Raw genomic sequence first — 115,343 nt, forward strand, 5'->3', positions numbered from 1 at the left:
CAAAATTCACGGAGTGACACGCCCTTTGTCACGTAGTGGATTATGCTTATGTCTGCTTGGACCTGGGAGCCGCAGCTGGACAATAAAAAGCGAAGACAATTAGCTTACTCATACACAATTAAAATACTTTTAGTAATAAAAACATAACCCCTCTATTCCAATAAAAACACCTCTAATGCTGATTCTGCAAATAGAGGTGTTTATTAATCTAATCCTTTTTCAATTTCGCTAACGCATCAGCCAAGGCTGAGTTAGTAAATTCATCCTTCTGTTGGTTCTTAAGGTATTTTTGTACGTCTTTTTTAGATGCCTTGTTTTGATTTTGTTTCTTCTTTCTTTCATTAAAGGTAGACAGTTTTTCACGATGCCCACAGCTACACACAAAAATTTGTCCTTCCCCTTCACCACGTAGTTCCAGTCTTTTATGACAGTTCGGGCATCTTGCATTGGTTTTCTTCGCAATATTTTTCTTATGACCACAAGAGCGGTCCTGACAGACGAGCATTCTTCCTTTTTTCGTATTCACTTCAAGCATCTGTTTCCCACAATCAGGACATTTAGTTCCTGTAATGTTGTGGTGCTTATATTTCTGATTACTGTTTTTAATTTCTTTTACTACTGATGAAGCATAGCTTTTCATATCTTTAATAAACTCATTTTTATGAAGCTTTCCCTTTTCAATGGCTGATAGCTTTTGTTCCCACTCTGCAGTTAGTGCTGGAGAGCGTAATTCACTGGGTACTAAATCCAGTAGCTGCTTTCCTTTCGCTGTTAGGTAAATATATTTACCTTTTTTCTCAATATAGTAATGATTAAATAGCTTCTCAATAATATCAGCACGTGTGGCTACTGTTCCCAGCCCGCCGGTTTGATTTATGGTTTGGGCTAATTTCTTATCTTTTTGCTCCATAAATTTCACCGGGTTTTCCATCGCTTGAAGTAAACTACCCTCTGTAAAGGGTTCTTTTGGCTTAGTTTCACCTGAGGTTTGTTTGATTGTTACACTAGTAAGGGTATCTCCTTTTTCCATCTTTGGCACATGCTGTTCAATCGGTTCGTCAGTATCTTCCTGTTGATTTTGATACACCTGTTTCCAGCCTAATTTTTTAATCGTTTTTCCTTTCGCAGTAAATGTTTCATTAGCTATGTTAGCTGTGATAGTCAGTTGTTCAAATTCAAAGGGATCAGAAAGTACAGCTAAAAAGCGTTTGATAACTAAATCATAAATTTTTCGTTCTTTTGGATTTAACTCTGCCAGACGAACACGCTGCTCTGTTGGAATAATAGCATGGTGGTCTGACACTTTCTGATCATCTACAAACGATTTTGTAGGTTTAATATTCTTGTTTACTAAACCACTCGCTATTGCTTTATATTCATCTACCATACACGCTTTAATTCGATCTTTTAATGTAGGTACAATATCAGATGATAAATGACGGGAATCTGTCCGAGGATAGGTTAACACTTTATGCTGTTCATATAACTTTTGCATTGCCGATAGTGTTTCTTTCCCTGAAAAACCGAATATACGATTGGCATCCCGTTGCAGCTCTGTTAAATCATAAAGCTGTGGAGCAAAACTCTTCTTCTGTTTCGTTTCAACATTTGTAATCACTGCATTCTGATTTCTTACTTTCTCCGTGATCTTTTCCACTACTTCTTTTTTAAAGATTCGTGTATGATTCGATTTTTGATCCTGCCAAGTTAAGGTAAATCCATTAGGTGTCACTGCCTGTATACCATAATAAGTCTGGGGAGAAAATTCTTTTATTTCCTCTTCTCTTTTCGCTATCATGGCTAGCGTAGGCGTTTGAACACGTCCACTTGAGAGCTGTGCATTAAATTTCGTTGTTAATGCTCGTGTAGCATTTAGCCCTACATACCAGTCTGCTTCGGCCCGCGCCTGAGCAGATGCATATAGATTTTCATATTGCTTTCCATTCTTCAAATTATTCATCCCATCACGAATGGCTTTATCGGTTACAGAAGATATCCATAACCGTTTAAGAGGCTTTTTGACTCGAGCCTTTTCAATAATCCAGCGGGCTACTAATTCTCCTTCTCTTCCAGCATCCGTTGCAATGACAATATCTTTTACATCATTTCGATTAAATTGATGTTTGATTGTGTTAAATTGTTTTCCCGTCTTTTTCATCACAACCAGCTTTAAACGGTCTGGCAGCATAGGAAGATCCTCCATCTTCCATTCCTTATATTTATCATCATAAATGGCAGGATCTGCTAGTGTTACTAAGTGTCCTAAAGCCCATGTGACAATATATTTTGATCCTTCAAAAAATCCATTGCCCTTTTTCTTACAATTCAACACTCTGGCAATGTCTCGTCCTACTGAAGGTTTTTCTGCAAGAACCACTGTTTTACTCATTCCAACATTCCTCTCGTTGATGACTATGATATCATTTGAAATTATGATATAAGTGTATCAGTCAATGATGAAACTGTCTATTTGAACGCAGGGCCAGTAAATGGTCCCAGTACAAATAAAAAGCGAAAAAAGCTGCATCCCCCTAAAAAGGAGATGCAGATTTTTTCGCTTTTTATTCGTTATCTGAACCAACTGTAGCATATTTGTATTCATAAGTTGAACCAAACGGATTTACATAAACTCCCTCGACTCTTGGAGAGATAAGCTGTGCTTTGGATGCTTGGTAAATAGGTGCAATTGCTGCATCTTCAAATAGAATCTTTTCTGCTTCCAGGAAGTTTTCATAACGGGCCACATTATCTTGGGCAAGCGTTGTGGATGTTTCCTCTACTAATTTATCATACTCAGCATTGGAATAACCCATTTTATTATTTCCACTATCGGTAGTCCATAGATTCATATACGTATATGGATCTAAGAAGTCAGGACCCCATCTGGAAACTTGTACTTCATAATCCATATTTGTATCAAGGTCAAGACGTTGTTCTTTTGGTACTCGTTTTAAATGAACGTTAAGTCCTGGCAGATTTTCTGTTAATTGGTTTGCGATATATTCCACCATTAATTTGGTTGTTTCATCATCATCAGTTAACATTTCAAATTCTACTTCCTCTTGCCCGATTTCTTCTAAACCTTTCTCCCACAATTCCTTAGCCTTATCTACATCGTATGAAACAAGGTCACCATTTACTGCCCGGAAGTCTTCTCCTGTTTCAGGCAGTGGAGTGAAATCGGCAGGAACAAGACCATTAGCAACAAGTGAACCGTTATTTAAAATTTCATCTACTAATGCTTGTTTATTAAAAGCCCGGCTCATTGCCGCACGGATATTTCGATTCGCAAGTGCTTCATTGGCCTCCTGGTTAAACTTAATAAAATAAACAAAGGTATCAGGAATAATCTGATAATCTTCATGTGTCTGATATTGATCTACAAGGTCAGAAGTTAAATCAATACGATCAACTTTATTGGTCTCGTACAAATCAATAGCAGTTTGTGGATCTTTCACTACTTCAAATGTCAATTTATCCATTTGGACAGCATCAGCATCCCAATAGTCTTCATTTTTGACAAGCTCCCAGGAATTGCTTGTGCTTTCCCAATTCGCCATTTTGTAAGGACCATTTGATAGTAACCCATCAGTATTTATAGCAAAATTATCTCCTTGTTCTTCAACAAATGATTCATTTAATGGGAAGAATGTCCCGAAAGTCGTTAAAGATTCAAAGTACGGTGTTGGATTCTCTAATTCAACGACAAACGTATAATCACCTTCTGCAGAAACACCAAGTTCCTCTACCGGAACATCACCATTACTTACTGCTGTTGCATTTTGTATAACACCATTCATCATATAAGGACCATATTCTGAACCTGTATCAGGGTCTACAGCTCTTCTCCAGGAATATACAAAATCATGAGCCGTTACAGAATCTCCATTTGACCACTTTGCATCCTCACGCAAGGTAAATGTCCAGGTTTTCCCATCATCACTTATAGTATGTTCTTTAGCAATACCTGGTTCGGTTGTTCCATCTTCACCTAATCGGTATAAACCTTCCATCGTAGCAGCTAAATAGATAAAGGAAGATTCATCAGTTGCAACAGACGGATCCATAGATGGAATATTTTCTAAATTCGTAAAATTAAGGACCTTTTCTTCCTCTTCAGAAGAGGAATCATTTTCTGTTCCCGAGGTTTCCTCCTCGCCACCATCACTTGAGCAGGCTACTACTAGACTTAGTAATAGACTAAGCACAAGTAATAACCCCCACTTTTTTTGTTTCATATAATCGTATACCCCCTCAGTATGTAGTTTCCAGTAAATTTTAACTTTTCTATCTTGTTAAAATTTACTGAATAGAATATATTATACCGGTATACCAAGAAGAATGTAAAGATTTTTTTGAAAATTTAATAGTAGCCCTTCATTCGTATCACTTTACCTCCTAATTCGGGGCCCATCACCTTTATGCCCATTTTATGGTAAAACCGCATGGCAATAGTATTCGTTGGAGAGACCCTTAGGTGAAACTCTTGGATGTTATGGCTTTTAAAAAATTGTTTCACATAGTCATGTAAGTTTTGTCCCTTGCCCTTTCCACGTTTTTCAGGTATTAAGTAATATAAGTGAACATAACCAATACTTTTATTTTCATAGTTCCGGATTGATAATTCCAACTGACCGATGTATTGGTCACCTTCTCTTACGATGACAAAGCCTTCTGGATACTCGACTATTTTCTCCTCCAACCATCTCAAATAGTCTCCCTCATCAAAGTTTGAGTCATTTCCAAAGCTGATGACAAAAGAATCTTTTCTAAACTGAATCACATAATCCCGATGTTTGTCTATGTTAATCTTTTCAAATTGAATCATAGAATCTATTCTCCCCTATGTTTTAAGTCTGGCAAACTAAATTAAACGTTACCATTCTCATTTTATGCCTCTATATCATTCTTTTCTTCCTGAATGGCCTTATTTTATCACAGTCCCATCTGAGATAAACCCATAAAATTCCATTCTATGGTTTAATTTTAAGGTTCAGGGAAAAACTGAATAAAAAGTCCAAAGGAGGTATTCCCATGAACAAATGGTTATACATATTAGGAACGATTTTATTCGTTGCTGCTATCCTTGTTGGTTTTACAAATAATAAGGAAATGCCTAGTGAAACTGGTGACAATCAAGTAGAAACAGAGGATACAGAGGCAGTAGGAGTTTCCAATGAAGAGGAAGGCAGTGAAACAGATTTAGCTACCCATTTAGACACAGTGCTAACTTCAGTAAACGAGTTAGAACAGGTTTTTGAAGATACACCAGACAACATTACTAAAATCAATGAAAAAGGACAGGCTCTTGAAGCGAATTGGGACGTGATTGAAAAACAGGTAGAAGAGCTTGATCCCGATCAATATGCGGATATAGAGAGGAGTCTTTATCCTTTAATCGCCGAAGCACAAAAGGACAATCCTGATGTGGATAATATGAAAACTTTAAGTGAAGAAGTCAGGAAAAAAGTAAAGAAATTTAGAGAACAAATAGCAGATGAATCATAATCGAAACCAGGAATCCCGATTGGTTGAATTATTTACTCCTGGGATTCCTGGTTCTTTTGAACTCATCTAAAAAATCCTTTTGAAAGCTAGTGGAAACAGAATCATTTGTATCATTCTTAACCGTTTTTTTGAATACATCTTTTCCAAATTTCTCGGATAAATCATCGACAACCTGGTACAGCTTTTCATTTTTGGCCTCATTTTCATAGGTGAATAAATCCAGTTGCTTTGTGATTTCATCTTTTTCAGTTAGCTGCTGTGCAGTTACCCCTAATAAACGAATCGGGCTTCCACCCCAGTTCGCATAAAAAAGCTCAGATGAAATTTTATAAATTTCATCTTTTAATTCTACATAATCATGAAGTTGTTGACTTCTTGTAATCGTTTTTCGATCATGATAACGTATCATGATTTGAATATTTTCTGAAACTACAGATTTTCGCTGTATCCGTTCTGCAACCTTATCCGACAAAGAATAAAGAAGAAGATTAATTTCCTGTTCATCCGTTGTGTCATTAGGAAGTGTTTTAGAGTTACCGATACTTTTAAAAATACTTACAGCATCAGGATCAACAGGAGTGGGATCATATCCATTCGCACGATTTTTCAGTCTTTCTCCATTAATGCCCAAAATATTCTTAAGTTGATAACCATCAAACTCTGCGAGATCACCGATGGTCTTAATATCTAATTGCTGCAATTTTTGAGCGGTTTTCTGACCTATCCCATACATTTCATCGATAGGTAGAGGCCATAATTTATTTTTAAGTTCTCTTTTTCGCAGGACTGTAATTCCCATTGGCTTTTTCATGTCCGAAGCCATTTTAGCCAGAAACTTATTCGGAGCAATACCAATACTACATGGTAAATCCAGTTCCTGTTTAATCTTTGATTGGATCTGTTCAGCAATTTCAAGTGGCGTTCCTAAATCCGCGCATTCGGTAATATCCATGTATCCCTCATCAATAGAAACAGGCTGAACATATGGTGTGATATCAGCCAGAATTTCAAACATATTCCTCGAAGCCTCTCGATAACGGTCAAAATTCGGGGTTCTTACAATTAATTCCGGACAAAGATCTTTTGCCTGCCATAAAGGCATTGTCGTTTTGACCCCTTTAGCTCTTGCCTCATAACTACTGGTAACAATAATCCCTTTACGCTGCTCAGGGTTACCAGCTATCGCTAAAGGCTTGCCTTTCAAATCCGGATCATAAGCAGCTTCCACGGATGCATAAAAACTATTCATATCCACATGAAAAATGATACGGCCTTTCGTAGGAAACCGATTTGACATATTAACACCTGCTTGCGAAACATTTGTTCTTTGTTCATTATAACATACTTACTCACTGATTCACCCTGCGTTTCTCCAATCATAAAAAAACAAGTACACGACCAATAATCATGTACTTGCTTTTAATACCTTTCTAGTTTCCAGCTTCCTCAATAATAGCAGCGACTAACTCTGCAGCTTTAACCAGTTCATTTACAGGCATGCGTTCATCTGTGGTATGAATTTCTTCGTAACCAACAGCAAGGTTAACGGTTGGTATGCCGTAGCCTGAAATAACATTGGCGTCACTTCCACCTCCACTTTTACGCGGTGTAGTTGTACGTCCAATTTTTTCTGCTGCCTTTTTCACAACTTCAACAATTTGGTCTTCTTCACCATGTTTGAAACCAGGGTAAGCTACATTCACATCCACCTCTGCTTTTCCTCCCAATTGTAAAGCCGTGTTTTCAAAAGCAGATTTCATTTTTTCGACTTGTTCTTCCATTTTTTCTTTTTCTAGTGAGCGGGCTTCAGCAGATATTTCTACATGATCAGCAACTACATTTGTGGCTCCTCCGCCTACAAATCGGCCAATATTTGCTGTTGTTTCCTCATCAATTCGGCCCAGAGGCATTTTAGCAATTGCTTTAGCAGCAATCGAAATCGCTGATACTCCTTTTTCAGGAGCAACACCTGCGTGTGCTTTTTTTCCTTTAATGGTTGTATGTATTTTTGCCTGAGTTGGAGCTGCAATAACTACATCACCTACCTGCCCATCGCTATCGAGAGCATAACCGTATTTTGCTTTCACAGAAGATGAATCCAGTGCTTTTGCACCCACTAAGCCAGATTCCTCTCCGACAGTAATAACAAATTGTACATCACCATGTTCAATATGGTTTTCCTTCACATATCGAATGGCTTCAAACATAGCGGCAAGTCCTGTTTTGTCATCTGCACCTAAAACAGTTGTACCATCAGATACAATATAACCATCCTTTACAGAAGGCTTCACTCCCGCACCAGGTGCAACAGTATCCATATGGGAAGTGAAATAAATAGGATCTGCTCCATCCTTTGTTCCCTTCAGGGTACAAATTAAGTTATTAGAACCAAAACCCGTTTGTTCTTTCGCCTGGTCTTCTACGACCTCAAGACCTAAATCCGAAAATTTCTTTTTTAATTTACCAGAAATCGTTTCTTCGTTTTTCGTTTCAGAATCGATTTGAACAAGTTCCAAAAATTCATTCAAAATCCGTTCTTGATCGACTGATATCATTTTGTTTTCCTCCTTATGTAATTCCATACCACAACTTAAGACCTATGAATACTATCTTTACATTACCTGATTTAGAATAAAAAAAACCTAAGGATAAGTCAATTAACAGGACTTATAATGGCATATTCCCATGTTTCTTTTTTGGTCGCTCCTCGGTTTTATTTTTAAGCATATCTAATGATGTAATCAAAGCTTGTCTCGTTTCTCTGGGATCAATCACGTCATCTACCATTCCAAGACCTGCAGCCACATAGGGATTCGCAAATTTTTCCCGATATTCTGCTATTTTTTCCTGACGGGTTGTTTCAGGATCTTCACTTTCTTTGATTTCTTTTGCAAATATAATATTGGCAGCACCGTCTGGCCCCATAACGGCAATTTCAGCATTTGGCCATGCATAAACCAGATCCGCGCCAATTGATTTACTATTTAAAGCTACATAGGCGCCTCCATAAGCCTTGCGTGTGATAAATGTAATTTTAGGTACAGTAGCTTCGGAGTACGCATATAAAATTTTAGCACCGTGTCGTATAATTCCACCATGCTCCTGTTTAATACCAGGAAAAAAACCTGTTACGTCTTCAAATGTAACGAGAGGGATATTAAAGGCATCACACATGCGAATAAATCTTGCCGCTTTATCACTTGAATCAATATCTAAACCACCTGCCATAAATTTAGGCTGATTACAGACAAGACCAACAACTTTTCCTTTTACGCGTGCAAAACCTACCACAATATTTTTTGCAAAATCAGGGTGTATCTCAAAGAAGGAATCCTCGTCGACAACTTCTTCCACAATCGTTCTTACGTCATATGGACGAACAGGATCAAAAGGAATTTTATCATTTAAGTCCGCTAAGTAATCTTCTTGCCCATTGGGTTTTTTTGCTGGTGGATTCTCTTGATAATTAGATGGTAAATAGCTTATAAGTTTACGTACATATTCCAGTGCTTTTTCTTCATTCTTTGCTTTTAAGTGGGCGTTTCCACTTTTCGTGTTATGAACAGCAGCTCCACCTAAATCTTCTGAGGAAATTTTCTCTCCTGTTACCGTTTCAATCACTTTCGGACCCGTAATGAACATTTGAGATGTTTTTTCAACCATGATGACAAAATCAGTAATCGCCGGAGAGTATACAGCACCACCTGCACTAGGACCCATGATTACCGATATTTGTGGAATAACTCCTGAATAAATGGAATTTCGATAAAAAACTTGTCCATATCCATCTAAAGATGCGACACCTTCCTGAATTCTCGCCCCACCTGAATCATTTAGTCCAATAAAAGGAGTCCCATTTTTAGCAGCTAAATCCATCACAGCTGCAATCTTTTTCCCATGCATCTCACCCAATGCTCCCCCGTAAACGGTAAAATCCTGCGCAAATAGATAGACATCTCGACCATCTATTTTTCCAAATCCTGTAACCACACCCTCGCCAGGAGCATCCTTCATACCAAAATCACTCGTACGTGGTTCCATAAATGGATTCAGTTCCACAAATGATCCATCATCAAGCAAATAGTCAATCCGTTCTCTTGCTGTCATCTTTCCTTTATCACGCTGTTTTTGAATTTTTTCATCCCCGCCGCCTAGCTCAACTGTTCTTCGTTTATCATAAAGTTCATTAATTTTATCATAGATATCCATTATGATTCCCCCTTACGATGATGACAGAGTTCATATAAAACGCCATTTGCTGCTCTTGGATGGAGAAAAGCAATTTCAGCTCCATTAGCTCCTTCTTTTGGCTCTTCATTAATTAGTGGAACGTCCTGGTCACGATAGTGCTGTAAACGATCTTTTAAATCACTCACTTCTAAAGCAATATGGTGAATGCCCTCACCCTTTTTCTCCACAAATTTATAAATTGGAGATTGTTCAGATAACGGTTCTAACAACTCAATCGATGTTTCTCCAATTTCAAAAAAGGCGACCTTCACTCCTTCAGATGGGACTTCCTCTACTCCTTTTAAGTTCAGTCCTAAAATTTGATCATAAAAGGGAATGGTTTTTTCCAGACTTTTCACTGCAATACCAATGTGGGATATTTTTTCTGGTGGTGTTGTTTCTTTCACCTCTTCCGGTGTAACCAGTTGCTTAATATATGCAGCAATGTATTCTGTCGGAGTCCCAGGTGTAAAAACTTTTTGAACCCCTTTTTCTTCTAAAAAAGGAATATCCTCTGCCGGAATGACACCACCTCCAATAACGGGGATGTCCTCTGCCTGTCTTTCTTTTAATTGTTCTACAACCTTAGGAAATAAAGAACGATGAGCACCAGATAATGAAGAAAGGCCAATAACATCTACATCCTCCTGAACAGCAGCTTGAGCAATTTGAGCCGGTGACTGCCGTAAGCCTGTATAAATCACTTCCATTCCATGATCACGTAAAGTTTGGGCAATAATAAGTGCTCCCCGGTCATGACCATCAAGTCCTGGTTTCGCAATCAATGCTCGAATTTTTTTACCCATATACTTATCTCCCCTTTTGTATCCTTCCATGATTATTCAATGTTCAGCCAACATATTCACCAAATTGATTTCTTAAAACATTACAAATTTCACCTACGGATGCATAGGCTTTGACAGCCTCTAAAATATACGGAATCAAATTTTCATTCGAATTTTTTGCAGCTTTTTCTAGTCTTGTTAATGTTTTATTTACAATTTCCTGATCTCGTTTCGCTTTGACATCCTTCAAGCTATTTATTTGATTACGTTCAAGTTTTTCATCCACTTTTAGTAAATCTGGATGGAGCTCTTCATCTACTTCAAACTGATTTAATCCCACCACAATTTCCTCTTTATTTTCCATTTTTTTCTGTGTTTCATAGGCTGCTTGATGAATTTCCCTTTGCATATATCCTTCCTCTACCGCCTGTACAGCTCCGCCAAACTCTTCTATTTTACCGAGGTATTTCTCGACCTCTTCTTCCATTTGATCCATTAAAGATTCCACATAATAGGAGCCGGCTATGGGATCGACAGTATCAGCAACCCCACTTTCATGCGCTATAATCTGCTGGGTGCGAAGAGCAATCCGAGCGGACTCTTCAGTCGGTAAAGCTAAAGCTTCGTCCCTGGAATTTGTATGTAAGCTTTGTGTTCCACCTAATACTGCTGAAAGCGCTTGTAAAGTAACCCGAACAATATTGTTATCAGGCTGTTGGGCTGTAAGGGTCGATCCGCCTGTTTGTGTATGAAAACGCAGCTTCCAGCTTTTTGGATTTTTTGCCCCATACTTTTCCCTCATAATTTTGGCCCATAATCTTCTGGCCACTCTAAACTTAGCAATTTCTTCAAAAAAGTTATTGTGTGCGTTAAAAAAGAAGGCTAAACGGGGGGCAAACTGATCAATTTCGAGCCCGCTTTCTAAGGCAGCATCTACATAAGCCATACCATTAGCCAGTGTAAAAGCAACTTCCTGTACAGCAGTGGAACCCGCTTCTCGAATGTGGTAGCCGGAAATACTAATAGTATTAAATTTCGGTACGTACTGCTCACAATACTTAAAAATATTGGTAATCAGTCGCATAGAAGGTTTTGGAGGAAAAATATAAGTTCCCCTTGCGATATATTCCTTCAAAATGTCATTTTGTATAGTCCCAGTCAAAGATTCCTTAGCTACACCTTGTTTTTCGCCAACAGCTATGTACATACATAACAAAACGGATGCTGGAGCATTGATTGTCATTGAAGTACTAACCTGATTCAATGGAATTCCTTCTAATAAATCCTCCATATCCTGAAGCGTATCAATCGCAACACCTACTTTTCCTACTTCTCCGTCTGACATGGGATCATCGGAGTCATAGCCAATTTGGGTTGGTAAGTCAAACGCAACGGAAAGGCCCGTTTGTCCCTGCTCTAATAAATACCGAAAACGCTCGTTTGTTTCCTTTGCTGAGCCAAAACCTGCATACTGACGCATCGTCCAGAAACGGCTTCGATACATGGTTGGCTGTATTCCTCTTGTATAAGGGTATTGCCCTGGAAATCCCAATTTTTCTACATATTTTTCATCTTCCTTTTCTGGTAAATATAATCTATCAACTTCTATATCAGAGCTGGTTGTAAATGTTTCTTTTCGTTCCGGAAAACGTTGGACTGTTTTGTTAACTGCTTCTTCCCATTCTTGTTTTGGATTCTTTGTCATTATGGAACCTCCTTCGCGTTGTCCTAATCTTATTTATTTCGATAAAAAATGAAATATTCCTACTATTCAGAGGAAAACAATCTTCATTTTTGAAAAAATGTTTATTTTACGAGTGAAATGAAAAACCTGGACAAACTGTTTCGTAAGTAAACAAAACCAAGGTGTCTCTTTACATGAAACAGGTTTCCATGTACTTGAGACACCTTCCCTTTCAGTGCTTCTGTTTCTTTATAGACCCATATTTTTCGCAATAATCGTTTTCATAATTTCATTTGTACCTGCATAAATCGAAGTGACAGCAACATCCCGATATCTTCTGGCAATTTCATACTCTTCCATATAGCCGTACCCTCCATGGAGCTGCATGCAATCAACCGCCACTTTTTGTGCGAGCTCTGTTGTCCACCATTTCGCCATGGATACTTCATCAACAATATCTGCCCCAGCCATATGTTCCTCCACCAAACGATCTACAAACGTCTTTCCAATTTCCAGTTCCGTTTGCATTTCAGCCAGCTTAAACTGAGTGTTTTGAAATTTACTTAACGTTCTGCCGAATGCTTTTCGCTGTTTCACATATTCAAGCGTTAATGCAACCATCTGCTCAATGGATGCTATTGTTTGAATAGCTACCATCAAACGTTCCTGTTGTAGCTTTTCCATCAAATAATAGAATCCTTCTCCTTCATCTCCTAATAGATTACTAGCAGGAACCCTTGCATCTTCAAAAATTAACTCACTCGTATCGTTTGCATGCTGACCGACTTTGGTAAGTTTTTTCCCTCGTTTAAACCCAGGTGTGTCTTTTTCAACTACAAGAAGACTAATTCCTTTATGCGGAGGGTTGACCTTGGGATCAGTTTTGCAGACGACTACAATTAAATCCGCCGAATATCCATTGGTAATAAAGGTTTTTTCTCCATTAACAAGGTAATCATCTCCGTCTCTTATGGCTGTGGTTTTCACAGACGCTAAATCAGAACCTGCACCAGGCTCTGTCATCGCGATTGCAGAAATCATTTCACCTGTTGTTGACTTGGGTAACCAGCGATTTTTCTGTTCTTCACTTCCAAAGGATTCAATATAAGGAATAACGATATCATTATGAAGCCCCAGCCCTGTCATACCTGTACCAATTTTCTCAAACTCCTCTGATAACACCACAGAGTAACTGAAATCTGCATTCAAACCACCATATTTTTCATCAACCTGAGGACATAAAAACCCTTGTTTTCCCGCTTTTTCCCAAAAAGAACGTGGTACTTGCTTGTTCTTTTCCCACTGTTCATAATAAGGAGCAGCTTCTTTTTCAAGAAACTTTTGCAAGGACTCTCTGAAAATTTCATGCTCCTCCTTTAGATAACCTCTATTCATAAAAGGGCCTCCTGTTTTTACTTTAAATTTCAAATCAAACGAAAACTAAAGGAGTTTATTATTCTTTGCATCTTCAGCGCGTGCAATTAGATTGGCTACACCTACATTTAAGAAAGCAAAACGATCATCCTTAACCTCCCCTATTTTCCAGCGATAGTAAAGCTGTTGGAGGATACCGGCTAATTTATAAAAGCCTAATGTTAAATAAAAGTTGATATTGGATACATCTCTTCCTGTAAGTTGTGTATATCTTTCTAACAATGCTCTTCTACTATAAAATCCAGGTTTATCTGTGACTGATGTAATACCTAGCGGGGGATCATCCTTCTCTATCCAGTAAACTAATGCAGAACCGAGATCTGCTAATGGATCACCTATTGTAGCTAACTCCCAATCAAATACACCAATAACCGTGTCAGGATTTTGAGGATCAAACATCATATTATTTAATTTAAAATCATTGTGTACAATAGTTACCTCTTCATTAGAAGGAATATGATCCATAAGCCATTTTTCAACTGAATCGATATATTTTATCTCTTCTGTTTTCGATCTTTCATGTCTTTTTATCCAACCATAAACCTGGCGGGATAAATAACCATCAGGTTTTCCGATGCTTTCCAGATGTTCCTTCTGATAATCTACTTTCTGTAATTGTACAAGTGATTGAATCACAGCCTCAGATATTTGCTGGCAGGTATTTTCTGTATCTTCAAATTGATTTGGAAGTTTATCATCGATTACGACACCATTCCGTTTTTCCATGATGTAAAAGTGTTTATCCATAATAGCAGGGTCCTCACAATAAATATATGGCCTGGGTGCTAATGGAAACGCCGGATGTATTTTTTTTCAACAGATTGAATTCCCGTTTCATATCATGAGCCTTAGGTGGTGTATAGCCAAATGGGGGTCTTCTTAATACTGCTTCCCAATCACCAATTTGAATGGAATAGGTTAAATTGGAGTACCCCTCTGTAAATGGCCGCACCTCCAATGGACGATTGGGGAGATTTTTAATATGGGAACGTAAGAATTGTTCCACTTTCACCCAATCAATCTCAAGATTGGCTTTTTCCTCCTTAATTGCACACACCCCCCCGGCATAATCTTAAAAACCTACATTCACTTAACTACATCCTTTCCCCATTTTTCCTTAGAAACGTTCTCCAACGCCTTCTGGTAATCCGCTTTTAATTCGTCAACAATTTCTGATACCGATTGGGTCGCATTTATGGAACCTACTCCCTGGCCGGCTCCCCAAACATCTTTCCATGCTTTTACTTCTTTGTTTCGTAATTCTGAGAAATCAATTTGTTCCTTTTTCTTGAGATTGCCAGGATCTAAACCGGCTTTTTCGATACTTGGAATGAGATAATTGGCATTCACTCCGCTGAAGGCATCTGTGTAGATAATATCTTCAATAGACGAGTCTACAATCATTTCTTTATAATCATCCTGCGCTGAGCTTTCTTTTGCTGGAATAAATCGTGTTCCTATATAGGAGAAATCTGCGCCCAGTACTTCAGTGGCGAGTATATCCTCTCCTTTTGTCATCCCTCCCGATAAAGCAATTGGACCATCAAAGAATTCCCGTACTTCATGTACAAAAGAAATCGGATTAAACGTACCAGCATGACCTCCTGCACCACTGGCTACAAGAACGAGACCATCTGCACCTTTTTCAATCGCTTTTTTCGCATATTTAATATTAATGACATCGGAAAACACAACTCCACCATAGTCATGAACCACATTAGCCACCGGTCCCGGATCTCCTAAGGATGTAATAACGACTGGGGGCTGGTATTTTTCAATCATTTTCAGATCTTCTACATAGCGCTTGTTAGAGCTGTGTACAATAAAATTAATTCCCCATGGCCCTATTTTCCGTTGAGGATTTTCCTGTTTTAAGCGATGGAGTTCAGAAGTGATTTCTTTCATCCAGTCTTCTAAAATTTCTCCTGTTCGAGCGTTTAATGCAGGAAAAGTGCTAATCACTCCCGATGCACACCCATTGACAACCATTTTTGGATTATTAATTAAAAACATAGGTGCAATCATTACAGGTATTTCTACTGATTCCTTTAATTTTTTAACGGTTTGATTAGTCATTTACATCACCTTTCTGTCATTTCATTATGATTTTGATATATCGAAAATGCACGAGGGTATTATGGATGCGTAAACTAATTTTTTGCTTTTCAATAAATGCACGCACTCCCTCTTTTACATCCTTTGGTTTAAACAGATTAGAAAACCATTGCTTCCCAAGAGATATCCCTTCAATTAACGATTTCTTACTGCCTTCATTAACTAGGCGCTTAATTCGGCTTAACGCTTCAAAAGGCTGGTTGACTAATTTTTAGGTCAGGTCTACTATAGTTTCTTTATCCTCTCCTTTCTTTGCCACTTAATGAACAAACTCTCCTCTCTTTTTTGTATGTCTATTCTTTTTGCAAACCAAATTTCTTTAAAGTTTCGTTCGTATGCTCACCGAGTTCTGGCGCTTTCGTGCGGATTGTTCCAGGTGTTTCAGATAACTTTATGGGGATACCTAGATGCTGCAGTGTTTCTTCTTGTTGAGGAGTGCTTTGTATCATTTGGCGGGACAAAACTTGTGGATTAGTTATTACTTCATTAAATGTTAGAACTGGAGCGACACAAGCCTCCTGATTATTAAATTCCTCCATCCAATCATGTAAGGTCTTCTTTTGTATAATCTTTTGTATTTCTTTCTTCATCACATTTTGTTCATTCGTGGATTCTCCCAATTTAGGAATAAACTCTTCTTTGCCAATGGTTTTACAAAATGTTGACCAGAACTTTGGCTCAAGAGCTCCAACGGATAGCCAACGTTGATCTTTGGTTTGATAAACTTCATAGCAGGCAAGGGCTCCACTCAATGGCTGTTTTCCTCTTTTCGGCTGTACTTGATTTGTTAAAAAACCAGGAAGTAATGTTTGCAGCCAAGAAAGAACACCATCTAACATAGAAACATCAACGAATTGTCCTCTTCCAGACCTCTCTCTTTCAAGTAAAGCAAGCAATATACCAATTGTAGCCGGGAGAGCACCTCCGCCAATATCTGCAATTTGCGCCGCTGGTACTGTAGGCTTTTGATCCTTTTCACCCATTACATCTAATAAACCGGCATAACTGATATAATTAATATCATGACCTGGTTTCTCTTTATAAGGACCGGTTTGACCATGGCCTGTAATCGCACAATAAATCAATTCAGGATTGATCCTTTTTAACCGGTTATAATTCAAGCCAAGTTTCTCCATGACACCTGGTCGAAAGGATTCCACTACAACATCGGCTTTCTCAACTAAATGAAAAAAGTATTGTTTTTCTTCATCACTTTTTAAATTTAAACAAACACTTTTCTTATTTCTGTTTAATGAATGAAAGAAGGCACTATTCTCATCTACTTTTGGTTCTTGTGCTCTTGCATAATCCCCCTTCATCGGATCTTCTACTTTAATAACCTCCGCCCCAAAATCAGCTAATAGCATCGTACAGTACGGACCTGGCAATAAGCGTGTTAAGTCAAGAACACGAATGGACTTTAATGGCACCATTTAGTCCTCCTTACTTTCCGTTTTGCTCTTTTAATAAAGATTGTTTTCTGCATTAAGTGAGAGGGACGAAAGAGGCAAACACACGCTCCGCATTGGCCTTCCTGATTGCCCCTCACTACGGGGATCACCTATTTCTATTTGCTTAACCAACTTAAGTTCTTCAGCTAAAAAACAACAAACTTTTAGAATACAGAATCTATTAATCCAGACGTTCGATAACCGTAGCATTCGCCATTCCGTGTCCTTCACACATTGTTTGCAGCCCGTAACGCCCACCAGTTCGCTCGAGTTCATGAAGCATCGTAGTCATCAAACGACCTCCACTAGCACCTAATGGATGCCCTAATGCAATTGCACCTCCATTTACATTTAAACGATTGGAATCTGCACCCGTTTCACGCAGCCACGCTAGTGGAACTGGGGCAAAGGCTTCATTTACCTCAAATAAATCAATCTCATTAATGGAAAGGCCGGCTTTCTTAAGTACTTTCTGTGTTGCCGGTATAGGACCCGTTAACATAAGAGTCGGATCTGAACCGACCACAGCCCGTGCGACTACACGAAATCTTGGCTGCAGACCAAGTTCTTCGGCCTTTTCTCTCGACATCATAAGAATAGCATTTGCACCATCGCTTATTTGACTGGAATTACCTGCAGTTATATTTCCAGCTTTTTTAAAAGACGGCTTTAGTGAACGAAGCTTTTCCCTATTCGTATCTTCTCTTGGTCCTTCATCATCTTTTATTTTCGTTACGGTACCATCTTGCCATTTCACCTCTAATGGCATTATTTCCTTATCAAAACGCCCTTTTTTTCGTGCCTGAATGGCTTTTTGATGACTTTCCAGTGAAAATTGATCCAGTTCCTCACGACTAAACTCCCATTTATCCGCAATTCGATCGGCTGATAATCCCTGGTGAATCATTTCATACTTAGATGTGAGTTCATCGCTAAAGTCAACATCCAGACGATTGGATCCTATTGGGACCCGTGACATATTTTCCACTCCACCTGCTACTACAACATCCATATCTCCACTTAAAATTGCCTGTGCAGCAAAGTGAACAGCTTGTTGACTGGAACCACACTGACGATCAATCGTTGTACCAGGTACTTCAATCGGATAATCAGCCATTAGCGCAGAAACTCTGGCAATATCCAATGCCTGTTCCCCCACTTGAGATACACAACCTAAAATGACATCTTCCACCATATCAGGTGAAATACCAGCTCTTTTTACTACTTCTTTCAGCGGTTTTGCAGCCAGTTCATCCGCCCGCATTCCACTTAACAGCCCATTTCTTTTTCCAACAGGTGTTCTCACTGCCTCTACAATCACAGCTTCACGCATAAGCATACTCCTCCCTCTTTGAAATCCCTTTCAAATTATAGGCTACTAGAATCTTAGAATTAGCGTTTATTTAGGTTGCATTCGAATGGCACCGTCAAGCCGAATGGTTTCCCCATTTAACATTGGATTTTCAATAATGCTGTGAGCTAGCTTTCCATATTCTTTTGGATCACCTAATCTAGGTGGAAACGGTACCATTTTTCCTAATGATTCTCTTATTTCATCCGATACTGAACCAAACAGGGGTGTATCAAATAGTCCTGGAGCTATAGTCATAACCCTTATACCCAATGGAGATAAATCCCTTGATATTGGTAGGGTCATCCCAACAATACCACCTTTTGAAGCACTATAGGCTGCCTGACCAATTTGTCCTTCATAAGCCGCAACGGAAGCTGTATTAATGATAACTCCTCTTTCTCCATTCTCATTTGGCTCATTATCGCTCATGTTTTCTGCCGCGAGACGAATGGCATTAAAGGTGCCCACTAAATTAACCTGGATAACTTGGCTAAAGGTGTTCAAATCGTGAGGGCCTTTACTCCTGCTATACGTTTTGGCCCCTGCCCCAATACCTGCACAGTTCACTAACGTATTTATGGTACCAAAGTGAGATTTAGTCTGTTTTAATGCTGATTTTATACTTTCTTCATCCGTCACATCGGTATGTATAAATGCTGCTTTTTCCCCTAATTCATTAGCTAAATGGCTTCCTTTCTCTTCTTGTAAATCTAATATGGTAACTTTTCCACCATGAGATACAATTTTTCTCACAGTAGCTTCCCCAAGTCCTGATGCTCCTCCTGTTACGACTGCCGAAACGTCTTCTATTTTCAAGAATGCATTCTCCTCTCCTATTTATCGATTTAAGGGACTCTGTTCCTGATTTAACAAAACCGGCTGCATGACAACGGCTTACTGAATCAGGTTTAAGTGAGCCCTCAAAGATTATCATAAAAAGATTAACAATCCCTTTTCAAAATACGGAGCAAATAATCGGCCATTAATTCGGCTATTTCCTGTTTTCCTTTTTGACCATCTGTTGAATACCATTCTATAACCGAATTCATTGCACCTAAAAGGATGTTACGCACGATTTTCACATCAGCCTCATGGAAGACTTGAGCCTCAACACCTTCTATAATTAACTCATCGATATATTGACTATATTGATTACGTAAAGACAGAATTTCCTCTAACTGTTTCCCGGAAAAAAGCTGTTCGGGTTTTGCACCTATTTCAAATCCAGTACTCTCAGTTAGTAAGAATTCAACATGAACCACCATCGCTTCACGTAATTTTTCCTGAACTATTTCTTTTTCCTTTATTACTTCTTTTATATTTTCTAAGCTTTGTTCTAAAAGCAATTTTTGGCTTTGGAACAACAATTCTTGTTTATCCTTAAAGTAATAGTAAACAGATCCTTTCGTCATCAGGAGCTTTGACGCAATCTCTTCCATTGTGGTTGCATGATAACCTTTTTCGCCTATAATACTTACTGCTGATTGAATAATTTCTTTCTTTTTCTTAGCGGTCTTACGTTCACGTAATGACAATGACGCTCACTTCCCTCATATTATCAACAATCATCTTGTTAATTTGATTCTAATTATTCAGTTTTTAACTGTCAAGTTAATTTTCGAAAAATTCGTTTTATAACAAGGCTGTTTTTTGCATCGTTTGTTTCTACCAAACGCAGTTAAAACACACTCCGCTTTCAAGGCTAAGTGCTGAACATAAACAGCCTATTGTAAAAACATTCCTTGGATAACAATATAAAATATGATATGAAACGATTAAGAGTAACTCTTCACTCTATTTCTCAATTGATAACGCTGGATTTTCCCGCTTTGTGTTTTGGGCAATTGATTAATAAATTCAATGTCTCTTGGATATTGATGCTTGGAAAGTCTTTGTTTAACAAAATGGCTTAATTCCTTCGCTAGTTCCCATCTTTTAACACAACAAAAGCTTTGACAATTTCTCCTTTAGCCTTATCGGGCTTCCCAATACTGCTGTTTCTAAAACGGCTGGATGTTCTACTAAGCTGCTTTCCACTTCAAACGGACCAATGCGATAGCTGGCACTGGAAATAATGTCGTCTGTACGTCCTTCAAACCAAAAATATCCATCTTTATCCTGAGAAGCAAGGTCACCAAGTAAAAACCATTTACCAAGCATTTTTTCCCGTGTTTTTTCTTCATTCTTCCAATATCCTATTCATTCCATTACCTAAGCATATAACCAGAAGATGAGCTTCAATGATGTTAGAGTCCTTATATCCTAGCACATTATTCCTCTCCCATATGTAAATTGGCGATAATCAAATTCTGGATCAGGAAAATTTATTCCCAAATATAAAGAGAGTGCTTACACATAGTTATAAAGAAAAATACTTATAAGTAGATTTTTGAATATACATTTAAAAAGAAGGCAAAAAAATGATGGGTTCAAATATGAAAATGCTTAAGAGGATGTCTCATGTGAATAGATAGGAGTCATTTTAGTGGTTCATTCTTTAACCATACTATAACAAATAAGTTTTCAGAAATCAACAAATATTTAGACAAATCGAATCGGTTTCATTCAAGTTTACCGGGCATTCATAACTTGTCCTTTCGACCTATACACTGTAAAATAAGAGAAGGAATATGTAAGGGGGACTTATACGATGGCAAAAGCAAAGAAAAAGAATAATCAAAACAAAGCTGTTCAACATAAACCCAAGAAATCCAAAAGAGAAAAACGTATGAAATTGGTTATCTATTTAATGGTTATCGCCATGATTTTAAGCTCATTATTAGCTGGTGCAGGAATGTGGTTAACGTAATTGAATAAGCAAGCCCTTATAGTTATGACTATAGGGCTTTTATTCATTCTAAAATATGCTTTGTATGCTTCTTAATGATTAAGTATTGTTCAATCTCATTTAACAGCGTAAATAAACTAGCGCGAATTTCAAACTCTTCCCTTGTTTTGGGAAGCTCTCCCTGGCGAAACTTTTCACGTAATTCTTTTAATTTATCTAAATAAATGTAAGCTGTATTTCCTGGATGTATACCTTCAGCCAACTCATCAAAAAAGATGGCCATTTCCTTCGCTTGTTCATTCACACTTGATATACGACTAATGAGTGGAAGCATTCTTTCTAATACTTCAAACTGTTTTGAACGCATGCGAAAATAATAATGATACGTATGATGACTCCGTAATAAATGGTTTTCTACATCTTGATAGGCTAAAGCACTTGCTTTTTCAAGATCTTCTGCTGCTTCATTAAACTCACTTCCCGTCCAGCTTTCATCACCCGTTTTAAGAAAGTGAGCGATTTCCTTTAAAATAACATGAAAATTTTCTTCTACTCTTTTTTGCATATTTTTTAAATTGTCCTCGAGCGAAGGCATGTATAAATTTAAAATTAATGCAGTCCCTATTCCTACTGAAATTAAAATAACTTCATTCCAAATTAAATCTAAGGTAATTGAATGGGAGCCATAAAGATGTAGAATAATAACTGAACTCGTTACAATTCCTTCTGTAATATGTAATTTAACGGTGGCGGGGATAAACAATAAGAGTAATACCCCAATAGCAAGCGGATGATAGCCAATAAGCTCAAAGACAGCAAAGCTGAATACCATGGCTAACAAACATGCAGCATAGCGATGCCATGAAGCAAGAACCGAACGCTTCCTGGTAACCTTAATACATAACACGACTAAAATACCAGCCGATATGTAATTTTCTAATTGAAGCAATTGTGCAATAAAGATGGCAACTGGTGTTCCAATTGCTGTTTTTAATGTTCGGTAGCCAATTCTCACTTCACCGTTGCCCCCTTTATCTATTCTTTTTATCACTTATTATTCGTTGGAAAAGGGAAAGGATGCATTAGTCATCATTGAAAACCTTAAGAATATAACCTTTCCTCATTTATTTTTATACGTGTGATTATTAACGTTTATGTGCAAAAGAAAAGGGATGGTATAGAACCATCACCTTTAAACTTCCTCGCAGTATTCATCGAACAAATCCTGAAGCTGATTAACGACTTCATGAGGTTCTGATGATTCAATTTCATGACGTTCTACCATCTTTTGAATCTTCCCATCTTTTAGTACTGCAAAGGATGGAGAAGATGGCTGGTAGCCTTCAAAGTACTCACGAGCTCTAGCAGTAGCTTCACGGTCCTGTCCAGCAAACACTGTGAATAAATGCTCCGGGCGTTTATCATAATGAATCGCATTAGCAGCTGCAGGTCGAGCCACACCACCTGCACAACCACATGTCGAATTCACCATAACTAACGCTGTACCATTTTGCTTCATTGCAGCGTCAACTTCTTCAGGTGTTTTTAACTCCTCATACCCTACAGATGTAACTTCTTCTCTTGCTTTATCTACAATGTCCTGCATAAATAAATTAAAATCCAAAAGTCATCATCTCCTTCCAAGATGGTCCTAAGTATATCAATATCATACCAACATTGGATGATACTTTCAAATAAATGAAATACAAAAAGGACAGATCCTTTCTAAAGAATCTGTCCCTTTTTTGATTTTAGGATAGTTGGTTGGTTTGATGGTTTTGGATCTGACTCTGTCCCTGATTTTGAGTGCCCATACCTACTGCTCTTTGTACCATATTTCCTACCCCATTACCTCGGCGCATACTGTAATAAGCAGCTGCTCCTATTCCTACTGATGCAAGGATTGGTAACCAGTTATTTCTTTGCTGTCTAGCCATTCATATCACCCTCCTTCATCTATTTAGAATCCCCATCGTTTCATAAAAAATTTGAAGATGTGGTTGTTAATTTTTGTGATGAAGAAAGGAATGAATTAATAGACAGACGTACTATCTGAAGACATATTCTCCAAAATTTCTTTTAATCGTTTCAGGAAGTTTCCACAGATTAAACCATCTAATATACGATGATCTAATGATAAACAAAGATTTACCATATGTCGTGCAGCAAACATACCGTTTATTATAACAGGTTTTTCAACTATCGATTCTACCTGTAAAATGGCTGCCTGAGGATGATTAATGACCCCCATGGATTGAACCGATCCAAATGAGCCTGTATTATTTACTGTAAATGTACCACCCTGCATGTCATCTTGCGTAAGTTTGCCATTTCGTGCTTTTGATGCGAGCTCATGAATGTCCTTGGCAATTCCTTTAATACTCTTTTCGTCAGCATTTTTTATCACAGGTACAAACAGTTCCTGATCTTTGGCAACAGCAATAGATAAATGGATATCTTTTCGCTGAATAATCTTATCTTCAGCCCAAGTACTATTTAATTGCGGATATTCCTTTAAGGTCTGTGCTACAGCCTTTACAAAAAAGGCAAAATAAGTCAGGCTGAATCCTTCTTTTCGCTTAAACTCCTCTTTAATCTTATTGCGAAAGTTGACTAAATCCGTTACATCAACTTCAACCATCATCCAGGCATGCGGAATTTCCTGTTTTGAGCGTATCATATTTTGAGCAATCGCTTTTCTTACTCCAGTAACGGGTATTTCAATATCACCGTCAGAAGAAGTGACGGGACTGGATTCTGGCTGTGATTTTGATACACTGGCTTTTTCTGTTGTTGTTTCTTTTTCCTTAACTGAATCAGATTCAGGGGTTGATTTAGGCAGTCCACCCTTTTCAATAATGGTTTCTAAATCCTTCCGGGTAATTCTGCCACCACGTCCTGACCCCTCAACCTGATCCAAAGGAATATCATGTTCTTGTGCCAAACGAAGCACGGCAGGGGAATACCGTTTTTTCATTGGCTGTTCATTGCTTGTTTCTATGTCTTTTTCTCCCTCTTTTTCACCTGACTTTTCTTCCGATTGACTTTCTGTACCTCCAGAGGTATCCCCTTCAATATCTATATAGCACATTAAGTCTCCTACAGAAAGTGTCTCACCTTCTGATGCCACAAGCTCTTTAATGGTTCCTGTAAAAGATGACGGTACTTCTGCATTTACTTTATCTGTCATGACCTCAGCAATAGGATCATATTTATTTACATGATCCCCTTCCTTTACAAGCCAGGTACTGATGGTTCCTTCAGTTACACTTTCACCCAGCTGAGGCATGTTAATCTTTTCGCTAGCCATCTTATCCCTCCTTTTGTTTTACAAATTAACAACCTTCATGACATTGTTGGGTTGTCTGATCGTATCGGACACCTTCCCCTTGTTTCACTAAAACGCTGCCAGGTCTCGCATCGCTTTTTCGGTTTTTTCCGGGTTGATCATAAAAAACTTTTCCATTGGGGGTGCAAATGGCATAGCTGGAACATCGGGTCCTGCTAAACGTTTTATCGGTGCATCCAGGTCAAATAAGCAATGCTCGGATATAATAGCCGACACTTCACTTACTATGCTGCCTTCTTTATTATCCTCGGTAATAAGAAGTACTTTACCGGTTTTTCCTGCCGCTTCCATTATGGCTTCTTGATCTAATGGATATACGGTTCTAAGATCTAAAATATGGGCTGAAATTCCTTCTTCTTCTAACTTTTCAGCTGCCTGTAGTGCAAAATGGACACCTAATCCATATGTGATTACCGTAATATCTGTACCTTCACGTTTAACATCTGCCTTACCAATAGGAAGTACATAATCCTCTTCAGGGACGTCGCCCTTTAGCAAACGGTAAGCCCGTTTATGTTCAAAAAATAAGACAGGATCCTCATCTCTAATGGCTGCCTTTAATAAGCCTTTGGCATCATAAGGTGTAGATGGCATGACGATTTTTAACCCAGGCTGATTGGCAAATACCGCTTCAACGGATTGGGAATGGTATAAAGCTCCGTGTACTCCTCCGCCATATGGAGCGCGAATCGTTATCGGACAATGCCAATCGTTGTTAGATCGATAACGGATTTTAGCTGCCTCAGAAATAATTTGGTTTACAGCTGGCATGATAAAATCCGCAAATTGCATCTCCGCAACAGGCCTCATTCCATACATAGCAGAACCAATACCCACTCCTGCAATAGCTGATTCTGCTAAGGGAGTATCAATTACCCGTTCTTCGCCAAACTCATCATAGAGACCATCTGTTGCCCGGAATACGCCACCTTTCTTTCCCACATCCTCTCCTAAAACGAACACCTTTTCATTGCTCCTCATTTCCTCTTGTAAAGCTTGTGTTACGGCTTGAATATATGAAATAACTGGCATCTTCTTCCCCTCCTTTACTCTGCATACACATATCGCAGGGCACTATCCGGATCTGCATACGGGGCATTCTCCGCATATTCAGTCGCCTCATTTACGATACTGTCAATTTCAGAATGAAGCTCAGATTCTTTTTGATCAGTCAAAACATCATTCTCTTTTAAATATGTTGCAAACGTAATAATAGCGTCTTTCTTTTTAGCTTCTTCCACTTCTTCTTTTTCACGATACGTTCGATCATCATCATCACTGGAATGAGCTGTAAATCGGTAAGATATCGTTTCTATTAATGTTGGTCCTTCCCCATTTACCGCTCTCTCTCTAGCCTCTTTCACTGCCTCATAAACAGCTAACGGATCATTTCCGTCAACGGTTATCCCCGGCATTCCATATCCTTGGGCCCGGTCGGATACGGACTCACCTCCGATTTGCTTTTCCAATGGCACTGAAATCGCATATTTATTGTTTTCTACCATAGTAATGACAGGCAATTTATGAACACCAGCAAAATTAAGTCCTTCATGGAAATCTCCCTGGTTAGAAGAACCTTCTCCTAAGGTTACAAAGGATGCAATCTCTTTCTTTTCCATTTTAGCAGCTAAGGCAACGCCTACAGCATGAGGAACCTGCGTTGTTACTGGAGAAGAACCGGTTAAAATTCGATTTTTCTTTTGGCCAAAATGACCTGGCATTTGCCGTCCGCCTGAGCTTGGGTCTTCAGCTTTTGCAAATCCTGAAAGCATTAAATCCCTAGCCGTCATGCCAAAGGCTAAGACGACTCCAAGATCACGATAATACGGTGCTACATAATCTTTTTCGCGATCAAAAGCGAAGGATGCACCCACTTGTGCAGCTTCTTGTCCCTGACATGATATGACAAATGGAATTTTACCCGCGCGATTTAAAAGCCACATTCTTTCATCAATTTTCCTGGCAAGAAGCATGTTTTTAAACATATCCAGCGCCTGCTCATCTGTTAATCCAAGCGATTCGTGGCGTTTTTCAGCCATCAAAAACCCTCCTTTAAAAATGAAATTCAATTCTTACCCATGAATTTGTTTACCATCTACTGCTAACGCAGCCTCTCCCATTACCTCTGATAAGGTTGGATGAGGATGAATGGTTTCAGATATCTCCCAAGGTGTAGCGTCCAGTACTTTCGCCAATGCGCCTTCAGTAATCATATCCGTTACATGAGGGCCGACCATGTGCACACCAAGCAAATCCTCTGTTTTCTTATCAGCTATCATCTTTACAAACCCATCTGATTCACCGTGTACTAAGGCTTTACCGATGGCTTTAAACGGAAATTTACCCATTTTAATTTCATAGCCTTGTTCCTTCGCTTCGTGTTCCGTTAAACCGACACTTGATACTTCAGGACTTGAATAAATACAGGTTGGAACCTGATTTAGGTTCATTGGGTGAGGATCTTCATTGGCCATATGTTCAACAGCAATGATTCCCTCATGGGAAGCCACATGCGCCAGCTGCATACCCCCAATCACATCACCAATGGCATAGATATGGGATTCTTTAGTCTGGTAAAATTGATTGGTTTGAATAACACCTTTTTCAACGTCAATATCCGTATTATCCAGTCCTATGTTTTCAACATTTGCAGAACGACCTACCGAAACAAGCATTTGTTCGGCTGAAAACTGTTTTTGCTTTCCGTTCTTTTCTGCTGAAATCTGAACACCTTTTTCTTTGATTAGCGACTCAGACAGAACTTTAGCATTTGTTTCCATTTTAATTCCTTTTTTCTTTAACAAACGAGTAACTTCTTTTGAAACATCATGATCTTCAGTTGGCAAAATGCGATCAAGATATTCAAGGACAGTTACTTCGACACCGAAATCAGCAAGCATAGAAGCCCACTCAATTCCAATGACTCCTCCTCCAACAATAATCATGGAACTTGGAAGCTCCTCAAGCTCTAATGCTTCTTCTGAAGTTAATACATATTCTCCATCGATGGATAGGCCTGGAAGAGAATTTGGTTTCGATCCTGTTGCAATTAATACATTTTTCGGAACGAGCATCGCGTTTTCTTCGCCGTTATTCAATTCAACAGAGATTGTACCTGGCATAGGCGAAAATATGCTTGGACCTAATATACGGCCATACCCTTCATATACATCGATTTTCCCCTTCTTCATAAGGGTTTGTACCCCTTTATGTAGTTGGTTCACAATGTTTTGTTTTCGCTGCTGGACTTTCAAAAAATTTAGTGTCGGAGAGGATGTTTCAACTCCATACTTATCTGCTTCATTCGTTTGCCTGAAAACTTCAGCACTTCGGAGAAAAGCCTTAGAGGGAATGCAGCCTTTATGCAGGCAGGTTCCACCTAAATTCTCTTTTTCAACTACTGCCGTTTTCAAGCCAAGCTGACTTGCTCTAATTGCTGCAACATAACCTCCTGTCCCGCCACCAAGTACGACTAAGTCATATTCTTCCGCCATCCTTTATCTCTCCTTTCTATCTATATTGGATGAGGATAATTCTTCGCTTCTTCTTCTCCCTGTAAGACACGTAATGTACCCTCAGCCAAAGCTAACAGTTCATCCTCACCTGGATAAGTAAATACATCTGCAATCCATTTCACACGTGACTTTATTAGATCTACAAATGTATTACCATATGCTAAGCCACCTGTCAGTACAATAGCATCTACTTTACCTTGCAATACTACAGAAGCACTACCAATTTCTTTCGCAATCTGATAGGCCATAGCCTCATATACCTGCTCAGCTTCTTTATCACCATTTTTTATTCGTTTTTCTACCTCTAAAGCATCATTGGTATGAAGATAACCCATTAATCCACCATGTGCGACAATTTTTTTCATGACTTCATCCATATAATAGTCACCACTAAAACACATGGAAATTAAATCACCTGCTGGTACCGTGCCTGCCCTTTCAGGAGAAAAGGGGCCATCCCCGTGCAGTCCGTTATTCACATCAATGACTCTGCCTTGTTTATGTGCTCCTACAGTAACACCACCGCCCATATGGGTAACAATAAGTCTGGTATTCTCGTAGTTTTGTTTTAAATCCTCTGCAACTTTACGTGCTACAGCCTTCTGATTTAGAGCATGGAAAATACTTTTTCGTGGTATTTCAGGAATACCAGAGTATCTTGCTAAATCATCCAATTCGTCTACTACAACAGGATCTACAATAAAGGCTGGAATATTTAAGCCTGTGGCTATTTCATGAGCGATAATTCCTCCAAGATTAGAGGCATGCTCTCCATTAAACCCATCCTTTAAGTCCTTAATCATTTGATTGTTGACTGCATAAGTTCCGCCTTGTATCGGGCGAAGGAGTCCCCCACGCCCACATACAGCATCCAGTTTTGAAATGTTTATCCCTTCATAATCCAGATGTTCAAGAATCGTTTGCTTTCGAAAATCATATTGTTCAATAAGTTTTGAAAAGGATTGTATTTCCTCAGATGAATGACGAATGGTTTTTTCAAAAATACACTGTGTCTGATCAAATACACCCATTTTGGTAGAGGTTGATCCAGGATTAATCACCAAAATTCGAAAGTTCTTTTGCTGCAAGATGAAAAACCTCCATTATTTTTTGCATGAACATATATCGATTTATATTAGCTGAATGTTCTCCAATCACCATTAACGTCTTGAGATGACGTGATGTTCATTTTGCAGGAATGTACTTCTGGCATGATGAATGCTTGAAATTCTTTCTTCTGCCATTCGATCAGCTGCAACGTTTGTTGGAATATCATCCCGCTTTGAAATTTCAAATACTTTTGCGATTTTATCATAGATTGTTTCAATTTTCTTCATCGCTCTTTCTCTGTTGTAGCCATATAGTTCATCTGCCACATTAATCACACCACCTGCATTTATAACATAATCAGGAGCGTACACAATGCCTTTTTCGTATAAAATATCTCCGTGTCTTGATTCAGCTAATTGATTGTTTGCTGAACCTGCTATCACGCTGGCTGATAAACGTGAAATCGTATCATCATTTACTGAGGCACCCAGAGCACAAGGAGCATAAATATCACAATCCACATCATATATATCATTAGGATCAACAGCCTTCGCTTCAAAATCATCAACAGCACGCTGAACTGCATCCTGGTCGATATCTGTTACGACAAGCTGCGCACCTTCTTCATGAAGATGGCGACATAAATGATAAGCAACGTTTCCTACTCCTTGAACAGCAACAACTCTTCCTTCTAAGTTATCCGTACCAAACGCTTCCTTTGCCGCAGCCTTCATTCCGCGATAAACCCCATAGGCTGTAGCAGGAGACGGGTTTCCGGATGAACCAAAGGCCTGAGATATACCTGTAACATAGTTCGTTTCCTGATAAATAGTATCCATATCCTCAACAGTAGTTCCGACATCCTCAGCAGTAATATACCGTCCATTTAGACCTTGAATATAACGGCCAAATGCACGAAGCATGGCTTCATTTTTATCTTTTTTTGGATCACCTATAATGACGGTTTTTCCTCCACCAAGGTTAAGGCCGGCAGCGGCATTTTTATAGGTCATCCCCTTAGATAATCGTAAAGCATCAATTACAGCATCCTCTTCTGATGCATACGTCCACATTCTCGTTCCACCCAACGCAGGACCCAATGTTGTATCATGAATGGCAATAATAGCCTTTAATCCAGAGTCTTTATCCTGACAAAACACAACCTGTTCATACTCATCCTGTTCCATATATTTGAATAATTCCATTAGAAAATCCTCCTCTTTATTTGTTAAAGGCTGTTAATAAAGCTAAAATCATTGAATATAGTTTACTCTCATGAGTATCTGAACGCGAGGTTAACACAATAGGAGCAGCAGCCCCGCTTATTACTGATGCCACTTTAGCCCCTGCAAAATAAATAAATGATTTGTATAAGGCATTACCTGTTTCCAATTCGGGAACCAAGAGTATATCTGCTTGACCTGCAACTTCTGAAGTAATCCCTTTCTCTTCAGCTGATTCCCTGGAAACGGCATTATCAAATGCAAGTGGACCATCAACCATACATCCTGTTATTTGTCCACGGTTTTGCATTTGGGATAATGCTGCAGCATCAACTGTTGCTTTCATCTGTGGATTAACCACTTCTACAGCAGCAAGCGCGGCAACCTTAGGTGTATTGGATTGAACGTTTTGATACACATCCACTGCGTTTTGAATGATTTGCGCTTTTACATCCAGCTCCGGTGTCACATTCATTGCTGCATCTGTAAGATAAATCAACCGGTCCTGATTAGGTATATCAAACACAGAAACATGGCTTAATACTCGGTTTGTTCTTAAACCATATTCCTTATTTAAAACCTGCTTTAAGACTTCCTTAGTAGGAAGGTTTCCCTTCATTAAAACATCCGCTTTGTTGTCATGAACATTTTGGACAGCATGTTTAGCGGCTTCTCGATTACTTACTGTATGAATGATTTCAATATCACTCTGATGTATATCCAGTGAAAGTTCATCAGCATACTTTCGAATTAGTTCAATATCTCCGAACAGTTTAAATCTCGAAAGCTTCATCTCTATTGCGGTTTTAACAGCCTTTAGAACTTCCGGATCTGCTGCTTGTGCTAAGGCAACCGTTTTTTTATCATCCCCCTGATTTAATTTTTCCTGTAATTCGGTTAGTTTCATGTTATCCACCTCTATATTTTTCACAAAACAGCCTCCAACATAAGCACATGCAAAAAACATACCAATCTACATTTATGAAAACGCTTCATTAATTGTGGAAAACTCCATGCATTTTTTTGCAATCAGGAAAAATCTTGCATGTCATTTTTGGCAATATTATGCTTTTCCAATTTATAATAAAGATTCCGTATGGAAATTCCCATTTGTTTTGCTGTTTCTGTTTTATTAAATTGATTATCTTCTAAGGCTTTCATCAATAATTGTTTTTCATGTTCGTTTAAGGCATCCTGAAGAGTCATATTTTTAGAATGAGAGGAGGAATGCTTTTCTTCAGACGATTCACTCTCGATCTGATTTACTAACTTTGGAATGTGGCTGGAATTAATTTCATCTTCAGTATGGTTCATATAAATCATTGCTCTGCCTACAACATTTTCTAATTCCCGAACATTTCCCGGAAAATGATAACCAGATAATGCCTCTATCGCTTCATGACTTATGGATCTTACGTGACGACCGTAATCCTGATTTAATTTTTGTATTAAATGATATACGAGAGCCGGTAAATCATCCATGCGTTCTCTAAGAGGAGGTATATAAATAGGCAAACGATTTAATCGATAATATAAATCTTCACGAAATTCACCTTGCATGATAGCTTTTTCAAGGTTAACATTTGTTGCTGCGATAATCCTTGTGTCTATCGCTGCCGGTTTTGTACCGCCCACACGGACAATTTCACCTTCTTGCAGCACACGTAAGAGTTTAGCTTGTGTATTGAGTGATAATTCGCCTATCTCATCTAAAAAAATACTCCCATAATTTGCCTCCTCAAATAGTCCACGCTTACCTCCTTGTTTTGCTCCTGAAAATGCTCCTTCTTCATAGCCAAACAGTTCACTTTCCAGTAACGACTCCGCAATAGCTGCACAATTCACCCGAATAAATTTATTATGTCTGCGTGTACTCTCGTTATGAATAGCATGCGCAAACAATTCTTTACCAGTTCCTGACTCTCCTCTTAACAAAACGGTTGCGGGAGTCTTTGCACCAACTTTTGCTTGTTCCAGGGCAATATTCATTTCGGTAGATTCTGCAATAATATCATCAAAGGTATATTTCGCTTCCAGATTTCGGATGATTTGTCTGGCCCGTTTTAACTCAGAAGTTAAAGATTGTATCTCTGAAACATCATGTATAACACCTACACTCCCTTTAAGCTTGCCATCTACAATCATCGGTGCAACATTTACGATGACATCCTTATTGGCTGGTCCTACTTTTAAAGTCACACCCCTTACAGGCCTTCTTGTTTTTAACACCTTCAAATGCATACTCTCGCCTTCTGAAATATCAGCTGTTGCCGGTTTGCCTATGACATCCTTTTCGGTTAATCCTGTAATGCGCGTATAGGCTGGGTTAATCATTAAGCCATTTCCTTTTTCATCAACAACAGAAATCGCTTCATCTGAGGACTGGATAATCGCTTCCAGCATCGTTTTAACTTCCTTTAAATCTGTAATTTCCTCTGCTAGATTGACTACCTCTGTGATATCTTTAAAAACGGCAAATGCACCTTCCACCTCATTGGCTGAGTTAATAATGGGAATTCTTGTTGTAATAACTTTTTTTCCATTCTGCAATGGAAGCTTTTGGTTTACTTCTTTTCTCCCCACTTTAAATACATGAGGAAGACGTGTGGTCGGGATAATCTCTTCGATAGGCTGATGAAGAATCTCAGCTTTATTATATCCGAGAATTTTTTCAGCGCTTTTATTCACAAAGCTTATTTGATATTTTTGATTAATGACAATCATTCCATCATGAATAGCATCTAAAATAAAATCACGCGTTTTCGTATGATTTTTCAACTCACTTACCAATGCCTCTTTTTCATCTAAAAGTTGTGAGGTAACAAAGGCAACAGCACCTGGAATCACGACCATTTCAGGAGGCTTTTGATCTAAAATCTCCTGATATACCGATTGACGACCAGTCGCCTCAATAATAATGTCGATATCTCTATGTAACCAATCACGAAAATCCGTGCCGGTCGCAATGTTATAGTTTTTTGCTAATTGCAATCCTGGAGCATCTAGATGAATATCTACAATTCCTGCAACTTTTAGCACGTCGGAATCAGCCAATATTTTTAATATTGCCGAGCCTCCCTTACCGGCGCCTACAATTAATACGTTATTCACCACGACACCTCCAATCTTGCAAAATATTGCATAATATTATCATAAACAAATTTTCTAGACTATGCAATCTTTACTATGATAATTATAAAGAGCTTGTTTAGTTATATGCAAACCACTTCCTTTACGGGGGCAAATAAAGATTGAAGTAATCAAATACATAAAAATTACCTTTCTTAACGTACAAAAAAAGAACCTTTGGTATAATGAAATGAAAGAGCAGGAAAAGGGGAGCAAACCATGCCAAGAATCGTTGCCTTACTTATACTTTTTATACCCGGAATTTTTGCAGTAATAGGCATAAAATTAATGAGAGACGCTTTATTTAATGAGGTCTATACAATTTTCTTTCATTTATTTTTTCAATTCATTGCAGGATTCATTATTTTCCTATTAGGCTTAGCGTTTATAGGCGGTTTTATGGTTCATCGAGACCGAAAGCGTAACAAAATAAAACGAAAAAAAAGTGGACATTAAAAAGACAAGGCTTAAACCAAGCCTTGTCTTTTACCATAACTCTGCATATTTACACCTTGATTTTATTTTCAAAAAATACATGATAAAGAGACTGGACTGCTTTTTCCAATTCATCTTCCTTAATTCCAAACATTACCGATACTTCTGAAGATCCCTGATTAATCATTTCAATATTTACACTTGCATTTGCAAAAGCCTGTGTTGATTGACTAGCTACACCATAGGTACTGTTCATTCCTTCACCTACCAGCATAATCATTGCTAAATCCCGCTCTACTGTGACCATATCAACATCCAGTTCTTCCTGAATACGTTTAATGACAACCTGTTCTTTTTCTTTCGGAAATTCATCTTTACGTATAATAACCGACATATCATCAATTCCTGATGGTGCATGCTCAAAAGAAATCCCTTCATCTACTAAGATTTGAAGAAGATTTTTTCCGAAGCCAATTTCCCTGTTCATTAAATACTTACTTACATATAAACTTAAGAAGCCTTTATCACTTGCTATTCCTACCACTGTACCTGTGATTGGATTCTTTCTATCAGAAACAATCATTGTACCTTCTTTTTCAGGGTTGTTTGTATTTTTTATACATACAGGAATTTTTGCTTTAAAAGCTGGTATAAGTGCTTCATCCTGAAAAACTGAAAAACCTGCATAGGATAGCTCTCTCATCTCTTTATAGGTTAATTCTGAAATTTCTTTAGGGTTTTCTACAATGTTAGGATTTACACAATATACAGAATCTACATCCGTAAAGTTTTCGTAAAGGTCAGCCTTAATACCGGCTGCAATAATAGCCCCCGTAATATCAGATCCACCACGCGGAAAGGTCATAAGCTTTTGATCCTTCGTAAAACCAAAAAATCCGGGTATAATCATTATCCCTTTGTGATCTCTTAATCTGTAAATCTTCTCATAGCTTTCATCTAAAACCTGTGCATTGCCTGGTTCATCACTGACAATAATACCGGCATCTCGAGGATTTATATATGTAGCCTCTTCTCCAAGAGATTGCAGATATGCACTTAATACTTTGGCCAATGAATCCTCACCCATGGCTTTTAAGGAATCAAGACGATTATCTTTTAAGCTTTCATCATATAAAACACCATCAATCGTATCCTTGATATCATCAACAATAGCTGAAGATAACGCTAGGTTGTTAATCATCGTTTGAAACCGTTCTATTATTTTAGCCTTTACATCATCAACAGCTTCGTTCGCTTCATGTTTTTTTCCTAATTCAACTAATAAATCTGTGACTTTAATATCGGTTTTGGATCGTTTTCCAGGTGCGGACACGATAATAAATTTTCGATCCTGGTCACTTCGAATAATTTGAGCTACTTTTTGTATCATAGAAGCATCTGCTACAGAACTTCCACCAAACTTTGCTACTTTCATCATTTCACCACTTTACATTTTTATTAGGTTACTTGATTTATATATTAATATATTCTAACATGTATGCTCTGAATTTTTAATGAATTTTTTACATTATAATCCTTTAAAAAGGTTTCTTTTCTAAACTTCCTCTCTCCTATCACCGCTAACACTCGGAATTTCTACTGATGTGGCTAGAGCAGCAATCTGTACGAAAACAGCGAAAGAAAAGGAAGATTGAACTAAGTCTTTAGAATGGATTATGAATTAGATAGTAAGGAAATGGTAGAATGTTCAATCTTCACTAAATCCCAGGCTGAGATAATACCTAGTGGTGAAGAATCCTGATTTCCGTCTTCCGTAATTAATATGGCCTCAAGCTTTTGCTTTTTTTCATAATGCATTTGGAAAGAATCTTCAACATCGTAAACCGTTTGCTCCTGACTTAAACAGGCCACATTACGACGTTTTTCCACTTCTAATATATCTCTTGCAGCAATGCCTTTTAAATTAATGGAGTGGTTTTGAATATTCCGGGATACCCACTTAGCAATCCCTCCCTCTGTTAATAAACCTTGAAAATGTCCCCTCTCATAAATAGGAAATTGGGAATAACCTGTTTGTTCAATGGTTTCCAAAACCTTCTGAAGTGAAGAAGATGCCTTGAAAAATTCAACGGGTTGTGATGCAATCGCCATTGCTTTTGGAGGATGCTTTAGTATTTCGCTAATTCTCTCAATATCTTCTACTACATTTAAATGTGGATCTGCAATATAATACTCTTCTTCAATCCGTTCATGAACAATAGCATTCCGTAACTTTGCATACTGTTTTAATTTATAATAATTCGAATTGAGCACACCGTACTTTTCACGATTTTCCTGTAACAGATCCACAAATCGATCGGTTTTCATATTCCTGGAACGTTCCTTTAAAATGGAATGAATTTGATTAAATGCGATTTCAAATCGTTCTACGTGATTTGCTGGTTCCATACACTTCACCTTTTTTATTTGAATTGAATATGATTATATCCATTAGTTTTGTTTTAGGATTGTTTTATTATCCATATAAATGAAGAAACCGTTTTTGGTTTTAGACCAAAAACGGTTTCTTTTTCCTTTATTTAACGTCGCCAAGGAAAGAGAGTATCAATGAGGTCATCTAACAAGCCTCCATCATCATCTTCTTGTTCATTATCGTCTCCAGAATCCCCTGACGACTCATCCTCTTGGGAATCTTCCTTGTTAGAGTCGTCCTGACCCTTATCTGTTTCATCATCTTGTTTTAAGTCTTCTGTATTATCATTATTCGATTCGTCTGATGATGGATTATCTTTTTTATCATCTTGATTTGAATCTTCTTTATTCTCATTACCTGATTCGCCCGGTGATGTGTCTTCTGTACTTGATTCATCTGAATCATTTGGCGTATCACTATTGCCTGTATCACCATTTCCACTTTCAGCTTGACCATCAGAAGGATTAGGAGCGGCTGCATCAGAAGAGTCCTTCTCTTCTGCAAGACCTAGCTGTTCAATAAACTGATCCAGAGACTGAATAACCTCATCCATTTGTCCAGAAATAGTTTCCTTTGTCGACTTTAATTCTTCAACAGCATCCTTTAATTCTGTTAATTGCTCTTCAACAGGTTTTATATCTTTCTTTAGTGTTTTCCATTCTTTTTTAAGTGTTTCAATATCCAGCTTTTCTTCATTTGAAGCCGATTCTTCTGATGATTGGTTTTCATTAGAAGATGAATGCTGACCATTTTGATTTTGCTTTTGACCTTCATTTGTTGCTTGTTGATTATCCTTCATTTTCTTTTGCAATTTCTGATAGATTTCTGCTTGTTCTTGTAATTCATTATCTTGAATTGTTTTTTGTTCGTCTATTTTAGATAATGCCTCTTCATTTGTTTTAATATCTTTCTTTAATTTCTCCAAGTTCGTTGACGCTTCTTCAACCTTGCTAAATAAATCAGAAGTAACTTGATTAAAAGCTTCATATTCCTCTTTTATATCCTCTTTTAAATCTGCTAAATTTTCACTTGTCAACTCCAGACCTAATGCATCATCACTTTTGACTAATTCATTTACGGATTGTATCATTTCTTTCAGGGATTGCACCTGATCATCCTGTTTAATTTGGTCGTATAATGTTTCAGCTTCTTTAACTGAATCTTTTACATGTTGAAACTGATCCTTATTATCTTTTAATTTCTTATTTAGTTTCTCTAAAGAGGATGGAGGATCCTCTTCTATACCTTCTAACATTTTTTCAGCTTCCTCAACAGTCATTGAGGCTGCCTCAGGAACCGTTCCACACTCTGTTCCATAACAGGTTTCCACCTTGGCATTTGGTATCGATATATTTTCTGCCGTTTGATAAGGCACAGTCATCGTTACATCCTTCAGACAAAGACCGCCTGCCTTACTCGGAACACATAATCCTCCCAAATGTGGTGGAAGCCCATCAAGGGTTTCCGTTTCTAAATTCTTTACTTGAACAGGGCCCTCAGATTTAATTTTAATCATGATAGGATTTTGACCATTGTCAATCACTTTCGTTATAGTTAGGCCATGGATTTCAGCATCAAATATTTTGACTTTACCAAAAAGAGCGCCTACAAGCTCCAGATACCCATCAACTTTTTCTGATTCAATAGTAAACCCACCACTGTGGTCATCCTCTGAGGCTGATACGGTTTGGTCCTGAAAATAGGGAATCGAAAAAGTATATATGACGATAGCAATCAAACAAATAGGAAACCGTTTTTTCAAGTTTCGTAGGATTCGCATGTAAATTCTCCTCGATATTAATCACTAATCATCTTTTTTCAAACTCCTTCCCAAAGTCTAGGCTTGAAGTGACTGGTTGTTCTCAATTGGCCTTTGATGCTTTGGACGCCTCTTGATACGTTTTTTATCTGAAGGCGCCGTGAACGAAATTTCATCTTGCTGCCATGCTATACATAATGAACCGCCAATAATGCCTATAATCGTTCCAATTATAAATCCACCTAAAGCTCCCATTATTGAAAGCACAGATAAGAATATAGTGATGACTCCAAAAAGGGTTGAAAGTTTTGGATAAAAATAAGCACAGGTTCCAACAATGAGTATAAGTCCTCCAAACAGGAAGCCCACAAAGACTAAACTGCCAGGTATAAATGCAATCGCATACAATTGGAGCGGAATATATAAAACCATCAATCCGGCTAATAAGGTTAAAGTAGCGCCCCAAAAAGGCCTTTCATTCCTCCACTTTTTAAACTTACCTGCACCTTCCATACTTTCATACTTCTTTAGTAATTTTTCCTGTCTTTTTTCTTTTTTTTCTAATACTCTTTCTTCTTTTTCACCCATCCTTTATACACCTTCCCTTATAAGGAGCTATTCTTGCAATATTTTTGGTTCATCGATTCTTTCCATTGAAATTTTAGCTCCATCCAAACTTACCATTGATTGGAATAGATAATCTGTTACGATCGTTGCATTCGTAATGGATACGGTAGAAGCATTTTGCGTCCAATTTTCGGTGATATCCTTTGAATTCTTTTCTTCGATAGATAGTTCCTCAAAACTTAAATTCGCATCAATAAATCGTGCATCCTGTATGAGTCCATTGATGGAAGCACTTGGGGCTTTAATATGAACGCGAACCCAATTTCCAGTAGGCAATTTCAAGTCTTTATAGATGTGTAGTTTTGAAATATCTGCCGAATCCATTTTATTTCTTACCATTGGCTTTGAATCCGAATTTCCTGTTTCACCAGTCTTTGGAATAAACTCGAAGTTCGTACCATTTAATTCTTCAAACTCAACATAAAAATCACCCATTCCCCCAAGTGGCATCGCAAATGCTGTTCCTGTAAGTCCGAATATTCCAACAATTCCTCCTAAAGCTAAGAATCCAGTTAGAAAGGCGATGAAGAATTTCTTCTTAATCGTATTTCCAACTCTTGCATTTGAATCTTTCATTCTACTCACCTCTTCTTCATTTTTTAACATCAAAAGAATTATAGAAACCATACCAACTCTTCTTAGCCAAAACCCTTTCTCGCAGTAAAAAGTGCTGATTTACAGTATCTGAATAGAAGAATTGAACTCTTCACCTCCATTTTTATCACTCATTCCTGCTTTCGACAGGTTCATGTTTATGTTGATCAGTTGAAGAAGACTTGGTTGACTCATGCCCGCTATGCATGTCAATGGAAAATTCAATACCATTTACCGTAACCATATTTTGAAACAAATAATCTGTAACCATTTCCCCTTCAGTTATTGTAACGGATTGTTCATTTTGTACCCATTTTGTTAAGATGTCATTTTCCTCCGAAAAACCAGATGGATTCATCATCATTTCATCAACATGTAAGTTGGCTTCTATAAAGCGAGCATCCTGAATTAAGCCTTCTATCTCAGTTGGCTGGTTGGCATGGATGTTCACTCTTATCCACTTTCCATTAGGCAGGTGAAAATCCTTATATAAATGTAAACCATATATCGTAACGGATTGAAAGCTACTTCTGATCAATGGAGCCTCTGATGAATCACCAGACTCCTCTATATAAGGATTCATAGAAAAACCCTCACCTTTTAAGGTATCGAACTTGACATAAAAATCACCAATTCCGCCTATTGGTAAAACAAACATCGTACTTGTGATGCCAAATGATCCCATTAAAATTCCAAGAAGTAAAAATCCTAAAAGGAGGGAAATGATACATTTTCTTTTTACGGTGATCCCGACTTGTTTTAGACCATCATCCATTGTAGCGGGGATTTCTCCCTTCATCCCAACTTCTATATTCTGAATATTCCAGATAGTGTTGGTCGTTATTATTGTAAATGTTTTTCATTTCCGTTCCTATCCGACAAACATAGGTTTTTGCATGGATGTAAGCACTTTCAAAAAGATGGAGACTTTATCGTTTGATGGAAATACTTTCTTTTCTTTACCTTGTAAGTATAGAATAAAGTATAAATGTGCATTATCCAATTCCTATAATTATAGGAAAAAGAAATGCTCCAGAAAAACATCCCTACAATTGTATATACCTTTTAATTTAAAATAAATTTTATAATCGTCTTTATATAGGTTATTTTAGCAAATTTTCATTTTATTCTCAATTTTTGCATATCAATAACCTGAAGAAGGATTTTATGTTCTGTTGTCGAACTTTCTTAAACAGATGCCCATAAGTTTAATTGAAAGGAAAGAAGGTATGATGACTACAAATTTTAACAGCCAAATGAATGAGGTGTATTTAAAGGGACTTAAGCTTGTTCAACAACATGAGGATGCGATTAAGTCTGAGTGGGAAGAGCTTTTGCATCACCTTCAAAAAGTGAGGAAAAAATCTCATAAAAGTGTAGAAAATACCATCCATTTCCTTTCAAACTATTTTTTCCAGGATTGTGACCCCCAAAAATTGGCCAAACTTAGCTCTTATCCCACAGATGGATTAGAGTCAATCAATACCAATCAATATATTTTAACGTTACTTGAAAACGGAATTCATAAGGCCATTCAATCAAAACAAGAATATTCTTATCAAGATCATCAAGCTGTAAAATATTTATTTTCAAAAATAAGTGAACACATTCGAACACGGCCGTATCAGCAACATTTTACTGTTGAGCATTTCCTTCAAGAAATGGTCTCATCACAACAAATTCCGATTAAATGGGCTGCTATCATAACCAAAAAAGAGAATCGTTATCAAGTAGATAAATGGTTTAGTCTTACCACGGACGTGGTCAATCAAAAACCAAATTTGGAAGCGGATTCACTATTTCAGCTTTCAGACATACTCCTTCATAGAAGTGAAAAGGATGAAGAAAAACAAATTGTCCTTCCCATCCCCTATAATGACAGGTCAGTCTTAATATGTATCAGCGAGCACGAAGCAGCACAAGTTATCCCACTAATCACCTATTCATTACAAGTGATAAAAAAGGGGCAGGATACATTCGAAAACGCCCAGGAAAAGGATCAATGGAAAGATTCCGTAATTCTATTTAACGAAGCAATCATGCGTTCACAAACGTTCAATGATGCTGTTGAGAGGATTACTGCAGGGTTTGTTGAATATCTGCCATTTGAAAGGTGTGCACTTTTCTCTTATTCATATAATGAACAAATGGGATTTGGCTTATATGGGCATCATTTGGATAATAATGCCATCCAAAATATAAATGAAGATGTTGAAAATTTACCCATTATACAGGACAATCTTAAATTTCTGCAGATTTTCGGAAAAAATATGAATTATTTACAGCCTGTATATGTAAAAGATGCTTCTATAGGATTTCCTCAAAAATACGTCAACCAGTTTCATTTGAAGTCCGTTGTCGTTGTCCCCATCTATACATCTACAGCCAGTAAGCTTTTAGGAGCTGCTATCTTAGATCAGGGGCCGAACGAAACATTTAAAATCACAGAGGAAACCTTTTCAGCACTTATAAAATTTGGTCAGAGTGCCGGAGAAATCTTAAGCAAATTTTATCATTATCAACTAGAACAGCAGGTAGAAAAGATAAATTTCTCACCACGAGAACTGGAAGTCCTAAAATTAATGGCAGAAGGAGCTTCTACTAGTGAAGCAGCAAGCCAACTAAACTTAAGCGAATACACCGTAAGAGATTACGTATCCGCCATCATGCAGAAAATGAATGCCCGAAACCGAACAGAAGCTGTTGCCCGGGCCCTAAGAGAAGGAATGATTAGTTAGTAAAAAATTGACGGCAATTGTCCATAAGCTAAAGTAAAATCAAACCTCCAATTTTCTCAGCCCTATACGATTAAAAATAGATATGCTCCCTTTAAGATAGACCGTTTAAAAAACGTTGTTTATCTTAGAGGGAGCATATTTTTCTTTTAGACTTTAATTCCTGAAATAGGCTGATCATTCGTATGAATTGGTCTTTTACATGTTACCATTATTACTTTACACGTATAATAAATATCTTTCCAATTGGAAAATTAAACGGGTCTGCAAGAGTAAAACAATTTGTCATGCACACCCGTTAATCAATGATATTCAATGTTCAACTGTTGCGACTGCTTCTCTTCTGTTATCTTCTGCTTCGCGAAATGACCGTTCGATTGTATCCTTATATTTTTTCTCAATGACCTTTACTCTTGTTGACAGTTTAGGGGTAATTTCACCTGAATCAACCGACCATACATCACCAATAACGACAACCTTCTTGGGTCTTTCAAAGTTGGCAAAGGATTCAGTCAGCCTCCTTACTTCGTCCTCTATTAATTCCTGTACTTTAGGGTGCTTACTAAGCTCCTTTAAGGACCTTGCTTGAATCCCCTGTTGTTCTGCCCAGGGCTGCAATGTTTCAAAATCAGGATTTATGAGTGTGATGATAATTTTTTGCCCATCACCTAAGATAACAGATTGTTCAATATAAGCACTTTCATTGATTGCACTTTCAATAGGCTGTGGAGCAACATTTTTTCCTGTTGATAATACGAGAATTCGCTTCTTCCGGTCAATAATCTTTAAATAGTCTTCCTCATCCAGTTCACCAATGTCCCCGGTTCGGAACCAGTCTCCGTAAAAGGCCGCTTTAGTTGCTTCAGGATTGTTATAATAGCCTTGCATGACACTTGGTCCCCGGACTAGAACTTCACCATCATCAGCAATTTTGACTTCTAAATTAGGAAGCACTTTACCAACCGTACCTGCTTTAGCTCGAAGCATTGGATTGGTAGTGACTACAGGTGTCGTTTCCGTTAGTCCATATCCCTCCAGAATAGGTAAATCCAATGCCCAGAAAAATTTTGCAATCTCAGGGTTTAGAGTTCCGCCACCAGAAACCATCCCTCGTAATCTACCACCAAGTTTTTCTTTAACTTTTTGATAGACAAGACGATCGGCCCGCTTCCATTTTTTCCTAAAATCATCAGGCATGGCTTCCTGCATAATAATATCCTGAACAGGTGTATTTACGTAACGCTCATAGCGTTCTAATCCGACTTCAAAAGCCCAATTAAACACCTTTTTCTTTATAGCAGAACCGGTTTCAATTTCATCCAGCACCTTTGTGTAAACCTTTTCAAATAAACGGGGAACACTTGTTAAAACAGTAGGCCGTATTTCTTGTAAATTTTCCTGGATGGTATCGATACTTTCTGCATAAGCAACCGTAGTTCCGACAGCAAATTGCATATAATGACCAGCCATTCGTTCAAATACATGAGATAATGGTAAATAGGACAATTGTATATCATCTGGTAATAGTTCGATTAACCAGAATTGTATCGCTTCTATATTAGCTAAGAAGTTGCCGTGAGTAAGCATGACCCCTTTAGGCTTACCTGTTGTTCCCGAGGTATGAATGATGGTTGCTAATTGATTCCGGTCTATCTTTTTCCATTCATCTTCCCAATAGGGGAGCATATGCTGCTTCCCTTTTGCCTCCAGATCTGCAAAGGATAAAACACGATCATGAAGGACATCCGCTCTGCTTGGATAAATGATAATCGTATAGTCAATCAAATCATTGTTAACCACTTTTTGTAATTGCTCATCGTCCTCTACAACTGCGACACGAACATCAGCATTATTTAAAATGAATTCTACCTGTCCAGCAGGTAATGTTGGGTAAATGGGAACACTTATAGCACCTAAACTGGCAACAGCGAAATCCGTAATTCCCCACACTGGATTACTGTTAGACAAAATAGCAACCTTATCATTTTCTTTAATACCAAGTCTTGCCAACCCTGAAGCTGTGTCACGAATTTCCTGCCAAAACTCGTCATACGTCATACTACGGTATTCGCCATCCTCTTTCCACATAATGGCATCCTTAGAACCATACCGGTCAACGGTTTTCTTCAGCATATCCACTAAATTTTCCGGTTTCATTAGAAAACCTCCTGCGTTTCTCCTAACCAAATTCTCGTATATACATCAGCCTCACATTTAAAGATTAAACAGTCCCTGCTTTTACTAATTGCTCATCTAACTCCTGTGCATTATTAAAATTCTTCACCCGATCCACTTGCTTTTTGCGGATATCAAATTGACGTTTTGCATATTTTTTCATGGCTTCTGAATCAAAATCCAGTGAGGAATTGGTCCAATCCTGAGCCATTTGTACATCATATAAAGAAGTCAAATATTCAACTACCCCAAAAGCATCTGGCCATAACTCATCCATATAATCATGAAAAACCTTCAGATTTTCATCTTTACCAGCGCATAATCGTTGAATCGTATAAATTCCAAACTGTAAATGACGCCCTTCATCCTGATTTAAGTAATCAATACCTTGTAAAATACCGGGAAGTAATCCTGCTTTTTTGAAGATTTCACGAAAGGAATGGTAGCCTGATTCAGCTAATATGCCTTCAACAACCATGTTATATACGGTAGCTGCCCGAATTACTGCCTGAGGAGAATCATCAACATTTAAACGTTCCATAGATCCTGGGAGCTCTTCATAGAAAATACGTTTATAGCTATCACTATGGAAATTTGACAGTTCCATTTCTCCAACACCTACTTGCTGTTGCCATCTCGAAAACATTTCTGTATGTTTGGCTTCATCATGCATGAAAGTGGTTAAAAACATGGTATCTTCCAGTCGACCCTGTCTGGCCATGGCATACACCATAGGCAGAATATCCAGTGTAACCGCTTCCTCACCAGCTGAAAAAGAAGCAACAAGTGGCATGGACGTTATTTTCTCATCCTCTGTCATACCGTCAAAGTCCATTTTGTCCTGAGTAAAATCAATATCAGCCGGATTCCATTTCCCGTTCTTTTTCGCCTTCTCATAAAGTCTATACATTGGTGCATTCCAGTTTATTTCCCCATCGACCGTTTGAAAAGATTCATGTGCCAATGGAAATCCCCTCCTTTTAACATTAAAAATCAAATGAATTAAGCACAGTTTGCAACTTAAGAGCAAGCCCCATATTTCCTTTTATCTTTAGTTTCCCCCCCATAAATGCTGCTGTTGGATTTAAATCACCTGCCACTAAGTCACGGAAATGGTCTGCCTTAAGCGTGAGTATTACGTACGGATCTTGTTCAGCCCCTTCAACAGTACGTGGGCCATTTTCATCAATAATCAGCTGATAAGTGCCTTCATCCTCATCTTTAATATTAAACTGATACACCCCTTCTTTTCCTTTTGTGACAGATGGATCTGTTTTAACGGCTGCATCAATGATTTGAAACACTTCCTGCATACTTGGCTTCACATAATTTTTTGCCATAAAACTCTCCTCCCAAAAATTTACTTAAATACATTATAAACGCTCTATAATCGTGGCTGTTGCCATTCCAAAGCCGATACACATGACTTGTAAGCCATATTTTCCACCCGTATCTTCTAATGAGTGAAGTAAGGTTGTTGCAATTCGCGCTCCGCTTGCTCCCAAAGGATGACCAAGAGCAATAGCTCCTCCACGTGGATTTACCTTACTCATATCAGGCTTCAATTCCCTTTCCCAGGCTTTTACAACTGAGGCAAAGGCTTCATTAATTTCGATGACGTCCATTTGATTGATGGTTAATCCCGATTTCTTCAGGACTTTTTTAGTCGCAGGAATGACCCCTGTTAACATAATGATTGGATCCACCCCAACAACAGCACGAGCTAATACTTTTGCTCGTGGCTTAACATCCAGCTTCTCAGCTTTTTCACGGGACATTAGTAAGACACCCGAAGCACCATCACTGATTTGACTGGAATTACCTGCTGTTACTACACCATTATCCGGTTGAAAGGAAGGTGTTAATTCTGCTAACTTATCTAAGGATGTATCCCTTCGAATTCCCTCATCGCGAGAGAACGTCTCGTTTCCATTTTCGGTTTTGACATTAATAGGTAAAATCTCCCTGTAAAATGCACCTTCATCCGTAGCTTTGGCCGCTTTTTCATGGCTTTGAAGAGAAAACTCATCCAATTCTTCTCTTGGAAGTTCCCACTGCTGAGCAATCATTTCAGCAGAAAACCCTTGAGGAACTACATTATACTGATTCATGAAGTCATCACTAAAGGCTCCCATGTCACTTCCCATTGGAACACGTGACATATTCTCTACACCACAGGCAATCGTTATATCTGCATCCCCCGCCAGAATCGCCTGGGAAGCATTATGGATAGCCTGTTGACTTGATCCGCACATCCGATTAAGGGAAAACGATGGCACTTCAACTGGTAAACCAGCAGCAAGTACAGCCATTCGGCCAATATTTCCCCCTTGTTCATCTGTCATGGTGACACAGCCTGTAACAACATCTTCCACCTCTTCCCCATTAACCCCATTTCGATTTACCAGTTCTTTTAAAACCGGTGTTAGTAAATCTACTGGATGGGTACTTGAAAGTGAGCCATTTTTCCGGCCGGTTGCCGTTCTAATCGCATCCACTATAACTGCTTCACGCATTGCAAAAAACCTCCTTTCCCCATAAATCAATTAAAACGTAAATAACTCAATGCCTCCTGATACATTTAGGCCAACGCCAGTAATATAGTTGGCTTTGTCAGAAACTAAAAACGTAATCGCATAGGCAATGTCTTCGGGTTCACCCGGTCGTTTAAATACGGTACGATTAATCATACGTTCATTCATCTTCGGATTGGCCATATGAAAGGCTTCCGTACCAATAATTCCAGGCACAATGGCATTTACATTGATTCCAAATCTCGCGCCTTCTAACGCCATTGATTTTGTAAAACTTAGTAACCCACCTTTTGTAGCCGAATAACTCGCCTGACCAAAACCTCCTAATGTGCCAGCTACAGAGGACATATTAATGACTTTACCGAACCCCTGCTCTTTCATATAAGGCCACACTGCTTTCGTACAATTATAAGCACCTGTTAAATTTACGTTTAAATCCCGCTCCCAGAAATCGTCATTTTGATCTTCAATTTGGGATAAGTGGTCTAAGGTCCCTGCGTTATTCACAAGTATATCGATATGACCAAATTCTTCTATTACTTTCGCAAACACTTCTTTTACCTGTTCTTTATCTGTAACGTCCATTTTGATTGCAAAAGATCTTCTCCCCATTTCCTGAATTTCATTAGCCGTTTTATCCGCATACATCACTTTAGTACTTTGCATCACTTGTGCAATTGGACCATATTTTTCAGCTTCCCTTTCATTCTCTTCATCTGTTTCAATAAGAATATCTGTAATCACTACATCTGCACCGGCTTCAGCTAAAGCTAATGCATCTGCACGGCCTAATCCCCGTGAAGCCCCGGTTACAACTGCTACTTTTCCTTTAAGTAATTCATCCCATGATGACATCACATATCCCACCTTTTCTATTAAAATTTCTTAAACCGGATGCATCTTCTAAGTCATGGCTGATATTATTCAAAAGTAATCGGATGGCAGATTTCCTGCCACTCAAATGTCTACGGTTTATACAGCCTTAACCTTAAAATCAAGAAAGCTTGCTAGAATCTGCATGTCAGAAACGATTAATCTTTTTTGTTTTAGGTTCTTTTTTACACAAATTGTGGCTTCTCTTTTTGGAAAAATGCCGCAAGACCAATCCCCGGCTCTTCTGTTAAAAAGGTATCAGCAAATGCTTTTGCTTCCTCTTGTAATCCTTCTGTTATTGTTCGGTCAGCTGCATTCATAGCACGCTTAGCAAGACCCATCGCATGAACAGCACCTTCAGCCATTTTCTCTGCCAGGATACCTGCTTCCTCTTCCAGCCTTTCGGGATCGACTGCACGATTAATAAGTCCAATTTCTTCTGCTTCTTTTGCTTCTAATTGCTTAGCATTGAAAATCAGTTCAGTTGCCTTCGCTCTGCCTAACAGGTGAACCATTCGCTGGGTCCCCCCTGCACCAGGGATAATACCTAAAGAAACTTCAGTCAAACCAATTCTTCCTTTTCCCATAATGCGAAAATCACAGGCCATAGCAAGTTCACAGCCCCCGCCTAATGCATGCCCATTAATGGCTGCAATTACCGGTTTTGGCATCGTGGCAAACCGATGAAAACAAGCCTGCATACGAGCACTTTGCTTTTCTATTCCATTTTCCTCTTCAACATAATCACCGCTATTTTGTATCATACCTTTCAAATCAGCACCAGCCAGGAAAATTTTAGGGTGATGAGAGGTAATCACTACAACACGGACAGAATCATCCGTTGTTAATTCCTCTACTGCCTGATCCAGATCCTGCATTAGCTCTTCTCCAATGGCATTTACAGGAGAATAATCAATCGTAAGCCATGTTACCCCTTTGCCACGTTTTTCTATTTCTATCGTCTGATAGGACACATAATCCCTCCTTATTATTATTTTTATCTTCCTTAGACCCGGATTTCATAAGGGGCATATTGCCTGCGTGCTACAACTAGATGCTGGATCTCATTGGTGCCTTCAAAAATATCGAATATTTTTACATCCCTATATAATTTTTCAACCAAATGGTTGTTTAAGCCAATAGGACCGAGAATTTCTAAACATTTAGAACAAACTTGTAATGAAATTTGACCTGCATATGCTTTACACATCGCAGCTTCTTTTGCATTTGGCTTACCTTGATCAGCCTTCCAAGCTGCCTCCCATGTAAGGAGTCTTGCTGCGGAAATATCCTGTTCTGCTTCGGCCAGCGTTTCAGAAGCTAAACGGAATAGCTCTCCGCTTTTTGGGTATTCCTGTTTCACAAATTCAAGCGTATATTCATACGCCGCCCGCGCAATCCCTATCGCCATCGAAGCAACAATTGGCCGCGTACTATCGAATGTTTTCATAGCCACTTGGAACCCAGAAGGTTTGTTGCCACTCGCTTCATAAAGCTTCTCTCCTCCAAGGAGATTTTCATCAGGTACAAAACAGTCTTCAAATAATAGCTCAGCTGTCTCATTGGCTCGAAGTCCCATTTTTTTCACAAGTTTAGAGCAGCTATATCCTGGTGTGCCTTTTTCAACCACAAAAGCACGTTGACCTGCGCGACCTAACGTAGAATCTACTGTAGCAAAAACCACTACCCAGGAAGCACGGCCACCGTTAGTAATAAATATTTTTTGTCCGTTTAAGATGTATCCCCCATCAACCTTCTTAGCAGTGGTCTTTATCCCTGATGCATCAGAACCTGCCTCTGGCTCCGTTAATGCATAAGCACCCCAGCGAGGTTTATCCTTGGTAAATATGGATAAGAACCGTTCCTGTTGCTCAGGAGTTCCACTACTTTGCACAGGAGGTCCGCCAAGCCCTGCACCAGGAAGGGACAGCGTGATTGCAGGATCTCCCCACGCCATTTCTTCGGTAGCAAGCACACCCATGCGATTTCCTTCACGTTCTTTTTTTTCTTTACTGCTGGTTTTACCTCCACCACCAAAAGAAGAAGTATTGAGATGTATCCCCATCTTATTTACATTATCTAACCATTCATCTGGAACTTTTCCTAATTTATCCGCTTCCATGGCAATGGGACGGATTTCATTTTTTGCAAACCAATGGGTCATTTCTTTAATTTGTTTTTGCTGTTCTGATAATTCAAATGAAATCACGACATGGCTGCCTCCTTTTCTCCTTTAATCAATTGTTCTCCCCGTTTTGTAAGCATTTGTTTTTCACGACCATAAAGGGCAACCTGTGCCTGAGCATCACGCATCCATTTTTCGACTAGATATTCCTGAACATATCCATGTCCGCCCAATAATTGAACAGCTGAGTCTGTTACATAACGAAGGGATCGATGAGCTCGATATAGGGCACGTAAACTTAATCCTTCAGCCCTTTCATCCTGCTCATCTACTTTTAATGCAGCTTCCCACACGAGATGATTCGCTGCTTTTGCTTCCATTGCCATCTCCGCAACTCGAAAGGATACGCCCTGAAATTTCGCAATTTCCTTGCCAAATGCTTTTCTGCCTGCTGTATACTCTATTGCATAATCCAGAGCGGCTTCCATAAGTCCGACTTCTTTAGCTGCTTGTAATATACGAATTCTACTTCTACATTTCTTTATTAAATCTGATGCCTCCCTGCCCTTGGCAATCACCTGACTCTGGGAAACGGGTATGTCTTGAAACGTTAGCCTTGAAAGACCAGATGCTATCAACCCCAAGCGATAATCACCCTCTTCGATTTCCCATGGATGGTGCTTTTGATCCAGCCATAAAAGAACAGCTTCTCCTTCTGAAGCAGTAGCAGCTAGCAGTACATAATCCGCGAAATTAGCTAATCGTACTGGTTCTGTGGTTCCACTAAGAAGATACTCTGTATCTTTTTGGGTAACGCTAAAATTTGTTAATGAATGTTCATCAATATCTAAAAAAGCAAGCGTTCCCCCTTCTGTAACATCTTTTTTATAAGATTGAAGTACCGGACTATCCGGAATTAAACGAAGCATTGAAGCAGCATCACCAGTACCTGGTAAGCCTTGCACTACATCCAGATCACCGTAAGCTAAAGCTTGCCAAATTTGTGACTGTGAAATTAACGGTAGTTCTAAACCTTTCCAATATTCAGTTAATTCCAGTGATAAAAGTCCTAGTTCACGAATTTCCTTAACTAACGTTTGATCAACTTGACCGTTTTGCTCAATATTTCTGGCAATTGGACGAATTTTATCCTTCGCCAATCCTTTAGCTACCTCAACAAACGATACTTCATCTTCTGTGGGATGAAATGAAATCACGCCTGTTCCTCCTTTGATTTAACAGCTTTAACCAGTGAGGAAATCCTTCCCTCACTGGTTGTTATTTACTTGGAAGCTGCTTTATAAGATGAAAGAATGTTCTGAAGTTTCAATGCAAGTCCCATATTCCCTTTGATTTTAAGGCGGCCACTCATAAAGGCTTGTGTTCCATTTAAATTCCCTTCAGAAAGCGCTTTAAAATCTTCGGTATTCATCTTTAGTGTGCAGTCTGCCTCTTCATCTGTTCCTTGTTTCGCATAGCTATTCTCTCCACGCAAAACGAGCTGATAAGGCTCTTCTCCTTCTAATTCAAATTGATAAACGGCGTTAAACCCTTCTACATGACTTGGGTTCTCCCCTAATGCCGTATTAATCTCCTCAAAAATTTCTTTTGCTTCTGACATCTTGTCATTCCTCCCTAAAAAAATCTAATCTTAACCTATTTTCATCATAGGGCTTTGACACTCATTTCAAAATTCCGAAAATAATAGGTTGTTTTTGTTCATTAACCAGGTATAACCCGAACATTGTATGGTTTCTATCATTTGCTGTCATTACTGCTAGTCGGAATAGCAGGAACGAATGAGATTTAACCGGGAAAAGAGACCACAAGTAATAAGCTCGCGCCGAACCCGATTCGGAAAAATCTTTTTGACAATTTCACGATCCTTATACCCTAATTGGTGTAAGCGAAGAACTTCATCCCTCACTTGTTCTAGATAATGAATTTTTTCCATTATCTTTTCCTTACCATTTGAAACACGGCCTTCATGCCCGCCAAAAATTGTATGAAAGCATAACTTCTGAAGCTTTTTTAATGAATCAATATAGGAAGAAACGGATTCATGCTTTAAAAACACTTTTGGGTAAGCTGTGATATATAAATCCCCTGTAAAAAGCCACCCCTTGTTCGGTTCTAAAAGACATACATGGTCAAGCGTATGTGCTGGTGTAGATATAGGGAAAAACTGATAATTAAAGGTGCGTACCTCTGCAGGATACACTTCTGCAAAATTATGTAAACCAGCCTGTTCATGGGCAAAAATCTTTGGAGACTGATGCTTTGATAACCAGGGAACCATACCAGAATGATCATTATGATGATGTGTAAGAGCCACCGATTGAATATCCCATAATTTATAAATACGGGAAAGTTTTCGCTTTTGAATGGTCGGGCCCGTATCAATGAGTAAACCATCAATAAAATAGCAATAAACTGACATTTCACCAAAAAAAGGACTAACGGGAATTTTGACACTATAAAGGTCATTGTTCTTCAGTATTTTCATTGTGCCACCTCAAAGACATTACGTTTAACACCATTTAATAATGTTTCCCCCAGAAAAGCTATCCCTATAAGTATAGGATTGTCAAACCCTATAAAAACACGTAAAACTGTACAGATATCGTCATTTTCCGGTAAAATATAGTTAGATACTGGTTACTCGGGAGGATAATAATGGGTTTAAAATCAAAAATATATAAGATTTTAAAAATTTGGAATGATGTAGATGCGGTTCGCAAGGGGAAAGTCGGAAAGAGAATGGGAAGACGTACGACGGGAAAAGCCGCAGGAAAAGTGATACGAAAACTATTTAAGTAAGGATTAATCATGCTCTAAACACACCATTAATTCTGAGGGAAAGCAAGCTTATAAACAGCTTCTATTCGTGTTTTAGATTTCTTATTATTCTAAGAAGTAACAAACCCTCTTTATCGCTAAACATAGATGTAAAACGAACAAAGAGGGCTTACCACTGTCATTTTCACATTTAAGAAACCTTATGCTCTAAACGCAGCCGGTCCGCTACCATGGCAATAAATTCTGAATTTGTTGGTTTTGCTTTTGACATATTCACAGTATAACCGAATAATTTTGAAATGGAATCGACATTTCCACGGTTCCAGGCAACTTCAATCGCATGGCGAATTGCCCGTTCTACACGGGATGCCGTTGTGTTAAATTGCTTTGCGATATCCGGATAAAGAACTTTCGTGATTGAACCTAATAATTCGATATCGTGATAAACCATAGAAATGGCTGTACGTAAATACATGTAACCTTTAATATGTGCAGGTACTCCGATTTCATGGATAATATTTGTAATACTTGCGTCAAGGTCCACTTTTTTATTGGCTCTTTGTGCAGTTTGTGCCACACTAGGCTGAGGGCTTTTGATAACCGTTGGAAGACCTGCAACCTGTAACACCTGATCTTTTAAATGCTCCAAGTCAAATGGTTTTAGAATAAAATAGGAAGCACCTAAATCAACAGCCTTTTTCGTTACCTCCTCTTGTCCAAAAGCAGTAAGCATGATAACCTTCGGGAGATTATCCTTGTTTAATTCTTTCATTTTCGTTAAAACAGCTAACCCGTCAACATGCGGCATAATAATATCAAGTATCAGTACGTCAGGTTCCTTTTCCTCAACAACCTCAAGACATTCCTTTCCGTTATAAGCTGTTCCTATAACATCAATTTCAGCCTGATCACTGAAATAATCCTCTAATAATTGAACAAGCTCTCTGTTATCGTCTGCTAAACAAACATTAACCTTCTCCACAATTCTTCCTCCTCTATCAAAAATTACTGTATTTGTCCCTTCCACCTATATCTTATTCGACACAACCTTTAAAATCCCTTTTTATTTGCGAAAAAGTTTTAAAAAATTGTATTTAAATTGATTTTTCTTTAATTTTCTCTTCCTCACCCATATTTTCTACAATTTTCGATTATTTTTGTCGAATTTTATTTATATTTTTCCATAATTTGTTTCTATTTTACCATTCCTTTTGTTATATAAACATGCCATCAAATATAAAAGAAGCGATTTTGCTTGTCGCACAATCGCCTCTGTTATATAAAATGATTTCTATTATTACGTGTGAACTTTATTTAAGGGAAGATGGATTTCAACAATAAACCAGTTGTCATACAGCCTTGCATTCATCTTCCCATTCATTTTTTCAACTAACTTTTTAGACAAATAAAGACCTAATCCACTTGATTCTGGGTTTGTTCTGCTCGTGTCTTCTGTATAAAAACGCATAAATACTTTTTCAACAGCTACTTTACTATCCTTTTTGATATTATTGCTAACACTGAAAACCAGATTATTGTCTTCATTCTTATAGCTAATAACCGCTTTACTTTTCGCATAACGAAGGATATTTTGAACAATATTTTGGATAACACGTGTAAGCATTAATTTGTCAGCAATAATTTGTCTGTCGTTCATCTTTTCAGGAAATTGGAGTCTAATTTTCTTGTCCTCAAATTGTTCATAAAAGGATAAAAAGATTTCTTCAATTAAATGGGAGAGAGAAAAGGAAGATAATGTGATTTCTTTTTGGTTTGTTTCAATGCGAGCTAAATCATAAAAGTGGTCGGTCATTTCCATCAGGCGTTGGATAGAATTTGAGATAATCCCCAGGTAGTGCATCCTCTTCGTTTCATCTGTAATCTCATTTAAAAGTTGAACATAGCCATTTATGGACGTGAGTGGTGTACGTAAATCATGCGAGAGCCCGGTAATGGATAACCTCACATTCTCTTCCATTTGTTTTGCCTGGCGATTTTTCTCTTCAAATTTATCGATTACTTGATTCAATTCATCGACTAAATCCATTAAAGCGTTTGAACGAAAATCAATAAACAGTCTGCTGCCATAACTGGATCGGGTCGGAAGCTCTTTGACCGCATGTTTCAATTTCCGCAATTCGCGCTTTAAAAAGTAAAGATAAAGAAGCAGCGCTAATGCCATGAAGACAAATATCCATCCCCACATAACATTCACGCTCCTTCATTAATCAAATTTAAAACCTATACCCCATATTGTTTTAATGTAGTTATGTGCCTCATGTACGTTTATTTTATTTCGTAAATTACTAATATGCATGTTAATCGTTTTATCATTTTCAATAAATGGTTCATTCCAAACACTTTCATAGATATTGGCACGACTGAATACTTTTTGCGGATTCTCCAGAAACAGCAGAAGAATATCATATTCACGACCGGTAAGATGAAGAGTTTGGTCATTTATCTTCACTTCACGCGTGTCCAAGTTCAGGATGATATTTTTGTAATGAATCTTTTTCATATTACTGATTGAACTATTCGTTGCATGACGTAATTGAATGTCAATTCGAGCCAGCAGTTCCTTTACATCAAATGGTTTGATCATGTAATCATCTGCCCCACTCGTTAGCAGCTCTAATTTTGAACGTTGGTCGTCTTTTGCTGAAATGACAATCACAGGAATTGTTGAGTTATGCCTGAGTTCCTGAAGAAATTCTTCTCCATTCATCCCGGGCAGCATTAAATCTAATAGAACCAAATCTACCTGAGTTTGTGCAAATAGCAACTTACCTTCTGTTCCTGAGTAGGCACTTATGGTTTTAAAACCATGCAAATCTAAAGTGTCTTTGATAAGGGAATGAATAGCACTATCGTCTTCAATAATTAATATCGAAGTCATACCTATCTACCTACTTTATGTCTGTTCGATTGAAACAGAGAATTCCTAAGGTTGATGATACCACAATTGTAAGGAGACTTACCAATACCATCTCAGGATATTTTGCGATATGTGACGGGTTTGCAAAATCTGAATAGAACAAGAATGTTTCCGTAAACCACTCGGTAACTTGTTTAAAATGTGAGGTCTGTTGAAAAATATCTGGGAGAAAGCCTGTTGCAATTGTATAAAGGAAACACCAAATAAGTGAGATACCACTATTTTTGGTTAGAAATCCAATCATCACATAGACGGATACGTTTGCTAAAATTAATATATAAAGCGTAATAAAAGACTTTATAGCAAAAACAAAATAATGATTTATTTCAGCAACTTCACCAAACCCAAATACGACTGTAAAGCTGATCATGCCAAGTGCGGTCAATACGATTACACCAAAGAGCGATACGAGTGCAGCCATTAAAAATTTTGACAAATAATAATGTATGCGACTACGGCCTAATGATAACACATTTCGAATGGTTCCATTCTGAAATTCTTCACCAATAAAAAAACAAATAAAAGCGCTGATAATGAGTAAAACAGTCAGTCCATTTTTTTCTATCATCAGAATACCTGTTGCCCCATTGATAACTGTATCAATTACTTGCACGAGTTCCTTTCCATGATTTACGGTTATTTGACTATTCACAGCCTGCATAATAGGAAGAATGGTTAAAATACCTAGAACAATCCAAAATTTTTTACTTCGAATAATTTTGATTCTCTCAGCTGTTAAAAGATTAAGCATGGGTATTTCCTCCTGTTAATTGTAAAAAATATTCCTCGAGTTTTTGTCTGGTCGTACCAATTCGTAAAACATTCACGTCAGCTAAGACTAAGGAACGGTTAATGGCAGCAACATCATCTATGTGTTCGTAGATGTTAATGCGTGTTCCATTAACGACTTCATAATCTTTTATCTCTAATTCATCCAGTACAACGACTGCTTTTTGAATCTCTGTTGTCTCTAATTCAATGTACTGACGAGTTTCTCGGGATAACTCCTCCTTAGAGAGTTCATGAATAAGTTTTCCATCATGCAAAATTCCGTAATGGGTAGCGACCTGTGAAAGTTCATCAAGTAAGTGACTGGATAATAAGACAGTAATCCCTCGTTCTGTCACTAATCGTTGAATGATTTCACGCATTTCTACAATTCCTGATGGATCAAGTCCATTTGTCGGCTCGTCTAAGATTAAAAATTCAGGATTTGTTATTAGCGTTAAGGCAATTGCTAAACGCTGTCGCATTCCTAATGAAAAGTTCTTCGCTTTCTTTTTACCTGTATTCCCAAGATTCATTAAGCGAAGTAAATCATCAATCTCACGTTCACTTACACCACCATTTGCTGCTTGAACTTTTAAATTCTCTCGAGCTGTTAAGTCTGGATAAAGTGCTGGTGTTTCAATGGATTGGCCTATTTTTCTTCGTGCATGTTGCAATCCCTTACTGCCAGTTTGTTCAAACAGTTCGATGTCCCCCTCATCGATTTTGATTAATCCCATAATCGTGCGCATGAATGTCGATTTTCCCGCGCCATTCTCTCCGATTAATCCGTAAATCATACCACGTTTAATTTCAATAGAAACTTTCTCCAGCGCTTTCGTGTTACGATATCGTTTTGAAATATTTCTTACTTTAAGAATCGTTTCCGACATATGAATCATCCTTTCGATGCTGATAAGCTTAGAATAAATCGCAAATATAAATAATTAGACCAGAAAAGTATAAAAAAATAGTAAAGAATTCGAGAAAAATACAGGTGAGACTCCGCAGTCTTGCGATGAGGATCAGTGTTCGCCCGCGGAATATGTTAACGGCAATGGCCTAAGCAACAAACTATACGAAAACAGCCAAAAACAAAAAACCGAAAGCGCGTTTAGCGACAAGCGGAGCCGAGTTGAGATTGACATATCCACAACATCTTCCTATACAGCAACAAAAGCGAGCTTTTTAGCTCGCTTTTTGTTGGCCATCATTTTTATAAATGTCAATACCTGCTTCCTGTAACATCCATTCGATGTGAACGCCATACCCACTTGTCGAATCGTTGACAAAAACATGGGTAATAGCTCCGACTAGTTTTCCGTCCTGTATTATCGGGCTTCCACTCATTCCTTGAACAATACCACCTGTTTCTTTCAACAGTTTATCATCCGTAATTTTTATAATCATTCCCTTTGTAGATGGATGCTTTTGTGGTACTGAACTTACAATTTCCACATCAAATTTTTCAACCTTTTCTCCTTCTAATACCGTCAGGATTTGAGCGGGTCCTTCCTTAACCTGATTAGATAATGCAATAGGCATTGGTTTGTCCATAACATCATTCTTCACATTTTCATTTAATTTACCAAAAATGCCAAATGGACTATTACGTGTGATATTACCAATACTCTTATCTTCCACAGAAAACTCTGCATTTTTCTCGCCAGGCATACCATTTTGACCTTTGTCAATCGATGTAACATTAGACTTTACAAGTTTTCCATCATGAATTTCAATTGGCTTTCTTGTATCCATATCCGAAATAACATGGCCAAGTGCTCCATAGCGTTTTGTATCAGGGTGATAAAAAGTCATTGTACCGATACCTGCAGCAGAATCCCTAATATACAAACCTAATCGATATTTAGCATCCTGTTTATCATATTGGGGTTCAAGTGTTGTTGTAAAGGTTTTTTCATTTCGCTTCACCTTAACATTGAGCTTTTTTCCTTCTTCTTTTTCTAAAATCGAAGCAACCTGTTCGACTTTCTTTATTTCCTTCCCGTTAATTTCCAATAAAATATCTCCAACTTTAATACCTGATTCTTCACCTGGTGACACTTTTCCTTGATCTGTCGGAATCAGATGATGCCCTACTACTAATACTCCTAAAGTGTGTAAGCGAACACCAATGGATTGGCCGCCAGGAACCACCTTTAAATCCTCTAATACTTCCACATTAACTTTTTTAAGGGGTAATCCAGCAAATTCATAAATTAAACTGCTTTTACCAGGTCGTTTGGGAAACACTTGATTTGAAAATGCTTGGGTTACGTTTTGATCTTCTTCTTTATCAGAAGAAGGCACACTACCGGCAAGGGTAGGTAATGCATAACTTTCCTGTTTTTCAAATAAAGTTACTTGATTAGGGATGGAAATATATTGCTTTACAGGAGATATAAATGGAATAGACAGGAACGAAACAAGGAGGATCAAGCCTATCATGATGCGCATGATTTCTCTCTTTTTCAACTTTGTCACACTCCTCGCTTCTAACCCATACCAAAATGTTAGCTGTACTTATAATTTGACCTTAACCTTAAAGTTTTAAACGGTGTAAACTACAGAAATAAAAGAGAACTTTTCCAATGATGGTAAGAAAATTGGATGGGTATAGCTATAGCTGACTGTATAATCAAGCTAAATCGGGGAGCTTGGCAATGGAACCTGCCCACATCAAGGCAGGTCTGGAGCTTGAAACAGAAAACGGGAGTACCTTGCTTTACCTGGAGGGTGACTATTTTAGTTCACTTGCCTGGCTAATTAATTCCTCAGCATGTTCTTTTGTCGTATCGGTTAATTCTGTACCTGAGATCATACGACCGATTTCATTTATTTTTTCCGAGTAGCCCAATTCGTTTACCTTTGTTATCGTTCGCTCTTGTCGTACATCTTTTTCGATTAATAAATGGATATCAGCCATAGAGGCAACCTGGGGAAGATGAGAAATACATAAAACTTGAGAACTGTTTGAAATGGAATAAATTTTCTCAGCAATCGCTTGAGCTACTCTTCCACTAACGCCTGTATCTACTTCGTCAAAAATAACACTCGTTACACCTTGGTGACGGGCAAAGTTTTTCTTGATGGCAAGCATTATTCTGGACAACTCTCCACCTGAAGCAATCTTATGAACTTCTTTTAAAGGTTCACCAACATTCGTACTGATGAGAAATTGTACTTTATCTAACCCATTCTCATGTAACCTTACTTTTTGCCCTTTCCATTCGGGATCATCTGCATTCCCTTCCTGAACCGTAAAATACACATCAAAGTCTGCTTTTTCAAGATATAAATCCTTTAACTCAGATAATATAGCCTTCTTTAGTTTTTGAGCAGCTTTTTTTCTTAATTCATGTAATTGTTCTCCAGCTAATATGACGTCCCGCCCTTTGCTTTTTAGGGATTGTTCTAATTTACTTAAATGAACATCCTTATTATCTAATTGTTCAATTTCTTCATCTATTTTCGCAGCATAATCTAACATTTCTGAAACGGATGAACCGTACTTTCGTTTTAAACGATTGATATCATTAAGTCTTGTTTCAATTTCATTTAGCCGTTCTGGATCAAACTCCATTTCCTCTAATTTATTACGCAATTCAAAGGAAAGCTCTTCAATCATATAATAGTGGTTGGAGATATCATTTGCTTTCTGTCCTAAATCCTCATCAAATTCCTTAATAGTCTCCAGTGATGTCATCGTAAGCGCTAACCAGTCCAAAGCTTTTTGTTCGCCGTACAATGCATAATAAGCATCAGAAATGTTCTGGTAAATCTTTTCGTAATTTTGCAAGGTTTTTCTTTCCTGTTCCAGTTTCACATCTTCATCGATTGTTAATTCGGCTTCTTCCAACTCCTGTTGCTGGAATTTAAGCAAATCTAATCGTTGTGCAATTTCCTGTTCGTTTTCACTTAATTCACGATAACGTTTTTCTAATTGTTTATACTCTCCGTAAATTTCCTTATATTCCTTTTTCGCATGCATAATTTCTTCTCGACCGTATAAATCTAATAATGCTAAGTGTTTTTCCGTATCCATAAGAGATTGGGTTTCATGCTGGCTATGGATATCAATTAAGGTTTGTCCAAACTCTCGCAAAATCGCCAACGTAACCAGTTTCCCGTTTACCCTGCAAATGCTCTTACCGGAAGATGTGATGGTTCGATTTAAAACAAGCATCCCTTCTTCATCCATTTCAACACCAAATTCATTTGCCTTTTCGTACGCTAAATGGTGTTTTGAGTCAAGGAAAAATAACCCTTCAATTTCGGTTTTTTTTGCTCCATGACGTACAAATTCCACAGACCCTCTTCCCCCGGCAAGGAGCTGAATAGCATCGATAATAATGGATTTTCCGGCACCTGTTTCACCTGTTAAAACCGTTAATCCTTCTCTAAAATCAATTTTTATTTCATCAATAATCGCAAAATCTTTAATCGATAGTTCTGCTAACACAATTTCCACCTCGAATTTTTGTGGATTTTTAAAGCATATCTAAAAAGCGGTCTTCAATTTCATCAATCTGTTCTTCAGACCTGCATATAATTAAGCATGTGTCATCTCCACATATGGTTCCCATAATTTCTTCCCAATCTAAATTATCAATAAGAGCTCCAATGGCATGTGCATTTCCTGGTAAAGTTTTAAGAACAATAAAATGTCCAGCCTTATCAATCTTTACAAAGGCATCAATCATTAAGCGTCTTAATTTATTTAATGGATTAAAACGCTGATCGGCTGGAAGACTGTATTTATACCTTCCATTAGCGGATGGTACTTTGACCAGATGAAGTTCTTTTATATCACGTGAAACCGTTGCCTGTGTAACATTTAAACCTAAACTTTTAAGTTCATCAACTAATTCATCCTGGGTCTCAATATCATTTTCGGTTATAAGTTCACGAATCTTAATATGCCTTTGTCCCTTGTTCATTACTTCTCCTCATTTCCATCAAAGTTATATCAAAGCGTTTTCTAATACTCTGTTTATAAATTAACAAGAAAAACGAAAAGTGGCAATAGAAGATAGCGGGGATTTAGCCATTCATGTATGGAGAAAAAAAGAGACTACAATCTCTAAGTAGCAGTCTCTTGGTGGGTATTGTGCTTATTTTCGTAATTCTGTATTTGCATCACCAATTATTTGATCGATGTTTATTGAATCATTTATATCTTTATTCTGCTGGCGACTCCATTTAAGATGGATTAAAAATTCTACATTTCCTTCACCACCAGTAATCGGAGAATAAGTCAGGTTTTCTACGGAATAGCCTTCCTTGACCGTAAACTCAATCATGTTTGTTAAAACTTCTTTATGGACAGCTGAATCTCTAACAATTCCTTTCTTTCCTACTTGTTCTTTACCAGCTTCAAACTGGGGCTTAATTAATGCAATAATGTCACTCTCGTCAAGTAAAAGCCTTTTTAATACTGGTAAAATAATCCTTAGAGAAATAAAGGATACATCAATGCTGGCAAAGTTTGGCCTGCCTTGCTTTAATTGGTCAGGAGTTACGTAGCGAAAATTCGTTTTTTCCATAACAATAACTCGGTCATCACTTCTTAATTTCCAATCTAATTGATTTTGCCCTACATCAATCGCATAGCTTAATTTAGCACCATTTTGCAGAGCACAATCCGTAAATCCTCCTGTTGATGAACCAATATCGATCATAATTTTGTCCTCTACCGAAAGTTCAAAGTATTTTAAAGCTTTTTCTAATTTTAATCCTCCACGACTTACATAATTATGGGTTTTCCCTTTAATTTGTATCGGTATATCTGCATTAACCTTCATCCCTGGTTTGTCCAACCTTGTCTGCTCAGAAAAAACTAGTCCAGCCATTACGGTCCGTTTCGCCTTTTCACGTGTTTCAAAAAAACCTCGTTCCACTAATAATACGTCTAATCTCGTTTTCTTCATCCTTGCTCAAGTCCTAACTTATTTGGTATTAATTCCTTTAAAGAGTTTACCACTTCATTTGTTGTTAAGCCAATTTCCTCCCAAAGTTTATTAACACTGCCATGTTCAATAAATTGATCTTGGATTCCCATTCTCTTGATTGTTAAATCTCTAAGAAAATGGTGGTCTTCAGCAAATTCAAGTACCGCACTACCAAACCCACCTTGTAATACATGCTCTTCAATGGTTAATACAGGTATATCTTCAGTCATAATATCCTTCAGCATTTTTTCATCCAGTGGTTTAATAAAACGAGCATTTATAACTCGAATAGAGATACCTGATTTCTCCATATGTTCACTTGCTTCTAATGCCATATCAATGGTTGTGCCAAAAGTCAGGATTACACCGTCATCTCCCTCTTTTAGAACTTCCCAGGAACCAATAGGAAATTGTTTGAATTCCTGATCTACTTCCATTCCTTTGGCATTTCCTCTTGGATAACGAATAGCAATAGGGCCATCACTATATTCAATGGCCGTATAGACCATATGCTGCCCCTCATTTTCATCTTTTGGCATCATGATAACCATATTGGGAATATGACGCATAAAGGAAATATCAAAGACTCCTTGATGTGTTTCCCCATCTGCCCCCACTAATCCGGCACGATCGATGCCAAACACAACATGTAAATTTTGTCTGCACACATCATGAACGACTTGGTCATAACCACGCTGTAAGAACGTTGAATAAATGGATAAAAAGGGTTTCATTCCTTGGGTAGCAAGTCCCCCTGAAAGTGTAGTTGCATGTTGCTCAGCAATCCCAACATCATATAAACGATCCGGGAATTCTTTTTTAAAATTCTCAAGCTTAGATCCAACGGTCATGGCAGGTGTTATGGCTACTACTTTATTATTAATACGAGCCATTTTGATTAAGGCATCACTAATCACCTGACTCCATGCAGGGCCCTTCCCTTTTTTCTTTAAAGATTCACCAGACTCAATTTTATAAGGACCAACACCGTGCCATGTGCCAACTTTATCCTGTTCAGCAGGGTGATAGCCTTTCCCCTTCTTAGTGATCACATGTACAATTACTGGTCCTTCTGTTTTTTTGGCGTAACGGATATTTTCAATCAGACTCTCAAAGTTATGACCGTCTACAGGCCCATAATACGTAAAGCCCAGTTCTTCAAAAAACATACCAGATACAATGAAAGACTTCATCCCATCCTTCAAATACTCAGCGGTTTGTGCAAGTTTTCCTCCAAAGGCAGGAATTTTTTTCATAAAACTTTCTAATTCGTCCTTGAACCAGTGGTATTTATTCGCACTTCGTAAACGGCCCAAAATATTGTGCAATGCACCTACATTAGGAGCAATCGACATTTCATTATCATTTAGAATAACGGTCAGGTTCTTTTTTTCATGCCCAATATGATTTAAAGCCTCAAGCGCCATACCACCTGTTAATGCGCCATCTCCTATTACAGGCACCACATAGTGATTTTCCCCTCTTAAATCTCTTGCTATTGCCATCCCCATTGCTGCAGATAAGGATGTGGAACTATGGCCTGTTTCCCAATGATCATGTTCACTCTCCATTCTTTTCGGAAAACCTGATAACCCCTTATACTGTTTTAACGTATGGAATTGATTGGTTCTTCCGGTCAAAATCTTATGTATGTATGATTGATGACCAACATCCCATATGAACTTATCCTTTGGGCTATTAAATTCTTTATGCAGCGCTAATGTCAGCTCAACAACTCCAAGATTAGGACCTAAATGCCCTCCTGTTTTGGACAGTGTCTGAATGAGAAACTCTCTTATTTCCTTAGCAAATGACTCCAGTTGCTCTACAGAATAATGTTTTAAAAATGCTGGATCTTTAATCAGTTTTAGATCCATTAAGGACCACTCACCTTCATTGGGAATTTCTCTTACTCTTTTTCTTTAAAGAGGGGAGAATTTTTATTCTTAAATTTTGTTCCATAAAAGCGATTGCCCTGCCAGCAAACAAAATAATTTTTGTAGAAGCATGGACACCAAAGAACTTTCCCAGGGCTTTTCCTCCTACTGTCAATGCTGCAACTATACTGGTAAAAGTAATGGATATCAGCATGTGCTGGGATGAATTTTCAGGAAAGCCAAACCCAAACGCTATTTGCAGTACAACAGTAGCTGAAGCAGTACCGCTTACAATCCCTGCTATATCCCCAATTACATCGTTACAGAAACTGGCAAATCGGTCTCTGTTTCGTACAATGACGATTGATTGCTTAGCTCCATATACTTTTTCTGCAGCCATGGAATGAAAAGGGACCTCATCAGCAGCCGTAGCGGCAATTCCAAACATATCAAAGATGACACCAACTAACACAATTCCTAATACAATTAACAAGCCAGCAAGCCAGCCTACACCTTGTAACAGGATGGATGAAATAATTGAAAAAAGTGCCGCTAACACGAAGGTGATAACGGCAATTCCTATACTAAATTGAAAAGATTTTTTAAAATGTTCGTTCATTTAAATACCTCTGTATGTAAAATATAAATATAAGAAAAAACTAAGTAGGGATGGTCATCTAAAGGATAAAAATTGCAGCTTAGGTCCAGTAGGTTTTCCCAGATGAATACCAAGAGTTGCCTCAATGGCGGTTCCCCTTTAAATTCATCTTAGCCCCGTCTCCGGAAGCTAGACTGGATTACCACTTAGCCTGCACCATAATCTCCTTTAAATGTCCTGATGGAACAGTCTAGGAGTTTTCCTCGACAGTCTTTAACCGTTCCCTAGCCTCTTTTGCAGTGTTGATTTCAATTGGTGATAGGTGAACAATATAGTGGCCAGCTATATTGTCACTTTTTAACCAATATCCCCTCAACACCACTCAAGGCAGGCTACGCTGTGGATAGAGTTTCCCCATCCCTATCTCACAGGTTCATACCCCATTCCATAATACTTTGAGCTATCAAAGTATCACAGTAATGGGCCTCCGCGGAAGCAGGGTCAACGCCCACATGCCTTTGTGGATCGCCCCGCAACCTTAACTCCCAGCACCGACCCAAGGCTGGGCGCCTCAAGCCGACACAAGGAACTTCATCGATGTGCCCTTTGGCGGATTTTTAGGCCCGCCTTCAGGAACGGAGGACCGACTAGAATACTGCACCATCCCTATATGGTATCTATATACTATCATATTTTCATTGTCATACTCAATTACAATTATTTTCAATCTTTCTGGAATCTTGTATGTGGAGAAGTATTTTCCATAACTACCTGTCCCGATTGCCTAAAAACGCAACAAAGTCATATAGGAGGTCATTGTCCACTTTTGCCTGCGTTAATGCCTCTATCGCCTTATTCATCAAGTCTTCCTTGTTCTTTTTCGCACCTTCCAACCCTAAAATACTGGGATATGTGCTTTTTTTACTTTTTTCATCACTTCCAATAGGTTTCCCTAGTATTTGTTCATTTCCAATAACATCTAATATATCATCCTGAATCTGAAAGATAAGACCCAGGTATGTAGCATATTCATCTATTAATTCCAGTTGTGGCGGTGTTGCTCCACCTAAATAAGCACCACTTCGAATAGCAAAACGAATAAGCTTTCCCGTTTTAAGCAAATGAATTTGGTTTATTTCATCCAGAGACAAACTCCTGTTTTCGGCATTAAGGTCAAGTATTTGTCCGGCTACCATTCCTTCTGGCCCTGCAGCTTGAGATAACTCCCTTGATAAAAACACCTTTTCTTCTGCCGTTAGGAAAGCTGAGGTATTAATTACCTGGAAGGCTGTGGTTAATAAGGCATCCCCAGCTAAAATGGCTGTTGCCTCATCAAATTTTTTATGGCTGGTTGGCTTACCTCTACGATAATCATCATTGTCCATAGCTGGAAGGTCATCATGAATTAATGAATAAGTATGAACCATTTCTAACGCAAAAGCGGGATCGTGTACCTTTTCATCTTCATTCGAGTAGGCTTCAAAGGCAGCCATCATCAAAATAGGTCTTAGTCTTTTTCCGCCAGCATCTAATGAATAATACATGGCTTCCTTAAGTTTTGCCGGTACTTCATAAGTATTTAGTCTGGTCGTTAATTCATGATTAAAAAGCTTTTGTTTTCTATTAATATACTGAGAAACCATCTTATTGATTAATCCTCCTGGATAGAAAAGGGCTCAAACTCACCTTGTTCATTTAAGATTTGTTCCATTTGTTTTTCAACTTTTGTTAATTTATCGTTACAAAATTTTGATAACTTCATACCCTCTTGATAGTATTCAATTGCCTTTTCAAGGGGTACATCACCTTCTTCTAATTTTTCAACAATGGTTTCGAGCTTTTCCACTGCATCCTCAAAACTAATATCCTTTTTATTATCTTCACTCATTTTGCTGATCCTCCTCTTCTAATCCCCAAACTTGACAATCTACTAAACCGTCCTTTAATTTTACATACATTCTATCTCCAGGCTGAACTTGTCTTACCGTTTTAATGACATTTTTTTGTTGATCATATGGAATGGCATACCCTCGCTGGATGACTTCTAACGGATTTAATAATGATAATTTTTCTACATTTCTTTGAAAGGATGTTGCTTTCTGTTGCAGAATATAATCCATTTGCTTATTCATCTTGTTTGTGATTTGATTTACATTCCTTTGCATGTCTTCTATCTTTCGGCTAGGGTGATGCTGTATCAGCCGTCTGTAAATATGTTGATGATTTTCTTTCTTACGTTGCAAGTATTGCTTTGATGTCCGCTGCATTTGTTCAAATAATCGATCTAAATCCTGTTCTTTTTGTCTTAACATATAAACAGGATATTTAAAAGCGTAGGATTCTCTAAGTGAATTTAATCGCTCTCGATTTGCTTGTGTTTTTGTATATAATGCACGGAGTATTCGATTTTTCATGACTTTAACACGATCGGCTACTTCTTTTAATGAAGGGACGGCTAATTCAGCAGCGCCAGTAGGAGTCGGAGCCCGTAAGTCAGCGGCAAAATCACTGATGGTATAATCCGTTTCATGCCCTACTGCAGATATCACGGGTACATTCGAGTTTACAATAGCACGAGCTACACGTTCTTCATTAAAATTCCATAATTCTTCAATGGATCCCCCGCCACGTCCGACTATGAGGACATCAAATTGGTTAAGTGCATTAGCTTTTTCTATGGCTTGTACAATTGAATCTGCGCCATTTTCACCTTGAACCAATACAGGCAGTAACGTTTTTTTCACGATTGGATACCGTCGATTAATCGTAGTAAAGATGTCTCGAATGGCAGCTCCTGTAGGGGATGTAATGACACCTATATGATCTGGATATGATGGGATTGGCTTTTTCAATCGAGGATCAAAAACCCCTTCTGCCTCCAGTTTTTTCTTCAACTGTTCATAAGCTAAATATAGAGAACCAATCCCATCAGGCTGCATTTCATGTATGTATAATTGATACTGACCATATGGTTCATATACACCTATTTCTCCCTTAATCAGTACATTCATCCCATCTTCAGGAGTAAACTTTATAAAACGGTTATAGCTTGAAAACATCACCGCTTGTATTCTCGATTTATCGTCCTTTATGGTTAAATACATATGTCCTCGGGAGTGACGCTTGAAATTAGAGATTTCCCCGCGTAAATAAACCTGTTTTAAATTTCGATCTGTTTCAATTTTCCGTTTCATATATTTTGTTAAAGCCGTTACGGTTAAGTACCGATCTTTCACAATTATTTATCCCCTTTTTGATGAGATTTGTTTTGCTGCTTTTAAAGTATTTTGAAGAAGCATTGTTATCGTCATAGGCCCTACACCTTTAGGTACTGGGGTAATATAAGAAGCAACTTCCTTTACAGATTCAAAATCTACATCCCCTGCAAGTGAGCCGTCAGATAAATAGTTATTGCCCACATCAATCACTACAGCACCATCTTTTACCGATTCTTTCTTAATCATTTTTGCCTTTCCAACGGCTACAATTAAGATATCCGCTTGCTTGGTTATATTAAATAGATCTTTCGTTGCAGAGTGGCAATATGTTACGGTGGCATGCTCATTTAGGAATAACTGTCCTGCCGGCTTCCCTACAATATTACTTCTACCTACAACAACCACGTGTTTACCCGTTATTGCAATATTACTTTCTTTTACCATTGCCAGAATTCCTAAGGGTGTACACGGCACAAAGGCATCCTGATCGGTTTGTAATCGACCTATGTTATATGGATGAAACCCATCTACGTCCTTTTCTGGAGAAATACTTTCAATAATGACCTTTTCATCGATTTGGTCTGGGAGTGGCAATTGTACGAGGATACCATGTACAGATGGATCTTCATTTAATTGTTTTACATGATGAAGAAGCTCTTCCTGGGTGGTATGCTCTGGCAACTCAATAACGTCTGATTGAATACCTGCTTTTTCACATGCACGCTGTTTAAATTTCACATATGACTTAGATGCTGGATTATCCCCAACTATAATAACCGACAAACCAGGTCGAACACCATTATTTTCAAGGTGTTGAACCTCTTCTTTTATATTCGCCCTTATCTTTTCTGCTATTTTACTTCCATAAATAATTTCTGCAGTCATGCATAATCTCCTTTATTTATCGGCTCTGTTAAACATAGGTGTTGATTTCCTCATCCATTGCGCTCGCTTTCCACGGGCGGCTCGGGAGCCTCCTCGGCATACGCCTGCGGGGTCTTAAGTATACCACTTCTTCCGCAGGATTCTTGCGCACTTCCCGCTCGAATCAACTTGGTAGAAATTCAACAATAAGCTTTAACACAGCCTATTCATCAGAAACAATTTTAGAGAGAACACCGTTAATAAACTTACCGGAATTTTCTTCACCATATTCTTTAGCAATTTCAATCGCCTCATTTATGGAAACCTTTACCGGAATTGTTTCATTATAATTTATTTCATATACTGCTATTCGCAGAAGTGTGCGGTCAACAGAAGCAATTCGATTCAAGGTCCAGTTTAGTAATTGACTGGAAATTGCCCGATCAATCTCTTCTTTATATGTAATGACACCATGAACCAGCTCTTTGGTAAACTCATGGCCGGCTTCACCCTCCATAACAAACTTCATAGCATCCTCGGGTGCAATATCATGATTATCCATTTGAAATAATATCTGAAACGCTTTTATTCTAGCTTCTCTACGATTCATGTCTGTACTCCTTTTTCACCATTATGCTTCTTACAACACCTATTATCCCTAAAATCATAACATTTTAGCAGGTAAAAGAAAAGCGGAAGGGGACTGGTTAAATGCGAATGATAAGCAGGCCTCATGAAATGTTTTTTATTGAACACTTTAGATTGTTTGTTGAACATAGTACATTACAATCGTAAAACAAACCTTTATTATAAATGGATAACCATCATCCGCAAAAAACTGACCATAGGGATTTTCCCACGGTCAGTTTTTTTACTGTTATACTTCTTCTGGACTACCTTCTTCTTCTTTTGTGTCTATTTGGACTGCCACTATGTGTACATTGACTTCCTCAATCTCAAGAGCGGTCATATTTTTCAGTGCCTGGCGAATGTTATCCTGGATTTGCTGAGCAACAGTTGGGATAGATACACCATATTCTAAAACAGAATATGTATCAATCTTTATCCCTTTATCCGTTAGTTCAACTTTTATTCCCTTTCCGTGATTCTTTTTTCCAAACCGTTCCGTTACATTAGAAGCAAAATTCCCACGCATTTGTGCTACACCTTTTACTTCGTTCGCGGCAATACCCGCAATCACTTCAATTACTTCAGGAGCTATTTCAACATTGCCTAAAGAGGTATCCTCGCTTACATTTAGAATTCTGTTATCCTGCAACTACAGTCACCCCTTTCTGAGTGCTTAAGTTCCTTTACACTACTCATCTTCCATTATATGATAGGTTTCCAAAAACTTGGTATTAAAATCCCCATCTTTAAAAACTTCATGTTTCATCATCCGTTCATGAAAGGGAATCGTCGAGTGAATACCATCTATAACAAATTCATCCAAAGCACGACTCATTCGTCTAATGGCTTCATCACGTGTTTTACCAAACGAAATTAGCTTTGCAATCATGGAGTCATAATACGGAGGAATTCTCCAGCCTGAATATGCTGCCGAATCCACCCGTACACCTAATCCTCCAGGTGGAAGATACATATGAATGTCTCCTGCAGACGGCATAAAATTTTTGGCTGGATCTTCTGCATTTATTCTACACTCAATCGCCCAGCCTGTAAACGTAACATCTTCTTGGTTAAAGGAAAGCTGTTCGCCATTTGCAACCCGAATTTGTTCTTTAATTAAATCCATTCCTGTAATCTGCTCAGTGACTGGATGTTCCACCTGTATTCGTGTATTCATTTCCATAAAATAAAACCGTTTTTCAGCACGATCGAAAATAAATTCAATAGTTCCAGCACCTCTATAATCTACTGCTTTTGCAGCTTTTACAGCAGCCTCACCCATCTCTTGACGAATTTCTTCTGTAAGAGCTGGTGAAGGAGCTTCCTCAATTAATTTTTGCATTCGTCTTTGTATCGTACAGTCCCGTTCACCTAAATGAATGGTATTGCCATATTCATCAGCTAAGATCTGGATTTCAACGTGGCGAAAATCCTCAATAAACTTTTCTAAATAAACCCCTGGATTGCCAAATGCCGTTTCAGCTTCGGTTTGAGTCATTCGAATCCCATTGATTAACTCATCTTCTGTACGAGCGACTCGAATCCCTTTTCCACCTCCACCTGCTGTTGCCTTAATAATTACTGGAAAACCAATTTTCTGTGCAATTTTCAAACCTTCTTCTTCGTTTTCAATAATACCATCAGAACCTGGCACAATAGGTACTCCAGCTTGTTTCATCGTTTCTCTGGCCACATCCTTGGTTCCCATCTTTTGAATGGAGTAAGAAGTTGGACCCACAAAAGTAATATTACATTCCTCGCAGATTTCAGCAAAGTCAGGATTCTCCGATAAAAAGCCATAGCCCGGATGAATCGCATCTACTTCCGTTAAAGTAGCAACACTCATAATATTGGTTACATTCAGGTAACTATCTTTGCTTAAAGCTGGTCCAATACAATAAGCTTCATCTGCTAGCTGTACATGCAATGATTCCTGATCAGGTTCTGAATATACAGCAACGGTTCTTATACCCAATTCTTTACATGCACGTATAATACGTACAGCAATCTCTCCTCTATTTGCGATTAATAACTTTTTTATCAACGAAGTCAACCCCTTACTTGCTCTTCACTCTAAATAACGGTTGTCCATATTCCACTAATTCTCCATCTTCAACAAGAATATCGACAATTTCTCCGCTAACTTCTGCCTCAATTTCATTAAACAGCTTCATAGCTTCTACTATACAAACAACAGAATCACTTGTTATTTTATCGCCAACCTGTACATAAGAATCTTTGTCTGGGGACGGTGAGCTATAAAACGTTCCAACCATTGGTGCAGTGATTTCTTCGTCATAGTCCTTAGCTGTTTCCTCATTATCTGATTCTGAGCTTTGTTTTTCTTCATTTTTTGCATCTACCTGGGTTTCTGCTACTACTGGTTCATTTTTCTTTGGTTTTGCCAGTTCCTGATTGTCGGTTTCTTTTTGGATAACTACTGGCTGGCTAACCTGTTCAGCACTCATTTGCTTTTTAAGATTAAGCTTTGTCCCATCAGCTTCATAACTAAATTCATTAATCGATGATTCATCAATTAATTTAATGAGTTCCCGAATTTCCTGAACTTTTAACATGTCTGGCACTCCTTCATCTTTTTTTATTACAAAATCTTTTTTATCCATTTTTTATGTAGGCAGTTATCTTATTAGCAACTGGTACTAATAACTCCTGACAATATTCTATTATATCACCTGTCAACCTGCAAGAAAACGTCACATAATTACATTCAACAAAAGCATGTGAAAACCCTTTTTTCAAATCCTTTTCCCCTCTATATAGCTGTTTCGTATCGATTGCTACTTTTCCTGGAGAATTTATAAAGCTCTTTATACTTCAACTGCTTGTTTAGAGGGTTACCTTATATAAAGAACAATCCAAAAGGAAAACCTTGCCGCTTTAGGCGGCAAGGTCATCTAATGATCAACCATTAGTTGGCTGGTATTTCACTTCGACTAATACTTCTCCAAATTCATCTTTTACCATTTGCATAATATGATTAGCATCTGTCTCAGTATGCTCTTCCGCCTTAATGGTAACATTTACGACATCGTCTTCTGCTCTAACTAAAACGTCAGAATAATTCTTTTCGGATTGAATGACTTTTTCTAAAATGCCTTCTTTTGTCTGTACTTCTTCTAAACGATTCTTTTCCTCCATAGCCTCATTCTTTTCTGCTGCTGTGGCACTGTTGGAAGTTAGCACTTCATCTAATTGTTCCAATTTTTGACTACGCATATCCTGGATTTCCAGTCTAAGCTGTGTAAACAGGTCATCGGTAGAAGTTGCTGAAATTGGATTTCCATTTCCATCCACTTCAGTAGCCTCACCCTCCGTTATATTTGTCTCAATTGTTGATTCGTCATTAGAGGTCTCTTCTGAACTTTCTTCATTTTCGTCATTAATAAGTGCTACTTGATCGCCTCCAGGTGAAGTCATGTAATAAACGCTTAACACAATTAATAGACTTAACATGGTTAATAGCCACACTGTTTGCTTCTTTAGCATCATTTAAAAATTCCTCCTTAATCATCTTTTTTAGGTTGAACAGATATCCGATGAGTCGGAACATCCAACACTCGTGATACTGCTTCAATCACCATTTCTTCTGTTTGCAGATTTTCAAGTCCGTTTCCCACAATTAAAACCCCACGGACTTTCGGTTTTTTCGTTTGAATTAATAAAGGAGATTCATCATTTTGACTTCGTAATATCACTGTTTGTTTTTCCTCTGATAATTCCTCTATTGTACGATCTCCTCCATTGGAATCTGTTTCTTCAGTGGTTTGTTCATTTGTTGTTGTATTTTTCTCATAAACTTTTAATGAGGTTGCATCTAAGTTGACCATCACATCAACATTGGAAACCCCCTCCATACTTTTTAACAGTTCATTCAGTTCACTTTCATATGATTTTTCCATTTCGGCAATAATAGCTGTCTTATCTGGTTCGTTGTGTGATTGTTCAGCCCCATTATTGTTTGTACTGCTATGATTTTGTTCTAAGTAGGGGGTTGTCTCATTTGAGTCATCTTTAAATATATTGCTTGTTAACACAAGCAGGATTCCTACCAATCCCAGGATCATTACATATGAAAGTTTAGTAGGCTTCCCATTTTCATCTTTTCTTAGTTTGAATAGAGACCAAAACTTCTTCATGTCTGATTCCCTCCCTCCTCATTGATTGTTATTTTTTCTTTTGATATCTCCCAGAAGGAGGATAAATCATTTTTAATGTCTTCTACTGGCAGATTTTCTTCGTTTGTTATCTCTTCATCAATATCAATGTCTACTTCCTGAATCTCCTGACGTTCTGCTTTATCCACTTGTTTTAACTGCACGGAAACCATTTCAAGATTCTCCCAATTAACCTCCTCTGCGTTATCTGGAAAGGAAAAATTAATGTCTTCAATCATGACTCCATATTGATTTATCAACTCCTCTTCAACCGTTTTTTTTAATTGGACAGCTATCTGGTTTAATATATATGCACGTTGTGAGGCTTGTATTTCTATTTTCTGATTTTCTATCTCTTTTTCTAGTTGTTCTGATTCCTCAAATTCAGAAAATAGTTGATTTTGCAGGAATTGTGATGGGTTTGCATTAAACAAATGAAATAAAGGCTGTAGAAAAATTAAGACAAGAATCATCCCTACCGCAAATCGAACATATTTTTGCATCGACGATTGAGGAAGTAATAAATCTACAATCATGGCTATTAAAATAAATACGATAATTTCTGTAACCCATTCCTGTATATAGGACATTTAAGCCTCATCCCCTAACGTACCATTAAGGTTAAATTACTGGCGGCTACTAAAATGACAATAGCAAAAAAGAACATCATCGTTACAACAAGCAAGGCTGCAAAAATATACATGATGTGTTTGCTAATCAAATCAAGTGTATGAATCACTGGCCCCCCTCCTACTGGTTGTAAGATTGCTGCTGCTAATTTATAGATAATGGAGATAACAAAAACTTTAATGGCAGGAAATAAAGCCACACCTAAAACAATAATGACCCCAACAATACCTATAGTGTTTTTTAGCAGCATGGAAGCTGATAACATCGTATCTGCAGCATCCGTAAACATTCTGCCAATGACCGGAATAAAATTTCCTGTTACAAATTTAGCGGTCCTTACAGCCAGTCCATCTGTAATCGCCGTTGTTGCCCCTTGAACGGAAATCACACCCACAAATATAGTAAAAAATACACCTAATACAGATAGGCCGATATTTCTTAATAGGTTTGCCAGTTTCGTTGCCTGATAGTTTTCATTAAGCGAGCTTACGATATGCAGGATAGCTGACAGGAAGATCAGCGGTATAACAAACGTCGAAATCAAAAAGCCACTGACATTAATTAAAAAGAGAATGATGGGATGAAAAAACGCAATGGATGTAATACTTCCAACCGATGCCATAATACTTAAAATTAAAGGTAAAAGAGCAAGCATAAAATTGCTCATGGCATCAATGGCATCATTTGTATAGGAAACGGCTAACTGAAAGCTGCTTAGAGCCAGAGTAATCAAAACAAGATAGACAACCGCATAAGCAACTTTATTTACGGTTTGGGATTCAAAGGCATTTTGCAGCGTTTGGAGTATTACGGAAAAAAGAGTTAGAAGGATGAGTGATCCTAGTAATTTTCCATTAGCCAGTAACTCATGAAATAGATATTTTAAAAGACCATTAATCCAGCTCTGAATCGAAACAGATGCATCTTCTTTCATAAAATCAGTTAACTCTTTGTTCGATAAATCCGGTAGAAATTCACCATAATTATTCTTTAAATTCGACCAATAATCTCCAATTTTTTCATTGGACTCACCCTGCAATTGTTCATCGGCCCATTTCTCTGGGTTAATCTGTGGATTCGATTCGGAAGCTTGTACTTCATTAGGGAGAAGAAAAAAGAACAAGACGACGAGAAGAGCACATATGTACCTTTTCCTTAACACATTCACAAAAATTGCTCCCTTCAATTCCTAAACAGGAATAAAGCTTAAAATCGTTTCAACGACAGCTGTTAGAATAGGAACGGCAAGTACAAGAATAAATATTTTTCCGGCTAGCTCAATCTTGGAAGCAATTGAATTCAGACCTGCATCCCGGATGATTTGCGCTCCAAATTCAGAGATATAGGCAATGCCAATAATCTTCAAAATCGTCTCCACATACATAAAATTGATATTGGCTTTCGTCGTTAAAGTAGATAACAAGCGAAAAATTTCGGCAATATGCTGAATGAGGACTAAAAAAATAATGATACCTGTTAACATGACGATAAAGAAAGAAATCGAAGGGCTCTGATCTCGAACAATGATAACTAATATAGCAGCCAGCATTCCAAAGGAGACAATTTCAAATATCTCCATACACTCAGAATCCTCCCAGGATTACCTGAAACATAAAGACCGAACGAATTTGCTGAAACAGCTCGGCCAAGCTATCGAGGACTACGAGTAGGACGATAATAAATCCAACTAAAGTTGCCCAATGGGCCAAGTCCTCTTTTCCAGCTTGTTTAAGCAAAGTATGAATAATCGCAACAATTAAACCGATTCCTGCAATTTGGAACAAAAGATATACTTCATTCATCATTTTGAATGCCGACTCCTTTCCACTAAATGAGTAGCAGGATGACAAACAATCCTGTTAACACCCCTAAGCTTTTCGCCATTCTCCCATATCTATATTTCTCCTCTTCAGCATTTTCCAGTTCCCGGTCCAGGTGGGTTAATGCCAGTTGAATATGTTTTTGCTGCTGAGTAAAATCATGCTGGCCTAATGTTTTTCCAAATTGATCCATGATTTCCTGTTCATTCTTTTTCATGGCTGTTTGTTTCCAAAATTTTTTTAAGGTTGGATTCCAGATATCGTATAAAGTAGTTTGACTAATCGTTAATTTGTCATGTAAAGCCTCAAAAAAGTGTGCCAATGGTTGTGGCATTTGTTTAGATAGCTGTCTAAAGACATCATGTATAGCCGTTTGTCCGTAGACAATTTCCGCTTCAAGAATTTGCAGGGCATTCTTTAGTTGCCGAATTTGCTTTGGACGATCTGATAAACGTTTAGCAATATCAAACCCTATCTGCGTTGTAGCCAGAAGAAATAGCATGGCTCCAATCCATTTCATAATCCTTACCCCTTGTATCATAGTTTTGAGTTTGTCCATTTTCATTCGTTACAGAAAGTACCGTTCCCGGCTTTGGCTGGTTGGAAAATGTAATAAATCGTTTAAATGCTTGGTTACGAAACAACGGTTGTAGTGAAGGACGACTTTTGATTTCCTCTAGATTTTGTCCATGCACACTACTAATGACGGTAACACCTGCATAGAGGGCTTCTAATAATCCCTGAACATCCTCCTTAGATCCGATCTCATCGACAGCAATAATATTCGGAGACATTGACCGGATCATCATCATCATACCCTCAGCCTTCGGACAAGCATCCATAACATCCGTTCTAAGCCCTATATCATGTTGGGGGATTCCATTTTTACAAGCAGCAATTTCTGAGCGTTCGTCAATAACCCCTACCTTTTGAGCGGGAAGATACTGATAACCGTCACTCATAAATCGAACCAAATCTCTTAAAAATGTGGTTTTTCCACATTTTGGCGGTCCTATTAATAGCGTATTTACATAGTTTTTCTGATATAAAAGCGGTAGATATGGCTTACTTATGTCCCTCACTTGTCTAGCAATTCGTATATTAAAAAAGGTCAGGTGACGAATGGCTTTTACATATCCTTTCTCTGTATTCACTTTTCCGGATATACCAACTCGATGCCCTCCCTCAATCGTGATATATCCCTCTCGAAGCTCGTCTTCAAAACGATAAATGGAATGTTCACTTAATTGATTTAAAATAAATAAACCATCCTGTTCCGTTGGTATAAGATGACGAACCATTCTTGAGTAAGTTGTAAATACAAGCTCTATTGGCTTCCCAATACGAACCCTTATTTCATCCAGTTGATTCCAATTCATAATTTCTCTGCGAAGCTTGTCTTCTACTGGTTTAGGAAATAAGCGCAGAATTTCATTCAATGTAAAAATCTCCTTAACTTATAAGTTTCTACTTTAAATCTATGCTTGTTAGAGTAATTTATGACAAAGGTTAAAAGGAAAAACAGCGACGTATTCCGCCTGTTCTTTTAAACGGATACGTCGCTGTTTCTCTTAACTTCCTTTATAAAATTACATTTTTACAACGGTTTTCATCAGGTGGAAAATCTTTATCACATCACACATTCCAACAACAAAAAAGAGCTACCCACACGGATAGCTCAATACATCCTTATTTACATTATGCTCTGGATACATACTTTCCATCGCTTGTATTAATAACCAGTACATCTCCATTGTTTACAAAAAACGGTACTTGTACGGTTAAGCCTGTTTCAAGTGTTGCAGGCTTTGTCCCTCCACTAGCTGTATCTCCTTTAATTCCAGGTTCAGTATCCGTTACTTCCAGTTCAACGGTATTAGGTAACTCCATACCAATTGTTTCTCCTTCGTATATTAAAATGGTTACTTGCATATTTTCTTTTAAGTAGTACAATTCATTTTCCAATTGAGAGGAGTCAAGTTCTAATTGGTCAAAAGTCTCCTGGTCCATAAAGGTGTGGACATTTCCGGATGCGTATAGATATTGCATATTTCTACGTTCTAAATGAGCGCGATTTACCTTTTCACCTGCACGGAAAGTCCGCTCCTGGATATTACCATTACGGAGATTACGTAACTTGGAACGAACAAAAGCTGCTCCTTTTCCTGGCTTTACATGCTGGAAGTCCATAACTTGCCAAATATCACCATCCAGTTCAATGGTTTGTCCTGTACGAAAATCATTAACTGAAATCATATTTATTTATTTCCCCTTTCTAAACACCTATAAAGTAATAAGTTCTTTTTTTGCAAACGTCAGTCTCTCATTTCCTTTTTCTGTTACTACTATATCATCCTCAATCCGACAGCCACCAACATCGGATACATAGATACCTGGTTCAACTGTCACTACCATACCAGGCTCAAGTATTTGCTCAGATCGGAAGGATAAGCCTGGACCTTCATGAACATCCAAGCCAATACCATGTCCTGTGGAATGGCCAAAATATTCACCATACCCTTTTTCCTTAATATAATCTCTTGTTAATGCATCTGCTTCAATGCCTGTTATGCCTGGTTTAATTCCATCTACTCCTTTTAGCTGAGCTTGAAGGACGGTATCATAAATTTCTTTTAATTGATCATTAATTTGGCCAACAGCAACTGTTCTCGTAATGTCCGAGCAATAACCTTTATAATAGGCACCAAAGTCTAGTGTAACCAGCTCTCCCTTTTCAATTGTTTTTTCAGATGCAACACCATGCGGAAGAGCGGATCTGTATCCAGATGCTACAATAATATCAAAAGAGGAAGATTCAGCTCCTTGTTTTCTCATAAAGAATTCAAGCTCATTGGATACATCAATTTCCTTTACCCCTGGGCTAATATAACCAAGAATATGCTCAAAAGCTGCATCTGCTATTTCACATGCTTGTTTAATAAGCTTCATTTCGTCATTGGTTTTTATCAATCGCAGCTTTTCAATCAAACCAGATGATGGAATCAAATCTACTGAAAGTTCGTTTTTATACGTTTCATATGTACTATAAGTCATATGGTCCTTTTCAAAACCTAATGTCTTAATACCAAGCCTTTTTACTTGTTTTGCTACTTCCTTATGGATAGGTGTTTTATGTTCAATAATGTCAAAGCCTTTAGCCTGTTCCTTTGCTTGTTCTGTGTAACGGAAATCAGTGACAAAAAGGGCAGCTTGTTCTGTTATTAGAGCAACACCAGCTGTTCCTGTAAATCCAGTCATATATCTACGGTTTTTTTCACTGGTAATCAATAAACCATCTAACCCTTGATTGGCTAATGCTGATCTAAATTTGTCCAGTTTCTCCACTCTAATCATCCTTTCTTTTATCTTCTTCCAGAAATGCCAGAGCTGCAGCTTTGTACCCTATTGTACCAAGACCTGCAATTTGTCCCCAGCATACAGGTGCAAGTAACGATTCCCTTCTAAATGCCTCTCGACTGTGTACATTTGAAATATGTACTTCAATAACAGGCACATTTACCGCACTTATAGCATCTCGTAATGCAACGCTTGTATGTGTATAAGCAGCAGGGTTAAAGATAATCCCTTCATATTGATGGTTCGCTTGATGAATAGCGTCTATAAGTTCTCCTTCATGATTGGACTGAAAACTTATTAAGTCCCAGCCTTCCTCTATTAAAAAGGCTTGTAAATCCCGTTCAATTTCCTCAAGCCCGCTTTGTCCATAGATGTCTGGCTCTCTTGTCCCCAACAAGTTTAAATTAGGTCCATTTAGCAGGAGTAATCGTTTCATACCTCTCCCCATCCTTGTTTCTAGAAAGTAGTCTACAAAATAGTGTACCATACTACCTACGCATTTTGTGAATGATTTTCCTTTCTTTGCTGTTTCATATCTTCTAAGCTTTTATATTCAAAGGATATGGAATAACCAATAAACGTTCCATATAAAATCAATAAACATATGGTTGTAATAACAGTGTCAATGTTCATATCAGCTATACTTGGTACCGCAACAAACATCGGATTAAAGAAGTACATAAAGATAAACCATATAGCAATTCCATATAAAATACCCGGTATCATGCCCTCACGTTTTTTGAACAAAAGATAATAAATATATGCGATTAAGATGGAAAAAACACCTATCAGTAATACACTCACCATTTCCCCAGTTAAACCAGCAGTCCAATTGGCCTGCCAAAAAGAACGTAAAGTAAAGGTTGCATGGGATATCTCTGAAAAATGAAAATAATAAGCAAGAGATCCTAATAGTCCCCAAAATATCCCGCCAATAAATCCTGTTAACAATGCCTTTTGTAATAATGACATCGGTTTTTCGTGCTCATTTTGTTCCAGTTTTTCCTTTTTCATTGATTCCACCTCCGTTTTGTTATCCTAACCAATTTCATAAAAGAAATGCCTCTTCCATAATAAATTGTATACGTTGACGCTTTTTTCTAGTAAAATGAAAATAAATATAGAAATTTCATCATATTAATTTATCAGGGTACAAATCTTCCTTTATTAATATCGCTTCCATTCATTCCTCTTAAAAACAAATTGTAATGAATATTTTTCCTGTAATCGGGCAAAATTTTAATAAGATTGTTTTACATAAGATAAGAGATTACAGGTTATCTGCTATTTCTTTTTGTTTTTCATCAATAGTTGATTGTGAATGAGAAAGGAGGATTACTATGCCATTCCGCAAAATGAATCTATTTGTTTATATCATAATGGCCCTCGCCGTATTCGGTATTTTCTATCAGCTTTTATTTGATACTGCTCAGCTTTTCAAATATATTCTTATGACCGTAGGATTTGCAGCCATTTTGTTTGGTATATTCTATTTTTTCATGAAAAGAAGAGGATTAAGTGGATTCTCCAAACAATATCGAAAAGCAGTAAAACAATCGAAACGTAAATACGGAAATACCAGCCATAACCAGCGGATGTATAAGGCCACAGTACGACAGCAGCGAAATAAAAGCCATCAGCCTGGTAAACCAAAAGCGACAAGGAGTGCCGCTCATTTACGAGTTATTGATGGAAAAAAGGATAAGAAGAAAAACCGAGCGTCTTTTTAAAACGGTCGGTTTTTTTAATGAGGCATTATGAAGTCCATGTTTTAAAATAGTTTGAGGCACTATTTCTTCCTATAGCCATTAGTCTTCGTTTTTCAGCAGCTGATAAGGAAAAATCCGTTGCATCAAACTCCTCTGTAGGGAGGAACATGACTTTAGTAGCAACTGATTTGGAAATATAACGTGCATCATGCGCATTTATCATCGTACCAAATAGGGCTTGAAACATCGCAATAGCATTATTGATTTTTCGTTTAGGCAACTGATCAAAGGATGAGCTTAGTTTCATTCCTAAAATCGGGCGCTTCGGTTTTTTCATTCCAGATTGAAAGACCCAGATGGGAAAATTACTTAACAGTCCTCCATCCACAAGAATATTTTTTCTACTCTTGGGCTTTTTTTGACTCTTTGGTTCAATACGTTTAATCGGAATAAAAAAGAAGGGTATAGATGCACTAATTCGTACAGCTCTTGCAATTGGAAATGATAGTCCATCAATGCCGTATAATCGCTCTAAATCATCAGGAAACACAACGATTTTACCAAGCGACACGTCTGATGCAATAATTTTCAATGCACCTGGTTTCAGGTCTTCAAAGGTATAGATTCCCTTAGCAGATAACTTATCTGCTATCCACTTTTCTAATTCATCCCCTTTATATAATCCTAATCGTTTATAAATTAGTAACCATTTTAAAAAGGGGAACACTTTTTCGATGGTGCTTTCCTCCATAAATGACTCTAAATCCAAATCCATAAACAAATCTTTAATCTCAGAGGTTTTGTATCCTGCTGCTATTAATGAAGCTAAAATAGCACCAGCTGACGTTCCTGCAACACGTTCAAAGGTTAACCCTTTTTCATCAACAACTTCTAATGCCCCAACAAAGGCTATAGCCTTAACACCCCCACCTGAAAAAACACCATCAACCTTCATTTTTATCATCCTTACATTTTTTAATAACTATTAAATGTATAAGCAAGAGTGCATGTTCATTAGAACAATAGAATAACTTATGGGCTTTGTTTTATCATCCGGATGTGACCGTTCCTGAATTTTTTGTACAGCATTTATATATTTTAGAGCTAAAAAAAAGGTACTCACCAGCTTACTGGGTGAGTACCTCACTTATTTAATTACTGGGTTTTGTCCCAGCCTCGTTTCGCATTCTTCTTCACAATTCTTTATTGTATTCGAGGTTTTATAAACCACACTTTAACTGTGCTCCACAATTTGTACAAGTATTACAGCCACCAATGTCTTCAACGGTCCCCTGACGACAAACAGGGCATGTGTTACCTACCTCTGAACCAATATTCACACTTGTTTTATCGAGTTCCTGTACTGTATCCATTAATACAACAACCGGTTCTTCGTTCTCTTTATGATCCGTCACTCTTTCTGATTCTTCATCTCGTGTATTTTCTTCCGCTTTTAACGTTAATACCTGGGTATCACGGCTTCCATCAACATAAACCGTTCCTCCTTTAGCCCCACCACGATATAATCGTTCATAAACTTTTTGAACTTGGTCTACGGTATATCCTTTAGGTGCATTTACCGTTTTGGAAATGGAAGAATCAACCCAATTTTGAATGACACATTGTGTATCAGCATGCGCTTCAGGTGACAGATTCATGGCGGTTACAAACCATTTTGGCAGATTATTTGGATCCTGATTAGGATTTTCTTCTAAATATTCCTGCACAATATCTGCTTTGACCTCCATAAATTTACCCAGGCGACCACTACGATAATACGTAAAGGAGAAATATGGCTCTAAACCTGTAGAAACGCCTACCATTGTTCCTGTAGAACCTGTAGGGGCTACGGTTAATAAATGAGAGTTACGAATACCATATTCAAGAACTCCTTCTCGAATATCTTCAGGCATTTTTTGCATATAGCCTGTTTCTACAAAGCGTTTACGCAGTTCTTTCGTTTCTTCATCTGTTTCTCCTACTAAGAATGGGAAGCTCCCTTTTTCTTTAGCAAGCTCAATCGATGTACGATAAGCAGTTGTTGCAATAGTCTCAAAGATTTGATCTACTAATTGGTTTCCTTCGTCAGAACCATATTCGGTTTCTGTATAAATTAACAGATCATGCAGTCCCATCACTCCTAAACCAACCCGACGCTCGCCTAACGCCTGCTTACGGTTTTCCTCTAAGAAATATGGCGTAGCATCAATGACATCATCCTGCATACGTACTCCAACTTCTACCGTTCGTTTCAGCTTTTCAAAATTTACGTTTTTGTTTTGGCTGTCTGCCATTTCTGCTAAGTTAACAGCAGCTAAATTACAGACAGAATAAGGTGCGAGAGGCTGCTCCCCACAAGGATTTGTTGCAACAACTTTTTGTCCATAGCTTTTTGCATTTGTCATGTCATTTGCATTATCAATGAAGAAAATGCCAGGTTCTGCTGAATACGTAGCACAAATATTAATTAAATCCCAGAGTTCACGAGCTTTGATTTTACGATGAACACGAACTTTGTGGCCAAGCTTTTCCCATTCACGCACATCGCCCACTTCAGTCCATTTCTCGTTATAAACCTTCATTTCTTCTTCATCATAGTTCTCTACATCAGGGAATTTAAGCTCATATTCGCTATCCTGTTCAACAGCCTGCATAAATTCTCTGGTTAAACAAACGGAAATATTTGCACCAGATAAAAATTCAGGGTGGTTAACGGAGAAAACACCGCCATCCCGTAGTTTTTGTTCCGCATCCTTAATAATTTGTTCATTAAATCCACCTAGACCAGGAATGGATTTATAATTGGCAATGCCCTGATACATCGCTTCTTCCTGTTCGGTTAATGGTGTGAATTTCAGTTTATCTTGAGCATGCTTTTTGATCAGTTCATCATTTGTATTTTCAATTAAATATCTTAGAATTCTTGGGTTTTGCATCTTGGAAATAATAAATTCAATAATATCTGGATGAGAGTCCACTAACATAATCATTTGGGCTCCCCTTCTTGATCCTCCCTGTTCAACAAGGTGAGTCAACTTCGCTATATCATCAAGCCATGATACAGATCCGGATGATTTTCCATTAACCCCACGTGCAAGTGTGTTTCGCGGACGTAAGGTAGAACCATTTGTACCGACTCCACCACCACGACTCATAATTTCCATCACTTGTTTACGGTGCTCTGAAATTCCTTCTCTTGAGTCCTGAATATAAGGCATTACGTAGCAGTTAAAGTACGTTACATCTGTTTTAGCTCCCGCTCCATAAAGAACTCTTCCCGCAGGAACGAAATTAAGGTTCGATAATTGCTCATAAAACTTTTCAAACCATTCTTTTTGCTTTTCCTCTGTTTGTTCTACATCAGATAAACCTGTTGCATTTCGAAGTGCTATTTGCTCATAGTACACTTCCAATGGTTTTTCAACTACATCCAGTGACCTTGTAATCAGCCCTGTTTCAGCCTCTTCTTTGTTGTCCAGTACAGTGCGAAAGTCCTCTTCTACCATAACCTCAGCTGTTTTATTTTCCCAATCAATTGACTGAATGGTTCCAAGTCCACGTGCGGGAAATTTTGGATCTTCCTTTACTGTTAATACAACAAAATCTCCATCAGTCAAGGTTACTTTTTCTGTATCCTTAAAAGCATATCGATCTAACATGACCAGACGAGATACACCCTTATGTAGAATTTTCATATCTGAGGTAATCGGGTGAACTTGTGGAAACAGCTTTATATCCTTATTCAAACGCTCCACATTAATATGTAATTGATCCTCTTTTACATTTTGCAAACTCCACTCATCCTTTCACTTGCATTTGCGTACTTAAAATTAGAAAATTGTGCTATAAATTCAAGAATAATTTCTAGTAAACTTCCAAAGATGATATAAATAACTTATCATATGAAACAGGAAGAATTCAATACCCATTCTCTATATATTGTATAAATATTTTATCATATATACTATATATTGTGTTTGGAACGAATCATTTTCATTTTGTCAACTTTGTATTTATCTAAAAAAATACGTTAGTGTAAGCTAAATAGATATATTTCGGCCTAAATGAAAAATATGACGAATTTTGTAGGTTGCAATACTTCTAACATACTCACCCCTCATTTTCGCGGGAGTTTAAACGCTGTTTTCTTTTTATAAAATTTTTAGCTATGAAAATTTTTATGCTAAACTTCGTGCTTGGAAAAATACGGGAATATCGTATTTTTTACGATATTCCCGTATTTTTATATCAGAAGCACTAAGAATCAAATATAAGTATAAAGTTAAGTTCCAAAATTTTATAGGAGAAAATTCTTTGAATCTTTCCTTTAACATCCATATAATAGATATAGATGGTTTTAGCAATGAAAGGGGATCAGGAATGGAAATACTTTTTATACTCATCGTAGCTTTTCTCATTTACACACTTATTAAGTCTCTGTTACAAAGAAGATATGTAAAAACATTACCAGAAGAAGAATTCAAGCAAGGTTATCGCAAAGCCCAATTAATAGATGTAAGGGAACCAAACGAATTTGATAAAGGCCATATTTTAGGTGCGAGAAATATTCCTTTATCCCAATTAAAACAGCGACTTGTTGAAATACGAGAGGACAAACCTGTTTATTTATATTGTCAAAGCAGTTCAAGGTCAATAAGAGCAGCCAATATCCTGCGCAAAAAAGGCTATCAAGATATTAGCCAGCTTAAAGGCGGTTTCAAAAAATGGACCGGCAAAATTAAAACGAAAAAATAATAGACTATGGCTGTTCCACTTATTAAAGGGAACAGCTTTTTCTGTATACGTTCTGTTAAACACAGGTGTTGACTTTTGCTCCAGATCACTCACTTTCCGCGAGCGATTTGTGAGCCTTCTAGGCATACGCCTGCCGCATCTTATGCCTGCCGCTTTTCCCGCAGGAGTCTCACGCACTTCCGATACATGCTAGAAAATCAACAATGAGCTTTAACGTAGCCTATATAAAAGGAAATGGATTGCCAACTAGGACAATCCATTTCCTTTCTTTTAATCCTATTTAATGTAACGTAATACTGGTTTTCTGGCTGCCATCGTTTCATCTAAGCGACTAATCACAGTTGTATGAGGTGCTTCCTGGACGACTTCCGGCTGTTCTTCTGCATCTTGTGCAATTTCAAGCATGACATCGATAAATTCATCTAATGTTTCTTTAGACTCTGTTTCCGTGGGCTCTACCATTAATGCTTCCTCCACATTTAGAGGAAAATAGATGGTAGGCGGATGAAAACCATAGTCTAAAAGACGTTTTGCAATATCAAGTGTGCGTACTCCAAGTTTTTTCTGATTTTTACCCGAAATCACAAATTCATGCTTACAATGCTGATCAAAAGGAAGCGCGTATTCTTCCTGCAGTCTTCTCATTAAATAGTTTGCATTCAGCACTGCATATTCACTAACCTGCTTTAAGCCGTCTGGTCCCATTGTCCGTATATACGTATAAGCACGGACATTAATACCAAAATTCCCATAGTATGGCTTAACTCGACCAATGGAATCAGGACGATTGTAATCAAAAAAATATTGGTTCACGTCTTTCGTTAATACAGGTTTAGGCAGAAATGGTGTTAATTCCTGCGTTACGCCAATAGGACCTGAACCAGGACCCCCTCCACCATGTGGACCTGTGAAGGTTTTGTGCAAATTCAAGTGAACGACATCAAATCCCATATCTCCCGGGCGTACATAGCCCATAATGGCATTTAGATTTGCTCCATCATAATAAAGCTTGCCTCCAGCCTCATGAACGATTTGAGCCATTTCTAAAATGTGCTCTTCAAACAAACCTAATGTATTAGGGTTTGTAAGCATTAAGGCAGCCGTTTTAGGGCCGACAACACGTTTCAAGTCTAGTAAATCCACAAGACCATTCTCATCAGTTTTGACCGTTACCGCTTTAAATCCTGCCACTGTAGCTGAAGCTGGATTGGTTCCATGTGCTGAATCCGGAACGATTATCTCCGTTCTTTCCGTATCATCATTTTTTTCATGGAATGCACGAATCATCATAAGTCCAGTCCACTCTCCGTGTGCTCCAGCAGCAGGTTGTAGAGTTACCGTATTCATCCCCGTAATTTCTTCTAGAGAGGTTTGTAAATCATACATTATTTGAAGAGACCCTTGAACGGTATTCGTTTCCTGTAAAGGATGGGCATGACTGAACCCCTCAAATCGGGAAACGTCTTCATTTATTTTAGGATTATACTTCATCGTACATGAACCCAAAGGATAAAAACCGGAATCTACTCCATAATTCCTCTTTGAGAGTGCAGTGTAGTGACGAATAAGCTGTAATTCACTAATTTCAGGGAGGTCAGGTTCATCTGTTCGAATATACTCATCCTCAAGTTCGTGACTCAGATCAACTTCTGGAACATCCAAATCCGGCAAGCTGTATCCTGTACGTCCTGGTTTGCTGAGTTCAAAGATGACAGGAAAATCCTTTTGATTAGCCATTTATATCACCCAATTCATTTACAAATTGATCAATTTCTTCTTTGGTACGAACCTCTGTAACCGCAATAAGCATCTGGTTTTGATAACGCGAATCAATCCTCTCTAAATTGAACCCTCCAATAAAACCCCGCTCTGCTAATTTATCATTTATATCCGAAACGTTTCGTTCACACTCCACCACAAATTCATTAAAAAATGGTCCCGTGTAGGTGATGGAAAAACCGGCTTCTTTTAATTGATTTTTTGCATAACGTGCTTTTTGCATATTCATGATGGCCATCTCTTTTAGACCGTGCTTTCCTAAAGCACTCATGGCAACAGAAGAACCTAGAGCGTTTAAAGCCTGGTTTGAGCAAATATTAGAAGTTGCCTTGTCCCGTCTTATATGTTGCTCTCGGGCCTGTAACGTTAAGACAAATCCCCGCCTTCCCTCTTCGTCTACAGTTTGGCCAACCAAACGACCAGGAACCTTTCTCATTAGTTTCTTAGTGGTAGCAAAAAACCCACAATGAGGTCCGCCAAACTGGCCCGGGATACCAAATACTTGTGTATCTCCTACAACAATATCTGCACCAAAATTCCCAGGTGGTGTTAAATATCCCAAGGCTAAAGGATTCGTTGAAACAATCAACATCGTTTTTTTCATGTTATCAACTAAGCTTTGGATTTCTTTCAATGGTTCGATTTGTCCGAAAAAGTTCGTGTATTGAACAACAACACCTGCTGTATTCTCATCAAGTTCTGCTTTTAACTGTTCAAGATCTGTCATTCCGTTTTTACACTCGATTTCCACAATTTCCACACCAGGACCTTTAGCATATGTTCTGATAACATCCAGGGATTCAGGGTGAATGGCTTTGGATACAACCACTTTTTTCCTTCTCGTCTGTCCTGCACTTAAGTTAACTGCTTCAGCAAGAGCTGTGCCGCCATCGTATATAGAGGAATTTGCGACCTCCATTCCCGTCAATTCGCAAATCATCGTTTGAAACTCAAAAATCGCTTGCAGCTCCCCTTGCGAAATTTCTGGCTGATAAGGTGTATAAGCAGTATAGAATTCCGAACGGGAAATAACATGGTCTACTACGGATGGTATGTAATGATCATATACTCCTGCCCCTAAGAACGATGTATGAGTTTTTACATTTATATTTTGTTCTGATAACTCTTTCAATTCTCTTTTTAATTCCGATTCATTTTTTGGTTCCTTTATCTTTAATCTTTGTTTATATCGAACCTTTTCCGGGATATCTTGAAACAACTCTTCTGTTGTGTCAATTCCAATTGTATCAAGCATTTGCCGTTTATCCTGCTCGGTCATTGGTAAATACCGAAAACTCATCAAATCCCCTCCCTTTTACTTACGCTTATAAAATGGTGTAGGTACAACTTTTGCTTTCAAACGACGTTTTCTAACTTGTACTTCAATTTCTTCCCCTTCCTGACTATGTGCCGGATGAATCAATACAAGACCTACATTCTTCTTAAGAGTTGGTGATTGTGTACCTGAAGTTACTTCACCAATTTTGGTTTCTCCTTTGAATACCTCATAACCATGGCGAGGAATCCCCTTATCAACCATTTCAATACCTACTAATTTTCTTTCAGGTCCAGCTTCTTTTTGCTGCTTTAATGTCTCTTTTCCAATAAACGTAGCATCTTTTTGCGTTTTTACAGCAAAACCTAAGCCAGCTTCAATCGGGGTAATATCTTTACTTAGTTCCTGTCCATACAAAGCTAAATTGGCTTCGAAGCGAAGGGTATCCCTTGCACCTAGTCCGACTGGCTCGATTCCTTCATCTTCACCAGCCTGCAAAATCTGTTTCCAAAGGATGGGACCCTCTGATTGATCGAGATAGATTTCAAAGCCATCCTCTCCTGTATAACCTGTTCGTGAGACGAGGGCTTTAGTGTTTATCCCATCAAACTGAACATCATCCTGAAATCGGAAAAATTTAATTTGAGACAGGTCTGTCCGGGTTAGCTTTTGTAAAATCTGCTCTGCTTTTGGTCCTTGAATAGCCAGCTGCACAAACTCATCTGAAGCATTTTTGATTTGCACATTATTCGCAGCATGCTTTTGTAACCATTCAAAGTCTTTTGTGGTATTGGCTGCATTTACAACGAGTAAATACTCATCCTCTGCCCTCTTATAGACGAGTAAATCATCAACAGTTCCTCCATCTTCATAACACATAATCGTGTATTGAGCCCGGTTTACGGTAAGTTTAGAAAGATCATTGGTAAGCATCTTTTGCAGGAAAGCTTCACTTTGAGGCCCGCTTACAATAATTTCACCCATATGAGAAACATCAAAAAGGCCTGCCTTTGTTCTTGTTACCTCGTGTTCTTTTTTAATACCGCTAAATTGTACAGGAAGAGCCCAACCGCCAAAATCAATCGTCTTAGCCCCATATTCCTGATAGAGTGGATAAAGTGGGGTTTTCTGTAAGTCCTCCATATACAGCCTCCTTTTCATAACTTTTAGATAAATACAACAAAAAAAGAGAATCCCCCTTATAAACAAAGAGAATTCTCTGTCAATGTACCCGAAAGTTTCGTGACCTGCTTGTCACTTGCCTCTTGGGTGGTTCACAAAATGTGAACACTCTCCAGAGCTGCGTCATGCAGGAGTCTTTTTGCCTGAGAGATTCACAACCTTTAAGGCTGCTTGCTCCTTCGGCGCTGCGCATATCACAGTCTCTCCTCCTGCAATCATTCGCTACGCTTTATGAAAATTTCGTTTTTCCTTGTTTTGAATATATAAAAATAGGACAAACTAACATAACTAGAATGTAAACATATCTTTTAAAAAATTTGGATATTTTCTAAAAGGATGTTGCTTTTAAAAGTGAAATTGTTGATAGCATGCTATAAATGCAGGTGAAATACACAAAAACTCCGCCGGGAGATGTGAGACAGTTGAGTCCCCCCCGCAGCCCATGGAAGGCGTAGTGTATTTCATCTGCGGCAAGCAGAGCAACAACTATGCGAAATCAGCTTAAATTTATTATATCATAGGAATTTTCATAATGGTAAGACAAATTCTAACTGCTGGGGAGAGAGTTATGAATATAAACTATCGCTTTGATAAGGAATTTGTATATGAGTTTGATAAACATTTAGATAAGAACGGTCCCTTTTGTTCATTTGATATGTTTCATATGGCCTATGATACAGCTAAAAGTCTGGTCGTTCCAAATTTTGAAGGCCTGCAATCACCTCAATACTTACCACATATGGAATTTTTAGATCATCAGCTAGATTGTGCAAAACAAGTAGTAGAAAGTATGAATGGGCGTGCCATTTTAGCCGATGAGGTTGGACTGGGTAAAACCATTGAGGCTGGTTTAATTTTAAAAGAATATATGATTCGAGGATTAGCCAAAAAGATTCTTATACTGGTTCCAGCTTCTCTCGTTAATCAATGGGTAAAGGAATTAAATGAAAAGTTTTTTATACCTGCAGTCTCCCAAAGAAAATCATACGTTTGGGAACAATGTGATGTGGTTGTATCTTCCCTGGATACAGCCAAAAGACCCCCTCATCGGGATATTGTTCTTGAACAGCATTATGATTTGATGATTATTGATGAGGCACATAAGCTGAAGAATCATAAAACGAAAAATTATCAATTTGTTAATAGCCTGAAAAAAACCTACTGCTTACTATTAACCGCTACACCTGTTCAAAATCAGTTGTCTGATATATTTAATCTTGTAACGATATTAAAACCCGGATATTTAGGAAGCTATGATGAGTTTACTAAAGCCTTCGGAAATAAGCGAACAGCCCTAAAACAGGACGAAAAACTAAAAGAACTTATTCAAAACGTCATGGTCCGAAATCGCAGGGAGGATACTGGAGTTGAATGGACGAAACGGAATGTAAAAACTGTATGGATTAATTTTACGGAAGAGGAACAACAAGTTTATGATGAGCTTGATCATGACCTGGTTTCAAGTGATCCATTTACATCCATTACATTAAAAAGGGAATTGTGTTCAAGTCGGGAAGCCTGTTACTTATCTTTAAAGAAGATGTTTGAGCAAAATGTGCAAAAATATAGTGGGCATTCCTGGAGCGAGGAGATTATTGAAAAAATTGAGCAGCTTCCTCATCATTCAAAAGCACAAAAAGTAGTTGATATCCTTCAAAATTCTTCAGAAAAATTTATTGTTTTTACAGAATACCGTGCCACTCAATATTACTTACAATGGTTTTTACAGCAACACGGAATTTCTTCAGTTCCATTTAGAGGCGGCTTTAAAAGAAGTAAAAAAGAGTGGATGACTCAATTATTTAGAAATCATGCCCAAGTTTTAGTGGCAACAGAAGCTGGAGGCGAAGGGATTAACCTTCAGTTCTGTCGTAATATGATTCATTATGATTTGCCCTGGAACCCTATGCGCCTTGAACAGCGAATTGGCCGTGTCCATCGTTTTGGGCAAAAGGACGATGTTAATATTTATTATTTAGCCATTAAAAATACGATTGATGAGCATTTAGTGTCCTTACTTTATGAAAAAATTCATTTATTTGAAAGAGTTATTGGTGATTTAGACATTATCTTACAGCAATTGAACATTCCGGACCTTGAAGATGAAATCAAAGATATTTACGCTGAGTCAGAATCACCAGGTGAAGCAAGAATTAAACTGGAAAATTTAACAGCTGCCTTCCAGCATACAACGTCAAGTGAGGTGACACATGATGGAACAACAGACTATTCATAATTATCTCCATCAATTTTTCACACTTAATAGCTGCGAGGTTAGAGAAAATAATACGGGAAAATTAACCGTTACGTTAAATGAAGAGCTGGATCGTTTATTGCTGAACCGGCCTTTTTATTGGGAATATATAAAGAAAATCGGGCAGGAAGGAGAACCAGCAACATTAACATTTATCTCCAATCCTGATCGAATTGAAGAAAAGGGTGAGTGGATTCATTTTGGTTCACCAAGACTTCATCAGATTTTTCAATATCAATTGAAAAAAGGAAAATATACAATGCTCTATGAGCAAGCTCAAAAGACTCCATTAAATCCCTGGCTGGTTGTAAATATTAAAATAAGCTATATCGGTCAGCAGAAGAAGGATGAAATCTTATCAATAGGTTTACATTTAATAAATGGAATCATGGTATTTGAATTCATGGAAAAAATAAAAAATATGGATTTTAGCACAGTTATCCCTGATTATAGTTTTACTATCTCCCCTATTATCAGGATTCACAGTGGCTATAAGCGAATAGAAACTTATATTGAACAATATCTTAATTCTATGAACCATAAATGGGCTGAAGAATCCTTTTCAAAATATGAAAAAGAAAAAAACATTTTAACTCATTTTTATGAATCCTATTTACAAGCGGCTAATGACGAAGAACAGGAGCAGCTGACAGTCCGGTATGATAACGAATTAGATCATTTACAAAAGCGATTATTACCTAAAATTGATATCGAGCCCATTAATGGTGGGGTGTTTTACTTTAGTGAAAAATCTGAAACATTTTTACTACATTAAAATAAAAAGGAAGAGGATTATTTTTCTTTCCTCTTCCCATTCCAAAACATCTTAAAAGCTGTAGGCAGCATGCCAAAATAGCGATTAGAGCGATTCACTTTTTCATTCTTTCGTTGTGATTTTCGCTGTTCCCGTTCATCCTTAGGTAACTGCATATATTTCATTATTTCCTGTGTCATATACTTCACAATATCATTTCCAGACATGGACCACACTCCCAAAGAATGAACTGCTATTATAAATAGTTTAGCCCTGCTTTGAGAAGTTTATACTATTTTGAACAGAACGCAGTAATTCTTCAATTGTTTTTTCGTCAGTATGTATAATTTGATTGGCACATTCTTCGTATAACCGCTGACGACTTTCATATAAACGTTTTTTTTCATTCATTTCCTGGTTCCATAAGGGGCGGTTCTGCTCAAATGAAAGACGCCTTTGGATTTCTTTAAATGAAGTCTTTAAATATACAGTCATGAGATGCTGTTTCAGCCATTCCCGGTTGTTCCTACTTTCAATAATTCCTCCACCTGTTGCAATCACAGCATCATTTACAGGAAGTCTTTTGAATACTTCTGATTCGTATTCCCGAAAGTTCTTTTCACCTTCACTTTCAAAAATCCCTGGAATATCCATATTCCGCCATTTCACAATTTCTTCATCGGTATCAAAAAAATTCACACTCAATTCATCAGCTAATGCCTTCCCTAATGTTGTCTTCCCGCTTCCCATAAAACCGATTAAGCAAATACTTTTCATTTTGTCCATTTCCCCTTTTTTCCTCAATACATGTTTTTATTCTATCGTTTTCCCCTGATAAAATTGCATTTTTTGCACCTATTCTTTTCCATTTATCCTTTTTGATCATATGACTTTTTCAGCATTCCATTGTAAAATACCTTTAACTTCATGAAAATCATTAAACATTTTTAAGGTAGGGATCTAAATGGAAGCTTCCGAATATCTTTCACAGGAAATATTAAATTATGCCATTTCTATATCTGCTTCTGATATCCATTTTTCACCATTAGAGTTTCAAACAGAAGTATATTTCCGATTAAGCGGAAAACGTAAATACATGTTTTCCATTTCACAGGCAGATTATCAAGCCCTGCTTACCTTTTATAAATTCTCTACTGGGATGGATATCGCCGAGAAACGCAAGCCTCAAAATGGGACATTAACTCATCACCAGCATCAGCTTATTTATGATTTACGCTTTTCTACTTTGCCTGTTGAATATTCAGAAAGTCTGGCCATTCGAATTTTACCTAGACAAATGGTTCCACAATTAGAGCAATTGTTTCTCTTTCCCTCCCAGGCTAAAACATTACTCCAATGGATTCAACAAGAGTTTGGAATGATTCTGTTTACAGGACCAACAGGAAGTGGTAAAACCACTACCATGTATGCTCTTTTACAATCTCTTGTCGAAAACCGGCCGTTTCAAGCTATTACTCTTGAGGATCCCATTGAGAGGGAGTTAAATCATATTTTACAAGTACAAGTCAATGAAAAAGCTGGAATGAGCTATGATGCTGGACTAAAAGCAGCCTTAAGACATGATCCAGATATTTTAATGATTGGTGAAATTCGTGATAAGTACACCGCCCAATTTGCCTTTCATGCAGCTTTCACAGGTCATCTTGTGTTAAGCACGATTCATGCCAAAAATGCCTTTGGAACCATCTTTCGCCTTCTGGATCTAGGTATTTCCGAGGCTGATCTTGATCAGGCGTTAATAGGAATTGCCTCTCAGCAGCTGTTGCCCCTAAAAGACCATTTACGATCCACAGACCAAAAACGTGCAGCTATTATGGAATTACTTGACCAGGAAATCCTCACCAATGGCATAAAAGGAATCTCTCCGCATCAATCTGATCGATTTAGCTCATTTCAATATCTAAGGAGGAAAGCTTATGCTCTTGGTTTTATCGATGAATATTCGTAGTCAAAAGCTTTTTTCTAAAGACAGGAAAATAACATTAGCTGACCAGATTTTACTAACAAAGCGGTTATCAGCTTTACTGCAAAACGGGTATACCTTAAATAAAGCCCTGCAACTTATTTCATTGGATCCTAAACAGGGAATCGTAGCGAAGGATATTCAAAAATATTTAATACAGGGAAAACACATAGATCAAATCTTTCAGGAATTAGGTTTCTCCCCTATTATATGCTCTTACTTATATTTTTCACGTTCTACCGGTCAACTAGGGGATAGCCTGGAAAATGGTTACTCGCTTCTCCACCAATTAAAACAATTTCAAGACCAATTAAAAAAAGTTATGCAATATCCTTTATTAGTTTTCATGTTTTTAATCCTGTTAATGAGTGGTTTGAAATTTTTCTTATTACCCTCGCTAAAAGACTTATATAAAGGACTCCATGGATCTGGGACAACTATCATTCCCCAGCTTTTTACTTCCATTGAATTTTTTATACATTTATTCTTTCTTACCTGCATTTTCGTTCTGATTATTACAATAACATGGATTGCCCTTAAATCTAGGTTATCCACTCCCCTCAAAATAAAAATATACTCCATCACTCCCTTCTTCAAAAGAATAAAAAGTCTGGAAACATCATTTTTATTTAGCTTTCATTTTAGTTCATTACTTCAAAGTGGCTTATCCATTAAACACGCCCTGCAAGTTATTTCCGAACAAAAACATTTACCTATTATGAAGCGATACTCTATTCAGCTAATGAAGTCTATTTATGCAGGTCAACCCCTTCATACTGCTATTGAATCCTTCCCCTTAGCAGAAGAAGAGTTGGGTTTTATCTTTGAAAGAAGTATTCAGGATGGCACTTTAGAAAAAGATTTACACAACTACGCTCATTTATTGGTTGAAACCTTTCTTGAAAAAGTATCAAAAACGATTACTTATATCCAGCCTATTTTTTTCATATTATTTGGCTTTATCATTCTTTTCATTTATATGTCAATACTCATGCCTATGTTTGGGCTTATTGATCAAATTTAATACGGAGGTGATTGTATGAAAAATGAAGACGGCTTTACTTTAATCGAAATGTTAATTGTACTAATGATTATATCTGTACTTATTTTGCTTACTATCCCTAATATTAGTAAGCATAATACATTAATTGATGAAAAGGGGTGTGATGCTTATGTAGAGCTGGTTCAATCTGAAGTGCAGGTTTACAAGCTTAACACTGGTTCTTACCCAACAAGCGTTGATGACTTGTCAGATTTAAGCGAAGATGAATCTCCATGTCCAAATGGTGTTGAAATTGATGCTCAAGGAAACGTGGAAAAAATAGACTAAAATGAAGTCTGGTGAAAAGGTAAAATGAAGGGTTCAAAACAAAAGAAAGCTGGTTTTACTTTGATTGAAATGTTAATAGTGCTAACCATTTTTATGTTCCTGCTTTTGATCACAGCTCCATTAAACTCAACTATTAAGAATGACTTAGAAACTCAGCAATTTTTCAGCTTATTTGAACAAGATATTTTATGGATGCAAAATCAGTCTATCACGAATAATGAAATATATAGATTACGATTCATGCCAGAATCCCACACCTACGAAATCCGTCAAAAGGGAGTAGGAAATTTAAAAATAAAAAGAGAATATAGTTCATTTATTGATATTGAGCTTGGAACCTTCCAGCTTCCCTTCTCCTTTTATCATTCTGGAACACCGAATCAGCCAGGTTCATTTTATGTTCACACGCAAAATGAAACCTATGTGATTACATTTCCATTCGGAAAAGGAAGATTTTATGTTACGAAACAATCATAAAGGGTTTGCATTTATGGATACATTAATATCCTTCAGCTTTTTTCTAGCCATTACCTTAACCACTCTTCCCATTGTACAGCATATCCGTGAAGAACAGTATATTCTTCATACCCGCTCGCAAATGGTGACGGAGCTCTACAATGAAATGCTAAAGAGTGTGGAAAGTTACCCTGTCAACAAAAAGATTTCTATTAATCATACTAAAGGGACCATAGAAATTAACGTATCCCACTCCATTACTACAGGCTGTATTACCTGGCAAAACGTTAAAAGTAAACAGGAAAGAAAGTGCTTTTATGCTAAAAAGGAATCATAATCAAGGATTCACCCTTCTTTCGGTATTAATTTCCCTATCAATTTTATTAATTATCTTACCTATTCTTGCTCCCCTCCTTTTTCAAATCAATTCAATAAAAGAAAGTTCACTTAAAGAACAAATGTCGGTTTCATCGTTCTTTCACTTACTGCAGCTTGAATTAAATCAAGGCAAGAACTTTGAACTTAAGCCTTCAGGTATTTATATAACTCAAAGTGAGGATAAAGTAATTCTCATTGAACGCTATCGAGATAATGTTCGGAGGAGAGTGAATTTAACTGGCCATGAGGTTCTTCTTTTTAATGTACAGGAAATCACCTTCCGAATCGGGCAAAATTTTATACATGTTTCCTTGCAAATGATAGGAGGAAATGAATATGAACGAACGTTTTACAAGCTTCAAACTTAACAGATTAACCAATGAAAAAGGCTACACATTTCCCTATTTATTCTTTATATTTATTATTATTTTCCTCATTACACATCATGCCCTTCAGTCTTTAACAATTGAAGCCGAACTCGTTCATAATAAGGAGGAGAATATTCATTTGGAAACATTGTTTTTATCTGCCTATAACGATTTTCATTCCGATTTATTAGATCTCAAACCTAAACCTCAAAATCAGCATACCTCTTACACGTATCCGGATGGTCACGTGAAGGTTACGTATTTTCTTTCAAATTCCAGCCAAGTAAGGGCCAGCTTTTTCGTTGAAACCGATAATCAGTCTACTTTAACCCAGGAAATTTTCTTTTCAATAAATCATCAATCAGATGAATAAACTACCTGTATAAAGGCTATGCTAAAAACGTAATTGGGCTATAGCCAAGCGGTAAGGCAACGGGTTTTGATCTCGTGATGCGCTGGTTCGAATCCAGCTAGCCCAATTTTCATATTTATGACAAAAAATTTTTATGAGGGCAATTTTCATTGGTCAGAACTTCTTGTATGATAGGTATGAACCATCTCTATTATCAGGGAGGAACATACTGTGAACGATACCTTAAGGATAACCAATGTTTTAAATGATGACACCAGACTCAGTATTTATGAATATATATCGAAAAAACATAATGGTGTAAATGTTCAGGAAATTGCTACTCAATTTAACATTCATCCAAATGTAGCCAGGCTTCATTTATCAAAACTGGAAGATATAGGGATGGTCAATTCTCACATACAGAAAAATAAAAAAGGTGGAAGACCGTTTCGAATTTAACATTTGTCTGATGAACTTGTTCAATTACAATTTCCTTTTAGAGATTATCAGACACTTGCCAAAATAGCGATTGAGTCACTGATACACTTAGGAGAAGCTGGTAAACAAGCTCTATATGAAACAGGTAGAAAATTTGGTTCACATATTATAAAGACAAACTATCCAAATGAATCAGAAGTAAATTTAACAAATGAGGAAAAGATACGCTTTCTAAAAGAAACGTCTGCCATGCTTGGACTTGATCCGGATTTCAGCTATGATGAAACACATCAGGTTATGATGCTTAAAATATTTCATTGTCCATTTAAAGAATTAGCCTTTAGCAATGAAAATCAAACAATTTGTGAAATGCATCGGTATTTTATTAGCGGAATGTTTGAACAACTATTTACCTCTGCTACACTTAAAGAGGAAACAAATATGTTGAATGGCTGTCAAACTTGCATGTACAAAGCATCTATTCAATGATGCAAGGATTTTTTGCTTTTTTTATGGATTCTTATAATTTCTTAAAGTACCAAAAAGTTCATTTACTTTCTTTTTTAGGTAGTTTATAATTATTTTTGATGACTTTCCCGTAAAAGGAGGGGGATATTATGGATCGTATGTTTCGTGTTCTTTCTTTTTGGACTGGTATTTTTACTGTAATGTTTTATGTTGGGGACATGATTAATACTTCCATTTTGTTCTTAGCACAAACAGTGTTCTTCTTAACGTTAGGTTACTTAAAGCTTTCAGAACGCTTGTATATGTACATATTCGGTGCTTATTGTACAATTTTTTTCATTGGATTTACGTACTATACTTCTTTCCTATTAGTACCATCTTTCGGACATTAAACGATAGGATTGATCCTTGTAACGGAAGGGATTGGTTAAATAACCAATCCCTTTTTGTGTAGTGTTACTTTATTAAATCGTTAGCAACTGGTTTACACGTTCTCTTTCCATATTTTTAGATTGTATACATACATCAAACTTATTCCCCATCCAGTTATCCGATAACAAAGTTCTCATTGCACGGTTCCGTTTCGCTGCTTCTGAAAATGGATTTTTATGGTCGGTTTCCTCAACTAAATCAAGTACATTTCCAACCTTATAAAAAAATTGATTTTGCCTGGTTAAAACATGATGGTCCAATTCTTGTTCCTGACCTTTTTTAATCCATACATCCCATGGTACATGATGAGTAATATCCATTTGACCGGGATATTGTAATGGGTTGTTTACCAGTTGATGACGACTATATCCACGAAGGCTTCCATCCTTTCGATGAGGGCTTAGTCTTTCCTCATATGTATAACCGTAGTCAAAGGTAAATATAAGTCCCTTTTCCAAGACTTTATTCACTAAGTTACAAATACTATCCATATATATAGGTACTTCCATCCTCTGATTATTAATCACAGGAAATATATCCCATTTCTTTAGCCAATAATATAATCCTTCAGAACAAGGTTTTTCTATTTCGGTGAGCTGGCCACTTTCTTTAACGGTAACCATTACTTCCTTCAATTCACCATCACGGTTGACAACGACACGAACAGGTTGTGCATCTAAGTATTCATTAGAAAAGATAATCCCTTCAAAGAATCCTTCGGTCGCATAGTATTCTTTAAGAGATTCAAAGGTTACTAAATTCCAATCCTCTGGTATTAGACTGTGAAGCTGTTGTCTTGCATATTGGTTTTGCTCTATAAAAATATACCTTTCAGGCTTAATCTCTTTATCTTCAAATGCTTTTATAAGCTGCAAAACAAAGCGCCCATCTCCACCACCAAGCTCCATAATATGCAAAGGAAGCGTTAGTGTATGTGCTGACTCTATAAAGATGTTTGCCATTATCTCACTGAAAATACTCCCAACATGATTTGTTGTATAAAAGTCACCCCGCTTCCCCAGTACCCGATTGTTTTTGCGATAATAGCCCTTTTCACGATGATATAAAGCTTCTTTAATGTATACATCATAAGGAATGGCATAATTATGGCTCTTATTAATCATCTCCTGAAAGATTTCGATCATTTTTAACCCCTTTTTTTAAGTTTTCACTATTGACATAGTGTTAATTACCCTTTATAGTTTTATTAGTAGCTTAACTAATCCCTAACCAAATTTAAATGAGCAGAGCACATCCCCCCAAACCCCCTTCTGAAAAAAGAAGGGGGTTTATTCTATTACTCTACATATCACCTACATATAATCGTTATTGACTTCTGCTTATTTCCTTTATAAGAACGGATTGCTTCGCTTTTCTTTTTCAATTGTTGTTTCCGGTCCATGCCCAGGATAAACAATCGTTTTCTCAGCTAATGTAAATAAATTCGTCTTAATACTTGTAAGTAATTCCTGATGATTTCCTTGAGGCAAATCGGTTCTCCCAATTCCACCATTAAATAAGGTATCGCCCGCAATAACAAATCCCTCGTCCTCAAATACAAAAGAAACACTACCTGGTGAATGACCCGGTGTATGCCGTATTTCAAAAGTAAAGTTCTCCAATGTTAAAAATCCTGGTGTAAGCATATGGTCAGCATTGTTTATACGAATCGGTTCCGTGATACCAAAATACTGGGATCCGTTCAACATAGGATCCTTTAGCCAATCATGTTCTGTCTCATGTAAATAAACTTCAATGTTATATTCCCTTTGTAATTCCTCTACCGCTCCTATATGATCAAAATGAGCATGAGTAAGTAATATGGCAAGGGGTTTGGTATCATGTGAGTCCAAGTACTGCTTTACTACAAGTCCCTCTGCACCTGGATCGATAATTAAACCTTTTCCATTTTTATGTACGATATAACAGTTTGTTCCTAATGCACCCAATGAAAATTGTTTGACATTCATCCTTCATCCTCCTAAAAATTTGTGAAATGGCTCGACAAAGCATTAATTATTATATAAAATGTATGAGAGTAGGGAACATAATACATATTAATGATATCCATGTATATTTTAGCGTACATCATTCATTTGTAAAAAGGGGGTTATTGTAATGGTTTTAGGTATTATGCTCTTAGTCGTTACAATAATATGTGCTATAGCAGTTTTCCGTGAATTAAAAGATCGTAATTTCCTTGGAGTATGTTTTGCAGGATTATCCGTTCTTGTTTTTGGATGGTTTTCTGTGATGACCATTTATTCTGAGTTATTTTCAAATGCATAACTTGTTTCGTTTTAGTGTTAAAATGCCTCGGATTCACTTTTATGTGACCCGAGGCATTTTTCTGTCTTATTCTTTATTTTCTTTATCAGCTGAGTTTGAATCAGTGTTTTGAAATCTGAAAAGATCTTCGTATATTAATTGGTCGGAATAATTTAGTTCTTTTAAAACCTGATCTTTGGTTGGCTCGCAAAATGATCCATCAACTTCTTCACCTGATTCACGGTCATAGCAAGTATTTTTGGTATAAACATAATCTTCTGTGACAAAGTCACCATCACGGAAAGCTACAAAACGTTTTGGCTTATCAGCAAATAAATCATTACCAAACATAATGTCCTCTTCATTTTTTATGCCCATCATATTGAGAACGGTAGGTTTCAAATCAATTTGACCGGTCACTTTTTCTATAACACGATCATCTTCATGACCCGGAATGTGAATAATCAACGGTACTCGTTGCAGCTGAACGGTATCATATGGTGTGATTTCTTTATTTAAATACTGTCCCATTGCCTTATTATGATTTTCACTAATACCAAAGTGATCACCATAGATAATGATAATGGAGTCTTCATATAGTCCACTTTCTTTTAGATTATTAAAGAATTGTTCAATGGCTTCGTCCGTATAGCGTACTGTTGGAAAATACTGATTAAGGGTTTTTGAATTGGAATCAAATTGATCGATTGATGCATATTTTTCATCTAATTCATACGGATGGTGATTGGTTAACGTAATAAACTTCGTATAAAAAGGCTGTGGCATTGATTTTAAATATTTCATGGATTGATCAAAAAAGGCCTTATCACTGAGTCCCCAGCCAATCGTATTTTCCTCGTTTACATTAAAATAGCGTTGTGAGTAAAATTGATCATAACCAAGACTTTCATAAGCTACATCCCGATTCCAAAAACTCTTATTGTTAGCATGGAAAACAGATGAATAATAACCATGCTCGTTTACTATTTCGGGTACTCCATTATATTCATTCTGTCCATGGGTAAAGAAGACAGAACCATTAGGAAGTGGATATAAAGAGTTTTCCACTAGAAACTCTGAATCAGATGTTCTGCCTAAGTTTACCTGGTGATAGAAGTTATTAAAATAATAACTATCCTTGATTAAATCATTTAAGAAAGGTGTGATTTCCTCCCCATTTACCTTTCTATTAATTACAAAGTTTTGCACAGATTCGGCAGAGATGTAAATTATATTTTTGTCTTTAGCAATACCTCTTAAATCAGAGGAGGTTGTATCGTCAACATTCTGATCAACATATTTTTCAATCTCACTTAACTTACTGCCATCCGCCATTACCTTTTGCACCTTTGTTTTTGAATTAATAATGGCATCATAAATATGATAACTGACAAGTCCTACGTTCTTAACCAGGTATTCACGGTCAAATCCACGTTTAAATAGCATAGGGCGTTCTATCTCTGCCAACACAAAATTTGTTAACAGTAAGGAAAAGGATAGTGCAATAATGGCTAATTTGCTTTTACGTTTATAGGTAAATACAAGGTCATTGTTGGATTTTCTGGCTAGATAAAAGATTAAAAGGGTATCTGCAAACAAGAAAATATCCCATATTTTCACAGAACTTGCAGTACTCGCTCCCAAATCAGCAAAGTTTTTAAATTGTAATATACTTGGCAAAGTTATAAAATCAGTAAAATTGCGATAATAAACCAGGTTCGCAAATAAAAGGATAGCTCCAGATAAGGATAAATATTTTATATATTTTTTTTGACGTTTAGGCTTCATTAGCGCAGCAAAGGAAAATAATACAATGGCTGTAGCAAACGGGTTAATAAATAAAATCATTTCCTGCATAGTATTTTCGATTGATAAATCGAATACAAATCTATAAATAATATAAGCTTTAAAACCAAACAATAAGGCTGCGACTAAAAACAGTGGTATACGTAATCGCTGTAACATAGGTCTTGCCTCCCCTAAATTTTAAAGTTTAGCAGGTATTTTCGTATATTGGTAGTTTAACTGTCTATTTTATAAGACGATGTATGCATAAAAAATGTTTCATTTTTGTGTTAATCGCCACATTCTCTTTCCAGTTCATAAACGATTTTAATAAGCTATCCCCTACAATATGATAATAATTTTAAAATTTTTTAAATCCTTCTTTAAAAATATATAAACTAACTATTATAGTTTAACGTTTTGCATTCGGAAGTCAAGTGTTATTTTACAATTAATTCCTTTACATTTTCTTCAAATATAACCTGTATTAGTTATTCGCTGCCACCACCTTATTCACCTTTAAAAAAAATGTGTCGTTCCTTAAAAGAACGACACATTTTTGTAATCAGATTATTAGTTCCTTGTAATATATTTTCATTACTGTTTCCTTTGTTTTACATAGTAGGCTGCACCTGCAACCCCTGCGTCATTGTCAAGCTCTGCTTCGACAATCTGACAAACATCAGCAATCCGTCCTAAGGCATAAGACTGAAAAGATTTCCGAATAGGCTGTAATAATTGCTCTCCCGCTTTTGATACACCCCCACCGATAATAATTTTTGATGGGTTTACGGATACGGCCAGATCAGCTAACATTTTTCCTAGCAAATCAGCTGTATAATCAATAATCATTTGAGATGTCTGATCCCCTTTTGCTGCTTCTTTAAAGACATCTTTAGAGGATAACCTTCCTTTTTCTTTATGGATATTGGCCAAAGATGTGCTCACCTGTTTTTCCAGTGCCTGAAGAGCTTGTCTAGTGATTCCTGTAGCTGATGCATAAGTTTCAATGCATCCTAAACGGCCACAATTACATCTTGGGCCTTCGTTTGGAGTAGATGTAATATGTCCAATTTCACCACCTGTTCCATTAACTCCATTAATAATCTCTCCATTGACAATAATTCCGCCACCAACTCCAGTACCAAGAGTTACCGCAATTAAATCGTTAGAATCTCGTCCAGCGCCTAACCAATTTTCTCCTAGTGCAGCTAGATTGGCATCATTTAATACATATGTATCTATATTTAGATGCTCTTCTAATTTTTGCTTCAGATAAAAATTTTCCCACCCTAAATTAATCGCTTCATAGACGATTCCATTTTTAACATCAACATACCCTGGCGCACCTGCTCCCATCCCCAGAATTTGTTCTTCGTTTAAGTCGAATTCACTCAACTTCTCTTCTACGGAATGGGCAATCTGTTCAGGAATATAGGAGCCGTTATCCTTCCTTGCCGTTGGAGTTTCCCATTTTTTCAGTATATAGCCATTTTCTTTAATTAACGCGAATTTAATCGCTGTACCTCCAATATCCACACCAACAATATAGGTTCCCTTCATTTTCGTTCATCCTCATTTTCATTATCAATTATTTTCCGTTTGATTTAATGTGGCCATTTCCTGACGAATCAACAGGATCGACATTTGATATTCTTTTGTCGTGATACACTTGGCCTGGTACAATTCTTTAATTTCTTCTTCCATCAACTCTAAGTCAGCTAAACGGTCACCAATATAAATAATCGTTCCAAACCGTTTTAATAATTGTCTCACATCATAAATACTGTTCATATTATCACCAACCATTATTATAGCAACGTTACCGAAAAAAAGAAATAAAAAGCAGCCATTATAGACAGTTGAAATAACGGTGACCCCTCCGGGAAGAGTGGGATACTGTAAGGCACCACAGCATAGAGAGGAGGTTTAGCCATCACCAATCGAATACAGGCAATACCTTCACAATTTGGCACATAAAAAGGCACCAACCATAGGTGATGATTGGTGCCTTTATTTTTTTCACTGTCTACTTGACAGGGGACCGTTCAAATTTCTCTACAAGCTCTGACCGTTATTTTTAGCGGTCAGGATCTTTAGGATGTAAAAAGGAAGGTCTTCTATTTTTAAGAGGCATGGGTGCTCGAATAATAATATCCCGTATAGCTCGATAATCAAACGGTAAGAATGGCCAAAGATAAGGGATATGAAAAGACTTGATTTGAGCTAAATACAAAAGGTATATCGTTATCGCAATGACAAATCCAGCGGGACCAAATATACTGGCTACAATCAGAAAGAGTAATCGTGCAATTCGATTAGCCAGACTCATTTCATAGCTTGGTGTTGCATAGGTTCCCATAACAGCAACAGCGAGATACAATACAACTTCATTGGAAAATAAGCCAACTGTAACAGCGACCTGCCCTATCATAATAGCCGCAACTAATCCTAAGGCTGTTGCAAGGGCTGAAGGGGTATGAATTGCTGCCATCCTGAGCATATCTATTCCAAGCTCTGCAATGACAAACTGCACTAACAGTGGTAAAGCTCCAGCTTCACTAGGGCCAATAAATTCAAGGCCTTCTGGTACTAAATCTGGATAAGCGGATAAAAGATAATATAATGGTAAAACAAATAATGATAACCACACGGCTACAAATCGCACAAACCTTAAGTAAGATCCTACAAACGGCTTTTGCCGATATTCTTCTGCATGTTGAAGATGATGCCAGTAGGTTGTTGGGGTGATAATAACACTAGGTGATCCATCAATAATAATTATTACGTGCCCCTCATATAAGTGAGCAGCTGCTGTATCGGGTCTCTCAGTATATCGAATAGTAGGATAGGGGTTCCAGTGTCTTCCTTCCAAATATTCTTCCACGGTTTTTTCAGCCATTGGGAGACCATCTGTATCAATACTGCTTAATGTATTTTTTAAATGCTTGACGTTTCCATCATCCGCTATATCCTCTAAATAACATAAACAAATATCCGTTTTTGAGCGCCTGCCAATTTGCATATATTCCATTCTAAGTGAACGATCCCGTATACGTCTTCTTGTTAAAGCTGTATTAAACACAATGGTTTCCACATACCCATCACGTGCACCGCGAACCACTCGTTCTAAATCAGGCTCAGCTGGTCCCCGAACAGGATATGTACGTGCATCAATCATGATTATTTTTGATAAACCTTCAACAATCAACGCAGTAGGACCTGAAAGAACTAAATCCCCGGCTTTATTTAAATCTTCTTCGTAATCAATTTCAATATAAGGTAAATGTTTTTTAAAAAGCTTTTCAAAAGGGTCAGGCTCTAACTGCTCTGGTTCAAGTTTTGAGAGCAGCTTCATTATATAATGCAGAATTTCATCTTTTACAAAGCCATCTACCATGAACATGGCCATTCTTCTATCCGCATATTCTAAATCCAGGTTAATGATATCAAAGCTCTTATCTACGGATAGCCGATCTTTCAAATAGTTCACATTACGATCATAACTTTTCATAAGAGGCTGTTTTTCAGACATTTTCTCACCTATCCATTGATAATTGTCCATAAATATAGTCTTCTTCAATTTTTTCTTAACATACATTTCATAAGCGGAAACAAATGCTCATACATTTAAATGAAGACAAGCTTTCAGAAAGAGGGTAACTGAGAATGAAGAGAATAGGCAATTTCATGATTATTGTATTGATAGTATCCTTACTAATTGTAAATTTTGACGATCAGGAGCAGAAAGTCATAAAATACTTTCCTTTAGATGAGGCAACAGAATTTGTGAATTACTCATCAAATCTTACCCTATTATCTGAAACAGATGTTGATTCTTATAAAGTACAGTGGGATGTTCAATCTAATTTAGAGGATTCTATCTATCTGCGTCAGGATGTTTCTTTATTATTTGTTGATGGAAAATTAAAAGGGCTATTAAATCAATGGAAAGAAAATGCGAATAAATTGAAACAGCAAACATTACTAAACGGAGAGGATAGCAGTCATTATGAAGCTATTACCTTTCATCATGGTGAAATCCATTATCCTGATGATGTTATAAAAAGTATCCAGGTCATGAGCCATGATGAGCTTTATGTTGTTGATTCACCCCATTCACCATTAGAATCGTTTAAAGAACCTGCGGATGCCTTTGAAAAGGAATGGAAGAAAACATTAAACCATACTAAATTACAGGCTTTGAATCATTATTGGAATGAACTAATGGAACATTATGAATTATCAAGTGACGATTATCTGGAGATTCCTCTTTCTGATTTATGGCAATATCAGCAAGAAACCTTCCCAACATTAACCCAGGAGCAAACCAATCAAGTTATCGGTCAATTATGGGAAGGGCTTTATAAAAATTATATTACAGGTATTAAAAGCCATCAGGATCAGGAATATCATGCTATAAATACATACATGCCTCTTATTTTAATCGACAAAAACGGGCAGTTTATTTATGTGTTATTTAGAGACGGTAGTGGCCAAAACCACCGTTTAATTCAAAGAATTCCTGAATTCACTTAAATTGCGTTTAAAATCTTGAAAATCTTCATTATTTGGCTTGAGTCTTACAGCCTCTTCGGCATGTTCATACGCTTTATTATAATTTCCCAGATCACGATGAACCAATGCTAAATTAAAATGAGCATCTGCAAATTCAGGATTTATATCAATAGCAGCTTGTAAATCTTCTTTAGCCTGATTTAAGTTATCTAAATAATAGTGACCTATCGAACGATTAAAGTAAAGAATTTCATTTTCGTGATTATCTTGTTTAATAACTGGTGTTAATACATCAATCATCTTTTCATATTCCTGATTTTCCAGGTGTTCATTAGCTTCAATAATAGCCGTTTGTGGATTGCTAGCTGCATCAGACCGCTCTGTTCCATATAAAAATAATCCAGCGATTGCTATGACATATAAGGCTAAGGAAGCAATTCGAAGTATAAACCTTCTGCGCTTTGGCATTTGCACAATAGCAGCAGCTAGAAACCCGCCTGCCAGGCCACCCATATGAGCACCGTTATCGATGCTTGGTACAGACAACCCCATCGCAATATTTAAGCCTATAATGAATAATAAATTCGTTCCCATGGTTTGAAAAAAGAGCTTTTTATTTTCGAAACCAAAAAATAACAAGGCACCAAACAATCCAAAAATGGCACCTGATGCTCCTGCTGCTACGGAGTCATTAAAGGCAAAACTGGCCACGCCTCCAAAAATTCCTGCTAAGAAGTAGATAAAAAAGAATTTAACACTACCAAACATACGCTCGACTGTATTGCCAAGATAATAAAGAGCCAACATATTCATTATAATATGAGCAAATCCAATATGCAGAAACATTGAGGATAATACTCGCCACCACTCACCATCGAGTATATAGGGGTTAAACTTCGCTCCCCAATCGATTAAATTCTGTGTACTTGTAGATCCTCCTGGCTGTTGCTCCAGAAAATAAAATATCAGTACATTTATAGCAATTAGTAAATAGGTAAGGACTGGCTTACCATGGTTAAATAACGAAGCAATTTCTCTTTTTTGTTCATGATGCTTATTCATCATATTCTGTTTTATCTGTTGAATCTGACGCACGATTTCCTCTTCATTATCAAGTACGGTTAATCCCGGTGCTTCAGCGTCAATAAAGGAAAAAAAACGTTGTAATTCAGCCATTCGATTTTGTTCATCTAAATAGTAGGTATGAATGAAAATGTTTTTCTTATCCTTTAATTGAAGAGGTTTTTTTACTGACTCCCAATCATCAACAGGAGCAAGCTCAGATATGTAGAGGTTATGAATAACGACTTCTTTTTTTCTAAGAGAATTTTGAATATTTTTGACTCTCCCTAAAACAGAGGAAACATCCCGTTTCAAATGATTAGCCCAATCGAAATTTCTCATGAACAAACGTACAACCACAGATTGTTTATTAATCGTTTTTTGAAACCAAATTTCATGATTACGTTCGTTTACCTGCATGAGTTCAAATTGATTTTTCATCATCAATTGATAAGCTATACGCCAAAAATAATACTCATCGTGAATATACATAAATCCACACTCCTTAAGCACATCATACCATGAAAAACTGAAAAAAATGTACTAAAAAACAAAACGTTCAGCTCTAAGTTGCTGAACGTGAGAAGGTAGATGCTAAAAACTTTTCCCGAACACCCGGTATATTCATAAATACTCGTGTAGATATCTTCCTTAATATATCTACGGAAATGACAAATTTCATGATTTTTGTACGATTTTGATACATAAAAAATATACCAGCACCTAAAACTCCTAATAGTAAAAAGATTAACAAATAACGCACATCCTACACCCCTTTAAATTAGTTATAATTAGGATGTGTCTTCTTATTTCATTTATTCGGAGATGAAATCAAAACACAATACCTTCTTCCGTAATGACATGCTGAACAGGAATGTCATACTTATCCTTTGGAATTTCATTAAGAATCTGTCTATTGGTAGAAAGGGATAAGGTGACAGAGTTGAAGTCCTTTAAATAACGATCGAAATACCCCCCGCCAAAACCGACTCGATAACCCTTTCGATCAAACCAAATTCCAGGCACAATCAGTAAGTCGATTTGATGCTTTGAAACTTGTTCTGTTTTAGCTGCAACAGGTTCTAATATACCTGCATAAACCCTTTCCAATTGATCAAAACTCGTTAATCTATAAAACTTCATTTCATGATCTCTTTCGGGAAAACATTTCGGCACAACGACCTGTTTTTCATTTTCCCATGCTTTATGAATAAGATAAGTCGTGTCTAGTTCAAATGCCTTAGAAACTGTAACACCTATAACAGATGCACCTTGAAACCAAGAAGTATGCAATACATGATCCGTAATTCTCTTTGATAAGGATGCACGCTGTGACTGACTGATACTTTTTAAATAGATAATACCTTGTTCCCGTAAGGTTTTTTTCTTCATATAAACCACCACGCCACCTGCATTATAAAAAAAGAGTGTTTGAAAATCCTCACAGGATTTAAACACTCTTTTTTTTCTTATTTGGTTTCACGATGTGTCGTATGTTTGTTACAACGAGGGCAGAATTTTTTCATTTCGATACGCTCTGCATTATTTCGTTTGTTTTTAGTTGTAATATAGTTACGGTCACCGGATTCAGTGCACGCTAAAGTCACTTGTACACGCATGGTTCTTTCCCTCCATTTCTATCTGTCAATTCATCTCGAGCATAATCATAATAATCATAAGACTAATTTATAATACCAAATCTTTATTTTGTATTCAAGAGATGGCATAGAAATTTGTCTAAATGAAGGCTAAATCTATGAAAAAAGAGGCGCCATAGGTTAAGAATAATATCCGTCCCTTATCTTGATGTCAGGAGAATATTGCCATTAAAACGTGGAAAAGTCCTATTTTCCCTCTTAAAAAATTGGTAATAATCCCTTATTTCTTCTTTCTATATTCTATGGTATAAATGAATTAAAGGAGTGTCTATCATGATTTTTGCATTAATTACATTAGCAATAGTAGGTCTCGTACTATTCATCCTCTCCTTTTTTACACATGATAAAATCAAGGATTTAGAGGATCAAATTGAAGATGTATCTATTACTTCATTACAGGAGTCCTATCGATTAAAAAACAAAATGAAAGTATTGGAAGAAGAATTATTAACAGATCCTGCTTTCACAGAAAATATGGACATGCCTTCTCCTTCTTCTGAAGAAAACCAGCCAGCTATCTATGATCAAATTAAAAAGCTGTATGATGTAGGCTTTTCTATTGACCAAATCGCCAACAGTACAGATTTAAAAGTGCACGATGTGCGAGCCATTATTCATCAGCTATATCCTGGTGAAATGGAACAACAAGAAGGAGAGGCCTAATATGAAACATATATTACGCTCATTTTCCTTAGGTATACTTACGGCTACCCTTTTAATAAGTGTCATTTATTATGTTGGTGATGATAGCTCTGCTAATGAAGATAATGTTAAAGCCTTAACAGTAGAAGAGGCGACTGCCTATTTAAAAGATGAAGGGTTCAATGTTGTTAATCAGCAAAAATGGGAGAATATCAATCAAACATTGGCTGACCAGAAAAAGCAGCTGGAAAGTAATCAAAAAGAGGATGCAAAAAAAGAATCAAACAACAGTAGAAATCAAGAAGAGGAAGAAGATAGTCCCGATAACAATCCTGTTACCATCCAAATTGAATCTGGTATGGCAACAGGTGAAGTAGCAGATTTATTAGAAGAAGAAGGAATTATTGATAATGCTTCAGAGTTTGAATCCTATTTAGGTGAACACGGTTATGAAAAAGCAGTTCAAATCGGCACTTTTGAAGTGAATTCAGCTATGAACTTCTCTGAAATTGCCGAAACCATAACCAGATAAAAATTTAAAACCACAGTCTGACATCTTTAGACTGTGGTTTTTTATCATTATTCGTTTAAATCGTAATTTTCCCCTTTAACTAAATAAAAGATGTTTTCTCCAATGTTTGTGATATGATCAGCATATCGTTCAATATACCTTGCACTGAAAGCCATTTGCATCATATATTGATTCATTTGCGGATTAGATATGGTTTCGTCTAACATTTCACGAATGACAGTACCATACATCTCGTCAATTTCATCGTCCAATTCTGCGAGTTTTCCAGCGAGTGAGATATCCTCGTACTTAACTGCCTTTATAGCCAATGCTCCCATATCCCTAGCCTTATCTGCCATACTACCAATCAAAGGATGAATTTTTAAAGGATGATCTTCACCAAGATGAATAGTGGATTTAGCGATATTGACAGCATTGTCAGCCATCCTTTCTAAGTCAGATGAAATTTTCAAAGATATGATTAGTCTTCTTAAATCCTTAGCAAAAGGTTGCTGTTTTGCAATTAACAGGATTGTTTTTTCATGAATCTCTAATTCCTTCTGATCAATCGTATCATCCTGTTCAATCACAGATTCCGCTATTTGTATATTTTTCTTATAAAGGCTTTCTACAGCCCTTGTTAAAGCCTCATCCCCCATGTTTGCAAGCTCTTGAATCAGCTCTTTTACCTCTTGCACTTCCTCTTCAAAGTGCTCTCTGATTGCCATTAAAACACCCCCTCCTTATTAACCAAAACGACCTGTAATATAATCCTCTGTACGCTTATCGGCGGGATTGGAGAACAGTTGATCTGTTTCAGTGAATTCAACTAATTCTCCATTTAAGAAAAAGGCTGTTTTGTCTGAAATTCGTGCAGCTTGCTGCATATTATGCGTTACGATTACGATACTGTATTTTTCCCTTAAGTTTTGAACAAGCTCTTCCACTTTCATTGTTGAAATCGGATCAAGAGCAGATGTAGGTTCATCCATTAATATCACATCAGGTTCTATGGCCAGGCATCTTGCAATACATAAACGCTGTTGTTGACCGCCTGATAATCCATAAGCATTCTCATGTAATCGATCTTTAACTTCATCCCATAAAGCTGCATCTTTAAGACTTTTTTCTACAATTGTATCTAGGTCTTTTTTATTTTTGATTCCATGAATTCGAGGTCCATAGGCAACATTATCATAGATGGACTTGGGGAATGGATTTGGTTTTTGAAACACCATACCAACCCTTGTTCGTAAATCCTCAACACTATACTTAGGGTCAAAAATATTTTCATCATTGTATTTAATCGTACCAGATGTTTTGACAATCGGAACCATTTCAACCATTCGATTTAACGTCTTTAAAAAAGTTGACTTTCCGCAACCTGATGGTCCAATAATAGCTGTAATTTCATTTTTATAAATATCCATATGAATATCGTATAAAGCCTGGTCTGTTCCATACCATAAATTAAGATTGGAAACACCAAAAACGGAATCCTTCTCAATTGTTTTCTCTTCACTTTGTTTTTTTACAATTGGTTTTGCTATTGTAGACATATTTTCTCCTCCTTAGTCAATGAATTAATAACGGCGTTGGAATTTATTTCGAATCAATACGGCAATGGTATTCATGATTAGTAAAAAAATTAGCAATATAATGATGCCTGCTGCAGCTAATAAAGGCCATTCATCACCTGGTTTACTAATCCAGCTATAGATTTGAATAGGCATAACCGTATAAGAATCCACTACTGAATCAGGAAGGGAATAGATGGCCGTTGCAGCTCCAACAACTAATAACGGAGCTGTCTCACCAATAGCTCTTGATAATGCTAAAATAGAGCCCGTAATCATTCCGGGTAAAGCTGCGGGTAAAACAACCCTAAATATGGTCTGCCATTTTGAAGCTCCCATAGCAGCTGATGCTTCTTTCAGCTCACTCGGTACTGAACGTAAGGCTTCCTGGCTTGATACCACTATAATAGGAAGCACAAGAAGACTCATTGTGAGCCCTCCCGTTAATAAGGAATAACCAAAATCGAGCACATAAACAAAAAAGGTTAAACCTAATAATCCGAAAACAACAGAAGGTACACCAGCAAGATTTTGAATGTTCATTTGAATAAACGTCGTTAATTTGCCCTTTTTTGCATATTCCTCTAAATAGATGGCTGTGGATACTCCAACTACAATTGAAAATATAGCAACAATCCCCATTAAATAAAGGGAACCAACAATTCCCGCAAGAAGTCCTGCTTCATCTGGATAAGGTGCAGCAAAATTACGGATAAAGTCCCAGGATAGACTACCTGTACCTTGAGATAGTACACGGTAAATAAGCATAGCTAACACAATTAATCCAACAGTAGTTGCTGTAAAAAATAATGTACGAAAAATATTGTTTTTTGCCGTTCTCCTTTTTCTTCGCTTATACATATCATCTTGGTTTCGTAAAGGCATCAGTATTCCTCCCTAAATCTGCGGGAAATATATTGTGATAAGAAATTCATAGCTAGTGTAAATACAAACAATGTAATTCCAACTGCATAGACACTATAATAAATTGTTGATCCATAAGCGGTATCCCCTGAAGTTCCTTGAACAATAAATGATGTTAACGTTTGAATCGATTGTGTTGGATCAAGTGTCAGAGTTGGGGACTGGCCAGCTGCGATCGTCACAATCATCGTTTCCCCGATAGCTCGTGATATACCAAGTACAAATGAAGCAATGATTCCAGATAAAGCAGCAGGTACTACGACTTTCATTGCCACTTCAAACCTGGTAGCCCCAACTGCATAGGCTCCTTCACGAATATTGCCGGGAACTGCACTCATGGCGTCTTCAGATAAGGAAGCAATGGTTGGAATAATCATAATCCCTACAACAATTCCCCCACTTAACGCATTAAAAATTTTAAGATCAGGTATTACATGTTGTATTAATGGGGTAACAAATGTTAAGGCAAAAAAACCGTAAACAACGGTTGGAATACCTGCCAGGATTTCAATAACCGGTTTTACAATTCTTCTTGTTCGATCACTTGCATACTCACTAAGAAAGATAGCTGTTGCGAGACCCAATGGAATGGCTACAATAATAGCAATACCAGTAATCAGCAACGTTCCTGTAATTAAAGGTGAAACACCAAATGACCCAGACCAGGGCTTCCATTCTGTATTCAGGAAAAACTCAGAAAATGATACCTCTCCAAAGAAGCCAATTGCTGAACTAATTAACGTATATAAAATTCCCAGCGTAGTTAAAATGGAGATGATTGCACATAAAAAGAGAAATACAGGAATGAGTTTTTCAAGTCTTCTTAGCTTTTTTTGTCTTTGTTTTTTGGCATTCATTTGATCATGAACGGTCCATTCTTTTGATTGTATATTCTGAATACCCATATGCAAACCCCTTTCATCTAATCTAAAAGTGGAAGTGAGGACAGATG

At 37.4% G+C, this 115,343-nt stretch carries 118 protein-coding genes, 1 tRNA gene, 1 pseudogene and 1 riboswitch; of the genes and pseudogenes, 24 read left to right on the forward strand and 96 right to left on the reverse strand.

What is annotated here, in order from left to right:
* Window positions 1-208: 208 nt before the first annotated feature.
* The 3 genes from BMX63_RS09685 to BMX63_RS09695 all read right to left on the reverse strand — a co-directional run bounded on the left by BMX63_RS09685 (window position 209) and on the right by BMX63_RS09695 (window position 4,828).
* Window positions 209-2,389 carry a DNA topoisomerase III gene (locus tag BMX63_RS09685; RefSeq protein ID WP_093134784.1) on the reverse strand — a complete coding sequence of 727 codons (2,181 nt, stop codon included), beginning with the start codon at window positions 2,387-2,389 and terminating at the stop codon, window positions 209-211.
* 172 nt (window positions 2,390-2,561) lie between these two features.
* Window positions 2,562-4,238: a peptide ABC transporter substrate-binding protein gene (locus BMX63_RS09690; protein ID WP_093134787.1), complete on the reverse strand. Its 1,677-nt coding sequence runs from the start codon at window positions 4,236-4,238 to the stop codon at window positions 2,562-2,564.
* 125 nt (window positions 4,239-4,363) lie between these two features.
* Window positions 4,364-4,828, reverse strand: a complete 465-nt coding sequence (locus tag BMX63_RS09695; protein ID WP_342732348.1) for a GNAT family N-acetyltransferase — start codon at window positions 4,826-4,828, stop codon at window positions 4,364-4,366.
* Between the two features lie 206 nt (window positions 4,829-5,034).
* Between BMX63_RS09695 and BMX63_RS09700 the strand changes: the two genes are divergently transcribed.
* Window positions 5,035-5,508, forward strand: coding sequence for a hypothetical protein (locus tag BMX63_RS09700; protein WP_093134789.1), 474 nt, complete (start codon window positions 5,035-5,037; stop codon window positions 5,506-5,508).
* A gap of 28 nt (window positions 5,509-5,536) precedes the next feature.
* Here the strand turns inward: BMX63_RS09700 and BMX63_RS09705 are convergent, their stop codons facing one another.
* The 14 genes and pseudogenes from BMX63_RS09705 to BMX63_RS09765 all read right to left on the reverse strand — a co-directional run.
* Entirely contained in the window at window positions 5,537-6,805 is a 1,269-nt protein-coding gene (locus BMX63_RS09705; protein WP_093134793.1) for a DNA polymerase IV, read from the reverse strand.
* Window positions 6,806-6,938: 133 nt separating this feature from the next.
* Window positions 6,939-8,063: a M20/M25/M40 family metallo-hydrolase gene (locus BMX63_RS09710; RefSeq protein ID WP_093134796.1), complete on the reverse strand. Its 1,125-nt coding sequence runs from the start codon at window positions 8,061-8,063 to the stop codon at window positions 6,939-6,941.
* A gap of 112 nt (window positions 8,064-8,175) precedes the next feature.
* Window positions 8,176-9,717 (reverse strand): acyl-CoA carboxylase subunit beta, encoded by a 1,542-nt coding sequence (locus BMX63_RS09715; protein ID WP_093134800.1) that lies wholly within the window; start codon window positions 9,715-9,717, stop codon window positions 8,176-8,178.
* Complete coding sequence (gene mce / locus BMX63_RS09720; protein ID WP_093134802.1) at window positions 9,717-10,544, reverse strand: methylmalonyl-CoA epimerase; 828 nt, start codon at window positions 10,542-10,544, stop codon at window positions 9,717-9,719. Before mce ends, BMX63_RS09715 begins: the two co-directional genes overlap by 1 nt.
* A 43-nt stretch (window positions 10,545-10,587) precedes the next feature.
* The gene (locus BMX63_RS09725) at window positions 10,588-12,228 is read right to left on the reverse strand and encodes an acyl-CoA mutase large subunit family protein (protein ID WP_093134805.1); all 1,641 of its coding nucleotides are present in this window, start codon (window positions 12,226-12,228) and stop codon (window positions 10,588-10,590) included.
* Window positions 12,229-12,456: 228 nt separating this feature from the next.
* Window positions 12,457-13,602, reverse strand: a complete 1,146-nt coding sequence (locus BMX63_RS09730; protein WP_093134807.1) for an acyl-CoA dehydrogenase family protein — start codon at window positions 13,600-13,602, stop codon at window positions 12,457-12,459.
* Window positions 13,603-13,647: 45 nt separating this feature from the next.
* On the reverse strand, window positions 13,648-14,388 hold the full coding sequence (locus BMX63_RS09735; RefSeq protein ID WP_342732356.1) for a phosphotransferase family protein: 741 nt from the start codon (window positions 14,386-14,388) through the stop codon (window positions 13,648-13,650).
* 13 nt (window positions 14,389-14,401) lie between these two features.
* Window positions 14,402-14,698: a phosphotransferase family protein gene (locus tag BMX63_RS18680; RefSeq protein ID WP_281242747.1), complete on the reverse strand. Its 297-nt coding sequence runs from the start codon at window positions 14,696-14,698 to the stop codon at window positions 14,402-14,404.
* A gap of 29 nt (window positions 14,699-14,727) precedes the next feature.
* Window positions 14,728-15,717 carry an NAD(P)H-dependent flavin oxidoreductase gene (locus BMX63_RS09740; protein WP_093134810.1) on the reverse strand — a complete coding sequence of 330 codons (990 nt, stop codon included), beginning with the start codon at window positions 15,715-15,717 and terminating at the stop codon, window positions 14,728-14,730.
* Between the two features lie 332 nt (window positions 15,718-16,049).
* On the reverse strand, window positions 16,050-17,189 hold the full coding sequence (locus tag BMX63_RS09745) for a CaiB/BaiF CoA transferase family protein (RefSeq protein ID WP_245732805.1): 1,140 nt from the start codon (window positions 17,187-17,189) through the stop codon (window positions 16,050-16,052).
* Between the two features lie 199 nt (window positions 17,190-17,388).
* Window positions 17,389-18,540, reverse strand: coding sequence for a thiolase family protein (locus tag BMX63_RS09750; protein ID WP_093134813.1), 1,152 nt, complete (start codon window positions 18,538-18,540; stop codon window positions 17,389-17,391).
* 66 nt (window positions 18,541-18,606) lie between these two features.
* Complete coding sequence (locus tag BMX63_RS09755) at window positions 18,607-19,377, reverse strand: 3-hydroxyacyl-CoA dehydrogenase (protein ID WP_093134816.1); 771 nt, start codon at window positions 19,375-19,377, stop codon at window positions 18,607-18,609.
* A gap of 125 nt (window positions 19,378-19,502) precedes the next feature.
* Window positions 19,503-20,096: a TetR/AcrR family transcriptional regulator gene (locus tag BMX63_RS09760; protein ID WP_093134819.1), complete on the reverse strand. Its 594-nt coding sequence runs from the start codon at window positions 20,094-20,096 to the stop codon at window positions 19,503-19,505.
* Window positions 20,097-20,336: 240 nt separating this feature from the next.
* Window positions 20,337-20,757: pseudogene (locus tag BMX63_RS09765) on the reverse strand (AMP-binding enzyme); the annotation flags it as partial.
* Window positions 20,758-21,211: 454 nt separating this feature from the next.
* On the opposite strand from BMX63_RS09765, the gene prli42 reads away from it, so the two are divergent.
* Window positions 21,212-21,370, forward strand: coding sequence for a stressosome-associated protein Prli42 (gene prli42, locus BMX63_RS17745; protein WP_143060140.1), 159 nt, complete (start codon window positions 21,212-21,214; stop codon window positions 21,368-21,370).
* Between the two features lie 43 nt (window positions 21,371-21,413).
* On the opposite strand, the gene BMX63_RS09770 is transcribed toward prli42, so the two are convergent.
* The 11 genes from BMX63_RS09770 to BMX63_RS09820 all read right to left on the reverse strand — a co-directional run bounded on the left by BMX63_RS09770 (window position 21,414) and on the right by BMX63_RS09820 (window position 33,597).
* Window positions 21,414-22,364, reverse strand: a complete 951-nt coding sequence (locus BMX63_RS09770; protein WP_093134822.1) for an aromatic acid exporter family protein — start codon at window positions 22,362-22,364, stop codon at window positions 21,414-21,416.
* Window positions 22,365-22,541: 177 nt separating this feature from the next.
* Window positions 22,542-22,955: a BrxA/BrxB family bacilliredoxin gene (locus BMX63_RS09775; protein WP_177167270.1), complete on the reverse strand. Its 414-nt coding sequence runs from the start codon at window positions 22,953-22,955 to the stop codon at window positions 22,542-22,544.
* A 145-nt stretch (window positions 22,956-23,100) separates the two neighbouring features.
* A complete protein-coding gene (locus tag BMX63_RS09780) occupies window positions 23,101-23,286 on the reverse strand; it encodes a hypothetical protein (RefSeq protein ID WP_093134828.1) in 186 nt (61 codons plus the stop codon).
* 95 nt (window positions 23,287-23,381) lie between these two features.
* On the reverse strand, window positions 23,382-24,659 hold the full coding sequence (locus BMX63_RS09785; protein ID WP_093134831.1) for a dihydrolipoamide acetyltransferase family protein: 1,278 nt from the start codon (window positions 24,657-24,659) through the stop codon (window positions 23,382-23,384).
* Between the two features lie 87 nt (window positions 24,660-24,746).
* Window positions 24,747-25,730, reverse strand: a complete 984-nt coding sequence (locus BMX63_RS09790; RefSeq protein WP_093134834.1) for an alpha-ketoacid dehydrogenase subunit beta — start codon at window positions 25,728-25,730, stop codon at window positions 24,747-24,749.
* Between the two features lie 14 nt (window positions 25,731-25,744).
* Window positions 25,745-26,737 (reverse strand): thiamine pyrophosphate-dependent dehydrogenase E1 component subunit alpha, encoded by a 993-nt coding sequence (locus tag BMX63_RS09795; protein WP_093134837.1) that lies wholly within the window; start codon window positions 26,735-26,737, stop codon window positions 25,745-25,747.
* Between the two features lie 33 nt (window positions 26,738-26,770).
* On the reverse strand, window positions 26,771-28,192 hold the full coding sequence (gene lpdA / locus BMX63_RS09800) for a dihydrolipoyl dehydrogenase (RefSeq protein ID WP_093134841.1): 1,422 nt from the start codon (window positions 28,190-28,192) through the stop codon (window positions 26,771-26,773).
* 20 nt (window positions 28,193-28,212) lie between these two features.
* Complete coding sequence (buk, locus tag BMX63_RS09805; RefSeq protein WP_093134844.1) at window positions 28,213-29,301, reverse strand: butyrate kinase; 1,089 nt, start codon at window positions 29,299-29,301, stop codon at window positions 28,213-28,215.
* A gap of 72 nt (window positions 29,302-29,373) precedes the next feature.
* Complete coding sequence (locus BMX63_RS09810; RefSeq protein ID WP_093134846.1) at window positions 29,374-30,468, reverse strand: Leu/Phe/Val dehydrogenase; 1,095 nt, start codon at window positions 30,466-30,468, stop codon at window positions 29,374-29,376.
* Window positions 30,469-30,484: 16 nt separating this feature from the next.
* Window positions 30,485-31,393 (reverse strand): phosphate butyryltransferase, encoded by a 909-nt coding sequence (gene yqiS, locus BMX63_RS09815; RefSeq protein WP_093135435.1) that lies wholly within the window; start codon window positions 31,391-31,393, stop codon window positions 30,485-30,487.
* Window positions 31,394-31,515: 122 nt separating this feature from the next.
* Window positions 31,516-33,597, reverse strand: coding sequence for a sigma 54-interacting transcriptional regulator (locus tag BMX63_RS09820; protein ID WP_093134849.1), 2,082 nt, complete (start codon window positions 33,595-33,597; stop codon window positions 31,516-31,518).
* Between the two features lie 237 nt (window positions 33,598-33,834).
* On the opposite strand from BMX63_RS09820, the gene BMX63_RS09825 reads away from it, so the two are divergent.
* The gene (locus BMX63_RS09825; protein WP_093134851.1) at window positions 33,835-34,071 is read left to right on the forward strand and encodes a DUF2627 family protein; all 237 of its coding nucleotides are present in this window, start codon (window positions 33,835-33,837) and stop codon (window positions 34,069-34,071) included.
* Window positions 34,072-34,120: 49 nt separating this feature from the next.
* Here BMX63_RS09825 and BMX63_RS09830 read toward each other — a convergent pair whose 3' ends face one another.
* From BMX63_RS09830 to BMX63_RS09855, 6 genes are all read right to left on the reverse strand, one after another.
* On the reverse strand, window positions 34,121-35,485 hold the full coding sequence (locus BMX63_RS09830; RefSeq protein ID WP_093134854.1) for an aspartate kinase: 1,365 nt from the start codon (window positions 35,483-35,485) through the stop codon (window positions 34,121-34,123).
* A gap of 239 nt (window positions 35,486-35,724) precedes the next feature.
* Entirely contained in the window at window positions 35,725-36,459 is a 735-nt protein-coding gene (locus BMX63_RS09835) for a CBS domain-containing protein (protein ID WP_093134856.1), read from the reverse strand.
* Between the two features lie 131 nt (window positions 36,460-36,590).
* Window positions 36,591-38,264, reverse strand: coding sequence for a coiled-coil domain-containing protein (locus tag BMX63_RS09840; RefSeq protein WP_093134859.1), 1,674 nt, complete (start codon window positions 38,262-38,264; stop codon window positions 36,591-36,593).
* 57 nt (window positions 38,265-38,321) lie between these two features.
* On the reverse strand, window positions 38,322-38,831 hold the full coding sequence (locus tag BMX63_RS09845) for a DUF6114 domain-containing protein (RefSeq protein ID WP_220083823.1): 510 nt from the start codon (window positions 38,829-38,831) through the stop codon (window positions 38,322-38,324).
* Between the two features lie 27 nt (window positions 38,832-38,858).
* On the reverse strand, window positions 38,859-39,446 hold the full coding sequence (locus tag BMX63_RS09850; protein ID WP_093135437.1) for a DUF6230 family protein: 588 nt from the start codon (window positions 39,444-39,446) through the stop codon (window positions 38,859-38,861).
* A gap of 145 nt (window positions 39,447-39,591) precedes the next feature.
* Complete coding sequence (locus BMX63_RS09855; protein WP_143060141.1) at window positions 39,592-40,263, reverse strand: hypothetical protein; 672 nt, start codon at window positions 40,261-40,263, stop codon at window positions 39,592-39,594.
* A 397-nt stretch (window positions 40,264-40,660) separates the two neighbouring features.
* On the opposite strand from BMX63_RS09855, the gene BMX63_RS09860 reads away from it, so the two are divergent.
* Window positions 40,661-42,202, forward strand: coding sequence for a response regulator transcription factor (locus BMX63_RS09860; protein ID WP_177167258.1), 1,542 nt, complete (start codon window positions 40,661-40,663; stop codon window positions 42,200-42,202).
* A 309-nt stretch (window positions 42,203-42,511) separates the two neighbouring features.
* Here the strand turns inward: BMX63_RS09860 and BMX63_RS09865 are convergent, their stop codons facing one another.
* The 10 genes from BMX63_RS09865 to BMX63_RS09910 all read right to left on the reverse strand — a co-directional run bounded on the left by BMX63_RS09865 (window position 42,512) and on the right by BMX63_RS09910 (window position 52,412).
* Window positions 42,512-44,356 (reverse strand): AMP-dependent synthetase/ligase, encoded by a 1,845-nt coding sequence (locus BMX63_RS09865; RefSeq protein WP_093134868.1) that lies wholly within the window; start codon window positions 44,354-44,356, stop codon window positions 42,512-42,514.
* Between the two features lie 64 nt (window positions 44,357-44,420).
* A complete protein-coding gene (locus tag BMX63_RS09870; RefSeq protein ID WP_093134872.1) occupies window positions 44,421-45,338 on the reverse strand; it encodes a R2-like ligand-binding oxidase in 918 nt (305 codons plus the stop codon).
* A gap of 22 nt (window positions 45,339-45,360) precedes the next feature.
* Window positions 45,361-45,714, reverse strand: a complete 354-nt coding sequence (locus BMX63_RS09875) for an SCP2 sterol-binding domain-containing protein (RefSeq protein ID WP_093134875.1) — start codon at window positions 45,712-45,714, stop codon at window positions 45,361-45,363.
* A gap of 33 nt (window positions 45,715-45,747) precedes the next feature.
* A complete protein-coding gene (locus BMX63_RS09880) occupies window positions 45,748-46,890 on the reverse strand; it encodes a thiolase family protein (protein ID WP_093134878.1) in 1,143 nt (380 codons plus the stop codon).
* A gap of 30 nt (window positions 46,891-46,920) precedes the next feature.
* Entirely contained in the window at window positions 46,921-47,763 is an 843-nt protein-coding gene (locus tag BMX63_RS09885) for an SDR family NAD(P)-dependent oxidoreductase (RefSeq protein WP_093134881.1), read from the reverse strand.
* Window positions 47,764-47,966: 203 nt separating this feature from the next.
* Window positions 47,967-48,755 carry an enoyl-CoA hydratase/isomerase family protein gene (locus BMX63_RS09890; protein ID WP_093134884.1) on the reverse strand — a complete coding sequence of 263 codons (789 nt, stop codon included), beginning with the start codon at window positions 48,753-48,755 and terminating at the stop codon, window positions 47,967-47,969.
* Between the two features lie 32 nt (window positions 48,756-48,787).
* Window positions 48,788-49,990 (reverse strand): acyl-CoA dehydrogenase family protein, encoded by a 1,203-nt coding sequence (locus BMX63_RS09895; protein ID WP_093134886.1) that lies wholly within the window; start codon window positions 49,988-49,990, stop codon window positions 48,788-48,790.
* The gene (locus BMX63_RS09900) at window positions 49,987-51,123 is read right to left on the reverse strand and encodes an acyl-CoA dehydrogenase family protein (RefSeq protein WP_093134889.1); all 1,137 of its coding nucleotides are present in this window, start codon (window positions 51,121-51,123) and stop codon (window positions 49,987-49,989) included. The genes BMX63_RS09895 and BMX63_RS09900 overlap by 4 nt, the downstream gene beginning before the upstream one ends.
* Window positions 51,124-51,188: 65 nt before the next feature.
* On the reverse strand, window positions 51,189-51,527 hold the full coding sequence (locus tag BMX63_RS09905) for an SCP2 sterol-binding domain-containing protein (protein WP_093134892.1): 339 nt from the start codon (window positions 51,525-51,527) through the stop codon (window positions 51,189-51,191).
* 156 nt (window positions 51,528-51,683) lie between these two features.
* Window positions 51,684-52,412, reverse strand: a complete 729-nt coding sequence (locus tag BMX63_RS09910) for an MBL fold metallo-hydrolase (RefSeq protein ID WP_093134894.1) — start codon at window positions 52,410-52,412, stop codon at window positions 51,684-51,686.
* 170 nt (window positions 52,413-52,582) lie between these two features.
* Between BMX63_RS09910 and BMX63_RS18030 the strand changes: the two genes are divergently transcribed.
* Window positions 52,583-52,726: a hypothetical protein gene (locus tag BMX63_RS18030; protein ID WP_177167259.1), complete on the forward strand. Its 144-nt coding sequence runs from the start codon at window positions 52,583-52,585 to the stop codon at window positions 52,724-52,726.
* Window positions 52,727-52,895: 169 nt separating this feature from the next.
* On the opposite strand, the gene spo0A is transcribed toward BMX63_RS18030, so the two are convergent.
* The 31 genes from spo0A to BMX63_RS10065 all read right to left on the reverse strand — a co-directional run bounded on the left by spo0A (window position 52,896) and on the right by BMX63_RS10065 (window position 80,545).
* A complete protein-coding gene (spo0A, locus tag BMX63_RS09915) occupies window positions 52,896-53,711 on the reverse strand; it encodes a sporulation transcription factor Spo0A (RefSeq protein ID WP_245732812.1) in 816 nt (271 codons plus the stop codon).
* 291 nt (window positions 53,712-54,002) lie between these two features.
* Entirely contained in the window at window positions 54,003-54,911 is a 909-nt protein-coding gene (locus tag BMX63_RS09920; RefSeq protein WP_093134899.1) for a sensor histidine kinase, read from the reverse strand.
* Between the two features lie 18 nt (window positions 54,912-54,929).
* Window positions 54,930-55,604, reverse strand: a complete 675-nt coding sequence (locus BMX63_RS09925) for a response regulator transcription factor (RefSeq protein WP_093134902.1) — start codon at window positions 55,602-55,604, stop codon at window positions 54,930-54,932.
* A 10-nt stretch (window positions 55,605-55,614) separates the two neighbouring features.
* Window positions 55,615-56,394 carry an ABC transporter permease gene (locus BMX63_RS09930; protein ID WP_093134904.1) on the reverse strand — a complete coding sequence of 260 codons (780 nt, stop codon included), beginning with the start codon at window positions 56,392-56,394 and terminating at the stop codon, window positions 55,615-55,617.
* Window positions 56,387-57,304: an ATP-binding cassette domain-containing protein gene (locus tag BMX63_RS09935; RefSeq protein ID WP_220083824.1), complete on the reverse strand. Its 918-nt coding sequence runs from the start codon at window positions 57,302-57,304 to the stop codon at window positions 56,387-56,389. The genes BMX63_RS09930 and BMX63_RS09935 overlap by 8 nt, the downstream gene beginning before the upstream one ends.
* A gap of 295 nt (window positions 57,305-57,599) precedes the next feature.
* Window positions 57,600-58,868, reverse strand: coding sequence for a SpoIVB peptidase (gene spoIVB / locus BMX63_RS09940; RefSeq protein WP_093135440.1), 1,269 nt, complete (start codon window positions 58,866-58,868; stop codon window positions 57,600-57,602).
* Window positions 58,869-59,151: 283 nt separating this feature from the next.
* Window positions 59,152-60,873 carry a DNA repair protein RecN gene (gene recN, locus BMX63_RS09945; RefSeq protein WP_093134909.1) on the reverse strand — a complete coding sequence of 574 codons (1,722 nt, stop codon included), beginning with the start codon at window positions 60,871-60,873 and terminating at the stop codon, window positions 59,152-59,154.
* 28 nt (window positions 60,874-60,901) lie between these two features.
* Complete coding sequence (ahrC, locus tag BMX63_RS09950; protein ID WP_093134912.1) at window positions 60,902-61,351, reverse strand: transcriptional regulator AhrC/ArgR; 450 nt, start codon at window positions 61,349-61,351, stop codon at window positions 60,902-60,904.
* A 174-nt stretch (window positions 61,352-61,525) separates the two neighbouring features.
* Entirely contained in the window at window positions 61,526-62,341 is an 816-nt protein-coding gene (locus BMX63_RS09955; RefSeq protein WP_093134915.1) for a TlyA family RNA methyltransferase, read from the reverse strand.
* Window positions 62,338-64,239, reverse strand: coding sequence for a 1-deoxy-D-xylulose-5-phosphate synthase (dxs, locus tag BMX63_RS09960; RefSeq protein WP_093134917.1), 1,902 nt, complete (start codon window positions 64,237-64,239; stop codon window positions 62,338-62,340). The genes BMX63_RS09955 and dxs overlap by 4 nt, the downstream gene beginning before the upstream one ends.
* 16 nt (window positions 64,240-64,255) lie before the next feature.
* Window positions 64,256-64,858 carry a hypothetical protein gene (locus tag BMX63_RS09965; RefSeq protein WP_093134919.1) on the reverse strand — a complete coding sequence of 201 codons (603 nt, stop codon included), beginning with the start codon at window positions 64,856-64,858 and terminating at the stop codon, window positions 64,256-64,258.
* Window positions 64,859-65,604: 746 nt separating this feature from the next.
* Window positions 65,605-66,480, reverse strand: coding sequence for a polyprenyl synthetase family protein (locus BMX63_RS09970; RefSeq protein ID WP_093134922.1), 876 nt, complete (start codon window positions 66,478-66,480; stop codon window positions 65,605-65,607).
* An 8-nt stretch (window positions 66,481-66,488) separates the two neighbouring features.
* Complete coding sequence (locus BMX63_RS09975) at window positions 66,489-66,725, reverse strand: exodeoxyribonuclease VII small subunit (RefSeq protein WP_093134925.1); 237 nt, start codon at window positions 66,723-66,725, stop codon at window positions 66,489-66,491.
* The gene (gene xseA / locus BMX63_RS09980) at window positions 66,718-68,076 is read right to left on the reverse strand and encodes an exodeoxyribonuclease VII large subunit (protein WP_093134927.1); all 1,359 of its coding nucleotides are present in this window, start codon (window positions 68,074-68,076) and stop codon (window positions 66,718-66,720) included. Before xseA ends, BMX63_RS09975 begins: the two co-directional genes overlap by 8 nt.
* A 3-nt stretch (window positions 68,077-68,079) precedes the next feature.
* A complete protein-coding gene (folD, locus tag BMX63_RS09985; RefSeq protein WP_093134930.1) occupies window positions 68,080-68,940 on the reverse strand; it encodes a bifunctional methylenetetrahydrofolate dehydrogenase/methenyltetrahydrofolate cyclohydrolase FolD in 861 nt (286 codons plus the stop codon).
* Window positions 68,941-69,142: 202 nt separating this feature from the next.
* Window positions 69,143-69,529: a transcription antitermination factor NusB gene (gene nusB / locus BMX63_RS09990; protein ID WP_093134932.1), complete on the reverse strand. Its 387-nt coding sequence runs from the start codon at window positions 69,527-69,529 to the stop codon at window positions 69,143-69,145.
* A 267-nt stretch (window positions 69,530-69,796) separates the two neighbouring features.
* Complete coding sequence (locus tag BMX63_RS09995) at window positions 69,797-70,198, reverse strand: Asp23/Gls24 family envelope stress response protein (protein ID WP_093134935.1); 402 nt, start codon at window positions 70,196-70,198, stop codon at window positions 69,797-69,799.
* A gap of 39 nt (window positions 70,199-70,237) precedes the next feature.
* Window positions 70,238-71,593: an acetyl-CoA carboxylase biotin carboxylase subunit gene (gene accC, locus BMX63_RS10000; protein WP_093134937.1), complete on the reverse strand. Its 1,356-nt coding sequence runs from the start codon at window positions 71,591-71,593 to the stop codon at window positions 70,238-70,240.
* Window positions 71,594-71,606: 13 nt separating this feature from the next.
* Window positions 71,607-72,125, reverse strand: a complete 519-nt coding sequence (gene accB, locus BMX63_RS10005) for an acetyl-CoA carboxylase biotin carboxyl carrier protein (protein WP_093134940.1) — start codon at window positions 72,123-72,125, stop codon at window positions 71,607-71,609.
* Window positions 72,126-72,471: 346 nt separating this feature from the next.
* Window positions 72,472-73,059, reverse strand: a complete 588-nt coding sequence (locus BMX63_RS10010; RefSeq protein WP_342732413.1) for a SpoIIIAH-like family protein — start codon at window positions 73,057-73,059, stop codon at window positions 72,472-72,474.
* A gap of 14 nt (window positions 73,060-73,073) precedes the next feature.
* Window positions 73,074-73,706: a stage III sporulation protein AG gene (gene spoIIIAG / locus BMX63_RS10015; protein ID WP_093134943.1), complete on the reverse strand. Its 633-nt coding sequence runs from the start codon at window positions 73,704-73,706 to the stop codon at window positions 73,074-73,076.
* Window positions 73,703-74,314: a stage III sporulation protein AF gene (gene spoIIIAF / locus BMX63_RS10020; protein WP_093134945.1), complete on the reverse strand. Its 612-nt coding sequence runs from the start codon at window positions 74,312-74,314 to the stop codon at window positions 73,703-73,705. Before spoIIIAF ends, spoIIIAG begins: the two co-directional genes overlap by 4 nt.
* Before the next feature lie 14 nt (window positions 74,315-74,328).
* Window positions 74,329-75,516: a stage III sporulation protein AE gene (gene spoIIIAE, locus BMX63_RS10025; protein WP_093135445.1), complete on the reverse strand. Its 1,188-nt coding sequence runs from the start codon at window positions 75,514-75,516 to the stop codon at window positions 74,329-74,331.
* Window positions 75,517-75,543: 27 nt separating this feature from the next.
* Window positions 75,544-75,933 carry a stage III sporulation protein AD gene (gene spoIIIAD, locus BMX63_RS10030; RefSeq protein ID WP_093134948.1) on the reverse strand — a complete coding sequence of 130 codons (390 nt, stop codon included), beginning with the start codon at window positions 75,931-75,933 and terminating at the stop codon, window positions 75,544-75,546.
* Between the two features lie 4 nt (window positions 75,934-75,937).
* Entirely contained in the window at window positions 75,938-76,159 is a 222-nt protein-coding gene (spoIIIAC, locus tag BMX63_RS10035) for a stage III sporulation protein AC (protein ID WP_093134950.1), read from the reverse strand.
* A gap of 22 nt (window positions 76,160-76,181) precedes the next feature.
* The gene (gene spoIIIAB, locus BMX63_RS10040) at window positions 76,182-76,694 is read right to left on the reverse strand and encodes a stage III sporulation protein SpoIIIAB (RefSeq protein WP_342732419.1); all 513 of its coding nucleotides are present in this window, start codon (window positions 76,692-76,694) and stop codon (window positions 76,182-76,184) included.
* On the reverse strand, window positions 76,639-77,613 hold the full coding sequence (gene spoIIIAA / locus BMX63_RS10045; protein ID WP_093134953.1) for a stage III sporulation protein AA: 975 nt from the start codon (window positions 77,611-77,613) through the stop codon (window positions 76,639-76,641). The genes spoIIIAB and spoIIIAA overlap by 56 nt, the downstream gene beginning before the upstream one ends.
* A 259-nt stretch (window positions 77,614-77,872) precedes the next feature.
* Window positions 77,873-78,430, reverse strand: coding sequence for an elongation factor P (gene efp / locus BMX63_RS10050; RefSeq protein WP_093134956.1), 558 nt, complete (start codon window positions 78,428-78,430; stop codon window positions 77,873-77,875).
* A gap of 27 nt (window positions 78,431-78,457) precedes the next feature.
* Complete coding sequence (locus tag BMX63_RS10055; protein ID WP_093134958.1) at window positions 78,458-79,519, reverse strand: M24 family metallopeptidase; 1,062 nt, start codon at window positions 79,517-79,519, stop codon at window positions 78,458-78,460.
* 1 nt (window position 79,520) lies between these two features.
* Window positions 79,521-79,967 carry a type II 3-dehydroquinate dehydratase gene (gene aroQ, locus BMX63_RS10060; RefSeq protein ID WP_093134961.1) on the reverse strand — a complete coding sequence of 149 codons (447 nt, stop codon included), beginning with the start codon at window positions 79,965-79,967 and terminating at the stop codon, window positions 79,521-79,523.
* Window positions 79,968-80,023: 56 nt separating this feature from the next.
* Complete coding sequence (locus tag BMX63_RS10065) at window positions 80,024-80,545, reverse strand: YqhR family membrane protein (RefSeq protein WP_245732806.1); 522 nt, start codon at window positions 80,543-80,545, stop codon at window positions 80,024-80,026.
* 326 nt (window positions 80,546-80,871) lie between these two features.
* Between BMX63_RS10065 and BMX63_RS10070 the strand changes: the two genes are divergently transcribed.
* The gene (locus tag BMX63_RS10070; RefSeq protein WP_093134966.1) at window positions 80,872-81,261 is read left to right on the forward strand and encodes an SA1362 family protein; all 390 of its coding nucleotides are present in this window, start codon (window positions 80,872-80,874) and stop codon (window positions 81,259-81,261) included.
* Window positions 81,262-81,286: 25 nt separating this feature from the next.
* Here BMX63_RS10070 and BMX63_RS10075 read toward each other — a convergent pair whose 3' ends face one another.
* Entirely contained in the window at window positions 81,287-82,195 is a 909-nt protein-coding gene (locus BMX63_RS10075) for a patatin-like phospholipase family protein (RefSeq protein WP_093134968.1), read from the reverse strand.
* Between the two features lie 265 nt (window positions 82,196-82,460).
* Window positions 82,461-85,031, reverse strand: a complete 2,571-nt coding sequence (locus BMX63_RS10080) for a vitamin B12-dependent ribonucleotide reductase (RefSeq protein ID WP_093134971.1) — start codon at window positions 85,029-85,031, stop codon at window positions 82,461-82,463.
* A gap of 589 nt (window positions 85,032-85,620) precedes the next feature.
* Between BMX63_RS10080 and BMX63_RS10085 the strand changes: the two genes are divergently transcribed.
* Entirely contained in the window at window positions 85,621-85,995 is a 375-nt protein-coding gene (locus BMX63_RS10085) for a rhodanese-like domain-containing protein (RefSeq protein WP_093135450.1), read from the forward strand.
* A gap of 276 nt (window positions 85,996-86,271) precedes the next feature.
* Here the strand turns inward: BMX63_RS10085 and gcvPB are convergent, their stop codons facing one another.
* The 3 genes from gcvPB to gcvT are packed head-to-tail and all read right to left on the reverse strand — an operon-like array spanning window position 86,272 to window position 90,193.
* The gene (gcvPB, locus tag BMX63_RS10090; protein ID WP_093134973.1) at window positions 86,272-87,732 is read right to left on the reverse strand and encodes an aminomethyl-transferring glycine dehydrogenase subunit GcvPB; all 1,461 of its coding nucleotides are present in this window, start codon (window positions 87,730-87,732) and stop codon (window positions 86,272-86,274) included.
* A complete protein-coding gene (gene gcvPA / locus BMX63_RS10095) occupies window positions 87,725-89,074 on the reverse strand; it encodes an aminomethyl-transferring glycine dehydrogenase subunit GcvPA (RefSeq protein ID WP_093134976.1) in 1,350 nt (449 codons plus the stop codon). Before gcvPA ends, gcvPB begins: the two co-directional genes overlap by 8 nt.
* A 15-nt stretch (window positions 89,075-89,089) precedes the next feature.
* Complete coding sequence (gcvT, locus tag BMX63_RS10100) at window positions 89,090-90,193, reverse strand: glycine cleavage system aminomethyltransferase GcvT (RefSeq protein ID WP_093134978.1); 1,104 nt, start codon at window positions 90,191-90,193, stop codon at window positions 89,090-89,092.
* 160 nt (window positions 90,194-90,353) lie between these two features.
* Window positions 90,354-90,451, reverse strand: a riboswitch (glycine riboswitch).
* 349 nt (window positions 90,452-90,800) lie between these two features.
* On the opposite strand from gcvT, the gene BMX63_RS10105 reads away from it, so the two are divergent.
* A complete protein-coding gene (locus BMX63_RS10105) occupies window positions 90,801-92,468 on the forward strand; it encodes a DEAD/DEAH box helicase (protein ID WP_093135453.1) in 1,668 nt (555 codons plus the stop codon).
* Window positions 92,446-93,261, forward strand: coding sequence for a YqhG family protein (locus BMX63_RS10110; RefSeq protein WP_093134981.1), 816 nt, complete (start codon window positions 92,446-92,448; stop codon window positions 93,259-93,261). The genes BMX63_RS10105 and BMX63_RS10110 overlap by 23 nt, the downstream gene beginning before the upstream one ends.
* A 17-nt stretch (window positions 93,262-93,278) precedes the next feature.
* On the opposite strand, the gene BMX63_RS10115 is transcribed toward BMX63_RS10110, so the two are convergent.
* The gene (locus tag BMX63_RS10115; protein ID WP_093134984.1) at window positions 93,279-93,467 is read right to left on the reverse strand and encodes a YqzE family protein; all 189 of its coding nucleotides are present in this window, start codon (window positions 93,465-93,467) and stop codon (window positions 93,279-93,281) included.
* Window positions 93,468-93,507: 40 nt separating this feature from the next.
* A complete protein-coding gene (locus tag BMX63_RS10120) occupies window positions 93,508-94,017 on the reverse strand; it encodes a shikimate kinase (RefSeq protein WP_220083825.1) in 510 nt (169 codons plus the stop codon).
* A gap of 187 nt (window positions 94,018-94,204) precedes the next feature.
* Between BMX63_RS10120 and comGA the strand changes: the two genes are divergently transcribed.
* The 11 genes from comGA to BMX63_RS10170 all read left to right on the forward strand — a co-directional run bounded on the left by comGA (window position 94,205) and on the right by BMX63_RS10170 (window position 99,406).
* The gene (gene comGA, locus BMX63_RS10125) at window positions 94,205-95,209 is read left to right on the forward strand and encodes a competence type IV pilus ATPase ComGA (protein WP_093134988.1); all 1,005 of its coding nucleotides are present in this window, start codon (window positions 94,205-94,207) and stop codon (window positions 95,207-95,209) included.
* Entirely contained in the window at window positions 95,178-96,248 is a 1,071-nt protein-coding gene (comGB, locus tag BMX63_RS10130; protein ID WP_093134991.1) for a competence type IV pilus assembly protein ComGB, read from the forward strand. Before comGA ends, comGB begins: the two co-directional genes overlap by 32 nt.
* Before the next feature lie 15 nt (window positions 96,249-96,263).
* Window positions 96,264-96,554 (forward strand): competence type IV pilus major pilin ComGC, encoded by a 291-nt coding sequence (gene comGC / locus BMX63_RS10135; RefSeq protein ID WP_093134993.1) that lies wholly within the window; start codon window positions 96,264-96,266, stop codon window positions 96,552-96,554.
* A gap of 24 nt (window positions 96,555-96,578) precedes the next feature.
* On the forward strand, window positions 96,579-97,031 hold the full coding sequence (gene comGD / locus BMX63_RS10140) for a competence type IV pilus minor pilin ComGD (RefSeq protein WP_093134996.1): 453 nt from the start codon (window positions 96,579-96,581) through the stop codon (window positions 97,029-97,031).
* 13 nt (window positions 97,032-97,044) lie between these two features.
* Window positions 97,045-97,347 carry a hypothetical protein gene (locus BMX63_RS10145; protein WP_143060142.1) on the forward strand — a complete coding sequence of 101 codons (303 nt, stop codon included), beginning with the start codon at window positions 97,045-97,047 and terminating at the stop codon, window positions 97,345-97,347.
* A complete protein-coding gene (gene comGF / locus BMX63_RS10150) occupies window positions 97,328-97,756 on the forward strand; it encodes a competence type IV pilus minor pilin ComGF (protein WP_093135456.1) in 429 nt (142 codons plus the stop codon). The genes BMX63_RS10145 and comGF overlap by 20 nt, the downstream gene beginning before the upstream one ends.
* Entirely contained in the window at window positions 97,725-98,129 is a 405-nt protein-coding gene (locus BMX63_RS10155) for a competence type IV pilus minor pilin ComGG (protein ID WP_177167261.1), read from the forward strand. The genes comGF and BMX63_RS10155 overlap by 32 nt, the downstream gene beginning before the upstream one ends.
* A 34-nt stretch (window positions 98,130-98,163) precedes the next feature.
* A tRNA-Gln gene (locus BMX63_RS10160) sits at window positions 98,164-98,235 on the forward strand.
* Window positions 98,236-98,339: 104 nt separating this feature from the next.
* Complete coding sequence (locus BMX63_RS18755; protein WP_342732441.1) at window positions 98,340-98,567, forward strand: helix-turn-helix domain-containing protein; 228 nt, start codon at window positions 98,340-98,342, stop codon at window positions 98,565-98,567.
* Window positions 98,568-98,570: 3 nt separating this feature from the next.
* On the forward strand, window positions 98,571-99,035 hold the full coding sequence (locus tag BMX63_RS10165; protein WP_342732444.1) for a helix-turn-helix domain-containing protein: 465 nt from the start codon (window positions 98,571-98,573) through the stop codon (window positions 99,033-99,035).
* Between the two features lie 128 nt (window positions 99,036-99,163).
* On the forward strand, window positions 99,164-99,406 hold the full coding sequence (locus tag BMX63_RS10170; protein WP_093135004.1) for a DUF2626 domain-containing protein: 243 nt from the start codon (window positions 99,164-99,166) through the stop codon (window positions 99,404-99,406).
* A 72-nt stretch (window positions 99,407-99,478) separates the two neighbouring features.
* Here the strand turns inward: BMX63_RS10170 and BMX63_RS10175 are convergent, their stop codons facing one another.
* Both BMX63_RS10175 and BMX63_RS10180 read right to left on the reverse strand, forming a co-directional pair.
* A complete protein-coding gene (locus BMX63_RS10175) occupies window positions 99,479-100,591 on the reverse strand; it encodes an SAM-dependent methyltransferase (RefSeq protein ID WP_093135006.1) in 1,113 nt (370 codons plus the stop codon).
* A gap of 204 nt (window positions 100,592-100,795) precedes the next feature.
* Complete coding sequence (locus BMX63_RS10180; RefSeq protein ID WP_093135009.1) at window positions 100,796-101,416, reverse strand: MBL fold metallo-hydrolase; 621 nt, start codon at window positions 101,414-101,416, stop codon at window positions 100,796-100,798.
* 148 nt (window positions 101,417-101,564) lie between these two features.
* Between BMX63_RS10180 and BMX63_RS10185 the strand changes: the two genes are divergently transcribed.
* Window positions 101,565-101,735, forward strand: coding sequence for a DUF2759 domain-containing protein (locus BMX63_RS10185; protein ID WP_093135011.1), 171 nt, complete (start codon window positions 101,565-101,567; stop codon window positions 101,733-101,735).
* A 66-nt stretch (window positions 101,736-101,801) separates the two neighbouring features.
* Here the strand turns inward: BMX63_RS10185 and BMX63_RS10190 are convergent, their stop codons facing one another.
* From BMX63_RS10190 to BMX63_RS10205, 4 genes are all read right to left on the reverse strand, one after another.
* Window positions 101,802-103,679: an LTA synthase family protein gene (locus BMX63_RS10190; RefSeq protein ID WP_093135015.1), complete on the reverse strand. Its 1,878-nt coding sequence runs from the start codon at window positions 103,677-103,679 to the stop codon at window positions 101,802-101,804.
* A gap of 417 nt (window positions 103,680-104,096) precedes the next feature.
* Window positions 104,097-105,062, reverse strand: a complete 966-nt coding sequence (locus tag BMX63_RS10195) for an ROK family glucokinase (protein WP_093135018.1) — start codon at window positions 105,060-105,062, stop codon at window positions 104,097-104,099.
* Between the two features lie 24 nt (window positions 105,063-105,086).
* Window positions 105,087-105,293: a YqgQ family protein gene (locus BMX63_RS10200; RefSeq protein WP_093135020.1), complete on the reverse strand. Its 207-nt coding sequence runs from the start codon at window positions 105,291-105,293 to the stop codon at window positions 105,087-105,089.
* A gap of 286 nt (window positions 105,294-105,579) precedes the next feature.
* Window positions 105,580-107,034 (reverse strand): spore germination protein, encoded by a 1,455-nt coding sequence (locus tag BMX63_RS10205; protein ID WP_093135459.1) that lies wholly within the window; start codon window positions 107,032-107,034, stop codon window positions 105,580-105,582.
* A gap of 155 nt (window positions 107,035-107,189) precedes the next feature.
* Here BMX63_RS10205 and BMX63_RS10210 point away from each other — a divergent pair, with 155 nt between their 5' ends.
* On the forward strand, window positions 107,190-108,038 hold the full coding sequence (locus BMX63_RS10210) for a hypothetical protein (protein ID WP_220083826.1): 849 nt from the start codon (window positions 107,190-107,192) through the stop codon (window positions 108,036-108,038).
* Here BMX63_RS10210 and BMX63_RS10215 read toward each other — a convergent pair.
* The 4 genes from BMX63_RS10215 to rpmG all read right to left on the reverse strand — a co-directional run bounded on the left by BMX63_RS10215 (window position 108,009) and on the right by rpmG (window position 110,698).
* Window positions 108,009-109,571: a rhomboid family protein gene (locus BMX63_RS10215; RefSeq protein WP_093135025.1), complete on the reverse strand. Its 1,563-nt coding sequence runs from the start codon at window positions 109,569-109,571 to the stop codon at window positions 108,009-108,011. The genes BMX63_RS10210 and BMX63_RS10215 overlap by 30 nt on opposite strands.
* Window positions 109,572-109,644: 73 nt before the next feature.
* Window positions 109,645-109,842 (reverse strand): hypothetical protein, encoded by a 198-nt coding sequence (locus BMX63_RS10220; protein ID WP_093135028.1) that lies wholly within the window; start codon window positions 109,840-109,842, stop codon window positions 109,645-109,647.
* Between the two features lie 68 nt (window positions 109,843-109,910).
* Complete coding sequence (locus tag BMX63_RS10225) at window positions 109,911-110,471, reverse strand: 5-formyltetrahydrofolate cyclo-ligase (protein WP_143060143.1); 561 nt, start codon at window positions 110,469-110,471, stop codon at window positions 109,911-109,913.
* A gap of 77 nt (window positions 110,472-110,548) precedes the next feature.
* Complete coding sequence (rpmG, locus tag BMX63_RS10230) at window positions 110,549-110,698, reverse strand: 50S ribosomal protein L33 (protein WP_093135033.1); 150 nt, start codon at window positions 110,696-110,698, stop codon at window positions 110,549-110,551.
* 312 nt (window positions 110,699-111,010) lie between these two features.
* Between rpmG and BMX63_RS10235 the strand changes: the two genes are divergently transcribed.
* Together BMX63_RS10235 and BMX63_RS10240 are read left to right on the forward strand one after the other, a co-directional pair.
* Complete coding sequence (locus tag BMX63_RS10235) at window positions 111,011-111,400, forward strand: hypothetical protein (protein WP_093135036.1); 390 nt, start codon at window positions 111,011-111,013, stop codon at window positions 111,398-111,400.
* A gap of 1 nt (window position 111,401) precedes the next feature.
* Window positions 111,402-111,911 carry an MltG/YceG/YrrL family protein gene (locus tag BMX63_RS10240; protein WP_093135038.1) on the forward strand — a complete coding sequence of 170 codons (510 nt, stop codon included), beginning with the start codon at window positions 111,402-111,404 and terminating at the stop codon, window positions 111,909-111,911.
* 47 nt (window positions 111,912-111,958) lie between these two features.
* On the opposite strand, the gene phoU is transcribed toward BMX63_RS10240, so the two are convergent.
* Genes phoU through pstC form a run of 4 tightly spaced genes read right to left on the reverse strand, consistent with a single transcriptional unit; the run spans window position 111,959 to window position 115,296 of the window.
* Entirely contained in the window at window positions 111,959-112,618 is a 660-nt protein-coding gene (gene phoU, locus BMX63_RS10245) for a phosphate signaling complex protein PhoU (protein WP_093135041.1), read from the reverse strand.
* A gap of 18 nt (window positions 112,619-112,636) precedes the next feature.
* Entirely contained in the window at window positions 112,637-113,449 is an 813-nt protein-coding gene (gene pstB, locus BMX63_RS10250) for a phosphate ABC transporter ATP-binding protein PstB (protein ID WP_093135044.1), read from the reverse strand.
* A gap of 24 nt (window positions 113,450-113,473) precedes the next feature.
* The gene (pstA, locus tag BMX63_RS10255) at window positions 113,474-114,352 is read right to left on the reverse strand and encodes a phosphate ABC transporter permease PstA (protein WP_093135046.1); all 879 of its coding nucleotides are present in this window, start codon (window positions 114,350-114,352) and stop codon (window positions 113,474-113,476) included.
* Window positions 114,352-115,296, reverse strand: a complete 945-nt coding sequence (gene pstC / locus BMX63_RS10260; protein WP_093135049.1) for a phosphate ABC transporter permease subunit PstC — start codon at window positions 115,294-115,296, stop codon at window positions 114,352-114,354. Before pstC ends, pstA begins: the two co-directional genes overlap by 1 nt.
* Between the last annotated feature and the right edge of the window lie 47 nt (window positions 115,297-115,343).

The organism is Salinibacillus kushneri (assembly GCF_900111405.1).
In the GTDB taxonomy this organism is placed as follows: domain Bacteria; phylum Bacillota; class Bacilli; order Bacillales; family Alkalibacillaceae; genus Salinibacillus; species Salinibacillus kushneri.

Excerpts from the sequence above, each read along its gene's own strand:
- BMX63_RS09685 (WP_093134784.1), bottom strand. The coding sequence starts at position 2,389 with ATGAGTAAAACAGTGGTTCTTGCAGAAAAACCTTCAGTAGGACGAGAC.
- BMX63_RS09690 (WP_093134787.1), bottom strand. The coding sequence starts at position 4,238 with ATGAAACAAAAAAAGTGGGGGTTATTACTTGTGCTTAGTCTATTACTA.
- BMX63_RS09695 (WP_342732348.1), bottom strand. The coding sequence starts at position 4,828 with ATGATTCAATTTGAAAAGATTAACATAGACAAACATCGGGATTATGTG.
- BMX63_RS09700 (WP_093134789.1), top strand. The coding sequence starts at position 5,035 with ATGAACAAATGGTTATACATATTAGGAACGATTTTATTCGTTGCTGCT.
- BMX63_RS09705 (WP_093134793.1), bottom strand. The coding sequence starts at position 6,805 with ATGTCAAATCGGTTTCCTACGAAAGGCCGTATCATTTTTCATGTGGAT.
- BMX63_RS09710 (WP_093134796.1), bottom strand. The coding sequence starts at position 8,063 with ATGATATCAGTCGATCAAGAACGGATTTTGAATGAATTTTTGGAACTT.
- BMX63_RS09715 (WP_093134800.1), bottom strand. The coding sequence starts at position 9,717 with ATGGATATCTATGATAAAATTAATGAACTTTATGATAAACGAAGAACA.
- mce (WP_093134802.1), bottom strand. The coding sequence starts at position 10,544 with ATGGGTAAAAAAATTCGAGCATTGATTGCGAAACCAGGACTTGATGGT.
- BMX63_RS09725 (WP_093134805.1), bottom strand. The coding sequence starts at position 12,228 with ATGACAAAGAATCCAAAACAAGAATGGGAAGAAGCAGTTAACAAAACA.
- BMX63_RS09730 (WP_093134807.1), bottom strand. The coding sequence starts at position 13,602 with ATGAATAGAGGTTATCTAAAGGAGGAGCATGAAATTTTCAGAGAGTCC.
- BMX63_RS09735 (WP_342732356.1), bottom strand. The coding sequence starts at position 14,388 with ATGGATAAACACTTTTACATCATGGAAAAACGGAATGGTGTCGTAATC.
- BMX63_RS09740 (WP_093134810.1), bottom strand. The coding sequence starts at position 15,717 with ATGACTAATCAAACCGTTAAAAAATTAAAGGAATCAGTAGAAATACCT.
- BMX63_RS09745 (WP_245732805.1), bottom strand. The coding sequence starts at position 17,189 with ATGGTGCCATTAAAGTCCATTCGTGTTCTTGACTTAACACGCTTATTG.
- BMX63_RS09750 (WP_093134813.1), bottom strand. The coding sequence starts at position 18,540 with ATGCGTGAAGCTGTGATTGTAGAGGCAGTGAGAACACCTGTTGGAAAA.
- prli42 (WP_143060140.1), top strand. The coding sequence starts at position 21,212 with ATGGCAAAAGCAAAGAAAAAGAATAATCAAAACAAAGCTGTTCAACAT.
- BMX63_RS09775 (WP_177167270.1), bottom strand. The coding sequence starts at position 22,955 with ATGCAGGACATTGTAGATAAAGCAAGAGAAGAAGTTACATCTGTAGGG.
- BMX63_RS09780 (WP_093134828.1), bottom strand. The coding sequence starts at position 23,286 with ATGGCTAGACAGCAAAGAAATAACTGGTTACCAATCCTTGCATCAGTA.
- BMX63_RS09785 (WP_093134831.1), bottom strand. The coding sequence starts at position 24,659 with ATGGCTAGCGAAAAGATTAACATGCCTCAGCTGGGTGAAAGTGTAACT.
- BMX63_RS09790 (WP_093134834.1), bottom strand. The coding sequence starts at position 25,730 with ATGCCAGTTATTTCATATATTCAAGCCGTAACACAAGCTTTACAAGAG.
- BMX63_RS09795 (WP_093134837.1), bottom strand. The coding sequence starts at position 26,737 with ATGGCTGAAAAACGCCACGAATCGCTTGGATTAACAGATGAGCAGGCG.
- lpdA (WP_093134841.1), bottom strand. The coding sequence starts at position 28,192 with ATGGCGGAAGAATATGACTTAGTCGTACTTGGTGGCGGGACAGGAGGT.
- BMX63_RS09810 (WP_093134846.1), bottom strand. The coding sequence starts at position 30,468 with ATGGAATTATTCAAATATATGGAACAGGATGAGTATGAACAGGTTGTG.
- yqiS (WP_093135435.1), bottom strand. The coding sequence starts at position 31,393 with ATGAAACTAACCGAATTACAGGAAAAATTAAATCAGGGGGATGATAAA.
- BMX63_RS09825 (WP_093134851.1), top strand. The coding sequence starts at position 33,835 with ATGCCAAGAATCGTTGCCTTACTTATACTTTTTATACCCGGAATTTTT.
- BMX63_RS09830 (WP_093134854.1), bottom strand. The coding sequence starts at position 35,485 with ATGAAAGTAGCAAAGTTTGGTGGAAGTTCTGTAGCAGATGCTTCTATG.
- BMX63_RS09835 (WP_093134856.1), bottom strand. The coding sequence starts at position 36,459 with ATGGAACCAGCAAATCACGTAGAACGATTTGAAATCGCATTTAATCAA.
- BMX63_RS09840 (WP_093134859.1), bottom strand. The coding sequence starts at position 38,264 with ATGCGAATCCTACGAAACTTGAAAAAACGGTTTCCTATTTGTTTGATT.
- BMX63_RS09845 (WP_220083823.1), bottom strand. The coding sequence starts at position 38,831 with ATGGGTGAAAAAGAAGAAAGAGTATTAGAAAAAAAAGAAAAAAGACAG.
- BMX63_RS09850 (WP_093135437.1), bottom strand. The coding sequence starts at position 39,446 with ATGAAAGATTCAAATGCAAGAGTTGGAAATACGATTAAGAAGAAATTC.
- BMX63_RS09855 (WP_143060141.1), bottom strand. The coding sequence starts at position 40,263 with ATGAAGGGAGAAATCCCCGCTACAATGGATGATGGTCTAAAACAAGTC.
- BMX63_RS09860 (WP_177167258.1), top strand. The coding sequence starts at position 40,661 with ATGCCCATAAGTTTAATTGAAAGGAAAGAAGGTATGATGACTACAAAT.
- BMX63_RS09865 (WP_093134868.1), bottom strand. The coding sequence starts at position 44,356 with ATGAAACCGGAAAATTTAGTGGATATGCTGAAGAAAACCGTTGACCGG.
- BMX63_RS09875 (WP_093134875.1), bottom strand. The coding sequence starts at position 45,714 with ATGGCAAAAAATTATGTGAAGCCAAGTATGCAGGAAGTGTTTCAAATC.
- BMX63_RS09880 (WP_093134878.1), bottom strand. The coding sequence starts at position 46,890 with ATGCGTGAAGCAGTTATAGTGGATGCGATTAGAACGGCAACCGGCCGG.
- BMX63_RS09885 (WP_093134881.1), bottom strand. The coding sequence starts at position 47,763 with ATGTCATCATGGGATGAATTACTTAAAGGAAAAGTAGCAGTTGTAACC.
- BMX63_RS09905 (WP_093134892.1), bottom strand. The coding sequence starts at position 51,527 with ATGTCAGAAGCAAAAGAAATTTTTGAGGAGATTAATACGGCATTAGGG.
- BMX63_RS09910 (WP_093134894.1), bottom strand. The coding sequence starts at position 52,412 with ATGAAAATACTGAAGAACAATGACCTTTATAGTGTCAAAATTCCCGTT.
- BMX63_RS18030 (WP_177167259.1), top strand. The coding sequence starts at position 52,583 with ATGGGTTTAAAATCAAAAATATATAAGATTTTAAAAATTTGGAATGAT.
- BMX63_RS09920 (WP_093134899.1), bottom strand. The coding sequence starts at position 54,911 with ATGTGGGGATGGATATTTGTCTTCATGGCATTAGCGCTGCTTCTTTAT.
- BMX63_RS09925 (WP_093134902.1), bottom strand. The coding sequence starts at position 55,604 with ATGACTTCGATATTAATTATTGAAGACGATAGTGCTATTCATTCCCTT.
- BMX63_RS09930 (WP_093134904.1), bottom strand. The coding sequence starts at position 56,394 with ATGCTTAATCTTTTAACAGCTGAGAGAATCAAAATTATTCGAAGTAAA.
- BMX63_RS09935 (WP_220083824.1), bottom strand. The coding sequence starts at position 57,304 with ATGTCGGAAACGATTCTTAAAGTAAGAAATATTTCAAAACGATATCGT.
- spoIVB (WP_093135440.1), bottom strand. The coding sequence starts at position 58,868 with ATGCGCATCATGATAGGCTTGATCCTCCTTGTTTCGTTCCTGTCTATT.
- ahrC (WP_093134912.1), bottom strand. The coding sequence starts at position 61,351 with ATGAACAAGGGACAAAGGCATATTAAGATTCGTGAACTTATAACCGAA.
- BMX63_RS09955 (WP_093134915.1), bottom strand. The coding sequence starts at position 62,341 with ATGAAGAAAACGAGATTAGACGTATTATTAGTGGAACGAGGTTTTTTT.
- dxs (WP_093134917.1), bottom strand. The coding sequence starts at position 64,239 with ATGGATCTAAAACTGATTAAAGATCCAGCATTTTTAAAACATTATTCT.
- BMX63_RS09965 (WP_093134919.1), bottom strand. The coding sequence starts at position 64,858 with ATGAACGAACATTTTAAAAAATCTTTTCAATTTAGTATAGGAATTGCC.
- BMX63_RS09970 (WP_093134922.1), bottom strand. The coding sequence starts at position 66,480 with ATGGTTTCTCAGTATATTAATAGAAAACAAAAGCTTTTTAATCATGAA.
- BMX63_RS09975 (WP_093134925.1), bottom strand. The coding sequence starts at position 66,725 with ATGAGTGAAGATAATAAAAAGGATATTAGTTTTGAGGATGCAGTGGAA.
- folD (WP_093134930.1), bottom strand. The coding sequence starts at position 68,940 with ATGACTGCAGAAATTATTTATGGAAGTAAAATAGCAGAAAAGATAAGG.
- nusB (WP_093134932.1), bottom strand. The coding sequence starts at position 69,529 with ATGAATCGTAGAGAAGCTAGAATAAAAGCGTTTCAGATATTATTTCAA.
- accB (WP_093134940.1), bottom strand. The coding sequence starts at position 72,125 with ATGTTAAAAGTTCAGGAAATTCGGGAACTCATTAAATTAATTGATGAA.
- BMX63_RS10010 (WP_342732413.1), bottom strand. The coding sequence starts at position 73,059 with ATGATGCTAAAGAAGCAAACAGTGTGGCTATTAACCATGTTAAGTCTA.
- spoIIIAG (WP_093134943.1), bottom strand. The coding sequence starts at position 73,706 with ATGAAGAAGTTTTGGTCTCTATTCAAACTAAGAAAAGATGAAAATGGG.
- spoIIIAF (WP_093134945.1), bottom strand. The coding sequence starts at position 74,314 with ATGTCCTATATACAGGAATGGGTTACAGAAATTATCGTATTTATTTTA.
- spoIIIAD (WP_093134948.1), bottom strand. The coding sequence starts at position 75,933 with ATGGAGATATTTGAAATTGTCTCCTTTGGAATGCTGGCTGCTATATTA.
- spoIIIAC (WP_093134950.1), bottom strand. The coding sequence starts at position 76,159 with ATGATGAATGAAGTATATCTTTTGTTCCAAATTGCAGGAATCGGTTTA.
- spoIIIAB (WP_342732419.1), bottom strand. The coding sequence starts at position 76,694 with ATGAAATGGATTGGAGCCATGCTATTTCTTCTGGCTACAACGCAGATA.
- efp (WP_093134956.1), bottom strand. The coding sequence starts at position 78,430 with ATGATTTCAGTTAATGATTTTCGTACAGGACAAACCATTGAACTGGAT.
- aroQ (WP_093134961.1), bottom strand. The coding sequence starts at position 79,967 with ATGAAACGATTACTCCTGCTAAATGGACCTAATTTAAACTTGTTGGGG.
- BMX63_RS10065 (WP_245732806.1), bottom strand. The coding sequence starts at position 80,545 with ATGAAAAAGGAAAAACTGGAACAAAATGAGCACGAAAAACCGATGTCA.
- BMX63_RS10070 (WP_093134966.1), top strand. The coding sequence starts at position 80,872 with ATGCCATTCCGCAAAATGAATCTATTTGTTTATATCATAATGGCCCTC.
- BMX63_RS10075 (WP_093134968.1), bottom strand. The coding sequence starts at position 82,195 with ATGAAGGTTGATGGTGTTTTTTCAGGTGGGGGTGTTAAGGCTATAGCC.
- BMX63_RS10085 (WP_093135450.1), top strand. The coding sequence starts at position 85,621 with ATGGAAATACTTTTTATACTCATCGTAGCTTTTCTCATTTACACACTT.
- gcvPB (WP_093134973.1), bottom strand. The coding sequence starts at position 87,732 with ATGGCTAATCAAAAGGATTTTCCTGTCATCTTTGAACTCAGCAAACCA.
- gcvPA (WP_093134976.1), bottom strand. The coding sequence starts at position 89,074 with ATGAGTTTTCGGTATTTACCAATGACCGAGCAGGATAAACGGCAAATG.
- gcvT (WP_093134978.1), bottom strand. The coding sequence starts at position 90,193 with ATGGAGGACTTACAGAAAACCCCACTTTATCCACTCTATCAGGAATAT.
- BMX63_RS10105 (WP_093135453.1), top strand. The coding sequence starts at position 90,801 with ATGAATATAAACTATCGCTTTGATAAGGAATTTGTATATGAGTTTGAT.
- BMX63_RS10110 (WP_093134981.1), top strand. The coding sequence starts at position 92,446 with ATGGAACAACAGACTATTCATAATTATCTCCATCAATTTTTCACACTT.
- BMX63_RS10115 (WP_093134984.1), bottom strand. The coding sequence starts at position 93,467 with ATGTCTGGAAATGATATTGTGAAGTATATGACACAGGAAATAATGAAA.
- BMX63_RS10120 (WP_220083825.1), bottom strand. The coding sequence starts at position 94,017 with ATGAAAAGTATTTGCTTAATCGGTTTTATGGGAAGCGGGAAGACAACA.
- comGA (WP_093134988.1), top strand. The coding sequence starts at position 94,205 with ATGGAAGCTTCCGAATATCTTTCACAGGAAATATTAAATTATGCCATT.
- comGB (WP_093134991.1), top strand. The coding sequence starts at position 95,178 with ATGCTCTTGGTTTTATCGATGAATATTCGTAGTCAAAAGCTTTTTTCT.
- comGC (WP_093134993.1), top strand. The coding sequence starts at position 96,264 with ATGAAAAATGAAGACGGCTTTACTTTAATCGAAATGTTAATTGTACTA.
- comGD (WP_093134996.1), top strand. The coding sequence starts at position 96,579 with ATGAAGGGTTCAAAACAAAAGAAAGCTGGTTTTACTTTGATTGAAATG.
- BMX63_RS10145 (WP_143060142.1), top strand. The coding sequence starts at position 97,045 with ATGGATACATTAATATCCTTCAGCTTTTTTCTAGCCATTACCTTAACC.
- comGF (WP_093135456.1), top strand. The coding sequence starts at position 97,328 with ATGCTAAAAAGGAATCATAATCAAGGATTCACCCTTCTTTCGGTATTA.
- BMX63_RS10155 (WP_177167261.1), top strand. The coding sequence starts at position 97,725 with ATGAACGAACGTTTTACAAGCTTCAAACTTAACAGATTAACCAATGAA.
- BMX63_RS10170 (WP_093135004.1), top strand. The coding sequence starts at position 99,164 with ATGGATCGTATGTTTCGTGTTCTTTCTTTTTGGACTGGTATTTTTACT.
- BMX63_RS10175 (WP_093135006.1), bottom strand. The coding sequence starts at position 100,591 with ATGATCGAAATCTTTCAGGAGATGATTAATAAGAGCCATAATTATGCC.
- BMX63_RS10180 (WP_093135009.1), bottom strand. The coding sequence starts at position 101,416 with ATGAATGTCAAACAATTTTCATTGGGTGCATTAGGAACAAACTGTTAT.
- BMX63_RS10185 (WP_093135011.1), top strand. The coding sequence starts at position 101,565 with ATGGTTTTAGGTATTATGCTCTTAGTCGTTACAATAATATGTGCTATA.
- BMX63_RS10190 (WP_093135015.1), bottom strand. The coding sequence starts at position 103,679 with ATGTTACAGCGATTACGTATACCACTGTTTTTAGTCGCAGCCTTATTG.
- BMX63_RS10195 (WP_093135018.1), bottom strand. The coding sequence starts at position 105,062 with ATGAAGGGAACCTATATTGTTGGTGTGGATATTGGAGGTACAGCGATT.
- BMX63_RS10200 (WP_093135020.1), bottom strand. The coding sequence starts at position 105,293 with ATGAACAGTATTTATGATGTGAGACAATTATTAAAACGGTTTGGAACG.
- BMX63_RS10205 (WP_093135459.1), bottom strand. The coding sequence starts at position 107,034 with ATGTCTGAAAAACAGCCTCTTATGAAAAGTTATGATCGTAATGTGAAC.
- BMX63_RS10210 (WP_220083826.1), top strand. The coding sequence starts at position 107,190 with ATGATTATTGTATTGATAGTATCCTTACTAATTGTAAATTTTGACGAT.
- BMX63_RS10215 (WP_093135025.1), bottom strand. The coding sequence starts at position 109,571 with ATGTATATTCACGATGAGTATTATTTTTGGCGTATAGCTTATCAATTG.
- BMX63_RS10225 (WP_143060143.1), bottom strand. The coding sequence starts at position 110,471 with ATGAAGAAAAAAACCTTACGGGAACAAGGTATTATCTATTTAAAAAGT.
- rpmG (WP_093135033.1), bottom strand. The coding sequence starts at position 110,698 with ATGCGTGTACAAGTGACTTTAGCGTGCACTGAATCCGGTGACCGTAAC.
- BMX63_RS10235 (WP_093135036.1), top strand. The coding sequence starts at position 111,011 with ATGATTTTTGCATTAATTACATTAGCAATAGTAGGTCTCGTACTATTC.
- BMX63_RS10240 (WP_093135038.1), top strand. The coding sequence starts at position 111,402 with ATGAAACATATATTACGCTCATTTTCCTTAGGTATACTTACGGCTACC.
- phoU (WP_093135041.1), bottom strand. The coding sequence starts at position 112,618 with ATGGCAATCAGAGAGCACTTTGAAGAGGAAGTGCAAGAGGTAAAAGAG.
- pstB (WP_093135044.1), bottom strand. The coding sequence starts at position 113,449 with ATGTCTACAATAGCAAAACCAATTGTAAAAAAACAAAGTGAAGAGAAA.
- pstA (WP_093135046.1), bottom strand. The coding sequence starts at position 114,352 with ATGCCTTTACGAAACCAAGATGATATGTATAAGCGAAGAAAAAGGAGA.
- pstC (WP_093135049.1), bottom strand. The coding sequence starts at position 115,296 with ATGGGTATTCAGAATATACAATCAAAAGAATGGACCGTTCATGATCAA.